The sequence below is a fragment of the Streptomyces krungchingensis genome, from assembly GCF_054729265.1.
In genome coordinates this window covers 1415712-1531054 of record NZ_JBPUKY010000001.1, presented here as the reverse complement: position 1 = coordinate 1531054, position 115343 = coordinate 1415712, and the positions used below count along the sequence as shown (strand labels likewise).

Annotated in this window: 102 protein-coding genes, 5 pseudogenes and 2 CRISPR repeat arrays (2 of these 109 cut by a window edge); of the genes and pseudogenes, 60 read left to right on the top strand and 47 right to left on the bottom strand. The window is 70.6% G+C overall.

What is annotated here, in order from left to right:
- Both ACSYGO_RS06980 and ACSYGO_RS06975 read right to left on the bottom strand, forming a co-directional pair.
- Positions 1–50 carry the start of a hypothetical protein gene (locus ACSYGO_RS06980; RefSeq protein ID WP_460386144.1) on the bottom strand. The gene continues 280 nt to the left of window position 1, outside the view, so the window shows 50 of its 330 coding nt (coding positions 1–50); its start codon is at positions 48–50; the stop codon falls past the left edge of the window.
- Entirely contained in the window at positions 47–976 is a 930-nt protein-coding gene (locus ACSYGO_RS06975) for a conjugal transfer protein (protein ID WP_460386143.1), read from the bottom strand. Before ACSYGO_RS06975 ends, ACSYGO_RS06980 begins: the two co-directional genes overlap by 4 nt.
- Positions 977–1587: 611 nt before the next feature.
- Between ACSYGO_RS06975 and istA the strand changes: the two genes are divergently transcribed.
- From istA to ACSYGO_RS06915, 12 genes are all read left to right on the top strand, one after another.
- The gene (istA, locus tag ACSYGO_RS06970; protein ID WP_460386142.1) at positions 1588–2835 is read left to right on the top strand and encodes an IS21 family transposase; all 1248 of its coding nucleotides are present in this window, start codon (positions 1588–1590) and stop codon (positions 2833–2835) included.
- Complete coding sequence (gene istB, locus ACSYGO_RS06965) at positions 2835–3644, top strand: IS21-like element helper ATPase IstB (RefSeq protein WP_460386141.1); 810 nt, start codon at positions 2835–2837, stop codon at positions 3642–3644. Before istA ends, istB begins: the two co-directional genes overlap by 1 nt.
- 415 nt (positions 3645–4059) lie before the next feature.
- Positions 4060–5857: a CRISPR direct-repeat array (repeat unit 29 nt; unit sequence CGGATCACCCCCGCGTCGGCGGGGAGGAC).
- 176 nt (positions 5858–6033) lie between these two features.
- Positions 6034–8880, top strand: a complete 2847-nt coding sequence (cas3, locus tag ACSYGO_RS06960; RefSeq protein WP_460386140.1) for a CRISPR-associated helicase Cas3' — start codon at positions 6034–6036, stop codon at positions 8878–8880.
- A 427-nt stretch (positions 8881–9307) separates the two neighbouring features.
- Positions 9308–10897, top strand: a complete 1590-nt coding sequence (casA, locus tag ACSYGO_RS06955) for a type I-E CRISPR-associated protein Cse1/CasA (protein WP_460386139.1) — start codon at positions 9308–9310, stop codon at positions 10895–10897.
- Positions 10898–10983: 86 nt separating this feature from the next.
- A complete protein-coding gene (casB, locus tag ACSYGO_RS06950) occupies positions 10984–11628 on the top strand; it encodes a type I-E CRISPR-associated protein Cse2/CasB (RefSeq protein ID WP_460386138.1) in 645 nt (214 codons plus the stop codon).
- Positions 11625–12752 (top strand): type I-E CRISPR-associated protein Cas7/Cse4/CasC, encoded by a 1128-nt coding sequence (cas7e, locus tag ACSYGO_RS06945; RefSeq protein ID WP_460386137.1) that lies wholly within the window; start codon positions 11625–11627, stop codon positions 12750–12752. Before casB ends, cas7e begins: the two co-directional genes overlap by 4 nt.
- Positions 12749–13528 (top strand): type I-E CRISPR-associated protein Cas5/CasD, encoded by a 780-nt coding sequence (gene cas5e, locus ACSYGO_RS06940; RefSeq protein ID WP_460386136.1) that lies wholly within the window; start codon positions 12749–12751, stop codon positions 13526–13528. The genes cas7e and cas5e overlap by 4 nt, the downstream gene beginning before the upstream one ends.
- Positions 13525–14175, top strand: coding sequence for a type I-E CRISPR-associated protein Cas6/Cse3/CasE (gene cas6e / locus ACSYGO_RS06935; RefSeq protein ID WP_460386134.1), 651 nt, complete (start codon positions 13525–13527; stop codon positions 14173–14175). Before cas5e ends, cas6e begins: the two co-directional genes overlap by 4 nt.
- Positions 14176–14231: 56 nt before the next feature.
- A complete protein-coding gene (gene cas1e / locus ACSYGO_RS06930) occupies positions 14232–15182 on the top strand; it encodes a type I-E CRISPR-associated endonuclease Cas1e (protein WP_460389677.1) in 951 nt (316 codons plus the stop codon).
- Positions 15182–15502 carry a type I-E CRISPR-associated endoribonuclease Cas2e gene (cas2e, locus tag ACSYGO_RS06925; protein WP_460386133.1) on the top strand — a complete coding sequence of 107 codons (321 nt, stop codon included), beginning with the start codon at positions 15182–15184 and terminating at the stop codon, positions 15500–15502. Before cas1e ends, cas2e begins: the two co-directional genes overlap by 1 nt.
- A 709-nt stretch (positions 15503–16211) precedes the next feature.
- Positions 16212–17216: a CRISPR direct-repeat array (repeat unit 29 nt; unit sequence CGGATCACCCCCGCGTCGGCGGGGAGAAC).
- Between the two features lie 1540 nt (positions 17217–18756).
- Positions 18757–19497, top strand: coding sequence for a hypothetical protein (locus ACSYGO_RS06920; RefSeq protein ID WP_460386132.1), 741 nt, complete (start codon positions 18757–18759; stop codon positions 19495–19497).
- A gap of 21 nt (positions 19498–19518) precedes the next feature.
- Complete coding sequence (locus ACSYGO_RS06915) at positions 19519–19773, top strand: bacteriocin immunity protein (protein WP_460386131.1); 255 nt, start codon at positions 19519–19521, stop codon at positions 19771–19773.
- 1547 nt (positions 19774–21320) lie between these two features.
- On the opposite strand, the gene ACSYGO_RS06910 is transcribed toward ACSYGO_RS06915, so the two are convergent.
- On the bottom strand, positions 21321–21560 hold the full coding sequence (locus ACSYGO_RS06910; protein WP_460386130.1) for a GntR family transcriptional regulator: 240 nt from the start codon (positions 21558–21560) through the stop codon (positions 21321–21323).
- Between the two features lie 185 nt (positions 21561–21745).
- Here ACSYGO_RS06910 and ACSYGO_RS06905 point away from each other — a divergent pair, with 185 nt between their 5' ends.
- The 5 genes from ACSYGO_RS06905 to ACSYGO_RS06885 all read left to right on the top strand — a co-directional run bounded on the left by ACSYGO_RS06905 (position 21746) and on the right by ACSYGO_RS06885 (position 26605).
- Positions 21746–22123 carry a DUF6415 family natural product biosynthesis protein gene (locus tag ACSYGO_RS06905; RefSeq protein ID WP_460386129.1) on the top strand — a complete coding sequence of 126 codons (378 nt, stop codon included), beginning with the start codon at positions 21746–21748 and terminating at the stop codon, positions 22121–22123.
- Entirely contained in the window at positions 22120–22323 is a 204-nt protein-coding gene (locus tag ACSYGO_RS06900) for a hypothetical protein (RefSeq protein WP_460386128.1), read from the top strand. Before ACSYGO_RS06905 ends, ACSYGO_RS06900 begins: the two co-directional genes overlap by 4 nt.
- Positions 22324–22989: 666 nt before the next feature.
- Positions 22990–23421: a Fur family transcriptional regulator gene (locus ACSYGO_RS06895; protein ID WP_345657490.1), complete on the top strand. Its 432-nt coding sequence runs from the start codon at positions 22990–22992 to the stop codon at positions 23419–23421.
- A gap of 51 nt (positions 23422–23472) precedes the next feature.
- On the top strand, positions 23473–25686 hold the full coding sequence (gene katG / locus ACSYGO_RS06890) for a catalase/peroxidase HPI (protein ID WP_460386127.1): 2214 nt from the start codon (positions 23473–23475) through the stop codon (positions 25684–25686).
- Between the two features lie 103 nt (positions 25687–25789).
- Positions 25790–26605 (top strand): DUF427 domain-containing protein, encoded by an 816-nt coding sequence (locus ACSYGO_RS06885; RefSeq protein WP_460386126.1) that lies wholly within the window; start codon positions 25790–25792, stop codon positions 26603–26605.
- An 18-nt stretch (positions 26606–26623) separates the two neighbouring features.
- On the opposite strand, the gene ACSYGO_RS06880 is transcribed toward ACSYGO_RS06885, so the two are convergent.
- Entirely contained in the window at positions 26624–27124 is a 501-nt protein-coding gene (locus ACSYGO_RS06880) for a carboxymuconolactone decarboxylase family protein (RefSeq protein ID WP_460386125.1), read from the bottom strand.
- 130 nt (positions 27125–27254) lie between these two features.
- Here ACSYGO_RS06880 and ACSYGO_RS06875 point away from each other — a divergent pair, with 130 nt between their 5' ends.
- Positions 27255–28244: a pirin family protein gene (locus tag ACSYGO_RS06875; RefSeq protein WP_460386124.1), complete on the top strand. Its 990-nt coding sequence runs from the start codon at positions 27255–27257 to the stop codon at positions 28242–28244.
- Positions 28245–28461: 217 nt separating this feature from the next.
- Here ACSYGO_RS06875 and ACSYGO_RS06870 read toward each other — a convergent pair whose 3' ends face one another.
- On the bottom strand, positions 28462–29034 hold the full coding sequence (locus ACSYGO_RS06870; RefSeq protein ID WP_460386122.1) for a hypothetical protein: 573 nt from the start codon (positions 29032–29034) through the stop codon (positions 28462–28464).
- 236 nt (positions 29035–29270) lie between these two features.
- Here ACSYGO_RS06870 and ACSYGO_RS06865 point away from each other — a divergent pair, with 236 nt between their 5' ends.
- The 3 genes from ACSYGO_RS06865 (at position 29271) to ACSYGO_RS06855 (ending at position 31226) form a co-directional block, all read left to right on the top strand.
- Positions 29271–29516 carry a hypothetical protein gene (locus tag ACSYGO_RS06865; RefSeq protein WP_435227262.1) on the top strand — a complete coding sequence of 82 codons (246 nt, stop codon included), beginning with the start codon at positions 29271–29273 and terminating at the stop codon, positions 29514–29516.
- A gap of 94 nt (positions 29517–29610) precedes the next feature.
- Positions 29611–30204 (top strand): hypothetical protein, encoded by a 594-nt coding sequence (locus ACSYGO_RS06860; RefSeq protein WP_460386121.1) that lies wholly within the window; start codon positions 29611–29613, stop codon positions 30202–30204.
- Between the two features lie 203 nt (positions 30205–30407).
- Positions 30408–31226, top strand: a complete 819-nt coding sequence (locus tag ACSYGO_RS06855) for a hypothetical protein (RefSeq protein ID WP_460386120.1) — start codon at positions 30408–30410, stop codon at positions 31224–31226.
- 226 nt (positions 31227–31452) lie between these two features.
- Here ACSYGO_RS06855 and ACSYGO_RS06850 read toward each other — a convergent pair whose 3' ends face one another.
- The 3 genes from ACSYGO_RS06850 to ACSYGO_RS06840 all read right to left on the bottom strand — a co-directional run bounded on the left by ACSYGO_RS06850 (position 31453) and on the right by ACSYGO_RS06840 (position 33711).
- A complete protein-coding gene (locus ACSYGO_RS06850; protein WP_460386118.1) occupies positions 31453–31698 on the bottom strand; it encodes a hypothetical protein in 246 nt (81 codons plus the stop codon).
- Between the two features lie 144 nt (positions 31699–31842).
- Positions 31843–32454, bottom strand: a complete 612-nt coding sequence (locus ACSYGO_RS06845; protein ID WP_460386117.1) for a hypothetical protein — start codon at positions 32452–32454, stop codon at positions 31843–31845.
- Between the two features lie 705 nt (positions 32455–33159).
- On the bottom strand, positions 33160–33711 hold the full coding sequence (locus tag ACSYGO_RS06840) for a hypothetical protein (RefSeq protein WP_460386116.1): 552 nt from the start codon (positions 33709–33711) through the stop codon (positions 33160–33162).
- Positions 33712–34058: 347 nt separating this feature from the next.
- Between ACSYGO_RS06840 and ACSYGO_RS06835 the strand changes: the two genes are divergently transcribed.
- Complete coding sequence (locus tag ACSYGO_RS06835) at positions 34059–34193, top strand: hypothetical protein (RefSeq protein WP_460386115.1); 135 nt, start codon at positions 34059–34061, stop codon at positions 34191–34193.
- A gap of 452 nt (positions 34194–34645) precedes the next feature.
- Here ACSYGO_RS06835 and ACSYGO_RS06830 read toward each other — a convergent pair whose 3' ends face one another.
- Entirely contained in the window at positions 34646–36844 is a 2199-nt protein-coding gene (locus tag ACSYGO_RS06830) for an FUSC family protein (protein ID WP_460386114.1), read from the bottom strand.
- Between the two features lie 188 nt (positions 36845–37032).
- On the opposite strand from ACSYGO_RS06830, the gene ACSYGO_RS06825 reads away from it, so the two are divergent.
- Positions 37033–37626 carry a hypothetical protein gene (locus tag ACSYGO_RS06825; protein WP_460386113.1) on the top strand — a complete coding sequence of 198 codons (594 nt, stop codon included), beginning with the start codon at positions 37033–37035 and terminating at the stop codon, positions 37624–37626.
- Between the two features lie 366 nt (positions 37627–37992).
- On the opposite strand, the pseudogene ACSYGO_RS06820 reads toward ACSYGO_RS06825, so the two are convergent.
- The 4 genes and pseudogenes from ACSYGO_RS06820 to ACSYGO_RS06805 form a co-directional block, all read right to left on the bottom strand.
- Positions 37993–38220 (bottom strand): annotated as a pseudogene (locus ACSYGO_RS06820) (hypothetical protein); the annotation flags it as partial.
- A gap of 82 nt (positions 38221–38302) precedes the next feature.
- Entirely contained in the window at positions 38303–39652 is a 1350-nt protein-coding gene (locus tag ACSYGO_RS06815; protein ID WP_460386112.1) for an MFS transporter, read from the bottom strand.
- A gap of 255 nt (positions 39653–39907) precedes the next feature.
- Positions 39908–40789 (bottom strand): TIGR03943 family putative permease subunit, encoded by an 882-nt coding sequence (locus ACSYGO_RS06810; RefSeq protein WP_460386111.1) that lies wholly within the window; start codon positions 40787–40789, stop codon positions 39908–39910.
- Positions 40786–41805 (bottom strand): permease, encoded by a 1020-nt coding sequence (locus ACSYGO_RS06805; RefSeq protein ID WP_460386110.1) that lies wholly within the window; start codon positions 41803–41805, stop codon positions 40786–40788. The genes ACSYGO_RS06810 and ACSYGO_RS06805 overlap by 4 nt, the downstream gene beginning before the upstream one ends.
- A gap of 202 nt (positions 41806–42007) precedes the next feature.
- Between ACSYGO_RS06805 and ACSYGO_RS06800 the strand changes: the two genes are divergently transcribed.
- The 8 genes from ACSYGO_RS06800 to ACSYGO_RS06765 all read left to right on the top strand — a co-directional run bounded on the left by ACSYGO_RS06800 (position 42008) and on the right by ACSYGO_RS06765 (position 53217).
- Positions 42008–43513 carry a purine-cytosine permease family protein gene (locus ACSYGO_RS06800; protein ID WP_460386109.1) on the top strand — a complete coding sequence of 502 codons (1506 nt, stop codon included), beginning with the start codon at positions 42008–42010 and terminating at the stop codon, positions 43511–43513.
- Between the two features lie 32 nt (positions 43514–43545).
- Positions 43546–44136, top strand: coding sequence for a cysteine hydrolase family protein (locus ACSYGO_RS06795; RefSeq protein ID WP_460386108.1), 591 nt, complete (start codon positions 43546–43548; stop codon positions 44134–44136).
- Positions 44137–44485: 349 nt separating this feature from the next.
- Entirely contained in the window at positions 44486–46720 is a 2235-nt protein-coding gene (locus ACSYGO_RS06790; RefSeq protein ID WP_460386107.1) for an ATP-binding SpoIIE family protein phosphatase, read from the top strand.
- 399 nt (positions 46721–47119) lie between these two features.
- The gene (locus tag ACSYGO_RS06785; protein ID WP_460386106.1) at positions 47120–50089 is read left to right on the top strand and encodes a carbohydrate binding domain-containing protein; all 2970 of its coding nucleotides are present in this window, start codon (positions 47120–47122) and stop codon (positions 50087–50089) included.
- Between the two features lie 267 nt (positions 50090–50356).
- The gene (locus ACSYGO_RS06780) at positions 50357–50779 is read left to right on the top strand and encodes an SseB family protein (RefSeq protein WP_426679149.1); all 423 of its coding nucleotides are present in this window, start codon (positions 50357–50359) and stop codon (positions 50777–50779) included.
- Positions 50780–51052: 273 nt separating this feature from the next.
- A complete protein-coding gene (locus ACSYGO_RS06775; protein WP_426679148.1) occupies positions 51053–52078 on the top strand; it encodes a hypothetical protein in 1026 nt (341 codons plus the stop codon).
- 342 nt (positions 52079–52420) lie between these two features.
- Positions 52421–52831 carry a VOC family protein gene (locus ACSYGO_RS06770; protein ID WP_460386105.1) on the top strand — a complete coding sequence of 137 codons (411 nt, stop codon included), beginning with the start codon at positions 52421–52423 and terminating at the stop codon, positions 52829–52831.
- Between the two features lie 47 nt (positions 52832–52878).
- Positions 52879–53217 (top strand): hypothetical protein, encoded by a 339-nt coding sequence (locus tag ACSYGO_RS06765; RefSeq protein ID WP_426679146.1) that lies wholly within the window; start codon positions 52879–52881, stop codon positions 53215–53217.
- Between the two features lie 6 nt (positions 53218–53223).
- Here the strand turns inward: ACSYGO_RS06765 and ACSYGO_RS06760 are convergent, their stop codons facing one another.
- From ACSYGO_RS06760 to ACSYGO_RS06735, 6 genes are all read right to left on the bottom strand, one after another.
- On the bottom strand, positions 53224–53613 hold the full coding sequence (locus tag ACSYGO_RS06760) for a MarR family winged helix-turn-helix transcriptional regulator (RefSeq protein WP_426679145.1): 390 nt from the start codon (positions 53611–53613) through the stop codon (positions 53224–53226).
- Positions 53614–53733: 120 nt separating this feature from the next.
- On the bottom strand, positions 53734–54084 hold the full coding sequence (locus ACSYGO_RS06755; RefSeq protein ID WP_426679144.1) for a VOC family protein: 351 nt from the start codon (positions 54082–54084) through the stop codon (positions 53734–53736).
- 190 nt (positions 54085–54274) lie between these two features.
- Complete coding sequence (locus ACSYGO_RS06750; protein ID WP_426679143.1) at positions 54275–55306, bottom strand: LacI family DNA-binding transcriptional regulator; 1032 nt, start codon at positions 55304–55306, stop codon at positions 54275–54277.
- The gene (locus ACSYGO_RS06745) at positions 55303–56208 is read right to left on the bottom strand and encodes a carbohydrate ABC transporter permease (RefSeq protein WP_426679142.1); all 906 of its coding nucleotides are present in this window, start codon (positions 56206–56208) and stop codon (positions 55303–55305) included. The genes ACSYGO_RS06750 and ACSYGO_RS06745 overlap by 4 nt, the downstream gene beginning before the upstream one ends.
- The gene (locus ACSYGO_RS06740) at positions 56205–57179 is read right to left on the bottom strand and encodes a carbohydrate ABC transporter permease (RefSeq protein ID WP_460386104.1); all 975 of its coding nucleotides are present in this window, start codon (positions 57177–57179) and stop codon (positions 56205–56207) included. The genes ACSYGO_RS06745 and ACSYGO_RS06740 overlap by 4 nt, the downstream gene beginning before the upstream one ends.
- Complete coding sequence (locus ACSYGO_RS06735; protein WP_460386103.1) at positions 57176–58507, bottom strand: ABC transporter substrate-binding protein; 1332 nt, start codon at positions 58505–58507, stop codon at positions 57176–57178. Before ACSYGO_RS06735 ends, ACSYGO_RS06740 begins: the two co-directional genes overlap by 4 nt.
- Positions 58508–58816: 309 nt before the next feature.
- Between ACSYGO_RS06735 and ACSYGO_RS06730 the strand changes: the two genes are divergently transcribed.
- The gene (locus ACSYGO_RS06730; protein WP_460386102.1) at positions 58817–60838 is read left to right on the top strand and encodes a beta-galactosidase; all 2022 of its coding nucleotides are present in this window, start codon (positions 58817–58819) and stop codon (positions 60836–60838) included.
- A 276-nt stretch (positions 60839–61114) separates the two neighbouring features.
- Here the strand turns inward: ACSYGO_RS06730 and ACSYGO_RS06725 are convergent, their stop codons facing one another.
- The 3 genes from ACSYGO_RS06725 to ACSYGO_RS06715 all read right to left on the bottom strand — a co-directional run bounded on the left by ACSYGO_RS06725 (position 61115) and on the right by ACSYGO_RS06715 (position 65371).
- Positions 61115–62707 carry an FAD-binding oxidoreductase gene (locus ACSYGO_RS06725; RefSeq protein ID WP_460386101.1) on the bottom strand — a complete coding sequence of 531 codons (1593 nt, stop codon included), beginning with the start codon at positions 62705–62707 and terminating at the stop codon, positions 61115–61117.
- A gap of 305 nt (positions 62708–63012) precedes the next feature.
- Positions 63013–64452: a vanadium-dependent haloperoxidase gene (locus tag ACSYGO_RS06720; RefSeq protein ID WP_460386100.1), complete on the bottom strand. Its 1440-nt coding sequence runs from the start codon at positions 64450–64452 to the stop codon at positions 63013–63015.
- 373 nt (positions 64453–64825) lie between these two features.
- Positions 64826–65371, bottom strand: coding sequence for a hypothetical protein (locus tag ACSYGO_RS06715; RefSeq protein WP_460386099.1), 546 nt, complete (start codon positions 65369–65371; stop codon positions 64826–64828).
- A 419-nt stretch (positions 65372–65790) separates the two neighbouring features.
- Here ACSYGO_RS06715 and ACSYGO_RS06710 point away from each other — a divergent pair, with 419 nt between their 5' ends.
- The 13 genes from ACSYGO_RS06710 (at position 65791) to ACSYGO_RS06650 (ending at position 78575) form a co-directional block, all read left to right on the top strand.
- Entirely contained in the window at positions 65791–67299 is a 1509-nt protein-coding gene (locus ACSYGO_RS06710; RefSeq protein WP_426679135.1) for an FAD-binding oxidoreductase, read from the top strand.
- Between the two features lie 270 nt (positions 67300–67569).
- Positions 67570–67857, top strand: a complete 288-nt coding sequence (locus ACSYGO_RS06705) for a helix-turn-helix domain-containing protein (RefSeq protein ID WP_426679878.1) — start codon at positions 67570–67572, stop codon at positions 67855–67857.
- A gap of 55 nt (positions 67858–67912) precedes the next feature.
- On the top strand, positions 67913–68857 hold the full coding sequence (locus ACSYGO_RS06700) for an SMP-30/gluconolactonase/LRE family protein (RefSeq protein ID WP_460389676.1): 945 nt from the start codon (positions 67913–67915) through the stop codon (positions 68855–68857).
- Between the two features lie 370 nt (positions 68858–69227).
- A complete protein-coding gene (gene crcB, locus ACSYGO_RS06695) occupies positions 69228–69704 on the top strand; it encodes a fluoride efflux transporter CrcB (RefSeq protein WP_460386098.1) in 477 nt (158 codons plus the stop codon).
- Entirely contained in the window at positions 69701–69880 is a 180-nt protein-coding gene (locus tag ACSYGO_RS06690; protein WP_460386097.1) for a hypothetical protein, read from the top strand. Before crcB (ACSYGO_RS06695) ends, ACSYGO_RS06690 begins: the two co-directional genes overlap by 4 nt.
- Complete coding sequence (gene crcB, locus ACSYGO_RS06685; RefSeq protein ID WP_432174626.1) at positions 69877–70251, top strand: fluoride efflux transporter CrcB; 375 nt, start codon at positions 69877–69879, stop codon at positions 70249–70251. Before ACSYGO_RS06690 ends, crcB (ACSYGO_RS06685) begins: the two co-directional genes overlap by 4 nt.
- Before the next feature lie 83 nt (positions 70252–70334).
- Complete coding sequence (locus tag ACSYGO_RS06680) at positions 70335–71171, top strand: undecaprenyl-diphosphate phosphatase (RefSeq protein WP_460386096.1); 837 nt, start codon at positions 70335–70337, stop codon at positions 71169–71171.
- A 134-nt stretch (positions 71172–71305) separates the two neighbouring features.
- On the top strand, positions 71306–72037 hold the full coding sequence (locus ACSYGO_RS06675) for a FadR/GntR family transcriptional regulator (RefSeq protein WP_426679871.1): 732 nt from the start codon (positions 71306–71308) through the stop codon (positions 72035–72037).
- Positions 72038–72122: 85 nt separating this feature from the next.
- The gene (locus ACSYGO_RS06670) at positions 72123–73154 is read left to right on the top strand and encodes an asparaginase (RefSeq protein WP_426679870.1); all 1032 of its coding nucleotides are present in this window, start codon (positions 72123–72125) and stop codon (positions 73152–73154) included.
- Between the two features lie 31 nt (positions 73155–73185).
- A complete protein-coding gene (gene aspA / locus ACSYGO_RS06665; protein WP_460386095.1) occupies positions 73186–74598 on the top strand; it encodes an aspartate ammonia-lyase in 1413 nt (470 codons plus the stop codon).
- A gap of 37 nt (positions 74599–74635) precedes the next feature.
- A complete protein-coding gene (locus ACSYGO_RS06660) occupies positions 74636–75568 on the top strand; it encodes a glutaminase (RefSeq protein WP_345657905.1) in 933 nt (310 codons plus the stop codon).
- A 230-nt stretch (positions 75569–75798) separates the two neighbouring features.
- Positions 75799–77193 (top strand): polyprenol phosphomannose-dependent alpha 1,6 mannosyltransferase MptB, encoded by a 1395-nt coding sequence (mptB, locus tag ACSYGO_RS06655; RefSeq protein WP_426679867.1) that lies wholly within the window; start codon positions 75799–75801, stop codon positions 77191–77193.
- Positions 77190–78575 (top strand): glycosyltransferase 87 family protein, encoded by a 1386-nt coding sequence (locus ACSYGO_RS06650; protein ID WP_460386094.1) that lies wholly within the window; start codon positions 77190–77192, stop codon positions 78573–78575. Before mptB ends, ACSYGO_RS06650 begins: the two co-directional genes overlap by 4 nt.
- Positions 78576–78634: 59 nt before the next feature.
- Here ACSYGO_RS06650 and ACSYGO_RS06645 read toward each other — a convergent pair.
- Positions 78635–79492: pseudogene (locus ACSYGO_RS06645) on the bottom strand (D-alanyl-D-alanine carboxypeptidase family protein); the annotation flags it as partial.
- 90 nt (positions 79493–79582) lie between these two features.
- Positions 79583–80719: a transcription termination factor Rho gene (rho, locus tag ACSYGO_RS06640; protein WP_460386093.1), complete on the bottom strand. Its 1137-nt coding sequence runs from the start codon at positions 80717–80719 to the stop codon at positions 79583–79585.
- Positions 80720–81121: 402 nt separating this feature from the next.
- Here rho and ACSYGO_RS06635 point away from each other — a divergent pair, with 402 nt between their 5' ends.
- Entirely contained in the window at positions 81122–82042 is a 921-nt protein-coding gene (locus tag ACSYGO_RS06635; RefSeq protein ID WP_426679864.1) for a zinc-binding dehydrogenase, read from the top strand.
- A gap of 60 nt (positions 82043–82102) precedes the next feature.
- Here ACSYGO_RS06635 and ACSYGO_RS06630 read toward each other — a convergent pair.
- A pseudogene (locus ACSYGO_RS06630) lies at positions 82103–82258 on the bottom strand (RNA-guided endonuclease TnpB family protein); the annotation flags it as partial.
- Positions 82259–82337: 79 nt separating this feature from the next.
- Here ACSYGO_RS06630 and ACSYGO_RS06625 point away from each other — a divergent pair.
- The 5 genes from ACSYGO_RS06625 (at position 82338) to ACSYGO_RS06605 (ending at position 86419) form a co-directional block, all read left to right on the top strand.
- A complete protein-coding gene (locus tag ACSYGO_RS06625) occupies positions 82338–83597 on the top strand; it encodes a cytochrome P450 family protein (RefSeq protein ID WP_460386092.1) in 1260 nt (419 codons plus the stop codon).
- A 183-nt stretch (positions 83598–83780) separates the two neighbouring features.
- Positions 83781–84518, top strand: a complete 738-nt coding sequence (locus ACSYGO_RS06620) for a nuclear transport factor 2 family protein (RefSeq protein WP_426679862.1) — start codon at positions 83781–83783, stop codon at positions 84516–84518.
- Positions 84515–84856 (top strand): YciI family protein, encoded by a 342-nt coding sequence (locus ACSYGO_RS06615; protein ID WP_426679861.1) that lies wholly within the window; start codon positions 84515–84517, stop codon positions 84854–84856. Before ACSYGO_RS06620 ends, ACSYGO_RS06615 begins: the two co-directional genes overlap by 4 nt.
- Positions 84853–86118 (top strand): RNA polymerase sigma factor, encoded by a 1266-nt coding sequence (locus ACSYGO_RS06610; RefSeq protein ID WP_460386091.1) that lies wholly within the window; start codon positions 84853–84855, stop codon positions 86116–86118. Before ACSYGO_RS06615 ends, ACSYGO_RS06610 begins: the two co-directional genes overlap by 4 nt.
- A gap of 52 nt (positions 86119–86170) precedes the next feature.
- Entirely contained in the window at positions 86171–86419 is a 249-nt protein-coding gene (locus tag ACSYGO_RS06605; RefSeq protein ID WP_432174640.1) for a hypothetical protein, read from the top strand.
- Between the two features lie 19 nt (positions 86420–86438).
- Here ACSYGO_RS06605 and ACSYGO_RS06600 read toward each other — a convergent pair whose 3' ends face one another.
- From ACSYGO_RS06600 to ACSYGO_RS06590, 3 genes are all read right to left on the bottom strand, one after another.
- Entirely contained in the window at positions 86439–87194 is a 756-nt protein-coding gene (locus ACSYGO_RS06600) for a hypothetical protein (protein WP_460386090.1), read from the bottom strand.
- Positions 87191–87508: a PadR family transcriptional regulator gene (locus ACSYGO_RS06595; protein ID WP_037762607.1), complete on the bottom strand. Its 318-nt coding sequence runs from the start codon at positions 87506–87508 to the stop codon at positions 87191–87193. Before ACSYGO_RS06595 ends, ACSYGO_RS06600 begins: the two co-directional genes overlap by 4 nt.
- Positions 87509–87578: 70 nt before the next feature.
- The gene (locus ACSYGO_RS06590; protein ID WP_460386089.1) at positions 87579–89171 is read right to left on the bottom strand and encodes an alpha-amylase family glycosyl hydrolase; all 1593 of its coding nucleotides are present in this window, start codon (positions 89169–89171) and stop codon (positions 87579–87581) included.
- 384 nt (positions 89172–89555) lie between these two features.
- Between ACSYGO_RS06590 and ACSYGO_RS06585 the strand changes: the two genes are divergently transcribed.
- The gene (locus ACSYGO_RS06585) at positions 89556–90599 is read left to right on the top strand and encodes a hypothetical protein (RefSeq protein WP_460386088.1); all 1044 of its coding nucleotides are present in this window, start codon (positions 89556–89558) and stop codon (positions 90597–90599) included.
- A gap of 238 nt (positions 90600–90837) precedes the next feature.
- Here the strand turns inward: ACSYGO_RS06585 and ACSYGO_RS06580 are convergent, their stop codons facing one another.
- On the bottom strand, positions 90838–91689 hold the full coding sequence (locus ACSYGO_RS06580) for an SCO6745 family protein (protein ID WP_460386087.1): 852 nt from the start codon (positions 91687–91689) through the stop codon (positions 90838–90840).
- 417 nt (positions 91690–92106) lie between these two features.
- Here ACSYGO_RS06580 and ACSYGO_RS06575 point away from each other — a divergent pair, with 417 nt between their 5' ends.
- Together ACSYGO_RS06575 and ACSYGO_RS06570 are read left to right on the top strand one after the other, a co-directional pair.
- Positions 92107–92850, top strand: a complete 744-nt coding sequence (locus tag ACSYGO_RS06575; protein WP_460386086.1) for a class I SAM-dependent methyltransferase — start codon at positions 92107–92109, stop codon at positions 92848–92850.
- Between the two features lie 229 nt (positions 92851–93079).
- Positions 93080–94528 carry an MFS transporter gene (locus tag ACSYGO_RS06570; protein ID WP_460386085.1) on the top strand — a complete coding sequence of 483 codons (1449 nt, stop codon included), beginning with the start codon at positions 93080–93082 and terminating at the stop codon, positions 94526–94528.
- Positions 94529–94680: 152 nt separating this feature from the next.
- Here the strand turns inward: ACSYGO_RS06570 and ACSYGO_RS06565 are convergent, their stop codons facing one another.
- The 9 genes from ACSYGO_RS06565 to ACSYGO_RS06525 all read right to left on the bottom strand — a co-directional run bounded on the left by ACSYGO_RS06565 (position 94681) and on the right by ACSYGO_RS06525 (position 101409).
- On the bottom strand, positions 94681–95502 hold the full coding sequence (locus ACSYGO_RS06565; RefSeq protein ID WP_432174646.1) for an alpha/beta fold hydrolase: 822 nt from the start codon (positions 95500–95502) through the stop codon (positions 94681–94683).
- Between the two features lie 91 nt (positions 95503–95593).
- Positions 95594–95746 (bottom strand): hypothetical protein, encoded by a 153-nt coding sequence (locus ACSYGO_RS06560; RefSeq protein WP_460386084.1) that lies wholly within the window; start codon positions 95744–95746, stop codon positions 95594–95596.
- A 25-nt stretch (positions 95747–95771) separates the two neighbouring features.
- Positions 95772–95909 (bottom strand): hypothetical protein, encoded by a 138-nt coding sequence (locus ACSYGO_RS06555; RefSeq protein WP_460386083.1) that lies wholly within the window; start codon positions 95907–95909, stop codon positions 95772–95774.
- 182 nt (positions 95910–96091) lie between these two features.
- Positions 96092–96817 (bottom strand): GntR family transcriptional regulator, encoded by a 726-nt coding sequence (locus tag ACSYGO_RS06550; RefSeq protein WP_345657871.1) that lies wholly within the window; start codon positions 96815–96817, stop codon positions 96092–96094.
- A 144-nt stretch (positions 96818–96961) separates the two neighbouring features.
- Positions 96962–98128, bottom strand: coding sequence for a serine hydrolase domain-containing protein (locus tag ACSYGO_RS06545; protein WP_460386082.1), 1167 nt, complete (start codon positions 98126–98128; stop codon positions 96962–96964).
- 197 nt (positions 98129–98325) lie between these two features.
- Complete coding sequence (locus tag ACSYGO_RS06540) at positions 98326–98730, bottom strand: nuclear transport factor 2 family protein (protein ID WP_460386081.1); 405 nt, start codon at positions 98728–98730, stop codon at positions 98326–98328.
- An 8-nt stretch (positions 98731–98738) separates the two neighbouring features.
- A complete protein-coding gene (locus ACSYGO_RS06535; RefSeq protein WP_460386080.1) occupies positions 98739–99704 on the bottom strand; it encodes an acetylxylan esterase in 966 nt (321 codons plus the stop codon).
- Between the two features lie 339 nt (positions 99705–100043).
- A complete protein-coding gene (locus tag ACSYGO_RS06530) occupies positions 100044–100811 on the bottom strand; it encodes a ferredoxin reductase (protein ID WP_460386079.1) in 768 nt (255 codons plus the stop codon).
- Complete coding sequence (locus ACSYGO_RS06525) at positions 100804–101409, bottom strand: sulfite oxidase-like oxidoreductase (protein WP_426679846.1); 606 nt, start codon at positions 101407–101409, stop codon at positions 100804–100806. The genes ACSYGO_RS06530 and ACSYGO_RS06525 overlap by 8 nt, the downstream gene beginning before the upstream one ends.
- 296 nt (positions 101410–101705) lie before the next feature.
- Here ACSYGO_RS06525 and ACSYGO_RS06520 point away from each other — a divergent pair, with 296 nt between their 5' ends.
- Together ACSYGO_RS06520 and ACSYGO_RS06515 are read left to right on the top strand one after the other, a co-directional pair.
- On the top strand, positions 101706–102626 hold the full coding sequence (locus ACSYGO_RS06520; protein ID WP_460386078.1) for an NADP-dependent oxidoreductase: 921 nt from the start codon (positions 101706–101708) through the stop codon (positions 102624–102626).
- The gene (locus ACSYGO_RS06515; RefSeq protein WP_460386077.1) at positions 102623–103486 is read left to right on the top strand and encodes a GNAT family N-acetyltransferase; all 864 of its coding nucleotides are present in this window, start codon (positions 102623–102625) and stop codon (positions 103484–103486) included. The genes ACSYGO_RS06520 and ACSYGO_RS06515 overlap by 4 nt, the downstream gene beginning before the upstream one ends.
- Before the next feature lie 55 nt (positions 103487–103541).
- On the opposite strand, the gene ACSYGO_RS06510 is transcribed toward ACSYGO_RS06515, so the two are convergent.
- Positions 103542–104048 carry a MarR family winged helix-turn-helix transcriptional regulator gene (locus ACSYGO_RS06510; protein WP_460386076.1) on the bottom strand — a complete coding sequence of 169 codons (507 nt, stop codon included), beginning with the start codon at positions 104046–104048 and terminating at the stop codon, positions 103542–103544.
- 92 nt (positions 104049–104140) lie between these two features.
- On the opposite strand from ACSYGO_RS06510, the gene ACSYGO_RS06505 reads away from it, so the two are divergent.
- The 4 genes and pseudogenes from ACSYGO_RS06505 to ACSYGO_RS06490 all read left to right on the top strand — a co-directional run.
- Positions 104141–105211, top strand: a complete 1071-nt coding sequence (locus ACSYGO_RS06505) for a hypothetical protein (RefSeq protein ID WP_435228481.1) — start codon at positions 104141–104143, stop codon at positions 105209–105211.
- 177 nt (positions 105212–105388) lie between these two features.
- Positions 105389–106174, top strand: a complete 786-nt coding sequence (locus tag ACSYGO_RS06500; RefSeq protein WP_460386075.1) for a putative protein N(5)-glutamine methyltransferase — start codon at positions 105389–105391, stop codon at positions 106172–106174.
- A gap of 216 nt (positions 106175–106390) precedes the next feature.
- The gene (locus ACSYGO_RS06495) at positions 106391–108406 is read left to right on the top strand and encodes an FAD-dependent oxidoreductase (protein WP_460386074.1); all 2016 of its coding nucleotides are present in this window, start codon (positions 106391–106393) and stop codon (positions 108404–108406) included.
- Positions 108407–108470: 64 nt separating this feature from the next.
- Positions 108471–108998, top strand: a pseudogene (locus ACSYGO_RS06490) (PadR family transcriptional regulator); the annotation flags it as partial.
- Between the two features lie 162 nt (positions 108999–109160).
- Here the strand turns inward: ACSYGO_RS06490 and ACSYGO_RS06485 are convergent.
- The 8 genes and pseudogenes from ACSYGO_RS06485 to ACSYGO_RS06450 all read right to left on the bottom strand — a co-directional run.
- Positions 109161–109364, bottom strand: a pseudogene (locus ACSYGO_RS06485) (RNA-guided endonuclease TnpB family protein); the annotation flags it as partial.
- A gap of 156 nt (positions 109365–109520) precedes the next feature.
- Entirely contained in the window at positions 109521–110066 is a 546-nt protein-coding gene (locus ACSYGO_RS06480; protein ID WP_435228459.1) for a hypothetical protein, read from the bottom strand.
- 312 nt (positions 110067–110378) lie between these two features.
- Positions 110379–111308, bottom strand: coding sequence for a LysR family transcriptional regulator (locus ACSYGO_RS06475; protein WP_460386072.1), 930 nt, complete (start codon positions 111306–111308; stop codon positions 110379–110381).
- 101 nt (positions 111309–111409) lie between these two features.
- Positions 111410–112411 (bottom strand): fibronectin type III domain-containing protein, encoded by a 1002-nt coding sequence (locus ACSYGO_RS06470; protein WP_460386071.1) that lies wholly within the window; start codon positions 112409–112411, stop codon positions 111410–111412.
- Positions 112412–112859: 448 nt separating this feature from the next.
- Positions 112860–113276: a PTS-dependent dihydroxyacetone kinase phosphotransferase subunit DhaM gene (locus ACSYGO_RS06465; RefSeq protein ID WP_460386070.1), complete on the bottom strand. Its 417-nt coding sequence runs from the start codon at positions 113274–113276 to the stop codon at positions 112860–112862.
- Entirely contained in the window at positions 113269–113868 is a 600-nt protein-coding gene (dhaL, locus tag ACSYGO_RS06460) for a dihydroxyacetone kinase subunit DhaL (protein WP_460386069.1), read from the bottom strand. The genes ACSYGO_RS06465 and dhaL overlap by 8 nt, the downstream gene beginning before the upstream one ends.
- Before the next feature lie 304 nt (positions 113869–114172).
- On the bottom strand, positions 114173–115165 hold the full coding sequence (gene dhaK, locus ACSYGO_RS06455) for a dihydroxyacetone kinase subunit DhaK (protein WP_345657851.1): 993 nt from the start codon (positions 115163–115165) through the stop codon (positions 114173–114175).
- Positions 115166–115312: 147 nt separating this feature from the next.
- Positions 115313–115343: the 3' portion of an alpha/beta hydrolase family protein gene (locus ACSYGO_RS06450; protein ID WP_460386068.1), read on the bottom strand. 707 nt of this gene lie beyond the right edge of the window; the window shows 31 of its 738 coding nt (coding positions 708–738); its start codon lies off the right edge, out of view; its stop codon occupies positions 115313–115315.

Here is a 115343-nt window from a genome sequence, read left to right as displayed (position 1 = left end):
CCGAGGTCGTTGAGCTGCCCGGCGAGCATCAGATCGTGGACCGGTGTCATGACTGGCCCCCGTCCTGGACAGTCCCGGACTCCACTGCAGTGACCTCCCACCGGCCCGACCGGGCGGTGAGCGTGAGCTCGTAGGCCAGCGGCCACCGGCCGTCCTCGTCGCGGGCCTCGACCTGGGCGAGGACATGCACCGCCATACCGTCGGCAGCCACCGTGTCAGCGGCTGCTTCCTCCTCGACCGCCTGCACCTGCTGCACCGTCGCCCTCGCATAGGGTGCGGGTGTCACCGCTGGCAGCGTCACGCCGGGCGCGAGATAGCGGTTCACCTCTCCCGCCCCGGTCAGGTATGCGGACAGGAACTCGCCCACCGCGGACGACAGCTCCCCCTCAGGGACGATCACCCGGTACGGCGACGCCGGCACATCAGCGCGCCCCGGCCCAGCCACCACACCGGGGGCGCCGGTCACTGTGAACGAGCCGCCGGACCGGCCGACCGCCACGGGCACGACGTAGGTGCGCAGTCGGCCATCGGCGTACTGCGCAGCCACCGTGACCGACCACGCACCCCCCTTGCGCTGAACACTGCGCACCGCGGTCACAGATTCCGGAGGCGATTGCGCACCCTCGGCGAGGTCAGGCAGCTCGACATCGGGCGCCATCGACTGCGCAAGCCGCGCCTGCGCACTCGTGGCGTCCTTCGCGCTGCTGCGCAACCAAGCACCGAGGAACAGTTGCGCATACCCGGCCGGGTCGGCGTGCTGCGCAGCAGTGCGCACTGGGGCCGGCTTCGGAGCGGCGGCCTGGACCGTGGTCGGAGCAGACGTGACGGCGATGCACAGGGCAATCGGGCCGGCCGCGATCGCGGTCATGACTGCAAGCCGCGAAAGCCGCACGCGGCGCCGCATCCTCTCCAGCGCGATACCCACGGCCACAGGGCCGGACACCGTGCTCTCGGATGCCAGATGGTCAGGAGACATGCTCAAACTCCCAGGTCAGAAAGACTGTCGATGACCTAGAGCAAACCCACTGACCCCGACCGGACCACCGACCACCAGACCCCGACCACGGTCACGATGAGGACACAAACCACGTGGTCGGCCCGACCACAGACCCGACCACGGGCGGCGTTGCTCGAGAAAGACTGCTGGGCAGTGCTCAACAAGCGCTGATGGATTCCAACGGCGGAAGATCGCAGTGCCGCGGCGTACTGCGCAAAGGTGTCGGAGACACTGCGCATCGGAGACTCCACGGTGCGTACCAGTTGCGCACTCCCTCGTGCCGTGCGCAATCGGTCTGCGTAATGCGACGCGTTGCACCCTGCGCACCTGTGGTCGGCCCGACCACACGCCCGACCATGGCAGCTGGCAGCCAATACGTCGCCTCGGCCACGGTCGTGGTCGTGCTGGCCGGATCACCCCGCGTTGGCGGGGAACGCGCCATCAGTTGGTGGGCGGTGATGGCGGCCTGCGGAGCACCCCCGCGTCGGCGGGGAGGACTGTCGGTGGTCTTCGAAAAGTGGACCAGTCTCCGACTTTGAGAATTGACCCCGTTCCAGGGTCTGGCTCGTTGAGTCAGGCCGGGAGGATGGGTGATCGACGTGGAGGACTGGGCGGAGATCCGCCGGTTGCACCGGGCTGAGCAGATGCCGATCCGGGCGATCGCGAGGCATCTGGGCATCTCACGGAACACGGTGCGGCGGGCCTTGAACAGCGAGGCGGCGCCGAAGTATCAGCGGGAGCCGAGGGGGTCGATCGTGGACGCGGTCGAGCCGCAGATCAGAGAGCTGCTGCAGCGGTTCCCGGAGATGCCCGCGACGGTGATCGCGGAACGGATCGGCTGGAGCCGTTCCTATGCCGTCGTCCGGCGGCGGGTGCGTGAGCTGCGACCGGTCTATCGGGCCGCGGATCCGGTCTCGCGCACTGGTTATGAGCCGGGTGAACTCGCCCAGTGCGACTTGTGGTTCCCACCTGCGGAGATCCCGCTCGGCTTCGGGCAGACGGCGAGCCCGCCGGTGCTGGTGATCGTGGCGGGCTACTCGCGCTGGATCATGGCAAGGATGCTGCCCACCCGGTCGGCGGCCGACCTGATCGCCGGGCACTGGCGGCTACTGACCGGGCTCGGGGCAGTGCCCAGGGCTCTGGTCTGGGACAACGAGGGCGCCGTCGGATCCTGGCGGGGTGGACGGCCCCAACTCACCGAGGACTTCGCGGCGTTCGCCGGTCTGCTGGGCATCCGGATCATCCAGTGCCGCCCCGGCGACCCGGAGGCAAAGGGCCTGGTCGAGCGGGCCAACGGCTATCTGGAGACCTCGTTCCTGCCCGGCCGGGTGTTCGCCTCGCCCACCGATTTCAACATTCAGCTGGCCGACTGGCTGGCCAAGGCCAACCGGCGCATCCACCGCACCCTGCAGGCCCGCCCGGCAGACCGGATCGACGCCGACACCGCCCGCATGCTGCCCATCCCGCCTGTCGATCCCCCCGGCTGGTGGCGCTCCAGCCTGCGACTTCCGCGCGACCACTACGTCCGCCTGGACACCAACGACTACTCCATCCACCCGCTCGCCATCGGCCGCCGCATCGAGGTCAAGGCCGACCTGGACCAGGTTCTCGCCTTCTGCGAGGGCATGGAGGTGGCCCGGCATGCCCGCTGCTGGGCCCGCCACCAGTCGCTGACCGACCCGGCCCACGCGGCTGCCGCGGCGGCCAGCCGGACGGCAGCCCGGCAGAGGTTCGTGCCACCGGACGAACTCGAGTTCGAACAGCGGCCGTTGGAGACCTACGACCGCATCTTCGGCGTCATCGACGGCGGTCTCAGCAACGGTGAGGGAGTCGCGTGATGGCCCCGACGAGCAAGACCGGCAAGGTGGCCGGCAGTGGCCGCGACGTCGCCTCCGAACTGATCTATCTGACCAAGGCGTTGAAGGCTCCGGCGCTGCGGGATGCGGCCGGCCGGCTGGCCGAGCGGGCCCGCGCGGAGGAGTGGAGCCACGAGGAGTATCTGGCCGCCTGCCTGCAGCGGGAGGTCGCCGCCCGGGACAGTCACGGCGCCGAGGGCCGGATCCGGGCCGCCCGTTTCCCCTCGCGGAAGTCGATCGAGGACTTCGACTTCGACCACCAGCGGTCGATCAAACGGGAGACCCTCTCCCACCTGGGAACCCTCGACTTCGTCGCGGGCAAGGAGAACGTCATCTTCCTGGGGCCGCCCGGGACCGGGAAGACCCATTTGGCCACCGGCCTGGGCATTCGGGCCTGCCAGGCCGGCCACCGGGTCGCGTTCGCCACCGCCGCCCAGTGGGTCACCCGCCTCGCCGAGGCCCACCAAGCCGGTCGCCTGGGTGACGAACTCACACGGCTCAGCCGGATCCCGCTGATCGTGGTCGACGAGGTCGGCTACATCCCCTTCGAACCCGAGGCCGCGAACCTGTTCTTCCAGTTCATCTCGGGCCGCTACGAACATGCCTCCGTGATCGTGACCAGCAACAAGCCCTTCGGACGCTGGGGCGAGGTCTTCGGCGACGACACCGTCGCCGCCGCGATGATCGACCGCCTCGTCCACCACGCGGAAGTCATCTCCCTCAAGGGCGACAGCTACCGCATGCGCGGCCGCGACCTCGGCCGGATTCCACCCGCCAACGCAGGGGAATGAACAACATCAACTGACCGACCGGGGGTCCATCTTCGGAGTCGAGCACCGGGTCAGCTTTCGAAGTTCACCGACAGAGGACAAGCCGACGTGGTGGCGGGTGGGCGGCGCCGGCGGATCACCCCCGCGTCGGCGGGGAGAACTGCAGGCCACCCCAGACGGCCGTGAAGACCGGCGGATCACCCCCGCGTCGGCGGGGAGAACGATCAGATACAGCACCGCGCGACCGATCAACGCGGATCACCCCCGCGTCGGCGGGGAGAACTACCTGGTCAAGAACTGGGATGCGGTCTCCAGCTTCGACTCACCCCCGCATCGGCGGGGACCCGCCACCACCCCCTCGGGAAGGCGGAGTTGGGCGGATCCCCACGCGTCGGCGGGGAGGACCTCTACTCGTCCATGAGGCGCCCTGCGTCCCGCGGATCATCCCCGCGTCGGCGGGTAGGACGAGCGCTGCGTGGCTCGTGACCTGGGTCCGGTCGGATCACCCCCGCGTCGGCGGGGAGGACATCACCACGCCGTGCATGGCGGTGTTGGCGAACGGATCATCCCCGCGTCGGCGTGGAGGACGCCGGCACCACTTGCCCCGACGGCTCGGTGTGCGGATCACCCCCGCGACGGCGGGGAGGACGGACGCAAGACCGCGGACGTGCTCAAGGCCGGCGGATCACCCCCGCGACGGCGGGGAGGACGAGCGGTACCTCCGCGCCGTGACCACCGGCACCGAATCACCCCCGCGACGGCGGGGAGGACTTCCTTGGCATGGGCCTCGTTGCCCTCCTCGGCGGATCACCCCCGCGTCGGCGGGGAGGACCGGGTGACAGTCCAGTGGTCATAGCCACGGAACGGATCACCCCCGCGTCGGCGGGGAGGACCGTCATGGGCCAAGGGGGCGTGTCCTGATGGCCGGATCACCCCCGCGTCGGCGGGGAGGACACGTCCGACGGCGAGGACAAGACCTACACGACCGGATCACCCCCGCGTCGGCGGGGAGGACACCAACAACGCGCACACCCTGGACCCGGAGCGCGGATCACCCCCGCGTCGGCGGGGAGGACTACCCGGCCATGTTCCACATGTAGACCGGCGTCGGATCACCCCCGCGTCGGCGGGGAGGACCATGGTCTGCCACTGGCTGGGCGTGAGGACCGCGGATCACCCCCGCGTCGGCGGGGAGGACATCAGCGTGCTCGGCGACTTGATGCCGAGCGCCGGATCACCCCCGCGTCGGCGGGGAGGACTCGGTGGGCGTCCAGCCGTCCACCACGATTTCCGGATCACCCCCGCGTCGGCGGGGAGGACCGTTCGTGGATCTCCCGTCCGGCTCTGCTCCACGGATCACCCCCGCGTCGGCGGGGAGGACTTGTCGGGTACTAGGAAACCACGAGCCTCGACGGATCACCCCCGCGTCGGCGGGGAGGACCCCGCACCTTCTTGTCTAACGGCGTAGCCGAACGGATCACCCCCGCGTCGGCGGGGAGGACCAGCTCAGGCCCCGGTTCTTCAGCTCGATGGCCGGATCACCCCCGCGTCGGCGGGGAGGACGTAGCCTCCGCGATGTCTCGGTTACCGCATCCTGGATCACCCCCGCGTCGGCGGGGAGGACAAGCCCAGCACCCGTGGCCCGAAGAGGTGTACCGGATCACCCCCGCGTCGGCGGGGAGGACGACGCCCCCACGGCCGGTGACATCAACGTCGACGGATCACCCCCGCGTCGGCGGGGAGGACATGACCGGGCAGGTGAAGATGCCGCCGTCGTGCGGATCACCCCCGCGTCGGCGGGGAGGACTCCATGGCCTTGAGGCCGGTCTGGTCGAGCTGCGGATCACCCCCGCGTCGGCGGGGAGGACTTGCGGGCCTGCTCCTGCACCTCGGCGGGCAGCGGATCACCCCCGCGTCGGCGGGGAGGACACGTGCTGCGGCCACACCGTCCAACCCCGGATCGGATCACCCCCGCGTCGGCGGGGAGGACGTCAAGTGGGGCGGCTTCTCGTTCTCCGACGACGGATCACCCCCGCGTCGGCGGGGAGGACGTGCGCTGCCCGAGGATCCCCTGAAGTTTCTGCGGATCACCCCCGCGTCGGCGGGGAGGACTGATTGCCGTAAGGCCCGCCGGACGTGGCGGACGGATCACCCCCGCGTCGGCGGGGAGGACAGCGCCGCCGACAACGGAGACGTCAAGGTCACCGGATCACCCCCGCGTCGGCGGGGAGGACACTTCCTGACCAGCGTATTAGGAGTGGCTTTGCCGTCCCTTTGCTGATGCTGTGGCCTGGGTATGGCGGGGTGTGTGGTGCATGTCGGCACTCTAGCTGCCTTCGCGGTCCGTTTCTGGTGTCGGTGGTCTGTGTTTGGATCTGCGCAACCGGATGAGCGTGCAGGGGGGTTGGGGATGTCAAGAGTGATGGATGAGGGGCCGGACGAGTCGGTCTGGGGGAAGTCGCGGGGTCTGGATCCGGAACTGCCTCCGTACCCGTTGGTCAGGCATCTTCTGGACACAGCCGCGATGGCGCTGCATCTGTGGGATGCGTACCTGTCGGACAACCAGCGGCGCAGTATCGCCGAGGGGATGGGGTTCGCAGGCGAGCTGGAGAAGGCGCGTGGGGTGGTCGGCTTGTGCGCCGGGCTGCACGACATCGGCAAGCTGTCGGGGTTTCAGTTCTGTTCCCGGTACGGGGCCGAAAATCTTGGGGCGCTGCTGAGCGCGGACCGTGCGCAGATGGGTGGTGAGTGGTTGGGGCATGACGTGGCCGGGATGCGGGTGGCTGCGGACGTGCTGGCGGTGCTGGGGTTTGACGACGACGGCGAGACGGTGGCTGCGGAGAGGGTTGCGGAGATCATCGGTGGTCACCATGGCCGGTACCACCGCAACGAGGGCGGGAGCGGTTCGCCGTTCCTGGGAGGACAGGCCTGGGCACGGCAGCGTGCTGCGCATGCGTCGGTGGTCTTCGACCTGCTGGGTTCTCCCGTGGCGCCGGAGTCGTTCAAGGCGGCGCCGGCTGTCTTGGCGACCGGAGTCGTTGTTCTGGCTGACTGGCTGGTCAGCCAGGAGGACTATCTGCGGCGCCAGCAGAAGACGCTGGAGCCGTCGCTCGAGGCGCACTTCGCCCAGTCGGGGGCGGATGCCGTCGGCCTGCTGGCCGATGCCGGTCTGGTGCCCGTGCCGTTGCAGCGCACGGGTTTTGCTGAGGCGTACGGGATCAAGGGGGAGCCGAATCCTCTGCAGCAGTCGGTCATGGACGAGTTGCCGGACGCCGTAAGGGGTGGAGGGAAGGGCGGGATTCTCCTGGTAACGGCTGCTCCGGGGGACGGGAAGAGCGAGACCGCTCTGGAGGCCGAGCGGGTGCTGTCGGCCCATTTCGGCACACGGGGGTTTGTGTTCCTGCTGCCGACGATGGCGACGAGTGACCAGATGCACGACAGGGTTGCCCAGGCGTTGCTGAGGCAGTCCGGTCGGGGTGCGGGGCTGACTCTGGTGCACAGCATGGCCTGGCTCAACAGCGCCTACTCGGATGAGTCCTTGACCGCGGGGCAGGGTGTGGTGACCTGTGACGGGGAGGAGGGGCAGCCGGCGAGGGAACGTGCGGTGGCGGACATGCGGCCACGGCAGTGGTTGCGCGGCCCCAAGCGTCCGCTGCTGTCGCAGTTCGCGGTGGGCACGGTGGACCAGGCGCTGATGGCGGTGCTGCCGGTGCGGCACAACATGCTGCGGCTGCTGGCGCTGACGGGCAAGACGTTCATCGTGGATGAGGCGCATGCCTACGACCCTTACATGCAGGTGTTGTTGGGGCGGTTGCTGAACTGGCTGGGGGCGTTCGGTGTTCCGGTCGTCCTGTTGTCGGCGACCTTGCCGGCGTCGGTCAGTGACCGGTTGGTCAAGGAGTACCTGCAGGGGGCTGGGCACGATCAGCGGGTGCTGAAGAAGCGGTCGTTTCCCGCCCCGTATCCGGGCTGGGCCTATGTGGACGGTGCCGGCGGGCACGGTACGCAGATGTCTCCTGAGCGGCGGCAGGAGCAGGCCGGTGAGCGCCGGATGGCCCTGGAGGTGTGTGCGGAGCCGGTCGTCCACGGCGCGGGCGGGGTGCGTGAGCGGCTCGCGGTCATCGAGCGGCTGGTGGAACCGGTGGCTGTGGGGGAGGGCGGCAGCGTGCTGGTTGTCTGCAACACGGTCGGCGACGCCCAGCAGACGTATCAACGGCTGCGGGAACGGTTCGACGACCGTTCCCATGAGCAGGGCGGGATCGTGCAGTTGTTGCACGCCCGCTATCCCGGAGATGCCCGGGAGTCGCGGACACGGGGTGTCACGGACGGGCTGGGGCGTTCGGGGCCGCGTCCGGTGCGCCGGATCGTGGTGGCGACACAGGTCGTCGAACAGTCACTCGATCTGGATGCCGACATGGTGATCAGCGACCTGGCTCCTTTGGCCCTGTTGCTGCAGCGGGCCGGACGGTGCTGGCGGCACGAGAGCTGGTGGGCGCGGCATGGCCGTCCGGACGGTCGTGCCCGCCCCAATTGGGCGTGTGCACCGCGTCTGGTCGTCCTCGACCCGCTCACAGGCGGTGCTGGAGTGCCGAGGCATTGGGGTGAGGTGTACGCCGAGTTCCTGCTGCGCGCGACGTCGGCGAAGCTGGCCGGGCTCGCCGACGGTGTGATCTCCATTCCGGATGATGTTCAGGACCTGGTCGAGTCGGTGCATGGCACCGGCGCGGACTCGTTCGACTGGGACACCCCGGGCGGCCGGCAGAAGGCGGCGTGGAACGCCCACCGGGGAAAGGACCTCGCGGAGCGGGGCCAGGCCGGCCTGATCGCTGTTCCCCGCGCCAGGAGCGTGGCGGGACTGCACAACCTGCACAGCCTGCCGGGCAACGAGGACGAGTGGGAGGTCGCCACACGGCTGGGGGCGGACTCGGTGCGCCTGTTGTGCGCCTACGTTCAGGAGGACGGGCGAAAGACTCTCGACGTGGCCGGTGACGAGCCCGTCCCCGACCCGCCGACGGGACATCGAGTTGCGGCTGCCCTGGTGCGGGCGGTGATGCGGCGCACCATTGCGGTGCGAGGGGGCTGGCTTCCCGTTGAGGACACGGCTCTGTTCAACTCGCCGCAGTCGTGGGTGGAGCATCCGATGCTGAGCGACGTGCGCGTCCTGTACCAGCCGGTCACCGGGGGAGTGGTCCGCCCTGTCGCTGTCGGCGGCCGGTTGCTGCACCTGGACGCGGACCTGGGCCTGGTCCGGCGTTGATGTGAGCGGGCCCTGCTCCTCACCCCCGCGTCGGCGGGGAGAGGCTCTCCGAGCAGAGTGGCCCGTGCCCATCCACGGGAACACCCCCACACAGGGTGAGGAACAGCGCTTCCTGGACGGCCGGGCGGGGGCCTGGCGGTGCGGTGTCGTGCGGCCAACGCCGCGCCGATGAAACAAAGTTGGTTGGCGCTCCCGCTGGCGCACGTCGCGCATATCCCTTTCTTATACCCCACAGGTGTCCCCTGCCCTTCCACCTTCCCGGAACTTGTGCAGGCTGCTTCTCTCGTTGCTCTACTGGTCCCGCTCCGTCGCTCCAGGGGGCGTTGTCAGTGGGTGGTGCCACGATGCCAGGAGCGAGTCGGCCGACGGTTGGAGTCGTGCCGACTGCCGCGTTGAGCCGTTGCGCTTTTGGAGGAGGGGGCTGTTTGTGAGTGGGGGGTTCGACCTGCGGGATGAGCCGTGGATTCCTGTGCGGTTACTGACCGGGGCGTCGGTGCGGTTGGGGTTCCGGGGGTTGTTCAAGCAGGCGCATGAGATCGCGGATCTGGAGTTGGTGGTGCCGCCCGCGGCGGCAGGCCTGTTACGTGTCCTGGCCGCGATCACCGCGAGGATCGCTCAAGCCGGAGGCGTGTGCCTGGACGATGCGGGCGTCGCCCAGGACATCGACGACTGGCGTGCGCTGCGGCGGCGGGTGCTGAGCCAGGGCCGCTTCGATCCGGATGCGGTGGATGCCTACCTCGACACGAAGGTCCCGGCAGGCCGTTTCGATCTGTTCGACACGCACCGGCCCTTTCTGCAGGATCCCAGGCTCCGCACGGAGTGCGTGGATGCGAAGGGAACGCCGAATCCGTCCGGGGTGAACAAACTGGTCCTGGGCCGGCCCACGGGTGTCAACGGGGCAGTGCTGTTCGGGCATTTCACGGACACGGCGCCGGTCGCGGTGCCGGCTGCGGAGGCGGTCTGGCACCTGCTGGCGCAGTTGTACTTCGGGCCCTCGGGACAGTGCACACCCAGGCGGATCACCGAGCGGCGCACCGGCAGCGGTGATTCGGCACCGCTGCGCAAGTCCCTCTCGTACTTCGCCTGGGCACCGGATCTGTTCACGAGCCTGGTCCTCGCCGTTCCCGCCCCGCAGGCCGAGGCGGACTGGGAGGCGGAGGACGCCTGTCCCTGGGAGGAGGAACTGAACGCCCCGCTGGAGCCGCTTGCTGCCATGACCTGGCCGGGCCGCCTGCTCACCGGCCGCTTCCGTCACGCCGTGCTGCTGACACCGTCCGCCGACCGACGGTCGGTGACGGACGCCTACATCACCTGGTCGACGCATGAGACAGCACCCCCGGTCCGCGATCCGTATCAGATCCTCGACCGCCGCAAGGACGGGGCGTTCCAGCCGCGGGAGGCGGACGGGTCACGGGCGTTGTGGCGGGACATCGATTCCCTGCTGCTGAAGGACAGCAAGCAGGACGTGCAGCGTCCTTTGTGCCTGGAGGACCTCCCGAAACGGTTGCTGCCTGTTCTGCGGGTGCGGGCGTACGGGTTCGAGCAGGACGGCCAGCAGAAGGACAGTGTCTGGTTCCAGTCCACGACCCCTCCCGTCCTGCAGTGGCAGGAGGAGACCGATCCGCAGATGGCTCACCATGTCAGCCGCTGCCACCGTGCTGCCGAGGATGCCGGTTCCCGGCTCGACTTTGCCGCGAAGGTCGCCTGGCGGATCTCCACGGACGGGAACGCGGACACCTCCGCCCAGGCGAAGATCCGCATCGATCACCGCAAGCCCGGGCCGTGGGCGTCGGCGGCCCTGGCACGCTACTGGCCGTCCGCCGAGCAGGAGTTCTGGCGGCTGGCCACGCCCAAGCAGGCCGCCGCGCCGCTCGAGCGGCCGTTCGTCGAGGCGGCCCTGGCCGCGTTGGACGAGGCGATCGGCCCGGTCAACCGCGCCGACCTGCGGGTGGCACGCGCCCGCAGCCGCGCCCGGGCGATCCTCTCCGGCCTTCTGACCACCTCCCCGACAGCCTGACCCCGGCCGGCCCGCACGGTCTGTCTGCCGCGATCAGCCCCGATGCTGCCGGTTCCCCCTTCTTTTCGCCTTCCCAGGGATGTGCCATGACCCTTCCTGCTCCGGCGCCCCAGGCGCCGAAGAAACCCACCCGCCCCTCCGACCGCTTCGTGGCGTACGTGCACGAACTGTGCGAGTCGAAGGGAACCCGCGCCGCACTGCGCAAAGGCCTCGGCCTGCCCGTCGAACGGTGCAACTACCTGCACCGCTATCTCGTGCCGTGGATGCCCGAGCGCGTGCACCCCGATGCCAAGCGAGCCCACTACGCGGTGGCCGCGCTCATCGCCGCCCGCCCGCGCACGGCCCGCGACGCCCCGACGATGCGGCCGACCACGGAAGACGAAGCCACCCACTGGTACCAGCGCGCGAACCTCGGTGCGGCACTGGGCCAGGCCGTCAACAAGAAGGTGCTCAAGCCGGCCACCGCGGAGAGCGCCCTGCATCTGATGTCCCGGCAGAGCACCGACGCCATCCACCCGGGCCTGCCCGCCCTGACCCGGCAACTCCTGCGGGACGGCATCGACGTGGACTGGGCCGTCCTTCTGGAGGACCTGGCCTGGTGGAACCGGGCCCGGGACCAGATCGCCACCCGATGGCTCGAAAGCTACTTCCGCATCACCAGCGCCCCACAGGCAGCCGACCACGACCTGCCCCCCGAGACCCCTGCCCCGAGCGAGGAGAACAACTCATGAGCCTCTACCTGGACTTCAGCGCCCTGCAGTCGGTGCCGGCCGCGAACCTCAACCGGGACGATCTCGGTTCCCCCAAGCAGGTGCGCTACGGCAACACCGCGCGCATCCGCGTCTCCAGCCAGTCCTGGAAGCGGGTCATCCGTCACGGTGTCGAACAGGACCTCGGCGAGAAGGCCGCTCGTACCCGCATGGTGCCCGTCAAGCTCAAGCAGGCACTCGAGCGGGCCGGATGGCCGGCCGAGCTGGCGGCGTTCGCCGGGGCACAGGTCGCCGCCAGCGCCGGGAAGAAGGGCATCGGCACCGAGAAGGAAGGCCACACCTCCGTCCTGCTGTTCCTGCCCGAGGCGGCCATCGACGAACTGGCCGCCGTGTGCGCCGAACACCGAGAAGCCCTGCAGAGCGGCCAGGGCAAGAAGAACCCTGGACAACTGCTGCCGCCGGCCCAGATCGAGGAGATCCTCAAACGGCGCACCGCGTCCATCAGCCTGCTCGGCCGCATGCTGGCCGAGCTGCCCAACGCCAACGTCGACGGCGCCGCCCAGGTCGCGCACGCCTTCACCACCCACACCGCCGAGCCGCAGCGCGACTACTTCACCGCCGTCGACGACTGGCTGGGCGAAGCCGAAACGGGAAGCGGCCACCTCGACACGGCCGAGTTCAGCGCGGGCGTCTTCTACCGCTACGCCACCGTCAACGTCGCCGACCTGGTCAAAAACCTGGAAGGCGACACGAAGGCGGCCCGCACCGTGCTGGGTTCGTTCGCCGAGCACTTCCTCCTCTCCCTGCCCCAGGCCAAGCGCAACAGCACCGCCCCGCACACCCTGCCCGACCTGGCCTACCTCGCCGTCCGCGAACACCGCCCACTGTCCCTGGCCGCCGCCTTCGAGACCCCGGTCACCGCCGACACCCGGGGAGGGTTCTCCAAGAACTCCCGCACCCAACTCGCCACCTATGCACACAGCATCAACCGGCTCACCGGCGACCGCAGCAGGCGCTTCCACGGCCACGCCACCATCGCCCCCGACGAGCACCTGACCGGCCTGGGCACCGAAACCGACTCCTACGACCAGCTGATCGAAGCCGCCCTCGAAGCTGCTCTGCCGCAGTCCGGAGCCCAGCAGTGAGCGGACTCCTCCTGCGGCTGGCCGGCCCCCTGCAGTCCTGGGGCGAGCGCTCCGCGTTCACCCCCGTCCGCGACACCGCGCCGTTTCCCACCCGCTCCGCACTAACCGGCCTGTTCGCCGCAGCCGAAGGCATCGGCCGCGGCGACAGCCGCATCGACGACTACCACGCCCTGCAGATCACCGTGCGCGTCGACCGCCCCGGCCTGCGCCTCACCGACTACCACACCGTCGGCGGCGGCCAGCCCAAGGCACGCACCGCCGCGACTAGCGCAGGCAGCAACAAAGGCGCCGCAGTGATCACCAGGCGCCACTACCTGTCCGACGCCGTCTTCGTCGTCGCCGTCAGCGGACCCGACCAGAACCTCACCCGCCTTGCCCGCGCACTGCGCCGCCCGCACTGGGCCCCCTACCTGGGCCGACGATCCTGCGTACCGGACGAACCGTTCGTCCTACGCAGCCACGTCGACGACCCCGAAGACGAACTCCTCACCCGCGTCCCCCTCAGCCGCAGCACCCCCCAACATCACGGCGAGGAAACGCACGACACGGTCCCCGTCGAATTCCTGCGCGAGCAGCCGCCCGCCGACGCCGCCTCACCGGCCGCCGACACCATCGACGTCAACGACATGCCGGTCAGCTTCGCCCCACACGGACGCAGCCACGGCGTACGCCGCCTGTACCGCACCGTCGAACAACTACCCGCAGCCCTCACCGGACCCCAGCCGCAACTGCTGCAGAGACTCATCGATTACGCCCAGGCCAAGGAACGCGCATGAACGACCACCCGGTGATCGCCCGCATCCGCCTCAACCCACACAGCCGCGACGTCCAACGCGACCTGCGCGACGCCACCCAGATGCACCGCACCGTGATGCGCACCGCACCTGACGGACTCGGAGAATCACCACGCCACCAGACCGGACTCCTCTACCGGCTGGAGGAGAGCGACACCTCCACCACACTCCTCGTCCAGGGCAACCACCTCGACCCGACACGCCTGCCCGCCGGCTACGGCAACGCCGAAGTCAAAAGCCTCGCACCCATGTTCTCCGCCCTGCGCAAAGGACTCGCCGTCCGCTACCGCATCGTCCTCAACCCCGCCAAGCGAGAACGCCTCCCACTTGAGGAGAAGAACAGACGCGGCAAGGTCATCGCCCTCTCCGGTGCGGACGCCGACCAATGGTGGCTGCGCCGCGCCGCAGACGCCGGCCTGCAACTACACCTCCTGACACCCACCAACCTCGACCCCGTACGACCGCGCGGCACGCAGGCGTCATCCATGCGGCACAGTCTGCTGCGCTACGACGGCACCGCCACCGTCACCGATCCCGACGCTCTCACCGACGCGATCCTGACCGGCATCGGCCGTGCAAAGCCCTACGGCGCGGGCCTGCTCTCCCTCGCCCCGGCCACCGCAGCATGAGCGCACCGGGCAGGGGCGGCGACGCGCGCAGACGCCTCGCCGCCCCCACCCTCGCCATGCTGCCCCGCGTCGCCGACTCCCTGTCGTTCCTCTACCTCGACATGGTCCGCGTCGTGCAGGACGACACCGGCGTCTGCGCACAGATCCAGGTCGCGGACAACCGCACTGATCTCGTCTACATCCCCACCGCCGCGCTGTCCTGCCTGCTGCTCGGTCCCGGTGTGTCCATCACGACGCCGGCGTTGACCACCCTCGCCCGCCACGGGACCAGCGTGGTGTGCGTGGGAGCAGGGGGAGTGCGGGCCTATGCCGGGATCCTGCCCGACTCCCTCACCACCCACTGGCTCGAGCAGCAGGTCGCCGCCTGGAGCGATCCCGCCCGCCGCCTCGATGTCGCCGTCCGCATGTACGGAATGCGCTTCCAAGACGCCGAACTACCCGAGACCGTCACCCTCGACCAGCTGCGCGGCATGGAAGGCCAGCGCATGAAAGCCCTGTACAAAATCCTGGCGCAGCAGCACGGGATCGGCCGCTTCCGCCGCAATTACCACCCCGACCAGTGGCAAGCCCAGGACCCCGTCAACCTCGCCCTGTCCGCCGCGAACACATGCCTCTACGGCATCGTCCACGCCGCACTGCTCGCGCTAGGCCTGTCACCAGCGCTCGGCTTCGTTCATGCAGGCACACAGCATGCCTTTGTGTACGACGTCGCTGACCTCTACAAGGCTCACACCACGCTTCCCGTGGCCTTCGCTCTCTATCAATCCACCAATCCCGAACAAGAAGCCCGGCGCCGCTTCCGTGAAAGCCTCCGTCTGGTGCGGCTGCTTCCTCACATCGTCCGCGACGTCCAAGCCCTCCTGACGCCTGGACGACAGGAAACGTCCGATGCCGACTGCGTAGCCGAAGACCGCAGCGAGCGCCGAGACGTCGAGATGGTCCACCTGTGGGATCCCAAAGCTGGTGTCCTGCCCGCAGGCATCAACTACGGTTCGGACGAATCCTGATGCCATCCATGCTCGTCATCGCCACAACAGCCGTACCGGACCACTTGCGTGGGGCCCTGAGCCGATGGACCAGCGAAGTCGTCCCCGGCATCTTCGTCGGAACTGTCTCTGCCCGTGTACGCGATCAACTCTGGCAAGCCGTCACAGAAACCGTCGGCAACGGTGCCGCCGTCCTCATCCACTCCGCTCCCACAGAGCAGGGCTACGCCATCCGTACAGCAGGGACTCGCCGCCGCGTTCCTGCAGACTTCGACGGCCTCACTCTCATCCGCATGACAGCCACTACCTCACAGGTAAAAACCGAGCAAACCTCTCCCTAAAGCACAGCTCGCGAAGGGTCCTCCCCGCCGGTGCGGGGGTGTTCCGTTGTTCTCGAGTTCGTTGACGGACGGGCCGACGTCCTCCCCGCCGGTGCGGGGGTGTTCCGTAGAAGCCGGGGTCGGTGACGCGGAGGGTGACGTCCTCCCCTCCGGTGCGGGGGTGTTCCGTCATCGCAAGGGGCTACCGAAGGAGCAGGGGCGTCCTCCCCGCCGGTGCGGGGGTGTTCCGCCGCTGTGCGGACTGCGGTAGATGCGGTCCACGTCCTCCCCGCCGGTGCGGGGGTGTTCCGCCACCCGCTGCTCCTCGGAGCTCAGGCCTGGGGTCCTCCCCGCCGGTGCGGGGGTGTTCCGCACGTGCGCATCGAGTCCAACCACCCGGCGACGTCCTCCCCGCCGGTGCGGGGGTGTTCCGACCGCGAGCCGACTCGCTTCGACTTCGAGCAGGTCCTCCCCGCCGGTGCGGGGGTGTTCCGCGATCCGATACGGGGTACACGGCGTCACCCCAGTCCTCCCCGCCGGTGCGGGGGTGTTCCGAAGATGACGCCGTCCAAGCCGGCGTCTAGCGGGTCCTCCCCGCCGGTGCGGGGGTGTTCCGAGCATGGAACTGACCCACACTCACCCCTCCCCGTCCTCCCCGTCGGTGCTGGGGTGTCCCGTCCCGCGTCGGCGGGGAGAACTCGGCCGTGAACGCGTCCACGGAGATCGACGGCGGATCACCCTCGCGTCGGCGGGGAGAACCGTCAGGTCGTTGTGTTCTCGCCTTGCCCAGCCGGATCACCCCCGCGTCGGCGGGGAGAACGTCGAAACCGACCTCGCCAAGGGCACCACCGGCGGATCACCCCCGCGTCGGCGGGGAGAACCACAGGACTGCTCGTCACTCATGTCCGGATCCTGGATCACCCCCGCGTCGGCGGGGAGAACCACGGCACCTGGCGGCGCCTGGCCATGCTCACCGGATCACCCCCGCGTCGGCGGGGAGAACGCGACAGCGGGCGGCGGCCCATAGGACTGCGGCGGATCACCCCCGCGTCGGCGGGGAGAACGATCCCGTTGACCTTCTCCCACGGCTCGTTCGCGGATCACCCCCGCGTCGGCGGGGAGAACTCGGCTACCGGGGAAGACATGGAGAACGCCTCCGGATCACCCCCGCGTCGGCGGGGAGAACCCCGGCGGGCCACCAGCCCGTCGCGGGTCAGGCGGATCACCCCCGCGTCGGCGGGGAGAACTGGTGGGGCGGCGACGAGGACGCCTCCCAGTCCGGATCACCCCCGCGTCGGCGGGGAGAACAGCAGCTCCTGCGCCCGCCGTACCTCGTCGGCCGGATCACCCCCGCGTCGGCGGGGAGAACACCGCTCCGGCAGCGAAGACGGTCGACCCCGACGGATCACCCCCGCGTCGGCGGGGAGAACCGTGCCCGGCACCGCCGCGCCGGGACCGGGAGCGGATCACCCCCGCGTCGGCGGGGAGAACGGCGACGACGGCTGGCTGCTGAACCCGGATGACGGATCACCCCCGCGTCGGCGGGGAGAACCGGATCGTCAGGCCGCCGAGGACGTCCGACTTCGGATCACCCCCGCGTCGGCGGGGAGAACTCGAGCGAGCAGAAGGCCGGCCGCGCGCCTGCCGGATCACCCCCGCGTCGGCGGGGAGAACTCAAAAGGCCTGTTGAACTGCGGATCTGACGGCGGATCACCCCCGCGTCGGCGGGGAGAACCTTTCCTGACCAGCGCGTTAGGAGTGGCTTTGCCGTCCCTTTACTGATGCTACGGTCTGGGCATAGTGGTGTGCGTGGTGCATGCCGGTACTTTATCCGGCTTTGCGGTCGGTATCTGGTGTCGGTGGTCTGTGTTTGGATCTGTTCCATGGACCGGACGAGTCGGTCTGGGCGAAGTCCTGGGGTTTGGATCCGGGACTGTCTTCGTATCCGTTGGTCAGGCGTCTTCTTGATACGGCCGCGATGGCGCTTCATCTGTGGGATGTGTACGCCACTGGTAGGAACGCCACGATGGATGACGAATCGCTGTCGGATTGGGCCGAGAGCGCGACGCGAAGAACGGCTGGGGCCTCATCCGGCCGGTCCTGACGCCCCCACAGGCGTGCGTTCTGGCGGTCGCTTCATGCCCAGGAGTTACGGACGTCCTCATCGCGGCTTCCAGTACGCCGCACTGGAGACAGGTGGCCGACGCCGTGGGCCACCCCTCCTTGACCGCCGCCGGGTTGAGGGAGCTCACTGATGTACTCGCTTCGCCCTGAACCCGGCGCCGAACAGCGCGTGCGCGCCCAGCACGCGCATGCTGCAGAGGCGTTGGGCGTCTAGACCGAGACCGGTGCGGAGTTGTGGGGGTGGGCCGGGCGTACCCCGTGTACCCCCGGCCCGCACCGCCGCCGGCGCCCGGGCGTGGCTTCGGCTGGTGTCCGCCCCGGCCGACAAGGCGTCGGGCAAGCTGTGGGACGGTGCCCTGGACGCACAGCACGCCTTTAGCGACCCTGACGGGCACCGACCGGTCCTCCTGGCCGTCCACGACGCTGTCGACGACGGCACCGCCTACCGGGCGGAACTGTCGGTGCGCGTCGATGAGCCCGTCCTGTCCCACGACCCGATCCTCCAGCACGACCTCCAGCTGCCGGACTCCTGGTCGCCACGACGTTGCAAAAAGTGTCAGCCGTCAGCACCGGCCGTGTCGCCGTACGGCAGCAGTACATGGACCGGGAAATTCCCCAGTTCGTCGGCATCCCGACACCCCCGCGACCTGCTGGACCACTGCTCACGCGGACGTGCACTGGGCAAACCTCACCGCATCCCCCTGCAGCCCTTGGACTGGGAGGGATGGGGGCGTGCTCCCGAGGGGTTCGACGCCGCCATGCTCTACGCCTACACGCTGCTCCAGCCGGACACCGCCGCCCGCGTCCGCGCAGCTTCCCCGTGCTGGGCAGCCCGGCTGGCCTCGCTGCCGAAGCGACCGTATGCGCCCAGCTCCTCCAGACCCTGGCCCACGGGGACAACCAGATCCTCGAAGCCCGGCTCCAAGCCTGGTCCGAGACGCTTCGTCGCGGATAGGCCCGCTGCATCCGGATCCGACGCGCTGATCGGGCCTTGACGTACCCCAATCGGGGTAACGCAGTGCGGCGCAGGGCACCCCGGCGCCCGTGGTCGGGGCGACCACGTGTGTGATTGGGACCTGTTCCCAGACCGTGATCGGTGGTCAGGGCTCATGGTCGCCGCTCTGGTGGGGGTCATTGGGTGAGCTGGCGGCATGCGCCACACACGTCTGGGCATTCGCCCGTTCCCGCAGACTCCCGACCATTGGGACGCGAAGCACGCCCGCGCCCTGCGCACCGGCCATCACCTCAGCAGCGCGTGCGACGACGACTGCGACCCCGTCCTCGTGAGAGAACGAACGCGCTTCGGCTGGCTCGCCTGGACCGTCACCCCAGACGGCACCCTGCCTGAGGTCCCCCACGAGATCGCCGTCATCGCCCCCGGCACCACACGCACCCAGCGCGCCCTGCTGCAACGCCTGACCAGACGCCCGGCCCTACGCCTCGCCAGGCGGGCACTTCCGGGCTCGATACACCGGTCCACCGTCTGCGCCGCCATCGTCAGCCTGCTCGCCGGCCTGGCCGCGATCCACGCCGGCCTCGCCGTCGACGTGGCCCTGCCCGCAATGGCGCTCATCCCATTTCTCATCGAGCGCCTGGCGGACCTCCTGGACGCCAAGACCGACGAGCGCATCCGCCACGTCCAGGGTGAGGCCGCCTGCCGCTACACACACCGCCTCGCGACCCTCCAGAACCGCCTCGACCAGCTCGGCGTCCGCAGCGATGCCTACGAACTGCAGCGCGCGGCCGAGATCGGCCACGGCCTGCTCTGGGACGCCGCAACCCTGCTCCAGGACCAGGACACCCGCTCCGCCTCCTCCGCGCTGATCGCCCGAGAGATGCTGATGCTCCGGCTCGTGGACCACGCCGTGAAGTTCAGCGATGGCGCGCTGTAGGACCGCCAACGGGTGGGCCCCGTGGAGCATCTGTGGGGTGGCTTTGTAGGTGATGCCGGAAAGCGCGGGGGCTCAGGCAGGGCAGAGCTCGTCGAGATCGTCCGCAGGATTCTTTCGGCCGACCCGGAGTGCGCCCACTACCTGCGGTTGATTACAGCGAACGTGGCTCACCCTGGAGTCAGTGACCTGATCTTTCATCCATCGGACGACCTCCAGGGCGCGTCGGCAGAGGAGATCGTCGACGAGGCCCTGAGATACCGGCCGATCGCACTTTGACACGGACGGGACTGATCGTCCTGGCCCTGCTGATGGGCAGGGACACATCTCTTGCGCCATCTCTTGCGGCTCCTCCTGCGACATCTCTTGCGGCATCTCTTGCGCGAGAACGGAAGCCGATACCGGCATACGCGCAGCTCATCCCAGGGTCCCGCGCGTGGTCGGGGCGCTGACATCCCCTCTGGAGCCGCTTTTCCCAGGCCGGTTGAAGATGAGTGGGGGAGGCGGGGTGGGCGCAGTCGAGCACCACCCTCAGGGATTTCGGAGACCGCTGGTGTATGCCGGATAGCACGGCCGCCGCGCCAGCCCCCGTGGCGCTCAGGCGGGTCTCGCGTAGCGCTCCCGCTCAAATCGTTCGCGGACCGCCCACATCGAACAGGCCCTGGCGAGCCCCGGCCCTTCACTCACCACGTTCTGGGCGCTTCTCCTCATGACCGAGTTCGCTGAGACCGACCTCTACTACGCCGCCTTTCGTCCCGGGATCCCTGACACCGCTGCCCGGCTGCTCACCGAGACGGTCGCTGACCGGCACCGTCCGCTACTGCTGGATCTCGGCTCCGGCACGGGCCAGGTACCCTTCGCCCTCCACCAAGCGTTCGCGGAGATCGACGTCGTCGAGAGGCATGCCGGATGCTCGCCGAAGCAAACAAGGCGCTCGCTGACCTTCCGGTCGTCACGGTGCGCCTGTACAACACCACTGCCGAACAGTTCAGGTGGACCGTCAGCCGGCAAGGCCGCCCCAGATGCGGCGGCCGTCATGAGCGCCCGCCCGGCCTGCGCCTGCACGGGCTCGGGCCGCAACCTGCGGCCGCGCCTTGAGCACTTCGACTCCGTGCCGCCTGCCGAGCGGAGCCGGGGTTCGCCCGGCTATGCATCTCGGGGGCGAACTGGAGCGTGACTGCGAAGCGATGGCCGGAGCCGGGCGGGAGGCGCTGGCCGACATCCGGCGCGCCTCAGCTGACGCCTCGGCTGCCGTGGTGCGGGTGGTGGGAGCAGTAGACCGGCATCACTCTCGGGCCCCCGGCCCAGGCCTCGGTCATGGACCTGCCCCAGGAGCAGTTCGAGGAAGAAGCACGGGCCCGGCACGCGCAGGTCGCGTGCAGCTGATCCGTCGGTGGACGTGGTGTGGCGCCAGCGCCCTCGGGGAACTGGTGAGGGGTCTGCCCCAGGACGAGCGGGAGCAGATCGCCCGAGTGCTTCGAGCACAGGCCAGGTGCGGATCTCGTCGAGGGTGGCGGGTGGTTCACGGATGCGGGCTCCTACGGGATCAGGACCCGGCCCAGCACACGGAAACAACCACGCACCGTGTTGTTGGTCCGTGGTTGTCCTGCTGCTCCCAGCGTACGTTCGTGTTCACGGGCGACCAGAGGATTCGGGGATGTACAGCATCGATCTGAGCTGGGGGTTTAGGCGATTCGGTTAATCAGGCAGCAGGAGGATCCGAGGGCGCTGTCAGAGGGTTCATCAAACCTGCCTGTCAGGCGCCTGATCAGACTCCAGGCAGGGCCTCGGCCCAGGGGTTTCTCGCGCAGCCGGTCACTGACCCGTCAGTCCCCGGCAGAGGGCTCCGCGATGACAAAGGTGCCCTTGGCGGGGAGAGTGGCGACGAGTCCGCGCTCCCGCAGCTCCCGCACTACCCGACGCCACGTTCCGATGCTTGTGGAGTAGAGCGTCAGGGCCTCTCGCTCGCCGGGCAGCCGGGCCCCGAGGGGCAGCCTGCCGGCGGCGATGTCGGCGGCGACGGCGTCGGCAATGCGTACGTACTCGTACCTCGGAAGGTTGGCCATGATTCCCACCCTGACGCGGTGGAGTGCACCCGGCATCTTAGGGACGCGTCCGGACGCGGTGGAACGCAATAGGCCGCAAGGGGACGCAGTAAGACGCAGTTCGCGCTACGTTGGGCGACAGAGGTCGACCCCGGGGCCCTGCCAGGCCGCCGGGGTCGCAGCCGACGCTTCGAGGGAGCGACGACATGACGCAACGTACAGTCCCGCAGTCGACTGGTGAAAAGTTCCTGCCGCTGGATGTGGAGACCCTGCGGGAGACGGCGCGGCGATTGTTGGCCGAGGACGCCGAACAACCCGCGAACGAGGAGCTGTTGAACCTTCAGTTCCTCCTGCGGGATCACATCGGGCAGCTTGTGCCCGAGGTGGCGACGGTGGCCCTGGGCCTGCCCTGCGACGACGTGCACCGGACCTGCGCACAGGCGTGCATCGGAGAGGCCCAGATGCGGCTCCGTCTCGGCGCCGGGGATAACGACCGGGTGCGCCGGGCCGTGGCGGTGCGGCTGGCCCGGTCGGTCAAGGCGCTGTGCGATCACCTGGACCGGATGAGCGGGGTGAGCGCGTGAGTGCCACGCAGCGGGTGTGCCGGGCTTGCGACCAGGTGATTGAGGACCCGGCGGATGTGGTGCTGGTGACGCATGAGCCGGGTAACTCGGGTCCGGGCTGGGACATTTATGCGCACCGTGATCACGTGGACGACGTGGAGCTGATCGACCCGGACCTGCTTCGGATCATGATGCGGATCTGGACTGCACGGATGCAGTAGCCCCAATATCCCAGAGCCCGGCCGGGACGCTATTCGGCCGGGCTCTGTCGTATGTGCTCGGGTCTCAACCCCATTGAGGTAAACGCCATCAGCGTCGAGCGGTCCTGGACTGCGGAGGCGGTGATCGGCGACCGTCGAGTTGAAGGAGAGCCGGTGCTCGACCGCTGGAGGGCGACCGTCGCGGTGAACGTTTCGGTGAGACTGCCGACGTGCAGCCGGTCGGAGACGGTCATTGGACGGCCGGTGCGCAGGTCGGCTGTTCCGGCGGTCTCGGCCCACCAGCCGCAGGCGAGCTGGCCGTGCGGTCGGCTCCGACGATGTGGTCGCGTGTGGTGAGGGTGTTGAGCGCCCGGCGCCCCTTGTCGTGGGCGGCCGGCCGTGCGTCCCCTGCCGGGGCGGTGGACAGCACCGGTGCCGCCGCCAGGGCTGCGAGGCCGGGGTGTAAGTCCGGCGCGGGGTTCAGGGAGAACGTTGCCGTGCGTCATCAGGCTGGGCGCGGGGCAGGAGTCGATCACTCCGGCAAGCAGGCACTTCCGGTGTGAGGGCGGCCCCAGCACGCTTCGGTCGCCGAGACGACCCGGTTGCGGGACCGACAGGTGCACGACACCAGACTGGCACCGTTCGTTTTCTTGAATCGTTCGTGTTTATGAGGGTAGGTTCGGTGCCATGACCGCATCCCGGAATCCGTCCACCGCCCAGGAGCTGCGCGGTGCCGGCCTGCGGGTGACGGCGGCCCGCGTGGCACTGCTGGAAACCGTCCGGGGCGGTGATCACCTCGGTGTCGAGGCGATCGCCTCCGGCGTGCGCGACCGCGTGGGTCACATATCAACACAAGCCGTGTACGACGCTCTCCACGCGCTCACCGCGGCGGGACTCATACGCCGCATCGAGCCGGCCGGGAGTCCGGCTCGCTTCGAGGGACGTGTGGGGGACAACCACCACCACGTCGTGTGCCGTTCGTGCGGGGCGGTCGCCGACGTCGACTGTGCGGTCCGTGAGGCTCCGTGCCTCACCGCGTCCGAAGACCACGGTTTCGCCATCGACGAGGCCGAGGTCATCTACTGGGGCCTGTGCTCCGCCTGCTCTGCCGCCGCCTAGTAACCGATTAGTTCCTGAACAACGTGATCCGCCCAGCCCGGAAGGATTCCCATGTCTGAGAACCATGACGCAATCGTCGCTGACGCGAAATCGGAGGGCGAGGGCGGCTGCCCGGTCGCGCACGGCCGTGCCGCGCACCCGACCCAGGGTGGCGGGAACCGCCAGTGGTGGCCGGATCGCCTCAACCTGAAGATTCTTGCCAAGAACCCCGCCGTGGCCAACCCGCTCGGCGAGGAGTTCGACTACGCCGAGGCGTTCAGCGGCCTCGACCTCGCCGCCGTGAAGCGGGACATCGCCGAGGTCCTCACCGATTCCCAGGACTGGTGGCCCGCCGACTTCGGCAACTACGGCCCGCTGATGATCCGTATGGCCTGGCACAGCGCGGGCACCTACCGCATCAGCGACGGCCGCGGCGGCGCCGGCGCCGGCCAGCAGCGCTTCGCCCCGCTGAACAGCTGGCCGGACAACGGCAACCTGGACAAGGCCCGCCGCCTGTTGTGGCCGGTCAAGAAGAAGTACGGCAAGAGCCTGTCGTGGGCCGACCTGATGGTCCTCACCGGCAATGTCGCGCTGGAGACGATGGGCTTCGACACCTTCGGCTTCGGCGGCGGCCGTGCCGACGTGTGGGAGGCCGAGGAGGACGTCTACTGGGGTCCCGAGACCACCTGGCTCGACGACCAGCGCTACACCGGCGACCGTGAGCTGGAGAACCCGCTCGGCGCGGTCCAGATGGGCCTGATCTACGTCAACCCGGAGGGCCCGAACGGCAACCCGGACCCGATCGCCGCGGCGCGCGACATCCGTGAGACGTTCCGCCGGATGGCGATGAACGACGAGGAGACCGTCGCCCTCATCGCCGGTGGTCACACCTTCGGCAAGACCCACGGCGCCGGCCCGGCGGACAACGTCGGCGCCGACCCCGAGGCCGCCCCGATCGAGGCGCAGGGCCTCGGCTGGGCCAGCACCTATGGCACCGGCAAGGGCGGCGACGCGATCACGTCCGGCCTGGAGGTCACCTGGACCACCACGCCGACCCAGTGGAGCAACGGGTTCTTCAAGAACCTGTTCGAGTACGAGTACGAGCTCAGCCAGAGCCCGGCCGGTGCCCACCAGTGGGTGGCGAAGGACGCCGCGGAGATCATCCCCGACGCGCACGACGCGTCGAAGAAGCGCCTCCCGACGATGCTCACCACCGACCTGTCGCTGCGCTTCGACCCGATCTACGAGCCGATCGCGCGCCGGTTCTACGAGAACCCGGAGGAGTTCGCGGACGCCTTCGCCCGCGCCTGGTACAAGCTGACCCACCGCGACATGGGCCCGAAGTCGCTGTACCTCGGCCCGGAGGTCCCCGAGGAGACCCTGCTGTGGCAGGACCCGCTGCCGCAGGCCGAGGGCGAGGCCATCGACGCCGCCGACGTCGCGGCCCTGAAGGCCAAGCTCCTTGAGTCGGGCCTGACCGTCTCGCAGCTGGTCTCGACCGCGTGGGCGTCGGCCTCCACCTTCCGCGGCAGCGACAAGCGCGGCGGCGCCAACGGCGGGCGCATCCGCCTGGAGCCGCAGCGCGGCTGGGAGGCCAACGACCCCGACCAGCTCGCCTCGGTGCTGCGCACCCTGGAGGGCATCCAGCGCGAGTTCAACTCCGGTGCCAAGAAGGTCTCCTTGGCCGACCTGATCGTGCTCGGCGGCTCCGCCGCCGTGGAGAAGGCCGCCAAGGACGCCGGCATCACCGTCGAGGTCCCGTTCGCCGCGGGCCGTGTCGACGCGACCGAGGAGCACACCGACGCGGAGTCCTTCGCCGCACTGGAGCCGACCTCCGACGGGTTCCGCAACTACCTCGGCAAGGGCAACCGCCTGCCGGCCGAGTACCTGCTGCTGGACCGGGCGAACCTGCTCACCCTCAGCGCCCCCGAGCTGACGGTCCTGGTCGGTGGCCTGCGTGTGCTGGGCGCCAACCACCAGCAGTCGAAGCACGGTGTCCTGACCGAGACGCCGGGCGTGCTGACCAACGACTTCTTCGTCAACCTGCTCGACCTGGGCACGACGTGGAAGTCGACCTCCGAGGACCAGACCACGTTCGAGGGCCGTGACGCCTCCGGCGCGGTCAAGTGGACCGGCACCCGTGCCGACCTCGTGTTCGGCTCGAACTCCGAGCTGCGCGCGCTCGCCGAGGTCTACGCGAGTGACGACGCGAAGGAGAAGTTCGTGAACGACTTCGTCGCCGCGTGGTCGAAGGTCATGGACCTCGACCGGTTCGACCTGGTCTGACGGCACCGGGTGTCCGGGCCGGCCCACCGGCCGGCCCGGACACCCCCCGTCCCACAGGTCTCGGCACCGTCCTTTTGGCGCGATGTCTCCAGGAGAAGGAGCCATGACCGCACTGCGCACCGCCGAGTCCGTCCGCACCACCCCGCAGGGCCTGCTCTGGGAGCCCAGCGAACGCTGGGTGCGCGGCCGCACGGGCGACGTCACCGTCGTCGACAGCCGCCACCCCGTCCTCGTCTGGGAACCAGGAGTGCCCGTACCGCTGTACGCCTTCCCGCGCGCGGAGGTCCGCGAGGACCTGCTCCGCCCGGCCCAAAACCCGCGGACCGGCACTCACACCGGATCGCGGATCTTCTACGACCTTCGAACCGACGGCGCCCTGCTGGAGAACGCCGCCTGGACCTTCCCCGCCGACGACCTGGCCGGTCACATCGCCTTCGAGTGGTCCCGGCGCACGGGCCGCGGGCTCGACCACTGGTACGAGGAGGAGGAAGAGATCTTCATCCATCCCCGTGACCCGCACAAACGGGTCGACGCCCTGCCCAGCAGCCGCCACGTGCAGGTCGAGATCGACGGCACCCTCGTCGCCGACACCCGGCGCCCGGTCCTGCTCTTCGAGACCGGCCTGCCGACCCGCTACTACATCCCCCGCGAGGACGTCCGCCTCGACCTGCTCACGCCCACGGACCACAGCAGCGGCTGCCCCTACAAGGGGACCGCCCAGTACTGGTCGTGGCGCGGTGCGGCCGACGTGCCGCCCGACGTCGTCTGGAGCTACCCGGAGCCGCTGCCCGCGGTGGGCGCCGTCAGGGGACTCCTGGCGTTCTACAACGAAGTCGTCGACATCGTCGTGGACGGTGAACGCGTCGAGCGGCCGGCGACGCCCTTCACGCAGGCGTTGTCCCGGCGGCCGACCGCCTGACCTCCCCGGTTTGGCCCGTCAGCTGTGCGCCCGGGGGCCCTCGATCCCGCGCACGGGATGCTTGCTCATGATCGAGACGCGGTTGAAGGCGTTGATGGTGATCGCCACCCAGATCACCGCGGAGACCTGATCGTCGGTGAGCACCCGGTGGGCCGCGTCGAGGGCGGACTCGTGCGCGGCCGCGTCCGTCGGATCGGTGGTGGCCTCGGCGAGGGCGAGTGCGGCGCGCTCCTCGGGCGTGAAGAGTTCGGTGTCGCGCCAGGCCGCCAGCACGCCCAGCCGCCGCGTCGACTCGCCCAGGCGCAGGGCCGCCTTGGTGTGCGTGTCGAGGCAGTAGGCGCAGCCGTTGATCTGCGACACCCGGAGGTTGACCAGCTCCACGAGCGTGCGGTCGAGTCCCGCGTCGGCGGCGACCGCGCGCACCGCCTCGGACGTCTGGACCATGGCGTGGTACGCCTTGGGGCTCTGCTTGTCGATGAAGATCCGCCGGGTCGCGGTGTCCGTCGTGGGGCTGGTCAACGTGGCGCTCCTTCGGGGGCCGCTCCCCGGCGGCTCCCTTGTCGGTCGTGTGGGCGGAGGTGTCGTGGTTCTATGATCCAGGCATAGTTGTTGAATGTGAAATCATCATGTGGGTGAAAGGCGGTCCGCGATGAGTAACGTCGAGGCCAAACCCGTGGAAATGCGCTGCGGTACGACGACGGACGGCGCCCGGCCGACGGACGCGCCGCAGGTCGACGTACTGACGCCGCGCGACGTGCCGCTGGGCGGCCCGCGGGCGATGACCGTACGCAGGACGCTGCCACAGCGCGCCAGGACGCTGATCGGAGCCTGGTGCTTCGCCGACCACTACGGCCCCGACGACGTCTCCGCGACCGGCGGCATGGACGTGCCACCTCACCCGCACACCGGGCTCCAGACGGTGAGCTGGCTGTTCAGCGGCGAGATCGAGCACCGCGACAGCCTCGGCAGCCACGCCTTCGTGCGCCCCGGCGAACTCAACCTCATGACCGGCGGACACGGGATCAGCCACTCCGAGGTGTCCACCACGCGGACCGCCGTCCTGCACGGCGTCCAGCTCTGGGTGGCGCTGCCCGCCGAGCACCGCGACGCCGAGCGGGACTTCCAGCACCACACACCCACCCCCGTACACGTCGCCGGAGCCGAGATCAGGGTCTTCCTCGGCTCCCTCGCCGGCGACGACTCCCCGGTGCGGACCTTCACGCCCCTGCTCGGCGCCGAGATCCTCCTCGAACCCCGGGCGACGCTCACACTCGCCGTGGACCCCGGCTTCGAGCACGGCCTCCTCGTCGACCAGGGCGACGTCCGCATGGCCGACGCCCTGCTGCAGCCCGCGGAACTCGGCTACGTCCCCACCGGAGCGGACACCCTCACGCTGACGAACGAGTCCGACGACACGGCCCGCGCGGTCCTGCTCGGCGGCACGCCGTTCGAGGAGGAGATCGTCATGTGGTGGAACTTCATCGGCCGCACCCACGAGGACATCGTCCGGGCGCGCGAGGAGTGGGAGGCGGCCTCGGACCGCTTCGGCACCGTCGACGGCCACGGCGGCTTCCGGCTGCCCGCGCCCGCCCTGCCGAACGGAGTCCTCGCGCCCCGCGGCAATCCGCCCCGTCACTGACAGCCCGTCACTGTTCGCTCCCTCGAAATCGCCCTCATGCCGAGGGCTCGCGTGCTCGTCGGCAGGGCCCTCCGCGGTGCCCCAGCTTAGTGATCAACGGGACGCGCGGGGACGGCGGCCGGAATGGTCACCGCCCCGCGGTCGTCGCACCCTCCGGAGCGTCGCCGGGAGGGGGAAAGGCGGGGCGCGTCCGGGCGACGGCCGAGGCGTCATGCCGTCAGGAATCGGCGGCGTCGCGGAATCTGATGGTTGCCGGATCCCAGACGTAGTACCGGCTGAACGAGATCAGGGCTTGCCATTCGGGTTCGTAGAACCGTGGTTGCACCCAGGCGACGGACCGACCGTCCGGACCGTTGAAGTGAGCCCGTAGTCCGCCCTCGTGCCAGCGGCCGCCCACGCGCACCTCGACCGCGCGGTGCGGCCAGTAGGAGACGGGCCGGTCGTAGAAGCAGTCGAGCATGTCGGCGCCGGCGATCACCGCGTCGCCGACCTGCTGTTCGGCCTCGGGCGCCGCGGGGACATGGGGTTCGGAGTAGAGCAGGCTCATGCGGTGGGGGTCCCAGAGGACCCACGTCATGCGGATGGTGGGCCGGGGCCAGTCGAGGATGACGAGCAGGGCGCGACGGCCGTCGGGCTGGTCGCGGTAGGCCAGCACCTGCGTCTTCTGTCGTCGGCCGGCCCTGTGGAGCGTGAGCGTGAGTCCCGTGCGGGCATATTCGGTGTCCCGCCAGTCCGGCACCTGGTCCGGCACTGGGAGGGCAGCCTCTTCCACGTCACGCCATTCGGTCATACGTTCGAATGTAGCGGGATGTGTGTGACGGCACGAGACCTCATTCGGGTGAAGGCGTCATCGAGTCGACCCGACAGTGGCCCTCGGTGCTGTGGACGGGGTCCTCTGCGTTGTCTGGGGAGCTACGGGAAGCGGTGGGTCGGTGGGTCGGGAAGCGTGAGCGCGGATGCAGCGCGTTTTGGGCTGCGGGGGTGACGCCGATCGCCCGGTAAAGTGCGCGCCAGGGAGGGGGCAGCATGGCAGAGGACGCAAGTCGTCGGCGCACACCGCAGCTCTGGATTGGGCTGGGCGGAATCACTCTTTTGTCCGCCATAGTCCTCAAGGGCGTGATCGAGGGCAACAGGAATGCTCAGGTAGAAGGCGTCGTACTCCTGGTGATCTGGTCATTCCTTGCCGGTCTAGTGGTTGGTCATCGCTCGGGCACGCGACACATGCTCGAGAGTGCGCCGCCAGCCGAGGAGAACCCCGAGCTCACACGCTGAGTTTCCGGTGGCTACTCACCAGGCACCTTGCCAACGGCCCATGAGCTGTGGCGAGCCCTGGACAGGCATTGGCGGTCGGTGTGAGGTGCGGTTCGTGAAGACTGAGGGTAAAGGTGCCATGGCTTGTGCACCGCTTGTACGGATCGTCCCGGCTGAGCTGGGAGAGGGCTGGGCTGGGGTCCTGGCGGGGATTGCCGCCGACGTGCTGATTTTCCTGACCATGGACGACCTGAGGCTCTCGGGCACCGCTGGACGCCTTCAAATCTCCGGAGTTGTCATATTGACGCTGCTCTGGGCGGCCAATCTCCTGGTGTACCGACCGCGCCAACTGCGTGCCTTCGGCTCCGCCGTGGCGATCGAACAGCCGCCTGCGCCGGGACCGCACGAGGAGCAGACTCGCCACCTCCAACTCGGCCGCCTTCGCGTGGCAGCCCTTGTCCTCCTGGTGACGCTGGGAGGCGCGTACGTCGCCCATGCGCCGCTTGTCGGCCTGGGCTTTCAGCTGATTCTGGTCCTCGGTCTTGTGCACACCTGGCGGACTGCGATCTGGTGGGAGCGTCGACACGGCGTCCATCTATGGAGGCCGGCGCTGTCGGCCGTGGGCCGTGAGCGCTGGCGTCGCTCCCCGTATTACGCGACGTCAGCAAAAGCGGTCGACTCCGTTACGCGCAACGGTCAACCGGAGTAGGTCGGCGGCGGTACAGCACTCAAGAGTGTTGAAGGCATTCCGGGCCGCCTGCTGGGACGGCCAGGTGGTCGCTCCAGTCGCCGCGAAGATCGACGCCGGGCTGCGTCCCATCACCAGGCAGAATGCGTGCCCCACTCACCGACTTCTCTCCGCCCCGTGCTATGCCTGCTTCAGCTGATGGAAAACGGGTGGAGGGGGCGACGATGGCGGAGCGGGCGTGGGCCACGGCGGGCAAGAGGGACAGCCGCGGCCGGAAGGCGGCGGGCCGGGCGCGGCTCACGGGCGTGGCGCTGATCGTGCTGTCTCTGATGGGGACGGTGCTGAGCTACCTGGCGTTCACGGTGTGGGTGCCAGGCCAACAGGACCGCTACGAGCACTACCGGGCAGCCGAGCCCTGCCCGACGCAGGCGACTCCGCAGGAGGTGGCTGCGAAGGACTGCCTCACCACTTGGCACTTCACTGTCACGAAGGTTGAGTCCACGTTCACAGGGAAGGTTAGGGAATACGAGGCGACGGTCAAGGACGTGGGCGACGGCTCCTGGCAGAGGGTCGTGCGGTTCAGCGACTCCGGGCCGCTCTTCGACAAGCTGCATCGGGGCGACGAGGTCACCGCGACCGGCTGGCGCCGCGACATCGTCGCCGTCAGCAAGGACGGTGTCCGCCAGAACACCTCCGACGCTCCCCGCGACGAGCACCAGGGGAACGCCGCCATGGGTGTCCTCCTCGTCCTCCTCGCGGCCCAGTCGCTGGTATTCGGCACGGTCCGCCTGGCCAGACCGACCGCCTACGCGCCCTTCGTCTGGGAGCCGTACGGCAGGTGGCTGGCCTTCACCAACATCTGTGTCGGCGTGAGCGTGGGGGCCGCGTCGGTGTGGCTCGGCATCCCGTGGTGGACCGTGCTCATGACCGTGCCGCTCGTGGTCTGCACAGTGATGGCGCTGCTTCTGCGCCGGCAGCGGCGCGCGGCGGCGGACTCGGCGAAGGCGAGGCGGCGACAGGACGCGCGAGTGAGTTCGCGATAGCGCAGAAACACCTTCGTGCCCCAACCCCGCCGGATCCGGCGGGGATTCACGGGAGACCGCGGCTGCCGGCGGTGGCCGAAGCCGGTAGCCGTCGAAGTCGGCATCCCACAGGGCAGACCCCAACTCGCCCGACCTCGCTCCTAGGGTCAGTGTGAGGTTGTGATCACTCTGCCATCGGCTGGAGACCAGTGATCGCCGCATCACTCCCTCGAAATGATCCGGACTCCTACCAGCCCATGTCCTTGGCCACCTCTTCCTGAGCCGCGGCGATCTCATCCTCTGTGGACTCGATGACATCCACCTCTTCCAAGCGCGCCAGCAGGTCTGCGAGAGCTTGCTTCTGAGCCGGATGCGTGATCGGTACGGCGTTCAGGTCGGTACTCATCAGCCAGTCGAACAGCACGATGGCATCGGAGCGCCACAGCCGGAGATCGACGGTTGGTGTGGACCTCCATGGGAAACCAATGTCCATGCAGGCATCTTGCCAGGTCATCGGCATGGCGAACGTCGCCGCTCAATGGGTGCGCGCCCGCAAGGCCAACCTTTGGCGGCACGACCTCGCGCAGCGCCGTCCATGAACCACAGACGCATGTAAGGAGATTGCTTCGATTGCGCGTCAGTGGAGGCTGTAGGTGACCACGGTGCGGGCCGGGAAGCGGAAGTCGTCGCGGACCGTGGGAGAGACCTCGACCATGACGCTGACGCTCGAACCGGTGGCGCTTGTGGAGTCGTAGATCCAGACGGGGCCCCGCAGGGGAGACCCGCACAGACCCTCGGGGAGCTCGATCTCGTCATCGGCGACGCCTTTGGTGCCGTACTTCTCGTCGAACAGGGGCTTGCCTTCTGGGAGGATGCCCGCCTGGTGGAGGTAGTCCGGTACTTGGTTGCTCACGAACGTGACCTCAGCGCGGCCGTTCCTGGTGAAGTAGTGGATGTCGGAGGCACCGGTGGGAATCGGTGCGCCCCCGGCCCGGATCACACCGGGCAGCTGCATGTCGCTGCCCTCACAAGCTCGGGCGTCCCCGAACGGATGGAACAACTCGTCCCGGAACAGCCAGATCAGGCCGCCCGCCATCACGGCCAGGACCGCCACCGCGACCGCCAGACAGGACAGACGTCGGCGCCATGCGGAGCCGCCGCGCTCCGTGTCGTCCACGTCATCCAGGTACGAGACTTCGTCCACCCCGTCCGAAACGGCTCGACCGCTCGTCGCTCGTTCAGCACCCATGACACGCCCCCCTCAGGAATCCCGCACATGATCGGCGGCAGCATATGCCCGATCAACCGTTCTGGTATTGGGCCCCCTTGTACCTGGTCGGGAGTGAGCTCGACATGTCCCAGCCCTCCACCAACAGCTCTTCTCCGGTGGAATGTCACGGCCGTCTGTTCACTGATGCCCGGTACATGAAATCGCTGGCGCTCTCACCTACTGGCGGCAACTGCTGTGATCAGCCATGCTGCATGGCCGCTGCGGCGAACAGAACAGCCGGCGGACCAAGATCGTGAAGTGGTTGTCCAGCCCGCCCACCGAGTTCACCCACGCTGGTATGAACGGCCTCTGTGGTGGGGTGCAGCATCGCCCCGCATCCTCCCCGGGAGCTGCGCAGTAGCCGCCGTCACTGGTCGTCGTTGGTCGCCCTCGGACGGCCCAGAGACGGCCCGGCGGCGGAGGGCTGTCAGCCTTCTCCTGGCGGACCTCGGCACCATGCTTACGCGCTACGCGGATGCTCTTCGAGAGCACGAGTTTCCGCGGCCGTACTGAACTACGACCTCTTCGTCCCGAACAGGGTCCGGGCAAGATCCGCACATGGCCCCGCTGACGTGTACACAGGTCAGGCCTTTGGTGTGCCTTGGTTTCTCTGGGCGCTTGGGAGGCGCTGGGAGAAGATCTTCTCCCAGCGCCCTCGTGCCGTCACCGAAGATGCCGCCGCCATCAGAAGATGCTGCCGCCTCCGTTGCCGCCGTTGCCTCCGCTTCCGCCGCCGCTGAAGATGCCGTCGCCGCCGTTGCCGCCGTTGCCTCCGCTCCCGCCGCCGCTGAAGATGCCGTCGCCGCCGTTGCCGCCGTTGCCTCCACTTCCGCCGTCGCCGAAGACGCCGTCGCCTCCGTTGCCGCCGCTCCCGCCGTCGCCGAAGATGCCGTCGCCGCCGTTGCCGCCGTTGCCTCCGCTCCCGCCGTCGCCGAAGATGCCGTCGCCTCCGTTGCCGCCGTTGCCTCCGCTCCCGCCGTCGCCGAAGACGCCGTCGCCTCCGTTGCCGCCGCTCCCGCCGTCGCCTCCGTCGCCAAAGCCGCCTTCCTCACCCCACGTCCCTTCTTCACCTTCGTTGTCCCAGCTGTCGTGGTGGTGATTCATCGGGGTTGGGGCGGTGGCAGGCGAGGTCGCTGGGGCTGCGAATGCGCTGGTGGGCAGCAGTGCGCCTCCACCGGCCAGGGATGCCGAGGCTGCGAGCATCACGAGCCGCCGGGTCCAAGAGCTGCGGGGCATGGGGGTTCTCCTCACGTTATGGGTGAAAGGTTGCCGAACGGGCCAGCGAACGCATGGTCTTTCGGCAGCGGGACACCGGTCCCGTGACCGCGCCGTCCGGGTCACGACGGGGCAGGTGGGCCGCAGGCTCTGCGTGACCTCATGCCTCAAGTAGGCCCTGCCAGGCGATTCGGGTCACGGCACTGCATTTCGGGACTTGACAGAGGACAGCAGGTCCAAGAGACGAGCCGGTACCCGCCAGATCGGGCATCGAGGCCACAACCGCCCCGGAGAGAGATGTCCTGCTGCACGCACCGCCCGCGCCGGCAGATGGCCGGGTGAAGGAGTCCGCGTGGCTGAGTTTCGGCGTGGAGCCTCAGCTGGTTGGGGAGCGCGCCGGTCACAGCGTGGCGGTGCTCTTCCGGGTGTATGCCAAGTTCCTGAAGGACGGAGACGAGGCCGCTAACGCCAAGATCTCCGCCCGACTGGACCAGGACTGGTGATGCGCCGTCGGTCCCGTCCACGCACTGTCCACGCACCGCGAGACAGGCCGTTCGAACGCGAGACAGAGTGAGACAGCCAACGGATCACCGGGAGACATGACAATAGGCCTGTGACCTGCGAACTTCGCAGGTCACCGGCCTGTTGCTCCCGTGTGGCGGCGCCAGGATTAGAACCTGGGAAGGCTGACCCGGTCGTCTGCGGCCACGCTGCCTGGGCCGCCGAGCACAGGGGCGGCCCGAGCTGATCTGCCAGCCCAGGGAGCTCGGGCCGTTCTCGGACCGGCCGAGGTAGCCGTACTCGTGCGACAGTGACCTTGCTGTACCCGGCTGCTCACGGCAGGGTCCTGATCGGGGTGACACAGAATGGCGGGCACCACTCGAACGCCGTGGCGCTCGCGATCCTGTGGCCCGCCGTGTGCCGTGAGGACGTCTCGCCACGATCCTTGCGGTGGTCAACCCGGCATTGTTGTCCGACCCTCCGTGGTCGGACGGATCGCCGTGACCACCGTTTGCAGGCTCGTCAGCCAGATGGCGGCGTCGACGGCGTAGTACAGCAGTGGGTCGGGTGCCCGGCCGCCCGAGGCGGCGAGCACATCGGCGATGACGGTGCGGTCTGTCGGCGCGTTCGGGTCCGGGGGTTCGGCGGGTGCGGGGCGTGGTTTTCTGGAGCGCAGGTCGTAGATCAGCGGCAGCGCGGTCAGCCGAAGATGGTGGGCGGCGTCGCGCAGGTGTGCGGCGCTGAGCGGCCAGGCCGCCAGCGCGCCCGAGGAGCAGTGGTTGACCAGGCTCTGCCCTATGGTGATCACCCGGTTGCCGGCAAGCAGGACGGCCATCCAGTCCTTGTCCGCGGGGTGGGCCGGGTCCTGGTCACCGCGCTCGGTGGCGTACTGCACGTAGCTCGTCTCCGCGATCACCTGGGCGAGGCGGGCCCGGGCCAGCGCGTCGCCGGCCGTCCCGTCCCCGGCGATGGTGTCGATGATCTCAGTGACGGCCCGGGTGCTCTGGTCCAGCAGCCGTGAACAGGCCCGTCGCAGCTCCCCTGCGCCGCCTTGCGGCCAGGCCAGCAGCCCGACCAGGGCGCCGATGACGCCGCCGACGACGACGTCCGTGAACCGGACGGCGGCCAGCCCCGGCCTGGCGGGACCGAGCTGGGCGAAGGCGGCGGCCGTGGCGATCGTGGAGAACGCCTGGCCCCAGCCCATGCCGAGCACGGGCCCCGCGGAGAACGCAAGGAGGTACAGAGGCGGCAACACGACCGCGTACACCGCCACGTGGTCGGCCACGGAGTACAGCATTACGGCCACCACGGCGGCGCCCGCGAGCGTGCCGCCGAACGCCGGCCACAGCGCCGTACGGGTGCCCGTGGCGCTCGTCCTCATCACGGTGATGGTGGCCAGCAGTGCCCAAAGGCCGTGGGCCAGATCGAGGCCGCCCACGATCAGGCGGGCGGCTGCCAGGGCCAGAGCGATCCGGACGGCGTTCTGGAAGTACACCGACCGGGGCGTGAAATGGGCCCGCAGGCTGCGCGTGTAGAGGGACAGCGTGGATCGTTCGGCATACCAGAACGGGCCCGGCCGCTCGGCGGGCGGCGTCGCGTCCGTGGGCACGGGCGCGCCGAGCGCGATGCGCACCGCCGTGATCAGGAGGGTTCCGGTGTGCGCGATGTCCATGGCGATCGCGCCGCCGCGCACCGCGGCGGCGCTGTTGGGACACCAGACGGGCGGGTGGACGCGGTGGGCCTCGAAGTCCGCCGCGGCGGCGGTGTACGGCGCGTCGGAAGGCGCCGGGCCCCGGCCGGACAGCCCGAGCGCCACGTCGTGGCACGCGGCGGCCGACGCTTGCAGCAGCCGGGCCGCCGCGGGGTCGTGGGTGGCAGGGGTGTCGTGGGCTTCCTGTACCAACTGCCGTGTCTGGGCGAGCAGATGAAGCATGTAGGCGGCGCCCTGGCACAGTGCCCGGTGCCGCGCCGACGCCGACGTCGGGCGCTCCTCGTCCGGCACCCGGCTCAGCCGCAGCTCTTGCGACGCCGTCCTCAGCTTCTCCGGGCTGTCGGACGGCGGTGACCGCGGCTCCGCCGCCAGCGCCCGCAGTGCCCCGGACGCCAGCCCTGCGGCGCGCGCCAGCCGGTCCGCGTACCGTCCCGGCGGGGGATCCGGCAGCAGCCACATCTCCGCCGCCGCCATCAGCACCGTTCCGGTCGCCAGCCCGGCAAGGCGCGCCGCGAGTGTCGTGGGGGCGTATGGCGGAAAGCACGCCAGGATGTAGAACGCCTGGAGGCCGCCCGCCAGTCCGCCCAGCCGGGGCGCGCCCACCCCCGCGTAGGTCACCAGGAAGCCCACCACGAACATTCCGAGGGCGGCCGTCCATGAGTGCACGCCGAGCACGGTGCCCAGGGTGACCAGCGCGGCGGCGACCGGCAGTACCGCCAGCAGCGTGCGGGCGCGCTCACGCGGTGTACCCGGGACGAAGGACATCCCGCCGGTGGCGATCGCGCCGAACAGCGCGTAGATCGCCGCGACGTGGTTCCCCAGGCCGTAGCGTGCGGTGTAGAACCCCGTGCAGGCCACGAGCGTCACCCGCGCCGAACGTCGCACCGCCCGCAGGCCCGGATCACGGGCCCGCAGCCATTCCAGTCCACCGCGACGGGGCACCCGCGGCCTCCTCGTCGATCATGCGGAGAAACGTCCGTCTCCCCGCTCACGCTAAGCCGGGCGGGTACGCCAGGCCACCGGATGCGAGGCGGTGGTCGCAGGGGCGATGTGGGTGCAGAGGGCCAGGGCGTCCGCCTGTGCGGGCGCCCGGCCGTCCTCGGACCGACACCTGGCAGGAGGACCTGACGATGGCTGCCACGACAGGTGGAACCCAGCCGGCCCACCCTGAGCGCCCGGGCGCGACGGACGGGGTGTGCAGCGAGTTCACCGTCTTCACCAAGATCAAGCCGGGACATGCGGACGCGCTGCGCGAACTTCTTGCCGAACTGTCCGCCACGCATGCCGACGAGGGATTCCATGAGGCGATGCACCAGATCGGCACCCTGCACGACGCGCGGCATGTGATCTTCGACGACGACGACACGCGGTTCATGTTCGCCAGCGCCTTCGACGGCTCCTGGGACACCTACATCGACGACTTCGCCAAGACGGTGGTCGGGAAGAACTTCGACCGGATCTTCTCGCACAGCGAGGGGTGGCCCGGTGTGAGCGACCCCGGTGTGAAGGACTGGTTCATCGCCCACCAGGCTCCCGCGGAGGTCTTCGACAGCTCCTATCCCGATCTGACCGTTCAGCAGATCTGGAAGGACCAGCGCGTGAACGACGCGTTCCAGGACGTGCTGGACACTCCTGAGTTCCGGGCGGCGCTGGAGAACCCGGCCAACTCGGATTTGATGGCCACGCCCGCGTTCCAGAAGCTACTGGAGGAAGCCACGGCCTAGACGGGCCGGAAACCGGCCCGGACGACACAGTCGATCCGACACCCGTGGACCGCGCCGACTCGCAACGAGCACCTACTACGCCGCCAAGACCCGCGCCCCCAGCACTCGGGCCGTCCGCGACGCCGAGCTGAAGACGCACATGCGTCCCCGCACGAAGAAGCCCGGCTCGGACATTGTCCGAGCCGGGCGTCGAAAGAGCCGCCTTCGGGATTCGAACCCGAGACCTACCCGTTACGAGTTGTCCGATCTTGGTCCGGGAGCGTCCGTTGATGTTCGCTGGCCGCGCTCCGGTCGAGCCGGCCGGTACGAGAGACCAGCAGCAGTACGAACCGTCCGTTCTTGCCAACGGACGGCGCCATGCGGGCATCAAGCGGAGGCGCGGAGCGGTCCGGCTGCTTGAAGGCGCACAGAACCGTGTGTTCGCGATCCCCCAGATCCGGACCACGCCGCCGACCATACCCAGCCGCTGTGTCCGGTGAGGGCGGTTGAGGTGCCGGTGGACCGGTTCCAAAGCCGAACCGTGCCGTCGGCGCTGGAGCTGACGAGGTGTCCGTCGGGCGACCAATCCACCGACACCACCTTGTCGGTGTGTCCGGTGAGGAGGGTTGAAGGGCGGGTGTCCGGGTCTCAAATCCGGACCGTGCCGTCGTCCCAGGCAGTGGCGAGACGTTGCCCGTCAGGCGTCCGCGGGGGCTGTCGTCAGTGGCGCCGAGGTGGCCGCGCCGCTGCGGCCGGTCCGCCGGGCGAGCGGTACGAGGACGATGGCCACCGCGCCGAGCAGTCCCGCGAGCGCGAAGGTGGTGAAGCCCCAGTTCTCGTTGCCGTTGCCGGCGAGGGTGCCGATCAGCCACGGGCCGACGACGGCGCCGGTACGGCCGATCCCGGTGACCCAGCCGAGCCCCGCGGCGCGCTCGCTGTCGCGGTACACGGTGTTGGCGGCGGCGTACACCATGACCTGCGCGCTGAACAGCCACACACCGGTGACGGCCACCACCGCGTACGTGACGCCCAGCGGGAGGTGGGACCGGAGCAGCAGTGCCCCGGCGGCGGTGAGCACGAACCAGATCGCCGAGATCCGCACCGGCCCGAACCGGTCGGCGGTGCGGCCGGCGATCAGCAGGCCCACGATGCCGCCCGCGTTGATCACCAGCAGGAAGCTGACGGACGAGCTCAGGCCGTAGCCCGAGGCCCGCATCATCTGCGGCAGCCAGGTGCTCACGCCGTACACGAGCAGCAGTCCGCAGAACGAGGCCAGCCACAGCAGCGGGGTCGCCCAGCGCGCTTCGGGGCGGAACAGCCCCTGCACGGCGGCCAGTCGGCCCTTGGCCCCGGCGGCCGGGGCGGCGACGGCCGTGGGCCGCGGCAGCCCGTAGCGGTCGGCGACGGCGTCGGCCCGGTTGCGCAGGCCGCGTGCCAGCAGCACGCCGGGCGATTCCGGCAGGAGCGTCAGCAGCAGCGGTACGGCGACGACGGCCGGCAGGACGCCCGCCCAGAACACCCAGCGCCAGCCCGCGGCCGGTGCGAGGGACAGCCCGAGCCCCGTCGCCGCCATGCCGCCCGCGTGGTACGAGGTCATCAGCAGACCGGTGGTCAGGGCCGCCCTGCGGGGCGGGGCGAACTCCATCACCATGGCCAGGCACAGCGGCATCAGGCCGCCGAGGCCGAGGCCCGAGACGAACCGGCCGGTGCCGAACAGGCCGATTCCCCCGGCCAGCGCACAGATGGCCGAGCCGATGGAGAACAGGGTCACGCTGGACACCAGCATCAGCCTGCGGCCCAGCCAGTCGGTGAGGTTTCCGGCGGTGAGCGCGCCGATGAGCATGCCGAAGGTGGTCCAGCTGCCGATGGTGCCCGCTGTGGACGGGGTCAGCCCCAGTCCCGGGTCGTCGAGCATGTGGGGCATGACGGCGCCGTAGATGTTGACGTCCATGCCGTCGAAGAACACGGCCAGCCAGCACAGGGCCAGGACCGGGAACACGGTGCGGAAGGTGTGCGGGGGACGGGGTGCGGCGGGGGAGCGGTTCATCTTCGTCCTTGGAGATGAGGGAGGCCCAGGAACAGGAGCGGTCCGTTCGCGATGGGTCGGTTGTTCGCTTGTTCGTCTGGTGAAAAACAGTTCACAATTGGCTGAGCATGAGTCTCGGGTCGAGGCACGCGGGTGTCAATGGGTTGCGTGTGGCGATTCCGAGGCGTCGGGGAGCCGTCGCTCCGCCCCGGGGTGAGCGGTGCTCACCCCGTGTGGTCATGGTTCGGGCTCACCCGGGGCCGTCGTGGGCCGGGCTCAGTTGTTCCAGCTCTCGTCGTACGGGTCCCGCGGCGACTGGACCGGATTCGCACTGCTGACGTCGAGGAACGGGATGATGCCGCCGTTGACGGGGTCCTTGCTCCGCCTGCCGGTGTACGTGCCGGTCACTTCGAGCCAGCCGTCCGGCCGCAGCACCGGCGGGATCCGGCCGCTCAGACCGATCTTGACCGGCTGGGCGTCGGCGGCACAGCAGTTGAGAGCCATGCGCACCAGGTACGGCGTCCCGGCATGGTCCAGGGCGACGAAGCCGGTGATCCTGACGTGCCGGCCGGCGAGGGAGCGGCCGTGGTCGTAGGCGGCGCGGCCCGCGTAGTCGACCAGGCTCATCGGGAGCGGGTCGCGATGGCCCAGCGGCGGGTAGGCGAGCGGTTTCTGCAGGGCCGTACCGGTGCGCAGGGCGCTGTAGGAGCCCAGGGCGGGCGGGGCGACCAGGATCAGGGCGAGCAGGGGGAGGACGAGGAGCCAGGAGACGAGCGGTTCGCGGTGCGAATGGTCGTGGCCGTCCGTGTGCCCGTCCTGGGCTGTCTGCCCGTGCCCGTCGGTGTCGGTGACGGTGCGCTCGTCCCCGCTCCCGTCCGCGTCGGCGCCGGTGCGCTCCGGCCCGCTCTCGGCGTGCCCCACCTCGTGGACGTGCCCCGCCTCGTGGGCGGCCCCCGAGCCCTTCCGCCACGGGGCGCCCCGCCCGCGCATCTCGTACCAGACCGTGGCGACGGCCGCCGCGATCAGTACGACGCCGGCCCCCAGCAGCATGGGGCGCAATCCGGCCTTGACGTAGCGGAGATAGAGATCGGTGGCGCCCGCGTGGAGGATCGCCGCGCCGACGAGGAAGAGGACGGCTGCCTGTGCCTGACGGTTCATAGCAGCACCGCCCCGACCAGGACCGACACGGTGATCGCCAGGGCGAAGGTGGCCGGGGCGAACCGCAGGGCGAATCCGCGGCCGAACGTGCCGACCTGCATGGCGAACAGCTTGAGGTCGATCATCGGCCCGACGACCAGGAACGCCAGCCGGGCGGTGAGCGAGAACTGTGACAGCGACGCGACCACGAACGCGTCGGCCTCGGAGCAGATCGACAGGAGTACGGCGAGGACCGCGAGGGCGAGGACGGACACCACGGGGTTGCCTGCCGCCGCCTGCAGCCAGCTCGCCGGGACGACGGCCTTGAGCGTGGCCGCCGCCATCGCGCCGACCACCAGGAAGCCTCCGGCGTGCATGACGTCGTGCCGCACCGAACCCCAGAACGCGGCCCCCCTGCCGAGGCCCTCGTGCGCCGGACGGGACGGCGGACGCAGCCAGTCGGCGCGGCCGAGCCGCTGCCACAGCCAGCCCATCGCGCACGCCACGAGCAGACTCGCCACGAACCGGGCGAGCACCATCCGCGGATCGTTCGGAAAGGCCACCGCGGTCGCGGTCAGCACGATCGGGTTGATCGCGGGAGCGGACAGCAGGAACGCCAGCGCCGCCGCCGGAGTGACACCGCGTCGCACCAGCGCCCCGGCCACCGGCACCGAGGCGCACTCGCAGCCGGGCAGCACGGCGCCGGCCATCCCCGCGACGGGTACCGCGAGGGCGGGCCGCTTCGGCAGCGCGCGGGCGAAGAACGTCGGCGGCACGAACACCGCGATCACCGCGGAGAGCAGCACGCCGAGCACGAGGAAGGGCAGCGCCTGGACCACCACCGCGACGAACACGGTCATCCAGCTCTGCATCACCGGCGCGGACAACGCCTGCCGCACCGGTCCCTGCGCCGCCACCACGAGGAGCAGCACCATCGTCAGGACGAGGGGAGAGTTGAACTGCCAGCCCCGCGCGCCCTGTCGGTCGTCCGCGTCGCCGCGGTCGACCGGAGGCGGGGCTGCCTTCGTGATGGTCACGGGTGAGGTACCTCCGGTAGGGAAGGGCTCGGTGGCTCGCTGCCCCTCGACCTTCAGTACGCCGGTTCGGGCACAGCTTCTCATCGCGGGCCACGGAGATTACCGGCCGGTCCGCGCCACCGGCCCGTTCATCAGGCTCCCTTGACGGTCCGGGAGCGTCGACCTAGCCTCGCGCCGACACGTCCAGAGGGGGAGGTCCACGATGGCCGGCTTCACGGACGCCACCGGCAGCAGATCCGCGGGCGGGCCGCTCCAGGTGGAGGCGCACGGCCTCGACGTGATCGGCGACAGCGAGCGCAAGGGCACTCCGCGCACGCTGTTCTGGCCCTGGTTCGGGGCCAATGTCTCGATCCTGGGCCTCAGTTACGGTGCTTTCGCCCTCGGCTTCGGCATCTCCTTCTGGCAGGCGCTGGTGGCCGGCGTGATCGGCATCGTCTTCTCCTTCCTGCTGTGCGGCTTTGTCGCGGTCGCGGGCAAGCGGGGTTCGGCGCCGACCATGGTGCTCGGCCGGGCCGCGTACGGAGTGCGGGGCAGCCGTCTGCCGGCGGTGATCTCGTGGATGCTCACCGTCGGCTGGGAGACCGTGCTCACGGCGCTCGCGACCATGGCCACCGCGACCGTCTTCGAGCGGCTCGGGCACGGCGGCGGCACCGGGACCCAGGTGGTCGCGCTGATCGTCGTCGGCGCGCTGACGGTCGTCGGCGGTGTGATGGGCTTCGACCTGATCATGCGTCTGCAGACCGTGATCACCGTCGTCACCGCCGTGCTGACCGTCGTCTACATCGGGCTGGTCGCCGACCACATCCACTGGCACACGGTGAGCGCCGTGCCGGCCGGGTCCGCGCAGGAGTTCATCGGCGCGCTGGTGTTCATGATGACCGGGTTCGGCCTGGGCTGGGTCAACGCCGCCGCCGACTATTCGCGCTATCTGCCGCGTTCCTCGTCCGGCCGGGGCGTGATCGGCTGGACCACGTTCGGAGCCTCGGTGGCGCCGCTGCTCCTGCTCGTCTTCGGCCTCCTCCTCGCGGGCTCCTCCGACGACCTGAGCAAGGCCGTGGCCCTCGACCCGATCGGCGCGCTCACCACGATCCTGCCCACCTGGTTCCTGGTTCCCTTCGTGGTCGTCGCCGTGCTCGGCCTGGTCGGCGGCGCGGTCCTCGACATCTACTCCTCCGGGCTCGCGCTGCTGTCCGCGGGGCTGCGCGTACCGCGCTATCTGGCGGCGCTCGTCGACGGGGTGCTGATGATGGCGGGCTCCGTGTACATCGTGTTCTTCGCGGACGACTTCCTCGGCCAGTTCATCGGGTTCCTCACCACCCTGGGCGTCCCGGTGGCCGCCTGGTGCGGGGTCATGCTGGCCGACCTGGCGATGCGCCGCCGCGACTACGACGAGGGCGATCTGTTCCGTCGGACCGGCCGGTACGGCGACGTGCCGCTCCAGCCGCTGCTGCTCACCCTCGTCGCCACCGCACTGGGCTGGGGCCTGGTCACCAACTCCGCGGCCGGCTGGCTGGAATGGCAGGGCTACTTCCTCGGCCCGTTCGGTCTGGGCGGCAGGAACGGCGACTGGGCCTACGCCAATCTGGGCGTCCTGGTCGCGCTGACCCTGGGCTTCCTCGGCACCCTGGCTTTCGGTGTCGGCCGCGTGAAGGCCCAGGAGCGACTGGACCCGAGCCCCGCCGCCGGAGCGGAGACCGTGCGCGCGTGAACAGCGGTCCGCGGGGAGGGGACGGTCACCGCGTGGGCGGCGGTCGCACCGGGGAAGAGGGGACGGGCGGCGCGCGGCGCGGGCTGCTCGCCGTCATCGACATGCAGCGCGTCTTCGCCGAGCCCGGCAGCCCCTGGGCCACGCCCCGCTTCGACGAGGCCGCCGACGGCGTACGCCGCCTGCTGCCGGCCTTCGGCGACCGCGTCGTCCTCACCCGCTTCGTCGCTCCCGAGGAGCCGGCCGGCGCCTGGCGGGCGTACTACGACCAGTGGCCCTTCGCGCTCCAGCCACCGCAGTCCCCGCTGTGGGACGTGGTGGACGGGCTCATGGTGCGGGCCGCGCAGCAGGTGGATGCCACGACCTTCGGCAAGTGGACGCCGGAACTGGCCGGGTACCTCGGCACCGGGGGTCCGCTGGTCCTGGCCGGTGTCAGCACGGACTGCTGCGTGCTGTCCACCGCGCTCGCGGCCGCCGACGCGGGAGTCGAGGTCCTCGTGGTGGCCGACGCCTGCGCGGGTGCCGACGACACCACGCACGCCAGGGCACTGCAGGTGATGGACCTGTACCGGCCGTTGATCCGGGTCGTCACCGTGGCCGAGGTGCTCGCCGCCGACCAGTCGTGACCATGGTGCTCACCGCCGATCCGCCGGTGACCGCGGTGCTCTGCGGAGACCGGCCGTGACCGCGGCGTTCGCCGCCGATCCGCCCTGACCGGGTCGCTCCCCGCCCACCTGCCGTGACCGTGGGTGGGGCTCGGGTGCCGGCTTCCCCACCCGAGCCCGCGATCACCGACCCGCCTTCGACCCGGCGACGCCCTCGGTCGAGCCCACGTCAGCTCTCGCGCCTGGCCACTCGCCATTGGATAATGACTATCGCCTCAACAGCGTCAGATTCGTCACCGACTGCGTCGCTCCTCGTGTCGGAGGGAGCCGTTCTGTGACCAGCGTCAGTTCAGCCGAGGGTCGACAACCAATGGCTACCGCAACCCCTGAAGCTGGGTTGGCGGAGGTGCTGCACGCTGCGGTCCGGGAAGCTTTGGCGCGTCTGGAAGCTGTGGCGGCCGGGGTCTACTTCCTGGATGAGGAGCGCAACGAACTCACGCTCGTGATGATTGCAGGCAGCCCCCCGTCGCTGTTCACCGTTCCGGGCCGTATCTGCCTGGATACTTCGGCCGCCTCTACGCGCGCGGTCGCCTTGGGCGAAGCAGCCGAGAACTTGGAAGCTCCAGATCCTGGCGATCCTGATTCTGGCGATGCAGACGAGGAGTACGCGCTGCCGTATCCGTATGCCGCCTTGTCGGCCCCTGCGACGGCGGGGAGTACCCGTTTCGGCGTCATCACCGTCCTGCGTCTTGAAACGCGTCGCCCCTACGACGTCGGCGACCGCACCGAGCTGGAAGGGATCGGTTCCAGGCTGGCCGAGGCGCTCGCCGAACTCGCAGCCGGTGGTGTTGCCATCAGGGCCGGACCCATGCCGATGCTTGCACCCATGGGCCTGGAGACGGATGCCGGCATCAGCACGCCGGGCTGGGGGGTGCCCGGCGTTCCGGGCACATCGGGGACAAGCATGATGTACCCGCTGCGGCGGCTCGCCGATCTGCTCAACCGGGCCACGACCATGGACGACATCGTGGGGGCGGCTCAGTACTGCGTCATGTATCCGTTCGGCGCCCAGGCCCTCGTGCTCGCGTCAGCGAGTGAAGGCCGACTGTGGGTCCTGGGCCACAGTGGGGCATCTCGTGCGATGGCCCGCAGCCTGCACGGCACAGGGCTGGACACCCCGACTCTCGCGGCCAGGGCATTTCGCGGACGCCCGCTGTTCCTGTCCCAAGGCCGGCCTTCGGATGCTGGATCAGAACCGTTCGACGGATCAGCTGAGGCCTACCTTCCTCTCACCGGAAGCAAAGAGCTCATCAGCATCCCAGTCAGCCGAAGCACCGACGTCATCGGCGTCTGCTGCCTTCTGTTCCCAGGCCCTCGTGACTTCCCGCCCGAAGAGAGGGCAGTCCTGAGCATGATGGCCGGGTTGCTGGGAGCCGCGGTAGAGCGAGTCGAGCTGGGGGCGAAGCAGCGTGAAATTGCTGAGTACTTGCAAGTAGGACTCCTGCCGTCGGACCTGCCCGAGACGGAACGTCTGACCACCGCAGCCCGATACCGGCCGGCCACCGCCACGTCCAAGGTGGGGGGTGACTGGTATGACGTGATCAGGCTGTCGGATGAACGGACGGTGCTCGTCGTCGGAGACGTGGAAGGCCACGGTCTGGAGAGCGCCGCCGTCATGGGTCAGGTACGCACCGCGGTGACCGCCTACGCGACTGAAGGTCACCGCCCTGCGGTGGTCCTTGACCGTGCCGGCGGGTTGCTCACGCAGCTAGGGACGCATCTGATCGTGACCTGCTGTGTTGTCGCCCTGGACACGGTGGACGGTGCCGCAGAAGTAGCATTGGCAGGTCACCCCGCTCCGCTGGTCCATCTGCCCGACGGCAGCGTCGGCGCCCTGGACGCACCGTCCAACCTTCCCCTGGGCGTTTCTCCGGACTGCCCGAAGGGCTATCAGGGGCGCGAACACACCATCGAGCCCGGGTCGGTCCTGATGCTGTACTCCGACGGCCTGGTCGACAGGAATGCGGGCGACCCGGAACTGCGTGCACACGCGCTGCTCACGGCTGACAGCGCACAAGCCGACTCCGATCTTCAAAGACTGGCCGACCACATCCTCGCGGGCGTCTCCGCCGGCAGGGAACATCGCGATGACGCGGTCCTGCTCCTCGCCCGCTATGAGGGTGCCGGCACGGACGACACACTGCGGACGGGAAGCCTGCATATCCACCGTCGCGACCTGCAGGGCGCCAAGGCGGCACGAACTTTCGTGGACCACCAACTGTCGTCTTGGGGCCTGGCAGAACTGACAGACACGCTCCAGTTGGTGATCTCCGAGATCGTCACCAACGCCCTCATCCATGCAGGCAGCGACGTTGATGTCCGTCTGAGAGCATTCACAGATCATGTCCGGCTGGAAGTACGCGACTCCGACAGCAACCCGCCGGTTCCTTCGCCTCTCGCCTCCTCCCAGGAGTCCAACTCAGAAGCCGAACACGGCCGGGGCCTGCTCATCGTGGAGGCACTGACTGAACCGTGGAGCAGCTCCCCCAACGGGCGGGGCAAGACGGTCTCACTCAACATGCCCATTCCAGTGGCTGACATCTGACGCTCACAAGTCCGGCGGCCAGATCGCCGGTACGGATGTCCGCAACCAGTCATCTCAATACGACTCCAGATAGGTGGCTCTGGAGGACCTCCCCGAGTCCGCTCTGACCACTGCCCCAGAAACGCTCCGCGCGCATCGTCGAGCAGAGGCAACACAAGCACCACCGCGGCGCACGCCACCCGTCACCGCCGTGCGGCAGCCAGAAGCACGAAGCAGGCAGCGGCTACGGCGTTCGCGCCCCGCCGAGGGCGGCAGGACGGCACCGCGTACCGGGCGCTGCGCGATCTCTTTACGTCTCTGTCATGTCCCTGTAGCTTCCGCCTGCAAGGGCTTTCAGGAACTTTCCGGTTCTTCTTGCAGGGCAACTCCCCACTCCCCGGCTCCCGTTGGAGACCCGCGATGAGACGTAGACCCCCACCCCCGCTGCTGCGCCCGCTCCTCGCCTTCGTGACGGCGCTCGGACTGTTCGGGCTGGTCCCGCCCGGCGACGACCCCGCCCCCATGACGCCCACCGCTGCCGCGTCGAACAGCGCGACCGTCTTCTACTACACCAAGACCAAGAACTGGCCGGCCACGTATCTGCACTACGCGCCCGACGGCGGCTCCTGGACCACGGTCCCCGGCGTGCGGATGGAGACCGCCTGCACCGACTGGGTCAGGACGACCGTCGACCTCGGATCGGCCACCGGACTCCAGGCGACCTTCAACAACGGCAGCGGCACCTGGGACAACAACGGCGGAAGCAACTACGCCCTGGGCACCGGCGACATCACCGTCAAGGACGGGGTGATCGCGCACAGCGACCCGTGCGCCGACGGCGGCACCGGGAGCGGCAACAGGGCCACCGTCTACTACTCGACCGCCGCCTCCGGCTGGACCACCGCCAACATCCACTACGCGCCCGCCGGCGGCTCCTGGACCACCGTCCCCGGCCTCGGCATGGAAGCGGCCTGCACCGGCTGGTGGAAGAAGACCCTCGACATCGGGACGGCCACCTCGCTGAAGGCCGCGTTCAACAACGGCAACGGCGTCTGGGACAACAACAACAGCGCCGACTACACCATCCCCACCGGCGCGACGACCGTGCAGAACCAGAAGGTCACCACCGGCGCCTCGGACCCGTGCGCCGCCGAGGAACCCGACACCGAGGCCCCGACCGCGCCCACGAAGGTCACCGCGAACGCCACCGGCACGTCGGTGGTGGTGAGTTGGGACCCGGCCACCGACAACAGGGCGGTGACGAAGTACCAGGTGACCCGCACCAGCGGCACCCAGGGCACCCTTGTCACCGACGTCGGCTCGACGGTGTGGTCGGACACCGGCCTGGCGGAGAAGACGAGTTACACGTACACGGTGAAGGCCGTCGACGCGGCGGGCAACACGTCGCCCGCCTCGGCCGAGGCCACCGTCACGACCGGCGAGAAGGCCCCCGAACCCGCGGCCGGCACCCCCTTGGGCACCGATCCGCGCAAGGACCCCGTCTACTTCGTCCTCACCGCCCGCTTCTACGACGGCGACAGCTCCAACAACCGCGGCGGCAGCCAGCACGTGAAGTCCGGCAACGCCGCCAACGACGACCCCATGTTCCGCGGCGACTTCAAGGGCCTGGTCGACAAGCTCGACTACATCAAGGCCCTCGGATTCTCCGCGGTCTGGATCACCCCAGTGGTCCTCAACCGCTCGGACTACGACTACCACGGCTATCACGGCTACGACTTCTACAAGGTCGACCCGCGCCTGGAGTCGGCCGGCGCCTCCTACCAGGACCTGATCAACGCGGCCCACGCCAAGGGCATGAAGATCTACCAGGACGTCGTCTACAACCACAGCTCCCGCTGGGGCGCCAAGGGCCTGTTCACCCCGACGGTGTACGGAGTGCGCGACTCCCAGTGGAGCTGGTACTACGACGAGAAGAACGACGGTTTCGAGTACGACGGCCTCACCGTCGAGCCCAAGTCCGGGAAGTCGTACTACAACGGCGACCTGTGGTCGACGGCCGAACCCTCCGGCAACACCTGCGTCAACTGGGGCAAGCCCACCGGAGGCAAGAGCGCCGAGGGCTACACCCTGTACAACTGCCAGTGGCCGAGCCCCACCTCGGGCATGTTCCCGAAGGCGTACTACCACCAGTGCTGGATCGGCAACTGGGAGGGAGAGGACTCCCGTTCCTGCTGGCTGCACGAGGACCTCGCCGACTTCAACACCGAATCGGCACCCGTGCAGAACTACCTGATCGGCGCCTACGACAAGTACATCGACATGGGCGTGGACGGATTCCGCGTCGACACCGCCGTGCACATCCCGCGCGTCACCTGGAACCGCCGCTTCCTGCCCGCCATCCAGGAGCGCGTCACCCAGAAGTTCGGAGCGGAGGCGGCACGGAACTTCTTCGTCTTCGGCGAGGTCGGCGCGTTCGTCAACGACAAGTGGAACCGCGGCTCCGTGAACCACTCCGCGCAGTTCTTCACGTGGAAGGAACGCAAGGAGTACAGCGCCGACGACGCGACCGCGGCCATCGAGCAGTACGACTACGAGGAGCAGCTCGGCACCGGCAACCAGCCCACGTCCGCCAACGCCTTCCTGAGCGGGAACAGCTACCACACCCCGGACCACAGCCAGTTCTCCGGGATGAACATCATCGACATGCGCATGCACATGAACTTCAGCGACGCGCAGAACGCCTACAACAACGGCAAGGACTCGGACGACTCCGTCAACGACGCCACGTACAACGTCGTCTACGTCGACAGCCACGACTACGGCCCCAACAAGTCGAGCACCCGCTACAGCGGAGGCACCGACGCCTGGGCCGAGAACATGTCGCTGATGTGGACCTTCCGCGGCATCCCGACCCTCTACTACGGCTCGGAGATCGAGTTCCAGAAGGGCAAGCAGATCGACTGCGGGCCCACGTGTCCGCTCGCGACCACCGGCCGGGCCTACTACGGCGACCACCTCGCCGGGTCCGTGACGGCGTCCGAGTTCGGCAAGGCCGACTCGGCGAGCGGTGCGGTCGCCACGACCTTGGAGCAGCCGCTGGTCAAACACCTCCAGCGGCTGAACCGGATCCGCCGCGCGATCCCGGCGCTCCAGTCGGGCCAGTACTCCACCGAGGGCATCACCGGCTCGATGGCGTTCAAGCGCCGCTACACCAGCGGGTCGACCGACAGTTTCGCCCTCGTCACCGTCACCGGGGACGCCACCTTCACCGGCATCCCGAACGGCACCTACCGGGACGCCGTCACGGGTGAGGTGAAGACCGTCTCCAACGGCACGCTCACGGTGCCGGCACCGGGGAAGGGCAACCTCCGGGTGTATGTGCTCGACGGTCCCGGCAAGATCGGGAGCGACGGCCCGTACCTGAAGTGACCGTCTCCGTCCGGTGCGACGGAACGCGCGGTACCGAAAGCGAACCCGCACCGCGCCGCGGCGGACGTGCCGGGCCCGGGCCCCGAGGGCCTGGACCCGGCACTCCACGCGGCGCGCGACCGGCTCGGACCGCAGTCCGAGGGCATGCCGCTCCGGCCCGGAAGGGATCACGAGGGTTGCCGCGTACGAGGGTGGGTACGCGTCGGGCGTTGCGCCCGGGAACGATCGTGTCCCGGGTGTCCCGTCCGCGACTATCCGGGATCTGCCATGGACACACCCTCGAACAACCACGACCGGCTCAAGGCCGCCCCGACACCGGCCCAGGAGGCCCTGAACGCCCTCGCCGAGAACACCGAGGACACGGCGGCTCTGGACACACTCGCGGGCAGCGACGTGCTGGTCCCCGTGCCCGACGACGCCGTCGAAGAGGGCATGGCCGACCCCTCGGCCGTGGCGCTGCCCGTCCTGGACCAGCCGGGCGGCGCCCAGGTGGTGCCGGTGTTCACCTCCGAACTGGAGATGGCCGAGCTCCTGCCGTTCGTCTCCCGCTACCGGCTGGTGCCGCTCGGGGCGCTCGCCTCCCAGTGGCCCTCGGGCGACCTGGCGCTCACCATCGACGCCAGTTCGCCGCACGGCCTCACACTCACCTCGGAAGGCGTCCGCACCCTGCTGGCCCGGTCGGCGGACTGAGCCCGCCGACCCGAGACCCTGCCGGGACCCGGGAGCCCGCGGAACCCACGAGCCCAGCGGCCCACGCCACCACACGCGGACCGCTGGGCTCGCGTCGTGGGGCGACGAACCGCGCGCGTGGACGGACATCCACGCGGCGATCGTGGACCTGCTCGCGGGCCATCTACCGGCGACGGACTGAGGGGAGGGCTCTCCCGGGTGGCGCCCGTGGCGGAGCTCTTCGTGGTGCGGCCACGAGGGCCGTTGTCAGCGGCGATTGGCAAGATTGCGGCCATGAATATCGCTCCTGTCACTCCGCCACGGCCGATCGATGTTGTCGCGGTCTTTCCCCAACTGGCCCCGTTGGCCCGCACGGCGACCCGCCTGCACCCCCGCCCTGGGGTGCCGACGTGGCACGACAGCTCGATCGGCGGGCCGCTGCTGTGGCCCGCTGAGGAACCGTGGCCGCACTGCGAGGAACCGCATGTGGTGGATGGCATCAACCCAGCCCAGTCCCCGGCGGATCTGCGGCTGGAACGACGCATCTTCGCCGCCTCGCACGGCCGGGACATGACTCCGGAGGAACGGGAGACTCTCGAGCGGATCCGGCCCCCTCAGACGTATCCCGTGAGGCTGGCGGTCCAGTCGTACGACAGCCCCATAGCCATGCTGCCCGTCGCGCAGCTGTACGTACGGGATGTGCCCGATCTGAGCCCGCCGGAGGGCAAGGACCTTCTCCAGGTTCTGTGGTGCCCCTTCGATCATCCGATCATGCCCAGGACCCTGCTCTTCTGGCGTTCCGCAGCCGCCGTCACCGACATCCTCGACACGCCCCCCGAGCCGCCCGCAGTGCAGTTCGACGGGTATCTACCGGAACCGTGCGTGCTCGAACCGGAGCAGATCACCGAGTACCCCGACCATCTGGAGCTGAGCGAAGAACTGCAGGAGCAGCTCAAGCAGTGGAGTGTGCCGCAGGCAGCAGAGGAAGACATGGACCCGGACACGTACTACGACTGTGTGCTGTCCAACGCACCCGGCTGGAAGGTCGGCGGCTGGCCCGCTTGGAACTCCACCGACCCCAGCCCGCAGCCCTGCTCCGAGTGCGGCACCGGCATGGAGGTCCTGATGACCGTCGCCACGTTTGAGGAAGGGGACGACGCCGGGAACAGCTGGTCTCCGTACCCCCACCCAGGTGCTGGACCGTACCCCGGCCACCGCGGCTACAACGCGACCGGGGTCCAGATAGGCAGCGGCTACCGGCAGCATCTGTTCGTCTGCCCGGCGAAGCCCGAGCATCCACACATCGAGTTGATGACGTAGCCCGTCCGCGGTGTGCGGCCGGGGCGTCACGATGCGGGCATGCCGTGACGCCGGGCGCGCCTGACCACCCGCTGCCACCTCGACCAGGGCCGGCAGCCCGCCGCTCGACCGTCTCGCGGACCCGTTGCCGGGCCGGGCGTCTCCGGCGGTGACTGCGCGACGATTGCGGGACCGGCAGACGATCTGCACGTTCACTCTGCGACGGTAGTTCTTGGTCTTCGCGGTCCGCCCCCTGGTGAACGGAGTCTGGGGGCGAAGCCCGCGGGAATCATAGTTCCCGCACCTCGGCGGAGCTGCTCAGAGCCCTCGAAGTCGGGTGTGGGCTTGTGGCAAGATCGCGGGATGCTGCGACTCACCGATTTCATCATCGACTGTCCGGACACGATGAAGCTGGCGGCTTTCTACTCCGAGGTGACGGGCCGTCCGATCAAGGAAGGCAGCTCCGAGGACTGGGCCGGCATTCAGTTCGGCGAGATCGAGCTGGCATTCATCCGGGTGGACGACTACCGCGCTCCGCAGTGGCCCGACAGCGAGCACCCCAAGCAGTTCCACCTCGACTTCGAAGTGGACGAGATCGAGTCCGAGCAGCGCCGCGTCCTCGACCTCGGCGCGACGCTGAGGAAGGACTTCATCGGCCCCAACGGCTACGGCTGGCGGATCTACACCGACCCGGTCGGCCACCCCTTCTGCCTGTGCCGCAACAAGGGCGTCGTCTGGACCGACGAGGGCCCGGTCTGGCCCAAGCGCGACTGACCGGCTCGGATGAGGTTCGTTGCTGACTGTCGGATCCGGTCGCGTTGATGGTTCATGGCCTGGTGGACGGCCTTGCCGATGGCGTCGGTACTGGTCCGGGCGCTTTGCGGGTGGTCCTGGTACGTCGCCTGGCGCCGGACCAACTCGATGTCATTCGGCTCCGGGCCGCGTGGTGGCAGGTGGAACAGCTCCAGCCCGATCTTGGTCGGCTGCTCGCGGCGGCGGCCCTGGGGGGCCGCAAACGTGCCCTCGACCGCTCCCGCAGTGCCTCGAACCCCGGCCCGTACGCGCCATCCGAACGGCAGCAGGCCCGGGCCGAACGTCGGCAGGCCACCGGCCTGCCGACACGGGCCGGCGATGACGGGCATCACACCGGCATGACGTGATGACTCTTAGTCGTGCAGCATCCGGGCGAGGACCGCCCGCTGCAGCGGGCGCACCTCGGAGTGGAGGTCGCGTCCCTGCCGGGTGAGCGCCACCCAGACGCCGCGGCGGTCCTCCTGGCAGACGGTGCGCTCCACCAGGCCTTCCTTCTCCAGCCTGCCGATCAGCCGGGACAGGGCGCTCTGGCTCAGGTGGACCTGGCCCGCGATGTTCTGGACCCGGCACAGCTCGCCGGGCTCCGCGACGCGGGAGGCGAGGATGTCGAGGACCTCGAAATCGCTCGCGCCGAGGCCGTGAGGATGCAGCGCGCGGTCGATCTCACACATCGTGCGCGCGTGGACCGCGAGGATGTCCCGCCACTGGTCTTCCAGCCGGGCGTCGGACGTTTCCGTTGCCATAACTGAACGGTAACAGAGATCCGGCCATTCGTTGACCGTGCAACTAGTGCCGATGCATTCAAACGGGGATTTCGTGCACGGCCTTCTTCACGCGCCTTCCGGGCGCCCGGCGACCGCCGGTCAGGCGGCCGGATCCTGCACGAGCCCGACCAGGTTGCCGTCCGCGTCCTTCACGAAGGCGATGAGCTTGCCGCCGCCCACGTCCTGGACGTCCTGAAGGGTTTCCGCCCCGGCGCCGAGCAGCCCCTTCAGCGTCGCCCTGAGGTCGGAGACGTGCCAGTACGGAACCGGTCCCGTCATGCCCTTGGCGTGACCGTTGGGGTCGAGGCCGACCTCCTGCCCCGCGGTCCGAAAGCCCACGTAGTAGGCCTCGTCGGCGTAGGGCTCCACGCCGAGCAGAGCGGTGAACAGCGCCTTGGACTGCGTGAGGTCCTTGACGGGATAGACGATGGTCTTGAGACCGTCGGTCATGACGACTCCTTCGTGGTACGTGTCCTGCGTGCGGTGCCCGTCGCCTACGGGGGCGCTCCGAGCGCCGGCGGTGCTCCCGCCGACGCCTTCACGCTAGATCGCCGCGGTCCCGGGCGGCTTCTCGAATCCTGACCGGTCGCGCCGGGGCGGGCCGCGGAGCCGTCCCCGGCGCGACCGACGGCCGTCGGCGTCAGGTCGACTCGCGCCGCACCAGCTCCGTCGGCAGGATCACCGCCGCGGGATCCTCGCCCCCGATCTCGGCCAGCAGCACCCGCACCATCTCGGCGCTGATGCGGTCCCAGGGCTGGCGGATCGTGGTGAGGGCCGGGCTGGACGCGGTGGCGGCGGGGGAGTCGTCGAAACCGCCCACGGCCACGTCCTCCGGGACCCGGCGGCCCGCCCGGTGCAGGGCGGTCAGCACCCCCTGTGCCATCAGGTCCGAGGCGACGAACACCGCGTCCACGTCGGGTACCTGCTCAAGGAGCCGCTCGGCCGCCGCCTCGCCGCTTGCCCGGCTGTAGTCGCCGGAGACGACGAGGCGGTCGTCGGCCTCGATGCCCGCCTGGGAGAGCACCTCCCGGTAGCCGGCCAGGCGCTCGACGCCGCCCGGTGTGTCGAGCGGACCTGTGACGGTGCCGATCCGGCGCCGCCCGGTCGACAGCAGATGGGCGACCATGTCGCGGGCGCCGTCCCGGTCGTCGGCGGCGACATAGCTGACCCTGGACCCCAGACCGATCGGCTTGCCGCAGGCGACCAGCGGCACCCCCGCCTCACGCAGTTCCTCGGCGACCGGGTCGCCGGAGTGGCTGGAGACCAGCAGCACCCCGTCGACATGTCCGGCGGTGATGTACCGCGTGATGCGGCGCCGCTCGTCCTCGGTGCCCGCGAGCATCAGCAGCAGGGGCACGTCGTGCGCGGCGAGCGCCTGGGTGCAGCCGCGCAGCAGGACGTTGAAGTTGGGGTCCTCGAAGAACCGCTCCTGCGGTTCGGTCAGCAGGAAGCCGATCGAGTCGGAGCGTCCGGTGATCAGGGAGCGGGCGTGCCGGTTCACGACGTAACCCGTCCTGCGGATGGCGGCGTTGACCGCCTCCTGCGCCGAGGGGCTGACGTAGTGTCCGCCGTTGAGCACCCGTGACACCGTGCCCCGCGACACTCCTGCCTCGCGGGCGACGTCGTGGATCGTCGGCGGCTTGCGCCGGCCCCCCGTGTTGCTCATGGTCACGACTTTACGGCTCCTGACAGCAGATCGAGGCTCCAGAAGCGCTGGATGATCAGGAAGAGCGCGATCAGCGGGAGGACGGCGAGCATGGCTCCGGTGATCACGAGGGTGTACAGCGCCGGGGTGTTGGAGCCCTGTTCGAGGAGGGTGAACAGTCCGAGCGTGATCGGGAACTTCTCGTCGTCGCTGAGCATGATGTAGGGGAGCAGGAAGTTGTTCCACACGGCCACGAACTGGAACAGGAACACCGTCACCAGCCCCGGCACCATCATCGGCAGCGCGATGCGGGTGAAGATCCGCCACTCGCTCGCTCCGTCCATCCGGCCGGCCTCGACCACGTCACCGGGCACGGCCGCGGCGGCGTAGATCCGCGCCAGATAGATGCCGTACGGGGAGAGGACGAGGGGGAGCAGGACGGAGGCGTACGAGTCGGTGAGGTCGGCCTTCGCCAGTAGCAGGTACTGGGGGATGGCGAGGATCACCGGAGGCATCAGCACCCCTGCCATCAGGACGCCGAAGACGGTTTCGCGGCCGCGGAAGCGGTAGATCGCGAGCCCGTATCCGCTGAGCGCGGAGACGGCTGTCGACAGCAGGGCGCCGAGACCGGCGTACAGGGCGGAGTTGCCCATCCACCTCCAGTAGATGCCCTCGCGGTAGGCGCCGAGGTCCCGCAGGTTCTGGGTGAAACCCGTGCCCGGCAGGAACGTGAACGTCGAGAACAGCTCACGGCCGGACTTGGTGGAGGCGATCACCACCCAGGCCACGGGCAGCAGACAGTAGAGGGCGCCGAGCAGCAGCGTCAGTGTCGGCACCAGGGCGATCCGGCGGCGCAGCGGCGGGCCCTGGGCGGTCCCCGGTGTCGTACCGGCGGCCGGTGCGGCCTTGCGGACGGCGAGAGAACTCATCGTGCTTCCCCCTGCTTGGTACGGGAGTTGGCGGCGCGCAGGAAGCCGAACGACAGGACCAGGGTGACCAGGGCGATGATCACGGCCTCGGCGGCCGCCGCGTGGATGTCGCCCGCGCCGAACGCGTCCCGGTACACCTTCATCAGCGGACTCCAGGTCGTGGAGACGGAGTTGGTGAGCGGCTTGAGGGTGGTCGGCTCGCTGAACACCTGGAGCGTCGCGATGATCGAGAAGAAGAAGGTGAGGATCAGGGAGGGCGCCACCATCGGAATCTTGATCCGCAGCGCGATCTGCAGCGGCGAGGCGCCGTCCAGCTTCGCCGCCTCGTACACCTCGGCCGGGATGGCCCGCAGCGAGGTGTAGATGACGATCATGTTGAAACCGGTGCCGCCCCAGACGGCGATGTTGGACAGGGCCAGGTACAGCGGCCCGCCGTCCAGCAGGTTCGGCTGCGGCATACCCAGCCTGTCCAGGACGAAGTAGAAGGGGCTGACGTCCGGGAGGTACAAAAAGCCCCACAGCAGTGCGGCGACGACGCCCGGAATGGCGTACGGCAGGAAGATCGCGAGCCGGGTGACCGGGGCGAGCCGCACCTTGTCCGTGTCGAGCATCAGCGCGAAGAGCAGGGCGAGGCCGAGCATCACCGGGATCACGATGGCGCCGTAGCCGAGGACCCGCAGCGCCCCGTCGAGCAGTTCGCTGTCGGTGAGGGCGTCGGTGTAGTTCTCCAGGCCCGCCCAGATCTCCGTGCGGGCGCCGGAGCCCAGCCCCAGCCCCTTGACCTGGACCTTGTGCAGGCTCAGCCAGATCGCATAGCCGATGGGCAGGGCGGAGAACAGGACGAAGAGAACCGTCGCGGGGAGCAGGAAGAAGTAGGGGGCGGAGCGCGCTCGTTCGCGGGCGGTGGTGCGGGACGGGAGGGCGTACGGGGCCCCTTCGGCCCCGTACGGCTCCCGGTGTGCCGTGGTCACTGAGCGACCCCGAAGCCCTGCTTCTTCAGGTCGGCGACCGTGGTGTCCTGCATCGTCGTCAGGGCGGCGCCGAAGTCGGACTTGTTCTTGGCGGCGGCGCCGAAGGCGTCGTTGAAGGACGTGTAGGCGACGTTCACGTTCGGGCCCCACGCGGACGGCGCGGTGGTCTTCGCGATCTCGGAGGCCTTGGTGTAGAAGTCCGGCTGGTTGGAGAAGAAGGCCGGCGGCTGGGTGAACGCGTCACTGAGCTGCGCGCTGGTGGAGGCGGGGTAGATGCCGCCCTCCTTGGCCATCGCGGCCACCGCCTTCGGGTCGGTGTTCAGCCACGCGGCGAACTTCGCGGCGGCGGCCCGGTGCTTGGAGTCCGTGGTGACGGCCGTCGAGGAGCCCCCCCAGCTGCCGGTGACGTCGTCGCTGTCCGACCACTGCGGCAGCGGTGCCATCGCCCACTTGCCCTTGGTGTCGGGAGCGGCGGTGGTCAGGGTGCCCGGTGCCCACACCGCGCTCACCCAGGCGATCTGCTTGCCGGTGTTCAGGGCCTTGTTCCAGGCCGGCTGGTACATCGGCTGGTTGTCGATCACGCCCTCCTTGACCAAGCCGCCCCAGAAGTCGGCGACCTTCCGGGTCGCCGCGTCGTCGATGCCGACCTTCCACTTGTCGCCGGAGGTGGTCCACCACTTCGCTCCCGCCTGCTGGGCGAGTCCCGCGAACAGGCCGGAGTCGTTGGCGGAGAAGGTGGTCAGGGCCTTGTCCGGTGCCTTCTTCTTCAGCGCGCGCGCCGTCTCGGCGAACTGCTCCCAGGTCGTGGGGACGGTCAGGCCGTACTTCTTGAAGAGGTCCTCGCGGTAGTAGAACATCATCGGGCCGATGTCCTGCGGGATCGCGTACACCGCGTCCGAGCCCAGGGTGGTCTGCTGCCAGACGCCGTCGGCGAACTTGCTCTTCGCGCCGTCCACGTCCCCCGATATGTCGGCGAGGGCGTCATTGCTGACGAGGGTCGGCAGCGTCTGGTACTCGGCCTGGACCAGGTCGGGGGCCTTGTGCGCTTTGTGCGCGGTGAGGATCTTGGTGACGAGCGTGTCGCCCGACGCCTGCTTCTTCACCGTGACGGTGATCTGCTGCTCCTTGCCGGGCCCCTTGTTCCAGAGGTCCACGACCTTGTCCATGCCCGGGGCCCAGGTCCAGTACGTCAGCGACGCGGGCCCGGACTCGGCCTGGCTGTCCTTCGAGTCCTCCGAGCCGCATGCGGCGAGCGCGGTGGCGCCAAGGACGGCGGCGACGGTGGTGGCACCCCATCGACGGAGCCGGCTGTGCTGCGTGTTGGGCATGGATCGTTCTCCCCTGACCTGGGTCCCCGCCCGCTGCGGAGACCTGCGGTGTTCCCTGGCCGCTCGCCGCCCAGGCGCTCGGGCCGATGGTCGAAAGGCGCGGCCGCGCCCGGCCCACGGGGCCGGCGCGCGCTCACACCCACGACACCGGCGCGCCCGTCGGCTCCGGTGCGGTGCTTCTGTGAGCGTTCACAGTAGAGAAACATCCTCGACACTTGTCAATGGTTGTTGCTGTGCGGTTATGTTGGCCTCGCGCCACTGAGCACGTGTGTGCACGTTCCCAAATGATCGACACATCGGGAGAGATCCATGCCGGAGACCACCCCCAAGGGCCTCACCGGGCTCGCCTTCGGTGGGGACTACAACCCCGAGCAGTGGCCGGAAGACGTACGCCACGAGGACGTCCGGCTGATGCGCGAGGCGGGCGTCACGATGGTGAGCGTCGGGATCTTCTCCTGGGCCCTGCTCGAACCGGCCCCGGGCACCTACACATTCGGCTGGCTCGACCGCCTGCTCGACCTGCTCCACGACAACGGCATCCGCGCCGACCTGGGCACACCCACCGTCGCGCCCCCCGCCTGGTTCTACCGGGAACACCCCGACGCGCTGCCCGTGGCCGCCGACGGCACCCGCTACGCGTTCGGCTCACGCGGCGCCATCTGCCACAGCAACACCCACTACCGGGCCGCCGCCGCGAACATCACCACCCGGCTCGCCACCCGCTACGCCGACCACCCCGCACTCGCCCTGTGGCACGTCCACAACGAATACGGCGTCCCCGTCTCGGCCTGCTACTGCGAGTCCTGCGCCGCGCACTTCCGGCGCTGGCTCACCCGCACCTACGGCACCGTCGAGGCACTCAACGAGGCCTGGGGAACCGCCTTCTGGGGACAGCGCTACGCGGACTTCGGCCAGATCGACCCGCCGCGCGTCACCCCGACGGTCGGCAACCCGGCCCAGGCCCTGGACCACCGCCGGTTCGCCGACGAGACCATGCGCGAGAACTTCGTCGCCGAGCGCGACATCCTGCACCGCCTCGCCCCGGGCATCCCCGTCACCACCAACTTCATGACCGCGCTGAGCCAGTGCGACTCCGTCGACTACTGGGCCTGGGGCCGCGAGGTCGACCTCGTCACCAACGACCACTACCTGATCACCGACGGCCGACGCACCCACGTGAACCTCGCGATGGCCGCCGACCTCACCCGCTCGGTCGCCGGCGGCGCGCCCTGGCTGCTGCTCGAACACTCCACGTCCGGCGTCAACTGGCAGCCCCGCAACCCCGCCAAGGCCCCCGGCCAGATGGCCCGCAACTCCCTCGCACACGTGGCGCGCGGCTCCGAGGGAGCCATGTTCTTCCAGTGGCGCCAGTCCCGGCGCGGCGCCGAGAAGTTCCACTCGTCGATGCTGCCGCACGCGGGCACCGACTCCCGGGTGTGGCGCGAGGTCCTCGAACTCGGGGCGTCCGTCGACGCGCTGGCCCCGGTCAAGGGCACCCGCACCGTCGCCGACGCAGCCGTGCTCTGGGACTGGCACTCCTGGTGGGCACAGGGCCTCCAGTGGCGCCCCAGCGAGGACCACGACGCCCGCGAACGCGCCGACGCCTTCTACGAGGCGCTCTACGACCGCCACCTCACGGTCGACTTCGCCCACCCGGAAGCCGACTTGTCGGCCTATCCCCTTGTCGTCGTTCCCGCTCTCTACCTGATGACGGAGGCGGCCGGGAACAACCTCAGGGAGTACGTCGAAAGCGGCGGCACCCTCGTCGTCTCGTACTTCTCCGGCATCGTCGACGAACACGACGCCGTGCACGCGGGCCCCTACCCGGGCGCCCTGCGCGACGTACTCGGCCTGACCGTCGAGGAGTTCTCGCCCCTCCTCGCGGGGGAGCGCACCCGGATCACCGGCCCCGACGGCTCCGAACTCACCGGTGACGTGTGGACCGAGTTCGTCGTGCCGCGCGGCGCCGAGACCGTCTGGACGTACGCCGACGGACTCACCGCGGGCCACCCGGCCGTCACCCGGAACCGCCTCGGCCAGGGCTCTGCCTGGTACGTGTCGACGCGCCTCGGCACCCAGGGCCTGGACGCCCTGCTCGGCCGGGCGACCGACGACGCACGCATCGCGCCCCGCGCCGAACTGCCCCGTGACGTCGAAGTGGTGCGCCGCACGGGCGAGTCGGGCACCTACCTCTTCGCCGTCAACCACACGTCCACCGATACCAAGGTGCCGCTCGACGCGCACGGCACGGAACTGCTGACCGGCGAACGCGCCGCGGGCCGGCTCGCGGTTCCCGCGGGCGCCGTCCGGGTCGTCCGGCTCGACGACTGAGCGCGACCGCCGTCCAGGTCCGCGGTCCGTTCGCCGAGCACGACCGTGGACCGGGTCCGGGGCCCCGCCCGTTGGGTATCACCGCAGGCCGGGGCCGCGTTCCGCTCGCCGGTTACGACGGCCGTGCGGGTCCGCGGCCCGCCGCCGGGCACCACCGCCGGCCGGGGCCGGGGCCGGGGCCGCGGCCCGATGGCCGGGCAGCATCGCCGTACTGCCGCTCGCGCCCGAAGCGCGGAGCGCAGGCCTCGACAAGGTCGAACACAGCGGACTCGGGGCTCAACTCGAGCCGATCGCTTGCGGGTAGTCGAAGAAGCCGGTCGGGTCGTACTTCCGCTTCACCTTGACCAGACGGGGGTAGTTCGCGCCGTAGTAGGCCTCCCGCCAGTTCTTCAGCGTCGGGTCGGGGAAGTTCTGGTACGCCTGGTCGGGCGCCTTGCGGGGGAAGATGTCGTCGTAGAACTGCTTGAGCCAGTGGAGGTTGGCCTCGGCGACGTCGGGGCGGTCGTAGTCCGCCCACGAGGTCTCGGCGGCGAAGACGAAGAGGTCGTTTCGGTGCACGAACGCGGTCGCGTCCGGCGGTACCTCGTTGATCTCACCGCCGAGGGCGAACATGGCGAACCCGGCTCCGTCCTCGTTGTTGCTGCCGGGCCATTCCAGCAGGCGCTCGGCCGCCGCTCCGACCTGCTGATCGGTCAGGAGAGTTCGGGAGTCCAGGATCGCCGATTTGGTGGCAAAGCGGTCGATCGGTGTGGTGGCGCTCAGCAGTTCGCTCGCCTCACCGGGCGTGACCTGACGAACGGAAGCGCTGTTGCGGTCGCGCTCCTCGGTCGTGCCGATCTTGAGCAGCGGGTCGAGGATGGCACGCAGTTCCTGGACGGTGCCGTAGAACTGGCCGATCGCGTTGACGTTGGCATTCGCATGGATCTGCGTCCGGGCCGTCCCGCTGGTGCCGATGCCCAGACGCAGATGGAACCGGCCGTCGCCCACGGTGTCCTGGGCGATGCGCTGCGCGGCGGCGAGTACCGGTAGTACGGAGTCCAGGCTCCAGCGGAGCTGGTAGAAGCCCACGGTGCCCTCGAACTGCTCGTACTGGAAGGTGAACGAGGTGTGGACGCCGAAGTTGTTGCCGGCTCCGCCGCGGCAGGCCCAGAACAGGTCGGGGTGCGCATCCTCGTCGGCCTCGACCGTGCGTCCGTCGGCGAGCACGACGGTTGTGCCGATGAGCCGGTCGCAGGTCAGCCCGAACATCTTGTCGCTGAAGCCGATACCGCCGCCGAGCACCAGCCCCGCGACCCCGACGCTGGGGCAACGACCGGTCGGCACGAACATGCCGTGGTCCTCCAACAGGGGATGCAGGTCGCCATTGGTGACACCGGCGCCCACGGTGACGGTACCCGCGTCGTGCACGACCTTCATCGGCCCGTAGACCCGGGAGCGGGCACCGCCCGGCGCCGGGGTGGAGACGATGCTCTTCATGCGGGCCATGTTCAGCAGCAGGCCCGTGGTGGTCGAAAACCCGGCGTAGTTGTGTCCCAGCCCGGTGCGAGGCACGGCGGGCAGCCCCACCGAGCGAGCCCAGCGGATCGCTGCCGACACGTCCTCGGTGGTCGCGCAGGCGACGATGCCGGCAGGTCGAATTCCGGCGTACCTGTGGTTGAACGGCAAGGCCAGCGACTCGTATTCGGAGCCGTTCGGCCGGTAGAGCGTGGCCCCCGGGGACAGCGCATCGGCCAGCCGCTTCCAGTCCCGAGCGCCGACCGGCCCCGCCGCCTCAGCTGCCGCAGCCGCACTGTCCGGTGCCTGCAGTCCCAGCGTGCCGGCGACGCCGCCCAGCACACCTGCCCGCAGCACGTCCCGCCTGTCGATCACAGTGACCTACCCTCACGCAGCGGTCGCAGACTCGTCCTGCGACTCCGTCGGCCAGTTCACTGGTCGTCGACCGGTGCCATCCCCGTCTGTCGTCCACTCGCCGGACCCACCACGCGAAAGGACGAGAGACGCACCGCCGAACAGCTCAGACACCGGTACCGCCGGCCCGTCGAACGCACCATGGCCCGGCTCGCCGGATGCCGACGCCTTCACCGCCGCTACGGACGTGCCGCCGGCGCCTTTGCCATGCGGTTCTCGGCAAAGGCGCCGACGGCTTCCCGGACGTCCACAGGACGGGTGTCGTTTCAGTGCCCCTGCGGCTGGTCCCGTCGTGTCGGCTGCAGCGCGTTGGCGAACACGTAGTCGCCGACGTTGGTGCCGATCTCCCTGCCGTCCTCGGCGTCCCAGCGGAAGTGCACGCCCAGATAGAGCCGGCTGAACTCGCCCTCCTCGGCGACCTGGCTGAAGCTGTTGATCCGGCGGTACGACTCGAGGGTGTGCGGGTCCTCGGAGTGCGCGATGAACGAGACGTCGTCACGCTTGAAGAAGTGCTGCATCGCAGTTGCCCAAGCAGCCGTGAAGTTGGCGTGCCCGGAGGTCCAGGCGACGAAGCACGGGGTGAACGGTGCCCCTGAACGGTCCGCGCTGAGAGGTTCCCAGGTCGCGTTCGGGCCGCCCGTCGCCCGGATCGCGGACACCGGGCGCCACTCGTTGATCGGGGAGTCGAACTTGCTGTCCCAGGCCGCGATTCCGGCATCCGCCAACGACAGCGCCGACAGCGCGAACAAGTGGGTGGTCTCGTACGTGTCGAGCTTGAACTTCTTGGCGATGGTCCCGGTCAGTTCGAGCAGTTGTCCCGGGGGGTGGTAGGTGCCGTTCAGGTCATGGTCCCAGAACCAGCCGATGACGGTCTGTTCGTGGGTGCGCTCGGTGGAGTCGACGGCACCGACCCGTCGTACCTCGTCGACCTGGGCTGCGTACTCCGGGCTGGCCACCAGATCGGCGTAGTTCGTGAAGCCGCGCAGGGTGGGAGGCCGGAACTGCGAGCCGGAGCGGAGCACGAACGGCTTCACCTTGCCCCAGTTCGGGGTCACCGCGTCGCTCGGCTGCTTGCAGGCCCCTTCGTCAGCCGTCGCCTCCTCACCCGTCGGCCGCCAGGCTCCAGGTGTGGTGGTGTCGCCGCTGTAGACGTCCGGGTTGTCCGAACCGTCGCCCGCGCGGGCTTTGTTGATCTGCTTCACCACGGGGTCGACCACCAGGCGGTCGAGGGGGTCGTAGGAGTGGGGGGAGCGGCCGGTCCGGGCCCGGTACTGGGCGTCGATGTAGGCCTGATCGCCCGGGTACAGCTGCGAGATGATCCGGTACGCCGTGCGGTCGATCAGCCGCTCCTCCTCGTCCGGACCTGGTCGCGAGTGTTTGTCGGCGTACTTCAGCGGCCGACTGAGGTACGGCTCGTACTTCAGGGTTCCGTACGTGTACTGATAGGCGCTCTCCGCGTTGTAGATCGCCGCGAAGACCATTGCCCCGGACCGGGAGAGTTTGCCGGGCGAGGCGTCCCAGCCCCGCGCATTGCGGAACGTCTGGAGCAGGACCTTGTTCCAGTACTGCGTCGGATCGTCCTTGTGCCCGGTCGCGGCGGCGGCCGGTGGCTCGCCGGCCGCCACCGGACTCAGCCCGGCGAGCAGGGCACCGGCCACGACGGCGGCCCGTAGGCGTCCCTGGCGCCCGCCGAAACGGGACTTCAAGCGCGGGAGCGCAGACTGCACGGCCGACCGACGGCCATGATGCGGATTGAGAGACACGGCATTCCTTTCGATGTCGCCGATGAACAGCGGCAGCGTAATGTCGGATATCTTAAAATTAAGATCAACCACGCCGATATGCCGTGTATCTCGTGTGACTTTAGAATTTACGCGGAAGTGCCCATCCAGTCATGATGGACAGTAGAACCGAGTTGCGATCGCCCAGGCGTGGAGATCTCACTTGTCCGAGCGATTTCCGGATCCATGGAAGAGCGGCCGCCCGACACCGACTCCATGGAGAAAGCGCGCCCACTCGGCACGTCGGCCGCCCGGGGTCGCGATCGGGACCGATCTCCAGCGATCTGCGGCTGGAATATCAGTTGGGATGGGTGTCGCTGGATCCCCTGTCGAATCCGTCGACAAGGCAGTATTTTGTCACCTTGTATCCGACAATGTATTTCTCCCGCTCCGCCACGTATTCCTGAATGTAGGACGCGTTGCTGTGGAAGGTGAATGCCGCCTCGTCGCGATAGAGTTCGTATTGGACTCGATCGATTCCGCCGCCGACGGGCTGATTCTCCGTGTATACCAAGGTGTTGGGCTCGTGGGCTTGAATTTTAGGGACCGTACGCGCCACGAGCCTGTCGTACGCGCGGGCCGCCGCGGCGTCCTTGAGATAGAGCTCGACCACCAGCGCGAATCCCGAGGACTTCGCGCAATCATCCGCGGCGTGGACACTCTTGGATGTGGCACGTGTTGAACGGTCGGCTCTCTCGGCGGCGTACGCCGACGACTGTGCGAGCGCTGTTCCTGCGAGGATGCCGGCAGCGGTGACGGCGGCGAGAACCCTCGAACGGGCCCTCGCGCCATAAGGCGCAGCCGTTCGGATATGCTTCACCGGGGTGGAATTATTCGTAAGCACATTATCTCCTCTTTGCGGCGTGATGATGGTGTTTACCTTTCAAGGTGTCAGGAGTGGGGAATGGCGGCTGCATGAGTGCACCGATTCCCGAAGTAGGACATCGCGGTAACACGATGACGTGAGGGATCACCCGCGCAGCCGACCTGCGCGGGGTCTTGGCCCGTGGCTCCAGCACTGTCTACTGCTCGTCCGTCGGACCTCCGCGCGCCACAAGCCTCGGCCCGGTTTGCCGCCGCGCTGGCGGTTCGTCCGGGCGAGGCTGACGCGAGAGGCGGGGAGCGGCGGAGTCAGGCGTCTTGGTGCTGGTTGCGAGCGTGTCGAGACGGTTTCCCGCGTTCGGCATTGCTACCGTCCACTTCGCCTAAATCATCCATAAAGAACCGATTTCGCGCGTTCTGGTGGTCGAGAGGACACGAACCATGAACGATTTCTCCCGTCGCGGACTGCTCAAGGCGACGGCGGTGGCCGGTGCCGGTGCGGTCGTCGTGCCGGGCGTCGCGGCAGCCGCGGCCCCCGGTGCGAGCGCCGTGACCGGCGCATCCGGGGGTGAGGGGTACGGGGCGGAGTGCGCGCCGGCGAAGCTGACCGGCCGCATCGTCCGCCCCGAGGACTCGGGATACACGGACGCGCGCCTCGGCTGGGACCAACTCTTCTCCCACTATCCGCTGGTCATCGTCTTCGCCCAGAACACCCAGGACGTGGTCAACGCCCTGACGTGGGCGCGGCAGAACGACGTGGCGGTGCGGGTGCGGAGCGGTCGCCATGCCCTCGAGGGCTGGTCGAACGTGGACAACGGCCTCGTGATCGACATCAGCGAGTTGAAGTCGGTGCATGTCGACACCAAGTCGCGTATCGCGACGGTCGGCGCCGGGCTCAATCAGGAGGAAGCGGTGACCACGCTCGCGAAGCAGAACTTCGCGGTGACGACAGGCACCGAAGGCAGCGTGGGCCTGTCCGGTGCCACGCTCGGTGGCGGATTCGGCTTCCTCACCCGGTGGCTCGGCATGGCCTGCGACAGCCTGGTGGGGGCCGAGATCGTCGTCCCGGCGGGCAAGGAGTGCGCCAAGGCGATCAAGGCGGACCTGAACCACAATGCGGACCTGCTGTGGGCGCTGCGCGGCGCGGGGAACGGCAACTACGGCATCGTCACCTCACTGACCTACAAAGTGGCTCCGCTGAGGAGCGTCACCTATCTCCAGGCGACGTGGCAGGGCGTCGACAACCTCCGCGCCCTCTTCGAGGCATACCAGAGCACGGCGCCGACCACCGACGCCCGCCTCGGAACCCAGCTCGAGATCCACCGGAACCAGATCTTCCTGTTCGGGGTTCTCCCCGAAGGAACGCCGGACGAGACGAAGAAGCTGCTGGACCCGATCCTGTCGATCGACAGCCCGACGGTCACCACGCAGGTCGGCAACTGGGGCGACGTGTACTCGGGATTCCAGATTCCGATCGAGCAAGAACCGGCGAACTGGAAGTTCCACTCGCAGTTCACCAGAAAGCCGTTCCCGAAGGACGCGATCGACATCGTCGACTCGTTCATCAAGAGCGCCCCGACGGACGACAGCAACTTCTTCGTCCAGGCTTTCGGCGGGAACGTCAGGAAGAGCCCTCGCGGCGGCACCGCCTTCCCGCACCGCGACGCGCTCTTCTACTCCGAACCCGGCGTCGGCTGGGGGAAGCGCAGCGACCAGCCGGGCGTCTGTGACCCGCTCACCTCGCAGTGCCAGGCCTGGATCGCCGAGTTCAGCCAGGCCCTGCGGACCTACGTGGACGGCGCCTACGTCAACGTGCCGAACATCGCGCAGCAGGACTGGGAAACCGCCTACTGGCGGAACAACTTCGACCGGCTCCGCAAGATCAAGGCGAAGTACGACCCCGACAACGTCTTCCAGTACGAGCAGAGCGTCCCGCCCGCGGTCTGCTGACCGATCACGGCCCGAGCCCCCTCCCCACAGGTGAGGGGGCTCAGCCGTGCCTGGCCCCCTCATCCATGAGGAGGCCAGGCACGGCGATCTTCGGCCACCGCTGCCGTCACGGCCCGGCCACCGTGCGCGCCGGCCGGGCCGTGACGGCAGCGCAACGCGCCCTGCCGCGCCGTCCGCCCGATCGGCCCCGGCCAGAGAAGCAGAACGCCGTGCGTGCCGCCCCGTGCTGCGGGACAGTAGCGGGAGACCGTCGTGACGGAGGGGGACGAGATGCTGAGGGCTCCCGTGAGTGGACAACGCCTGGACATACTGGAGTGGTTGCGGGACCCCGTCGCGCACTTCCCGGCGCAACGTCACGGCGACCTCGTCGAGGACGGCGTCAGCCCGGAAGCCCTGGCCGCGAAGCTGGGCGTGAGCCGGGCGGTCGCGCGCACCCACCTCGATCTGCTCACCGGCGTCGGACTGCTGCGGGCGAAACGCGTCAGACGGCGCACCTTCTACAGCCGTGACGAGTACCGCATCGCCGAGGTCGGTCTCTTCTTCCAGAAGGGTTGGTAGTGGCGTGGGCGCGAAGTCGCGGCGGACGCAGGTCGCATGGCCGGAGAAGTCCCCTCTGGTGCCCCGGCGTTTCGTGCCGCTCGGCGGCCGAGGGCCGGAGGACGTGGTCGCCGACTCGCGGGGGAGGGTGCTCACAGGTCTGGAGGACGGCCGCATCGTACGCGTCGAAGGACTCGCGGACTCCGGCCGCACCCGCGTCCAGGTGCTGGCGGAGACTGGCGGCAGGCCGCTGGGCCTCGAACTCATCGCCGACGACGACCTGTTGGTGTGCGACGCCAAGCGGGGACTGCTGCGCATCGCCCTCGACGACGGCACGGTACGCGTCCTCGCCGACAGCGTGGCGGGCGAACCCCTGCGCTTCTGCAGCAACGTGACCGCACTCTCCGACGGCACCGTCTGCTTCACCGTCTCCAGCCGCAGCCACCCGCTGGAACAGTGGATCGGCGACCTCGTCGAGCACACCGGAACGGGCCGGCTGCTGCGTCTGGCGCCGGGGGAGAAGGAGCCGGAAGTCCTCCTGGAGGGCCTCCAGTTCGCCAACGGTCTCGTCGCCGCGCACGACGAGACCTTCCTCGTCCTCGCGCAGACCGGGGCACGGCGCCTGACCCGCTACTGGCTCGGCGGTCCCCGGCAGGGCAGCGCGGAGACCCTCGTCGACGATCTGCCGGGCCAGCCCGACAACCTCTGGCGCGCCCCCGGCGGCCCGATCTGGGTGGCGCTCGCCGGACCTCGCGTCGCCCCGCTGGAACTGCTGCACCGGACGGGGCCCGCCGTGCGGCGTGCCGCCGCACGGATCGCCGTCCGCGCGCCGTTCCGTCCCCCGGGCACCATCGGCGCCCTCGCGGTGGACGAGCAGGGCGAGGTGCTGCACCACCTGACGCGTCGCCGCTCCCGGTTCCGCATGGTCACCAGCGCCTGCGAGGCCGACGGCCGGCTGATCCTCGGGAGCCTGTGGGAGCGGGGGCTCGGCGTGTGCGACCTGCCCGCCGCGACGGAGTGATACGCCGACACTGGGAGGTCCGGACCCCGCACACCGTCATGGGGTGATCCGTCGGGTCACGGCGGGTCAGGGATCTGCGCGCCGTCAGAAGACGATCCGTCGGGCCTCGACGACCGCCTGGATGCCTGGCGGGAGGGCATGATCTCCAGGCCGCGGAGGCCCGGGTCCCTGCCGGGTGGTCGTGGACCGGGTCGTGTGTGCGCGCTCCGTCCTCCCGGCGTTAGGCTGTCCGGCGGCCGCGATCTTGCGTCGCGGCGCGGCGGTGGGGCCCGCCGTACCCGAACCGCGGCACCGGTGCCGCCAACGGTCCCTACTTGCGACGAAGTGCGCCCGGAGCCGTCCGGGCCCGGCGAGTAGGAGAAGTGCGCGCATGACAGCCCCACGTCCCGAACGAGTCCGGGAGCCCGGCGCTTCCGTACGCATGTCCGTGCGGACGGCGTCGCTGTGGCAGGGCCAGGGGCCGGTCGTCGCGATGGTCTCCGTCGGCGGCGCGGTCGGCGCCACCGCGCGCTACGGCGCCGCGCGACTGTGGCCCGCTGAGACGGCCGGGTTCCCCTGGACCACGTTCTGGGTGAACGTCCTCGGCTGTGCCGTGATGGGCGTCTTCATGGTCCTCATCACCGACGTGTGGGCCGCCCACCGGCTGGTGCGGCCCTTCTTCGGCACTGGGGTGCTCGGCGGATTCACCACCTTCTCCACGTACGTCGTCGACATCCAGAGGCTGGTCGACGAGGGACGCCCCTGGCCCGGGTTCGGCTACCTCGTCGCGACGCTGATCGCGGCGCTCGCCGCGGTCTGGCTCGCCGGTGCGGCGACCCGCCGCACCGTGGCAGGGAGGCGGCGATGACAGGGCGGACGGCCGGCGCCCCGCACGTGACGGTCCTCACCGGCGAGCACGACAGCTGCCACCACGAGCCGCTGTTCCCGCCGCGGCTCGAAGAGAGCGTCACCGGCGGACCGATCGTCCGCGACGACCGCGAGATCGTCCTTCCCGAGGGCGGGGAAGGTGAGAAGTCGTTGTGAACTGGCTGCTGGTGATCATGGGGGCCGCGGTCGGCGCACCCCTGCGCTATCTGACCGACCGGGCGGTGCGGACGAAGCACGACTCGGCCTTCCCGTGGGGCACCCTCGTCGTCAACCTGACGGGCTCCCTCGTCCTGGGGCTGCTGACCGGGGCGGCCGCCTCGGGTCACGCCTCGCCGCACCTGCACCTGCTGATCGGCACGGGCCTGTGCGGGGCGCTGACCACCTATTCGACGTTCTCGTACGAGACGGTGCGGCTGACGGAGACGGGGGCGGGGTTCTACGCTGCGGCCAACGTGATCGTGAGCGTGACGGCGGGCCTGGGCGCGGCGTTCGCCGGGGTCTCGTTCGCGCAAGCTTTGTGGACGTAGGTGCCGGGCGTCGCCGCGGATAGGCCAGACTGTGCCGTGTACCGTCTACAGCACTGTCGACCAACTCCTCAGAACTGGATCCCATGAGCGTCATCAACGTCGGTCAGGCCGTCGTCCTCGGAGCCGTCGAGGGGGTCACCGAGTTCCTCCCCGTCTCCTCGACCGGTCATCTCAAGATCACCGAAGGGTTGATGGGCATCCCCGTCGACGACGACGCCGTCGTCGGGTTCTCCGCGGTCATCCAGGTCGGCGCGATCGCCGCCGTGCTCGTGTACTTCTTCAAGGACATCGTGCGGATCGTCTCCGCCTGGGGGTGCGGCCTGCGGGACAAGGAGGAGCGGCAGCACCACGACTACAAGTTCGCCTGGTGGGTCATCTACGCGACCATCCCGATCGTCGTCGTGGGTCTCGCCGCCAAGCCGCTGATCGAGGGCCCGCTCGCCTCGCTCTGGGTCGTGGCGGGCTCGCTGATCGTCGGCAGCGGTGTGATGTGGGCCGCGGACCAGATGGGGCGGCACAAGCGGGGTGAGGACGACACCTCCTTCAAGGACGCCATGCTGGTCGGCAGCTCGCAGATCCTCGCCCTGCTCTTCCCGGGTTTCTCCCGCTCGGGCGCCACGATGTCCACGGCGCTCATCCTGGACCTGGACCGCGTGGCGGCCACCCGCCTCTCCTTCTTCCTCGGCATCCCGGCCCTGACCGGCGCCGGCCTGTACGAGCTCAAGGACGCCCTGGGTGCGGGCGTCGGCGCCGCCCCGCTGGCCGTCGGCACCGTCGTGTCCTTCGTCGTCGCCTACGGCTCGATCGCCTGGCTGCTGAAGTTCGTCGCCAAGCACTCCTTCAACGCGTTCGTGATCTACCGGCTCGTCATCGGCGTCCTGCTGTTCGGGCTGCTGACCACCGGGGTCCTGGACAGCTGAGTCCACGGGCCGCCGGATCAGGGGGTGCGAAGCCGGAGAACCGGCTTCGCACCCCCTGCTCCGTTTCCCCTCCCGCCGCCCTCGCCCCTGCCCTCGCTTGACAGCGCGCCTCGGTCCCACGGATTATCGCCATCGTGAACCTGTCAGACAGCCAGACAGGTGGATCGGTACCGCGGCGCGTCAGCGCCATGGAAGCGGTGCTCACCCACCTCCGCGACGCCATCGAGCGCGGCGACTACGCCATCGGCGACAAACTCCCCTCCGAGGCGGAGCTGTGCCGCCGCCTCGAAGTCAGCCGACCCGTGCTCCGCGAAGCCCTGCGGGCCCTGCAGGTCATGGGCCTGACCGTGTCGCGCACCGGCAAGGGCACCTTCGTCGTCGCGAGCGCGGTCGAGGACCCCACCTTCGGCGACTACGCGGCGAGCGACCTGCTCGAAGTGCGCCGTCACGTCGAGATCCCCGTCGCCGGATACGCGGCCGTCCGACGCACCCCGGAGAACCTCGACCACCTCGCCCACCTCCTCGACCGGATGGAACGGGAGACCGACACCACCGCGTGGGTCGCCATGGACACGATCTTCCACATCGCCGTCGCCGAGGCGTCGCAGAACCCGGTCTTCCGCCGGGTCATCGAGGAGATCCGGGACGCTCTGGCCCGCCAGTCGGCGTTCCTGAACGAACTCGGCGGCCGGCGCGAGCAGTCCAACCGCGAGCACCGCGCGATCGTCGAGGCGCTGATCGACGGATCCGAGCACGACGCCGTCCAGGCCATGTCCCACCACCTCGACCGCGTCGAGACCACCCTCACCTCCATCGTGCGCCCCGAGGCCACGGACCCGGCCACGGAAGGCGGACCCCGGACATGAGCGAGCAGCACCCGCGAGCAGTACCGCAGCACGGCGCCCCCGCCCCGACGGCGCGGCCCGCCGCGATACGCGAAGGAGCCGACGCATGAACCCGGCCCTGACCCACCCCGCCCGCCCGGCCGAGGCCCCCTCCGTGCGTGAACCGCTGCACGCCCCCGTCGCCCACCTCGTACGCGGCGGCGTGATCGAGGGCATCCACTACGGATCCGTGGTCGTCCTCGCCGCCGACGGTGGCGTGGAACTCCAGATCGGCGACATCGAGGCCGCCTTCTACCCCCGCTCGGCGCTCAAGCCCGTCCAGGCCGTGGCCATGCTGCGGGCCGGACTGCCGCTGGACGGCGAACTGCTCTCGCTGGCCGCCGCCAGCCACTCCGGCGAAGAACGCCACCTCACCGGGACCCGGCGCATCCTGGACCTCGCCGGACTGCCCGAGGACCGGCTGCGCAACGTTCCCGACCTGCCCTTCGACCCCGTCGTACGGGAAACCTGGGTGCGCGACCAGCGCCCGCCCTCCCGGCTCGCCCAGAACTGCTCGGGCAAGCACGCCGCCATGCTCTACACCGCCCGCCTCAACGGCTGGCCGCTCGACGACTACCTCGACCCCGCGCACCCGCTCCAGCGGACGATCGCGGAGACCGTCGAGGACCTCACCGGCCAGGCCGTCGCCCGCACCACCGTCGACGGCTGCGGCGCGCCCCTGTTCTCCGTCTCGCTGCACGGGCTGGCCCGCGCCGCCGCCCGGATGACCACCGCGGCGCCCGGCACCCCCGAGGCCAGGGTCGCCGACGCCATGCGCGAGCACGCCGAGATGGCCTCCGGAGCCGGGCGCGACGTCGCCGCGCTGATGCGCGCCGTGCCGGGTCTGCTCGCCAAGGACGGCTTCGAAGGCGTACAGGTCGCCGCGCTGCCGGACGGCCGGGCCGTCGCCGTGAAGATCGCCGACGGCGCCGACCGGGCGCGTGTTCCGGTGACCGCCGCCGCCCTGGCACGCTGCGGCGTCGACCCCGCAGCGCTCACCGAGTTCGCGGGCGCGCCGCTCCTCGGCGGAGGCGAGGTGGTCGGAAGCGTCCGCCCGGCCCGCGCCCTCGACCCGCTCACCCACCCCACGTACGCCTGAACCGCCCCTCCCGGAAGAGGACCGCACAGCCATGACCGGCGCAGCCCACCGCAGCGAACACGACCTGCTCGGAGACCGTGACGTCCCCGCCGACGCGTACTGGGGCATCCACACCCTGCGCGCCACGGAGAACTTCCCCGTCACCGGCACCCCGATCTCCGCCCACCCGCACCTGATCGACGCCCTCGCCGCCGTCAAGGAGGCCGCCGCGCGCGCCAACGAGGAACTCGGGCTGCTGGAACCCCGCAAGGCGGCGGCCGTCGTCGCCGCATGCCGCGAGATCCGGGACGGCAAGCTGCACGACCAGTTCGTCGTCGACGTCATCCAGGGCGGCGCCGGCACCTCGACCAACATGAACGCCAACGAGGTCGTCGCCAACCGGGCCCTGGAACTGCTCGGACACGCCAAGGGCGAGTACGCGCACCTCCACCCCAACGAGGACGTCAACCTCGGCCAGTCGACCAACGACGTCTACCCGACCGCCGTCAAGATCGCGACCGTGTTCGCGGTGCGCGGGCTGCTCAAGGCGATGGCCGTCCTCCAGGACACCTTCGCGGCCAAGGCCGTCGAGTTCCGCGACGTGCTGAAGATGGGGCGGACCCAGCTCCAGGACGCGGTGCCCATGACACTGGGCCAGGAGTTCTCGGCGTACGCGGTGATGATCGAGGAGGACCGCGGGCGGCTCGCCGAGGCCGTCGAGCTGATCCACGAGATCAACCTCGGCGCCACCGCCATCGGGACCGGCCTCAACGCCCCCGCCGGATACGCCGAGTCGGCGCGCCGCCACCTCTCCGACATCACCGGACTGCCGCTGGTCACCGCCGCCAACCTGGTCGAGGCGACCCAGGACTGCGGCGCCTTCGTGCAGATGTCGGGCGTCCTCAAGAGGATCGCCGTCAAGCTCTCCAAGAGCTGCAACGATCTGCGCCTGCTGTCGTCCGGGCCGCGGGCCGGCTTCGGCGAGATCAACCTGCCGCCGGTGCAGGCGGGTTCGAGCATCATGCCCGGCAAGGTCAACCCGGTGATCCCCGAGGTCGTCAACCAGGTCGCCTTCGAGGTGATCGGCAACGACGTGACCATCACCATGGCCGCGGAGGCCGGACAGCTCCAGCTGAACGCCTTCGAGCCGATCATCCTGCACGCGCTGTCGCAGAGCATCACCCATCTGCGGGCCGCCTGCCTCATCCTCGCCGAGCGGTGCGTCGCCGGGATCACCGCGAACACCGAGGTGCTGCGCGCGGCGGTGGAGAACTCCATCGGCCTGGTGACGGCACTGAACCCGTACATCGGGTACACCGCGGCCACCGACATCGCCAAGGAAGCCCTCGCCACCGGACGCGGCGTGGCCGAACTCGTCCTGGAGAAGGGGCTGTTGCCCGCCGAACGGCTGGAGGCCCTGCTGCGTCCCGAGGTCGTCGCGGGCAGCGCCGCCCCGGCCGCCTGAACCCGGCGAAGAGCGCCAGGACCGGACCGGAGGCACAATGGCGATCATGAGCTCGCCCCTGACGTTCCAGCCGGTGCTGGAACGGATCGCCGAGGACATCGAGCGGACCCCCGGCCGCGGCCGGCCCGCCGACTACATCCCGGCCCTCGCCGCCTGCGACCCACGCCGCTTCGGCATGGCCGTCGCGGAGCTGGACGGCACGGTGTACGGCGTGGGGGACTGGCGGCAGCCGTTCTCCACCCAGTCCATCACCAAGGTCTTCACCCTGGCGCTCGACCTGGCCCGGGAGGGCGACGCCCTGTGGGAGCACGTCGGCCGGGAGCCCTCCGGCAACCCGTTCAACTCCCTGGTCCAACTGGAGTACGAGAACGGCATGCCGCGCAACCCGTTCATCAACGCGGGCGCCCTCGTCGTCACGGACCGGCTGCAGACCCAGACGGGTGACGCCGCCGCCGCGCTGCTCGACTTCCTGCGCGCGGAGAGCGGCAACGCGGACCTCACCTTCGACCGGGAGGTCGCCTCCTCGGAAGCCGCGCACGGCGACCGCAACGCCGCCCTCGGCCACTTCATGGCGTCCTACGGCCACATCGACAACCCGGTGCCGGTGCTGCTGAAGCAGTACTTCCAGCAGTGCTCGATCGAGGCGTCCTGCGCCGACCTCGCGCTGGCCGCCGGATTCCTCGCCCGGCACGGCATCCGCGCCGACGGCTCCCGGCTGCTCACGCGCAGCCAGGCCAAGCAGGTCAACGCGGTGATGCTGACCTGCGGCACGTACGACGCGGCGGGCGACTTCGCCTACCGGGTCGGCCTGCCGGGCAAGAGCGGCGTCGGCGGCGGCATCATCGCGGTGGTGCCGGGCCGGTGCACGCTCTGTGTCTGGAGCCCGGGGCTGGACGAACGGGGCAACTCGGTGGCGGGCGTCGCGGCACTGGACCGCTTCACGACGCTGACGGGGCTCTCGGTCTTCTGAGCCGTCCGCCTCACCGGCGTCCACGCGTGGTTTCCGGCGCCGTGTCCGCGTACGGCTTCCGGTGGGGCGTCCGTCCGTGGTCTCCGGTCGGGCGGCCGCGCGTGGCGCTCGGTGAGGCGTCCGCGCGCGGCGTCCGGCGACCACGCGGCGGTCACACACCGGCCCCCGCCCGGAAGGCGTCACGTCGCTCCCCGGCCACCTCGCGTTGACACGCTTCCCGAGTGCTGGCCATGGCTTTTCCCGTCGATCTCCGCCGCTGTCAGGCCCTCGGCCTGGCCGGTTCCGCCTTCCTCGCGCTGGGCGGTGAGACGGCCGGGGCACTTCGCGCGCGGGACCTGCTCGCCCCCGAGTCCGCGCGTGCCGTACTCGGTCTGGTCGGCGTCTACTTCGGAGTCGTCCTGCTGATCGCCGCCTGGGTGCTGCTCGGCACCGTCGTACGCGGCCCCCGCCCGCCGACTCCCCGCTCCCTGCTGCTGGTGCTGGCGGTGTGGGCGGCACCGCTGCTGCTGGCGCCCCCGCTGTTCAGCCGGGACGTGTACAGCTATCTCGCGCAGGGCGCCATGGTCGACGCGCACATCGACGTCTACGCGCACGGGCCCGCGCAACTCGGTGGCCCGCTCGCCGAGGAGGTGGCACCGCTGTGGCAGCAGACCACCACCCCGTACGGTCCGGTCTTCCTCGCGGTCGCCTCCGCCCTGTCCGGGCTGACCCGCGGCGAGGTGCCGGCAGGGCTGCTCGGCATGCGGCTGGTCGCCCTGCTCGGTGTGGCCCTGATGGCGGCGGCGCTGCCCCGCCTCGCCCGGCACAGCGGCGCCGATCCGGCCGCGGCGCTGTGGCTGGGGGCGCTCAACCCGCTCGTCCTGCTGCACCTGGTGGCCGGTGCGCACAACGACGCCATCATGCTCGGCCTGCTCGGCATGGGGCTGGTCGCCGCGCGCGGCCGGTGGCACCTCCTCGGCGTCGTCCTGGTCACCCTGGCGGCGCTGGTGAAGGCGCCCGCCGCCCTCGGCCTGCTGGCCGTCGTCGCACTGCGCGGACGGCGGGGCGTGGCGCGGTCGGCGCTGACCACGGCCGCTGTCGCCCTGGCCACGACGGTCGCGGCGACCGCGGTGGCCGGTACGGGCTACGGCTGGATAGCGGCGCTGAAGACCCCCGTCTCCCCGCACAACTGGGCGCTGACCAGCGTCCTCGGCCGCGCCACCGGGGCTGTGCTGCAGCAGCTGGGCAGCGGCCTCGCCCCGCTCGCGCTGCCCGTCTGGCACGCGGCCGGCCTCGCGGTGACCGTGCTGGTGGTGCTGTTCATATGGCTGCGGCTGCGCCCCGGCCCGGTCTACGCGCTGGGGCTGAGCCTGGCGGCGGTGGCCGTGTTCGGGCCGGCCGTCCGGCCCTGGTACGCGCTGTGGGGCCTGTTCCTCATCTCCGCGGCGGCGCCGGACGGTTCGGTGCGTACGCGGGTCGCGGCCGCCAGCGCGGTGCTGGCGCTGGCGGTGCTGCCGAGCGGGGGCCCACCCGACACCGCCCAGGTCGTCCTGGCCTTCTGCGGCGGCGCACTCGCCCTGGTGGTGCTCTGGCAGGCACACCAGGCGACGCAGGCACGGACACCGGTACTGGAGCGGACGGCATGAGAGCACCGGCCACCGACCGCGGGCGGCTGCTGTGCCTGCTCGCACTCGCCGTCGCCGTCGGCGTGTTCACCGCCACGGTGCCGCTCCTGCGCGGCTGGTTCGACCTGCGCGTCTACTACGGGACGGTCGACACCTGGATCCACCACGGCGGCCGGATCTACGACTACCGGGTGCCGGGGACGGCGTACGGCTTCACGTACCCGCCGTTCGCCGCGGTCGGCATGCTGCCGATGGCGCTGGTGGGGCTGCCCACCGCGATCGTCGTGGGCTTCGCCCTCAACCTGGCGGCGCTGGCGTTCGTGGTGTGGGTGCTGGTCGGGCCCGCCCTGCGCCGCTACGGCTGGTTCGGCTTCGCCGTGGCGGGCTGCCTGCTGGCCCTGTTCGAACCGGTCCGCGACACGTTCAGCTTCGGCCAGGTCAATCTCCTGCTCCTCGCCCTCGTGCTGAGCGACGCCTGGCTGCTGTCCACCGGCCGGGGCCGCCGGGCGGGCGTCGGCATCGGTCTGGCCGCGGCGGTCAAGCTCACTCCCGCCCTCTTCATCGGCCTGCTGCTGCTCGCCCGCCGCCCGCGTGCCGCCGCGGTGGCCACGGCCGTCGCCGCGGCGGCCACCGCCCTGGCGGCCTGGATCGCACCGGACGCCTCGCGCTTCTACTGGACCGACGCGCTGTGGGACACGGACCGCATCGGCCATCTCGGCTATGTCTCCAACCAGTCGTTGCAGGGCGTGCTGGCCCGCCTCGTCGCGCCGGACGAGCCGAGCAGGGCCCTCTGGGCGATCGTCGCCCTGCTGGTGATGTGCGTGTGGGTGTGGCGGACGACTCGCGCCCTGGCCGAGAGCGACTGGACGGCCGCGTTCGCCCTCACCGGGCTCACCGCGTGCCTGGTCAGCCCGATCACCTGGGTGCACCATCTCGTCTGGCTGCTCCCGTCGTTCGCCGTGCTGCTGCACCGGCGCCGCCTGCGCGTCGCGGGTGCGCTCTACGCGGTGCTGTGCAGCAGCGTGGTGTGGCTGTGGTTCGACGACGCCTCGGGTCTCGACGGGTTCCTCGGCAGCAACACGTACACGTGGATCACCCTCGGGCTGCTGCTGTGGCTGCCCGTCGGTCAGCCGCGGGCCGAACGGGCGGCCTTGAGCCGCAGGGCCAGGGCCACGCCCCCGGCGCCGATCCCGGCCGCGCCGGCGATCCCGGCGGCGTCCGGCCAGCTCGTTCCGTCGTCCTGCGGCGACGCCGGAGCGGCCGGCCGTGCGGAGGGCCCCGCCGCGGGCACACCCCGCGTGTCGATCAGCGAACCCACCGGGTCGACGTGCCCGGACGCCTTGAACCCCCAGTCGAGCAGCGAGCGGGCCTCCTCGTACACGGCGAACCCGTCGCCTTCCTGAGGGTTCATCACGGTGACGATGAGCGTGCGGTCGCCGTGCCGCGCGGCGGCGATGAGGGTGTTGCCCGCGTTGGAGGTGTAGCCGTTCTTGATGCCGATCAGGCCCGGATACGGGTCGACCCCGTCGGCGCCGGTCAGCAGGCGGTTGGTGTTCTCGATCCGGTACGGGTAGCCGTCCCCGGGGAACATGGCCTGCGCGGTCGAGCAGTACCGCGCGAAGTCCGCGTTGCGCAGTCCGGCCCGCCCGAAGACCGCCAGATCGTAGGCAGAGGAGACCTGGCCCGGCGCGTCGTACCCGTCGGGCGAGACGACACGGGTGTCGAGCGCGCCGAGGGCCTTGGCCTTGGCCTGCATCCGGGCCGCCGTCGCCCGCCATCCACCGGTCATCGAGGCCAGCACGTGCACCGCGTCGTTCCCGGAGTTGAGGAAGACGCCGCGCCACAGGTCGGCCACCTTGTACGTGTGGCCGGCGTCGACGCCCACCAGGCTGCTGCCCTCGCCGACGTCCGCGAGTTCCGCTTCCTTGACGGTGTGCCGGATGCCGCTGGGCAGCGCCGGCATGACGGTAAGGGCGAACAGCGTCTTGAGGGTGCTGGCGGGCGGCAGCCTGCGGTGGGCGTTGTGCGCGGCGAGCACGTCGCCGGTGCGGGCGTCGGCGACCAGCCACGACAGCGCGGAGACGTCCTCGGGGACCTCGGGCGCACCTGCCTGCGGCCGTACGTGTGTCCCGGACCGGTACAGGGGCGGTGGCGGCGACGCCGTCGGCCGGGCCGCGCCCGGGTCCGTGCCGATCCGGGCCTCGGCCGGACTCGGTGCGAGGGCCAGCGCTCCGACCACGCAGACGACGGAGCAGGAGACGGCGGCGCGACAGGCGGCGGCCCGCGATGCGGCGAGTCGGTATGAGAATCCGATGGTCATACTGATCAACGTAGGAACCGAGCGGCCCTGGACCCGGACGCCAGGCCCGAACGGCGGCAGCGAGTACCCGGATGGCACACGCGGGGAAGGTCAGGCGGGCAGTGTCGGCTGGACCCGCCGCAGGAACGCCGCGTTGTCCGGGGTGGCCCGCAGCCGCTCCAGGAGGGTTTCGAGACCGGCCTGGCCGTCGCGGGTGGCCAGTGCCCGGCGCAGGCCGCGTACAGCCGCCAATTCGGCCGCGGGAACGAGGAGTTCCTCGCGGCGGGTACCGGACGGGGTGATGTCGACGGCTGGGAAGACACGCCGGGACGCCAGCTCGCGGTCCAGGCGGAGTTCCATGTTGCCGGTGCTCTTGAGCTCCTCGAAGAAGTAGCCGTCGGCCCGGGAGCCGGTGTCCACCAGGGCGGTGGCGAGGACGGTGAGCGAGCCGCCCTCCTCGGCGAGGCGTGCCGCGCCGAAGAACCGCTTGGGGCCGAGCACGGCGGCCGCGTCGACGCCGCCGCTGAGGGTGCGGCCACCGGAGGCGGCGGCGTTGTTGTGCGCCCGGCACAGCCGGGTGAGGGAGTCCATCAGGACGACGACGTCCTCGCCCTGCTCGACGAGCCGCTTGGCGCGCTCCATCACGAGTTCGGCGAGCGCGATGTGCTGCTTGGGGGACTTGTCGAAGGTGGAGGCGTAGACCTCGCCGCGGACCGAGCGCCGCATGTCGGTCACTTCCTCGGGGCGTTCGTCGAGGAGCAGCACCATCAGCCGGCACTCGGGATGGTTGCCGGCGATCGCGGCGGCGAGCTGCTGGAGCAGTACGGTCTTGCCGGTCTTGGGCGGCGCGACGATCAGGCCGCGCTGGCCCTTGCCGACCGGTGCGACGAGGTCCATGACGCGTCCGGCCAGGCCGCTCGCCGGGTGTTCCAGACGCAGCCGGTCGCGCGGATGCAGCGGGGTGAGGTCACGGAAGTGGGGGCGGCGCCGCAGCTCCTGGAGCGTACGGCCGTTGACGCGCTCGACCTCGGTGAGCGCGCGGGCCGCGCCGCGTACGCCCTCGATCGTGTCACCCCTGCGCAGGCCGTGACGGCTGATCAGGGCGGGGGAGACCTGGAGGTCGGCGTTCGAGGGCAGGCAGTCCGTGGCGCGCAGGTGCCCCTTCCCGCTGCCGTCGATGTCGAGGACACCGGTGACGGCCTGCGGCCGAGGCTGCTGCACAGGGGGGCGTTCGAGTGTGGTGGTCATGAGAGAGGGCCTTTCAAGGACGAGGTGCACGGGACATGCGGGGAAGGGGTGAGAGGCCGCGAAGGAAGGCCGAGGGCCGGTGACGGCGCGCCTCGGCGCGGCGCGAACATCACCTCGAGGGCGGCGGGACGGAACAGTCCGTGACCGCTTTCAGGAGGTGGTGCCGAGAAGCTGATCGGCCGGTCGTTCGTCGACGGGCGCGACAGCGGAGAAGGAGAAACTGACACCGGCGATCCGAAGGGGATCGCACATGGGTGCTGTTTCGGAGAGTACCACGCCTCGCGTCGGTGCGGTCGGGATGCGATACGCAGGGCCCGTACCGGCCGGCTCCGGCGGGAAGAACGCCGGAACGGCGGGAGTTGGTGTACGGCGAGTCGTCGACAGCGGGAGAAGGTACCTCTCATGCGCGCACTGATCGTTGACCCCACGTCACCCGCCAGGCTGCGCCTGGGCGAGGCCCCGGACCCCGTGCCAGGTCCCGCGCAGGTGCTCGTGGAGGTCCGGCACACCTCCCTGAACGCCGCCGAACTGTTCTTCGCGGAGCGGGCCGATCCGGGCGAGGTCATCGACTTCGACGCGGCCGGGATCGTGGTGGCGGCGGCCGCGGACGGAAGCGGGCCCTCCGTCGGCAGCCGGGTGGTGGGCTTCGCCGAGGGCGGCGGCTTCGGTGCCCTGCGGGCCATGGACGCCGTGGATGTGGCCGAGGTGCCCGAGGGCGTCGACCTGGGCGAAGCGGCCACCTTGCCGGTGGCCGCCGGCACTGCCCTGCGGGCGCTGGAGCAGGCGGGGCCGTTGCTGGGCCGCAGGGTCCTGGTGACGGGAGCGTCCGGAGGTGTGGGCGGGTTCGCTGTGCAGCTCGCGGCCCTCGCCGGCGCGTATGTCATCGCGGTCGCCGGTTCGCAGACGAGCGCCGAGGGGCCGGCCGCCCTCGGCGCGCACGAGGTGGTGATCGGCCTCGGCGGTGTCGAGGAGCCGGTCGACGTCGTGATCGACACGGTCGGCGGAGACCAACTCGTCGCGGCCTACGCACTGCTGATGCCGGGCGGCACGCTCCAGAGCGTCGGCTGGGCCTCAGGCCGCGAGGCGTCCCTCCCCGTCGGCTCGACCTTGGGCAGCCCGGTCCCCAGGACCGTCGTCTCGGTGTACAACGGGGCAGGCCTGACGGACCGTCGGGCGCAGCTGACCAGGCTCCTCACGCTGGCGGAGGCGGGCAGACTGCGGGTGCCCGTCGGCTGGCGCGGGCCGTGGGACCGGATCGCGGAGGCGGTGGACGCGCTGGGCAGCCGGCGGCTGCGGGGCAAGGCGGTGCTGGACGTCGGTTGACTGCTCCCCTCTCTGAAGGGTGGAGGTTCCAGCCTTCAGGGTTGAGTGGGGATGTACGGCTCAGGCTGCCGCTCGGGCTGGCAGCCCAGGCGGTCTTGCGCCCTCGACACCGTCCGGGTTCAGACCTGCCCGGATGAGCATCACGCGGGCGGAGTTCTTGTCCCGGGGGGACACGGCTCCGCACGCGGTGCAGGCATACGTTCGTTGTGACAGAGGTGAGCAGGCAGAATCGAGGACCGTGCCGCCCCGGCGGCGCCGAACGGCCTCCAACTCGACGTCCCACAAGGAGAATCCGGTGGACACCTCGTCCGGCACGCCCCATCGCCTGGATCCCGCGGGCGGTTGCCCGCACGCCGACAACGCGCGGCTCCTCGCGCGGGGCGGCGTCACGCCGGTCGTGCTGCCGGGCGACGTGGAGGGCATGGCGGTGCTCGGCCACGACGCGCTCAAGGAGTTCCTCGCGCACCCCGACGTCGCCAAGGGAGCCCGGCACTTCACGGCACTGCGCGAAGGCCGCATCACCCCCGGGTGGCCGCTGATGACCTTCGCCACCGTGCGGGGGATGACGACGGCCGACGGCGACGACCACCGGCGGCTGCGGTCGCTGGTCAGCAAGGCCTTCACCGCCCGCCGAGTGGAGCGCATGCGCCCCTGGATCGAGCAGCTGACGGAGGGACTGCTCGACGACCTGGAGCGCGCGGCCCGCGACGGTGGGGGAGTCGCGGATCCGCGCCGGCATTTCGCGCTGCCGCTGCCGATGGGAGTCATCGGCGAACTGCTCGGTGTCGACGCCGAGTACCGGGACCGGCTGCACCATCTCTCCAACCAGGTGGTCGCCACCGACATCGGACCCGAGCAGGCCCTGGCCGCGAACCGGGAACTGGTCGGCGTACTGGCCGCGGTGGCCGAGGCCCGCGCCGAGCGGCCGGGCGACGACCTCACCAGCGCACTCATCGCCGCCCGGGACGAGGAGGGGGAACGGCTCGGTCACGAGGAACTCATCGGCACCCTCGTCCTGATGATCATCGCCGGGCACGAGACCACACTGAACCTCATCACCAACGCGGTACGGGCGTTGTGCGGACACCGAGACCAACTGGACCTGGTGACAGGCGGCGGGGCGGGCTGGGCCGACGTCGTCGAGGAGACCCTCCGCTGGGACGCCCCGGTCAGCTACTTCCCCTTCCGGTACCCCGTGCGGGACATGACGCTCGACGGCACCGTGATCCCCGCGGGCACTCCGGTCCTCGCCGGATACTCGGCCGCCGGGCGCGACCGCGACGCGCACGGACCGGACGCCGACCGGTTCGACGTCACCCGTCCCGGACGCGCGGACACCGCCCGGCACCTCTCCCTCGGGCACGGCGCCCACTACTGCCTCGGCGCCCCCCTCGCGCGCATGGAGGCGACCATCGCCCTGGAGCGGCTGTTCGCCCGCTTCCCCGGCCTCGACCTCGCGGTGCATGAGGACGAACTCTCCCGCCACGCAAGCTTCGTGGGAAACAGCGTGCGAGAGCTGCCGGTGCGGCTCGAACCACCCTCCACCACGGCGTGACCGTCGAGCATGAACCCCACGACCGCCGAAGCGGCCCGGGCGGGAGGACCGGCGCGGGGCCCGCGACACGAGGCCGGAACCCGCGGCACGAGGTCGGCAAAAATTGTCGGGCGGACGTTGTCGATGCGGCGCGTTCCCGTTCGTCGGTGGGATGCAGGAAGCTCACGAACACCGGGAGGAACCATGAAGTACATGCTGCTGGTCTGCGGCGACGACACCGCCGACGCCTCCGACATGGCACCCGTCGAACCCTGGGTGGAGGAACTGGGCGTCGAACGCGGCGTGCGACGGCACGGCCACCGGCTGAGCCTGCCTGCCGAAGCCGTCACCGTACGCGTCCGCGACGGCGAAGTCCTGCGCACCGACGGCCCGTTCGCCGAGACCAAGGAGTACGTCGCCGGATACGACATCCTCGAATGCGCCAGCATGGAAGAGGCGGTCGAGGCCGCCGCCAGGCACCCCGTGGCGACGATCGGCGCCATGGAGGTGCGCGCGTTCTGGGAGGACGAGGACGCCGAGGGCGAGATCCGGCGGCTCGACGCGGAACTCACCGCCGCCGCGCGCGAACGGGACTTCGACCGGGCCATGGCCTGCTACGCGCCGGACGTCGAGATCTTCCACCCCGTGTCCGGTCTGGAACAGCACGGGATCGAGGCTCTGCGCAAGGCCGAGGAACTCTGGTTCTCGACGCTCGCCGGACCCGTGGAGCGCGAAGTGCTCGACTTCCGGGTCCGCGTCGACGAGAGCATCGCCTTCAGCCACGCCCTCGTGCGGATGCGCGCCGAACTGGTCACCGGCGACACGCTGGACACCACCGCGCGCGTCACCACCGGCTACCGCGCGGCCGGCGACCGCTGGCAGATCGTCCACCAGCACACCTCGGTCCCGTTCGACTCCCCGGTCACCCAGGACCTGCCGTGAAGTACGTGCTGTTCGCCTGCACGCCCGTCGACGGCGAGGAGCAGGACCCCGCCGAGACCGCCCGCGACCCCCGCTTCACGGCCTACGCCGACCAGGTGCGCGGGCACGGCGTCCCACGCAGCGGCGCGCGCCTGCGACCGCCCGCCGACGCCACCACCGTCCGCGTCCGGGGCGACGAAGTGCTGCTCGACGACGGGCCGTTCACCCGGTCCGAGCAGTACGTCGCGGGCTTCGACATCGTCGAGGCCGCCGACCTCGACGAGGCGATCGCGCTCGCCTCCCGGCACCCGGCCGCGCTGGACGGCGGCTCGGTCGAAGTACGGCCGGTCTGGGAGTGAGCGCGAACCCGCGGGCGCGAGACGTCGAAACGGCGGTCGCGGACGCCTTCCGCGAGGAGTGGGGCCAGGTCGTCGCCACCCTGATCCGGGTGACCGGCGACTGGGACCTCGCCGAGGAATGCGCCCAGGACGCCTTCGCCCAGGCACTCGACCGGTGGCGGCGCGACGGCGTGCCGCGCCGCCCCGGCGCCTGGCTGACCACGACCGCACGCCACCGCGCCCTGGACGTGCTGCGCCGGGAGGCGACCGGGGCACGCAAGCTGCGGGAGGTGGCCGTGCTGGCACGCGACGACGGGCCCCACGACCCGGAGTTCGAGGACGGGAGCGAGGTCGGCGACGACCGGCTGCGGCTGATCTTCACCTGCTGCCACCCGGCGCTGCCCATCGAGGCACGGGTGGCGCTGACCCTGCGCACCCTCGCGGGACTGACCACGAACGAGATCGCCCGCGCCTTCCTCGTGCCCGAGGCGACGATGGCGCAGCGCCTGGTCCGCGCCAAACGGAAGATCCGCAACGCGGGCATCCCGTACCGCGTGCCGCCCGCGCACCTCCTGCCCGAACGCATCACCGGCGTCCTCGGCGTGCTCTACCTGCTCTTCAACGAGGGGTACGTCGCCGGCGCGGGCGACGATCTGGTGCGCAGGGACCTCTGCGCGGAGGCGATCCGGCTGGCCCGCGTACTGGCCCGGCTGATGCCCGACGAGCCCGAAGTGCTGGGTCTGCTCGCGCTGTTGCTGCTGCACGACGCGCGGCGGGACACACGCGTCGACGCGGCGGGCGACCTGGTGACGCTGGAGGACCAGGACCGGTCGGCCTGGGACCGGGCGGCGGTCGACGAGGGCGCGGCCCTGCTGGAGTCCGCGCTGCGCCGCGGGCGTCCGGGGGCCTACCAGATCCAGGCCGCCGTCGCCGCCTGCCACACCACGGCGGCCACCGCCGAGGAGACGGACTGGGCCGACATCGCGGCGCTCTACGGCGAGCTGCAGCGGTTCGTGCCGTCCGCCGTGGTCCGGCTCAACCGCGCGGTGGCCGTGGGTATGGCCGAGGGACCCGAAGCGGGCCTCGCCCTGGTGGCCGAGCTGGAGGAGCAGGGCGAGCTCGCGGACTACCACCTGCTCCCCGCCACCAGGGCGGACCTGCTGCGTCGTGCGGGCCGCCGCGCCGAGGCCGCGGACGCCTATGCCCGGGCGCTGGAGCTGGTGGTGAACGACGCCGAGCGGCGCTTCTTGACGAAGCGGCTCGCGGAGTGTCGATCGGCGTAGGCGCCGTTCGTCGGTGGGGTGACAGCACCCGATGACGACGACGGAGGATCCTATGACCACCGTGGCGACCACCACCCCCACCACTCCGGCCGGCTTCGTGTCCGCCACCGACGGCGCGGGGGCCGGCACGTCCGCCGCCACCGCGACGGCGCCCCGCTTCCTCAGGGCCCTGGCCGGGCGGCTGCTCCCCGCTCGCCGCACTCGCCCGGGGACGCCCGCCCCTTTCCTGCGGGAGGACTCCGCCGGACCGGGACAGGACGGCCCCGACGTCTGGCTCGCGTTCCTGCGGCTGCGCGCCTGACGGGTCCCGCCCGCCGCGCTCAGTCCGGGGGCGCGTCGTCCCGCGGCGCCGCGGCGAGCTCGATGCCGCGGACACGGCGCAGCCAGCGCACCAGGACGTAGAGGGCGCCGCCCACGATCGCACAGGGCTCCCACACGTCCGTGACGAGGGCCGGAAGGCCCCCGTGGCCGACGATCCAGACCGCCTGGAAACCCACCACGGCGGCAATGAAGCCGTTCGTGCGGGACTCCACGGCGAGCGTCCAGTCGACCGGAACCCACAAGGGAGCGGCGAGGTCCCGGACGCGCAGCCGGACGGCCGCCCACAGGAAGCCGAGGGCATAACGCATCCTCGTGCGCGGGGACAGCACGATCCCGTGCTCGGGGTCCCCGGCGAGGACGGCCGCCCACTCCTCGCGCAGATGGGTGCGGCGCCGCCCGGCCACGAACGAGGCGATCCCCAGGGTGCCGTTGCCCCTGCGGCTCTGCCGCTGCCGGGCGGCGGACGGGGTCCCGGTGCCCGGCTCCTGGGCGGCCTCACTGCCCGCGCGTAGAGCCGTGATCAGGAGGCCGATCGCGGCGATCAGGATGGACGCCGCGGTGACGGCTCCGAAGATCCAGCCGTTGGTGATCAAGAAAGCGGAGAACGTGGAGCCGGGGCTCACCGTCTTCACGGTGTAGCCGATCAGCAGAAAGAGGACGGCCGCCGTCCCGGCCAGTACGGGCGCGAGGACCGCCACGATCGCGACGGGGCCGGCGCCGAAGGGGGTCTCGTCGTCCCGCCGGTCCGTACTCACGCCGCACCCCCGTCGCCGGCCGGGCGTAGCCCGAAGAGCCGTGGCTTGCGCTCCCGGGCCTCGCGGGTGGCCAGCCGGCCCGCGGCGGTGAGTTCGTAGAAGTAACGCTTCGGGCGGCCGGGGTGCTCGCCGGTCTCGGCCCGGCGGACCGCCCAGCCGGCGTCGACGAGCCGTTCGAGAATGGGATACACGGTGCCGGAGCCGAGATCGGCCTCCTCGCAGATCCGCAGCCCCCACGCCGGGTCGTCCGGCGTGGCGGCCAGCAGCACCTTGAGGACCTCAAGTGTCGGTCGTGTCAGGCGAATTGATGCCATATCACCAGTGAAGCAGGCAGCTCGGCGTATGTCGAGAACGACAGTCGCACCGCTCTCCGCCGGGATCCCGCTATCCGTCGAGCCGATAGATGCCGTACCCGAACCCCTGCGCGTCGATCCTGCCGTCGTCGCCGATGCGGACGCCGGAGGATTCCAGAGGTTCGGCTCCACGAACGCGGGTCGAGGAGCAACCGGCCGCGCCCTGCTGTGGGTTGATGACGACGAGATGGCGGTCCCCGCGTCGGTAGACGAAGGGATAGCCCGGGTGGAGGACTTCCACCGGGCTCCGGGCACCGAGGTCGGGTGTGCCGGCGCGGAGGGCCACGAGGCGGCGCACCAGGTGGAGGAGCGAGGTCTCGTCGGCGAGCTGGGCGGCGACGGTGGGCCGGGCGGGGGAGGGGTCGACCGGGAGGTAGAGGGCGTCGGCGGGGGCGGAGGAGAAGCCGGCGTTCGGGCCGTCGTCCCACTGCATCGGGGTACGCGAACCCGCGCGGTTGTAGCGGGAGCCGAGCACGCTGCCCTCCTTGTCGGGCAGCCCCGGGATGTAGCGCATGCCGATCTCGTCGCCGTAGTAGATCGCCGGCAGGGTCGGCCAGGTGAGCTGGAAGGCGAAGGCCGCGGGAAGCTGATCGGCCGTGCGGGGGCCGCAGTTGAGGCGGGAGAAGTCGTGGTTGGCGGTGGGCAGCGAGATGAACCCGCTGTCGCCGAGGGTGGTGACCGCCCGGTGCCAGGCCTCCACGAACGGGCGGGGCGAGCCCTTGCCGCCCGGGTCGAAGAAGCAGTCGAGCGGGTCCCAGGCCTCGTTGACCGTGCCCTCGGAGTTGCTCCACAGCGACCGCAGCGCCAGGCCGTCGGTGGGCCCGCCGAACTGGAGGAAGAAGTCGGTGTGGAAGCCCGCGGGCACCGACACCTCCGGCTCGCCCCACTCGGACAGCAGCGCCGCGTCCGGGTGCGCGCCGTCCAGCCAGTGCCGCAGCTCCGTCCAGATCCGTGCTGTCTCGGTCCTGTCGGGGTCGTCCTTCACGAGCGAGGCGGCCATGTCGACGCGGAAGCCGGACACGCCGAGCCCCAGCCAGTGGTCCATGATCTCGCGCAGGGCGGCGCGGTTGGCGCGGGGACCCTCGGCGTCCACCGGACTGCGCCAGGGTTCGGCCGGATCGGTGCGCGCGTAGCCGAAGTTGAGGGCGGGCTGGCAGGCGAAGAAGTTCGGCAGATAGGCGCCCGGCCGGGTCCCGGGGGAGGCGACGAAGCCGTCGGGGAGCCCCTCGGGTGTCCAGATGTAGCGGTCGTCCGCCGGATCGTCGGCGGCTGCCTCGAACCACGGGTGCTCGTCGGAGGTGTGACCCGCGACGAGGTCCAGCAGGATCCGTATGCCGCGGCGGCGCGCCTCGTCGACCAGCTCGGCGAGGTCGTCGTTCGAGCCGTAACGGGGGGCGGTGTTCAGGTAGTCGGAGACGTCGTATCCGGCGTCCCGGAACGGCGAGGCGAAGCAGGGGTTGAGCCACACGGTGTTCACGCCCAGCCACGCGAGGTGGTCGAGGCGCTCGGCGACACCGTCGAAGTCGCCGATGCCGTCGCCGTTCGAGTCGGCGAACGACTGCGGGTAGATCTGGTAGAAGACGGCGTCGGCCAGCCATGCGGGGGCGGGACGGAACGAAGTCATGCCGGCGACCCTAGATCAGCCCGCACGGCGCGCGCTGCCCCTGGGCAGTTTCGTTCGGACCAGTGGGACGTTGATCTGGGCATGTCGCTGACTGACGTCCAGTGGGCGCGGATCGAGCCGCTGCTCCCGGACCGGACGGTCCCGGGGGCCGAGCCGCACGACCACGCCATCGGACGGTCGCGCGGGGGACTTGCAACGAAGATCCATCCGACGGCTGCTGCCGTCCCCTCGCGTTCGTCCTGACCGGCGGTCGAGCGGGCGACGCAGCCACCTTGATGGACGTCATGGCCGGCCCCCGTGCACCGCGGCGCCGCGGACGGTCTCGAACCAGGCCTGACGTAGTCGGTACGCCCCTTGTCGGACGTCGCTGGCAGCATCACCGCCATGAACGCCAACTTCAGAACCCCACCGCGGCCGTTCGACATCACCGCGCTCTTTCCTCAGCTGGCTCCTCTGGCGCGGACGGCGACCCGGCTGCACCCGCGGCCGGGCTCGCCGACCGTGCACGACAGCTCCGTCGGCGGGCCGCTCCTGTGGCCCGCCGACGAGCCGTGGCCGTACTGCGACGAGCCGCACGACAGTCGCGTGACGACAGTGGTGCACTCTCCGGACGACGTCCGGCTCCTCCGCCACGACCGCGCCGCAGCGGCCGAGCGGTTGCGCCTCGACCCCGAGGCACCCCAGTGGACTCCCGAGGAACGGGCGACCTGGGAGCGGCTCGCGGGCCGCCCGTGGTTCGACGGTCCGATCCCCCTCCTCCCCGTCGCCCAGCTCTACGCCCGCGACGTCCCCTTCCCGTGCCTGCCCGACGCGGACCTCCTCCAGGTCCTGTGGTGCCCCTTCGACCACGAGATGGCCCACCCCCGGACAGCCCTCTTCTGGCGCTCCTCCGCCACCGTCACCGACGTCCTCCACGCACCGCCCGAGCCGCCCATCGTCCAGCGGGACTGCTACCTCCCGGAGCCGTGTCTGTTCTCACCGGAGCAGGTCACCGAATTCCCCCACCCCGGGGAGCTGAGCGATGAGCTCCGGGACCAGTTGGACGACATGAGCCGCTGGGAGACGATCGATCCCGCGCGGTACAACACGTACGCGGACGACCCGGGCGAGCTGTACCAGAACAACCTCTCCACCGCCCCCGGCTGGAAGACCGGCGGCTGGAGCAGCTGGCCCCGCACCGACCCTGTGCCCCGTCCCTGCCCCGAGTGCGGCACCGAGCAGGTCCCGCTCCTCACCATCGCCTCCTGGGAATGGGACGGCGGCAGCGGGACCTGGATCGCCGAGGAGGAACGGACGAACCCGGCCCCGCCTCCCCTGGGCGCCCAGGACGGCAATTTCACCTTGATCGACATCATCGGCGGCTACGACCTCCAACTCCATGTCTGCCCGGCGTCCCCGGACCATCCGCACATAGAACTGCTCCCGTGAGCCCTGCGGAGGTCCTCCGCGCCGACGCATACGCCACTGTCGGTACCGCGATCGAGTCTCCAGTCAGCAGCCTTGGCCAACTACAGGATGATCCAAACGACGGGCCCTGGCCCCAGCGGCGCAGGCGCCACTGGGCACCCGGCCTGCTGGGCAGGAGCGAGGGGCCGGTTGTGGTCGGCGAGTCCATGCTCGATGTGGCGATGTGTGACGGCGACACCGTCACCGTAATTTCTGCGTGTCACTGCGAGCCTGTGGCCACCAGGGTCGCGGTGATGGGTTCGAGCTCGGTGATCAGTTCGTCGAGTTCGGCGGGGGACAGGGCGTCGTAGGGCGGGGTGGCGAGCTCGTCGGTGACGGTTTCGATGCGTTGTTTGGTCGCGCGGCCGGCGTCGGTGAAGTGGCCGTCGGTGTCGACGAGTCCGCGTTCGCGCATGCCGTCCATGACCGCGGCCAGGCGCTCTTTCGGCAGGTGATGGATGCGTCCGAACGACTCCGGGGGGTGGATGCCCTGGTCAAGAGCGGAGAGTACGTGGGCCTCCGTACCCCCGATGTGCGCGCCGACGAGAGCGGCGATGTGCCCGTCGCCGCGGTGCTCGCGCAGCATGGTCGCGGAATGCCACAGCCGGGCGACGGGGTCGCTGGGTACCTCGAGGGTGCGCATGCCGGCGTACATCACCCGGCCTTCGGCGGGGGCGCTCGTCGCGGCCTTGGTGGTCAGGTCTGCGGCGCGCACCAGGCCCGGGGAGCCGGCCAGCTCGTCGCCGAGGATGCGCCGTAGGGAGGCCGCGCTGCCCCGCTCCCTCGCGGCGACGGAGGCCTCGGGCGGGATCGTCTCCCAGGCGCTGGGGATGTGCCGCGCGGCTTCCCCGTCGGCGAAGTTGTAGAAGGCTGCGTGCACGACTTGGGCCGGCACCCGTCCCAGTGGTGCGGCGCGGCTGGCGAAGTAGCCGTCCCAGTAGGTGCGGTGGCCGAGTGCGGCCAGTTCCTCGTTGCACTCGTCGGCGCAGTAGGTGACCAGGCAGATCGGCTCCAGGAGCTCGAACATGCGCCGGGCGATATGAGTCGTCGGATGCAAGCGCGTCGTGCCCATTGGGTTCTCCCTTTGTCAGGTGTGCCGACTTGGACCGTCCGGCGCACCGAAACTCATCGGCGACCGAAGGGACGGCGACCGAAGAGAAGCAGTGCAGATGGGTTGGCGTCTGGGCGATTGTGTATGCGAGAGCGGATTACCGCGCTCTGTCGCCGAATGCGCGGCTGATCGGTGGGTGGCCGCCGAGTGCGGTGTGGCAGCGGTGGTGGCTGTAGGTGTGCAGGAAGTCTGTCAGGGCGGTGGTGCGTTCGTCGTTGCCGGCGTAGGGGCGCTGACTTTGCGCAGGCGGCCCGTCGATGATGTGTGGCGTGCCAGGAACCGATGCACCCGGAGCCACAGTGGCCCGCCTCCTTCGGGAACTCATCGCCGATACCGATCCGCGCCCCACCGACCGGGACGACCTCTAAGCTGAACAGGATGTTCACCCCGCAAGGTCCCAGCCTCCGCGAACTCGCCGTTCAGGCCCTGTCCTCCGTCGAGCACGGCTACGACCTGCTCGCGCCCAAGTTCGACCACACGCCCTTCCGGACGCCGGACTCGATTCTCGATGCGGTCGGGCGGGCGCTGCGGCCCATGGGGCCGTTCCGGGCGGGCCTGGACCTGTGCTGCGGAACCGGCGCGGGCATGGACGTCCTGCGGGGGCTGTGCCGGGACTCGGTCACCGGGATCGACATCAGCGCGGGAATGCTGGCCGTCGGACGCGCGGGGCACCGGGCCGGCACGGAGCCGTCCATGGCCTGGGTGCGGGGCGACGCTCGCGCGCTGCCCTTCGGCCCCGCGTTCGACCTGGTCGTGAGCTTCGGGGCGTTCGGGCACTTCCTGCCGAGGGAGCTTCCGGGGCTGTTCGCCGGTGTGCACTCGGTTCTGCGGCCGGGCGGGCGGTTCGCGTTCCCCGTCATGGCTCCGCCCCGCCCGAGCTCGCCCTGGTTCTGGGCCCTGCTGGGCTTCGACGCGGTGATGCGGGTGCGCAACGCCGTGTGGCGTCCGCCGTTCGTCATGTACTACCGGTCCTTCCGCCTGGGTGAGGTGCGGCGGGAGCTGGTGTCGGCCGGTTTCGACGTGGAGCTTCAGGCGCTGCCCGAGTTCGGCACGCGGCCCGACGGCAGCCCGCGGTGCCGGATGGTCGTGGCGACCCGGACCCCGGACCCGGCCTCCCGCTGAACTTTCAGGTCCGCCTGTCGTGGCCGAAGCACGCCCTTGTGTGCATTTGTTTTTCAAACTCGCAGGGCTATAGTGAGTATGTTTTTCAAACTAACTATCTCATGCCCGTCCTCAGGACCGACTGTGCGAGGAAACGCGATGAAGATCCCCCTGCCCGTCGGCGTACCCGCGCCGGACGAGGTCGTTGCCGATATCGACCCCGGCTCGGGCGGCCCCGGCGAGGTGCACGATGGCATCTGATCTGCGCGCCGCGGCGACCGCGCCGCGCACGGCTCCCGGCGCGAGCCAGCTGCCGGTCCTCGTCGCCGCCTGTCTCGGCCTGTTCACCGTCTTCCTCCAGACCACCCAGACCATCGGCACCCTCAGCGCGGTCCAGGACGACCTGGGCCTCGGCCCGGCCGACCTCGTGTGGGTGCCCAGCACGTACACGCTCGTGGTGGCCGCCTGTGTGCTGGGAGCCGGAGCTCTTGCCGACCGATGGGGCCGGCGGAGCGTCTTCCTCGCCGGAGCCGTCACCATGGCGGTCGGCGGAGTCGTCCTGGTCCTCGCAGGCAACCTGGCCACCGTGCTCGCCGGGCAGGCGGTCGCGGGCCTGGGCGGCGCCCTCATCACGCCCAGCTCGCTCGCGCTCGTCACCCACGCGGTCCCCGACCCCAAGCGCCGGGCGGGCGCGATCGCCGCCTGGGCCGCCACCTCGGGCCTCGGTCTGGCGATCGGCCCCGTCACGGCTGGGCTCGCCCTGCGCTGGTGGACCTGGCACAGCGCGTTCTGGCTGAACGCGGCGGTCGCCGTCCTCGCCGTCGTCGTCGCCCTGCGGTTCGTCCCGGAGTCCCGGAATCCGTCCCAGCGCCTGGACTGGCCGGGCCAGGTGACGGCCATGGCCGGGCTGGGACTGATGGTCTTCTGGCTCATCGACGGCGGACACCACGGTTACGGCTCGCCGCGCGCGATCGCGGCCGTCGCCGCCTCGGTCGCGCTGCTCGCCGCGTTCGTCCTGATCGAACTGCGGCGCGCGGCGCCCATGGTCGACCTGCGGCTGTTGCGCGACCCCTCCTACGGCGCCTCGCTGGTGCTCGCCGCGATCGTGCTGTTCGCCTTCGTCGGCCTCTCGCTCCTCGAGGTGCTGTGGCTGCAGCGGGTCCGGGGCCTGAGCGCCCTGGAGGTCGGTGCCCAACTCCTCGCACAGTTCGGCACGTTCATCGCCTCCTCCGTCCTCGCGGGCGTGCTCGTACGGCGTCTGGGGCCGCGCACCCTGATCACCGCGGGGCTGCTGTTCGCGGCCGCCGGAGCCGCGCTCTTCGCGCAGGTCGGACCCGGCACCTCGTTCACCGGATACGTGGCCGCATTCGTCCTGTTCGGACTGGGCAGCGGCCTCGCCAACGCGCCGTCCACCGCGCTCGCGGTCGGCCATGTGCCGCGCGGACGCGAGGGCGAGGCGGGCGGCACGGTGAACGCGGCCCGCCAGATCGGCGCCGTCCTCGGCACCAGTGTCCTCGGCACACTCATGACCTCGCGTTTCGAGGACCGGGTCACCCAGGTCCGCGATCCGCGTGCCGCCTTCACCGACGCCGTCGGCTCCACCGTGTGGGTAGTCGTGGCGGTACTCCTGGCCGGAGCGGCCGTCGCGCTCGCCCTCTCGGCGTGGACGCGGCGCACGGCACCCGCCCGCAACGGCTGAGGGGTACGCCCCGCCCCGGCGCCGCCACCCGCGCAGGCCCGGGCCCCCAGAACGAGCCGGGGACCCGGGCCTGACGCACCCCATCCGGGAACCCGGCCTGCCGCACGGGAAGCCGGGCCCGGGGCGCCGCCGTCACGGCGGCGCGTGTCCGGTCAGCCGCGGATGAATTCCAGCAGGTCGGCGTTGAAGGCCTGCTCGAACTCGCCCACCAGGCCGTGCGGTGCGCCCGGGTACACCTTGAGCGTCGCGTCCTTGACCAGCTCGGCCGTCTTCAGCGCGGCGGCCGCGATCGGCACGATCTGGTCGTCGTCGCCGTGCGCGACGAGCGTCGGCACGTCGATGCGGGCCAGGTCCTCGGTGAAGTCGGTCTCGGAGAACTGCCGGATGCAGTCGTACGCCGCCTTCAGACCGGCCTGCATGCTCTGCAGCCAGAACTCGTCGCGCTTGCCCTGCGACACGGCCGAACCCTCACGGTTGGCGCCGAAGAACGGCACGCTCAGCTCCTGGTAGAACTGCGAACGGTCCGCCGCCACACCGGCCCTGATCCCGTCGAAGGCGTCGAGCGGAGTGCCCTCCGGGTTCGCGTCCGTCTTCAGCATCAGCGGCGGAACGGCACCCAGCAGCACCGCCTTGGCCACCCGCGCGCTGCCGTGCCGGCCGATGTAGCGGGCGACCTCGCCGCCACCGGTCGAGTGCCCCACCAGGATCACGTCGGTGAGGTCCAGCTTCTCGATCAGTTCGGCCAGGTCGTCGGCGTACTGGTCCATGTGGTTGCCCTGCCACGGCTGCGCGGAGCGGCCGTGCCCGCGGCGGTCGTGGGCCACGGCGCGGAAGCCGTTCTCCGCGACGAGGCGCATCTGCCCGTCCCACGCGTCCGCGTTCAGCGGCCAGCCGTGGCTGAAGACGACGGGCTGCCCGCTGCCCCAGTCCTTGTAGAAGATGTCGGTGCCGTCGGACGTCGTGAACGTGCTCATGGGTGTTCCCTTTCGAATGGTGAAGCGATGTGCGCGTGGTGGTGCGAAGTGGCGTTCGGGCGCCGTACGGCCGGCGGTCGCGCGCAGCCGGTCACGCGGAGCGGCGGACGAAGTCCGGCGCCGTGTCGGCTGCTTCCGGCCGGCCGTGGTCGATGGTCAGCGCATGCCCCCGGCCCTTGATCTCGGTGACGCGGGGGTCGTGCGGCTGCTTCTTGTGCGAGGGGCGGGTGATGGGCCACGGCACCGCGTGGTCCTCCCGTCCGGGACGATCAGTGGCGGGCCGCCGTCGCGGTACTCGGTACCGGTCTTGAGGAGTCCGCCGAAGCAGTGGCCGACGACGGGAAGCCGACCGGGACGCGGTCCGCGCCGTCGGCCCGCTCGATCCGTTGTGCGTCGTTGGTGGTCACGTCGTCGACGCTAGACGTGATCGGCGCTCCTGGGATCGGTCACGTGACTGTCGTTGCGTACCGGAAGCGGATCCGACCAGGTCGCCGCCTCGGCCGCCGCCGTGTCCCCGGGTTCCGTGCCGGGGCGGGGTCCCGGCGGACGACGGCCTTCCGCGCGCCGTCCGGCCGGCGTCCCGGCCCGGTCAGCCGGCCGCCGGGAGCGTGAACTCGTACACCAGGGCGTCCTGCCGTGCGTCGACGACGAGGTCGGTGATCTCCAGTGGGCGGTCGTACTGGTCGTGTACGCGGCGGGTGACCCTGACGGACTCGGGGAGGCGGGTGATGGCGTCCCGGTGGTGCAGGGTCAGCCCCGCCTTGCGCATCCAGTCGTAGGCTCTGCGCAGCTGCGCCGACGCGGTGCCGTCGGCGCGGTCCCGGTAGCGGGCCAGCTCCTCGACCTCGGTGACCGCCACCGCGGAGAAGGACGTCACGGCCGTCCGCAGCCCCGTGCCGTCCGCCGCGGTCGACTCGTAGCGGTGGACGAGGGTCGGCCGGCGCGGGGCGAGGCCGAGCGCCTCCGCGTGTTCCGGCGGTGGTGTCTCCCAGGTCACGGTGGTCCGCTGGAGCGTGGGCGGTTCGGGGCTGAGCGCCCCGACCGGGAAGTCCAGGGAGGGGACGTGCTCGGCGGCGGTGCCGGGCAGCGTGGCGTGGCTGCCGCGCCGGTCGGTGGAGACCGTGCCCTCGCGCCGCAGCAGTTGCAGCGCCTGCCGCACCGTCTCGCGGCTCACGCCGAATCGTGCGGCCAACTCCCTTTCTGCCGGGAGACGTTCACCGGGTGCCACAGTTCCGTCGCGCAGCTCGCCGAGCAACTGCGTGGCGATCCGGGCGTAGAGCGGCTCGTGGTCGGATGACTGGGTGGTGCGGGCCATGTCCGCGCCTCCTGGGTGGTGACAAGGCGTAGCCGTGCGGGCTCATTGCGCCACCACATCTAGCATTGGTCTAAACCACCAGGAAAGAGCGGTCGGGCAGTTCGGCCGATTTCAGTCCGCGCGCCCCGGCGCGCGCGGACCCTCTCAGAGCGTGCTGTACAGCGCGTCGACGAGCGCCGTCTTCCGTGGGTCGTCGGCGATGTGCGGGCCCATGCGGTTCATGACGTACCCCAGGGACACCCCCGCCTCCGGGTCGGCGAGACCGCACGAGCCGCCGAAGCCGTCATGACCGAAAGCCCTCGGGTTGGGCCCGTACGAGCCGTTGGCCCCGCTCAGCCACAGCCCGAGCCCGATCTCGGTCTCGCTCTCGAACCCGGCGCCCAGGACGAGATCGCGGCAGCTGCCCTGTCCCTCGCGAACCCGCTCGGCGGCCTCCGGTGACAGCAGCTTCCGGGAGCCGTACGTACCCCGGCCGGCGAAGATCCCGTACAGCGCGGCCACCGCGCGCGCCGTTCCGTGGCCGTTGGCCGCGGGGATCTCGGCCGCCCGCCAGCGGGCCGTGTTGGCCTCCCCGGCGCCGACCGCCGGATTGGTCAGCGCCGCGAGCGCGGCGGGCGCCAACTGGGCGAAGACTGCGGCCTGTTCGCTGGTCGTCGCGGCCGGCGGGTGCACCAGCTCGGCCGCCCGCTCCGCGTCCTTCTCCGGCAGCCCGATGGTGAAGTCGATGCCGAGCGGGCCGGTCACCTCGTGCTCCAGGAACGCGCCCGGCAACAGCCCCGAGACCCGCCGCACCACCTCGCCGACCAGATGGCCGAAGGTGAGCGCGTGATAGCCGGACCGCGTTCCCGGCTCCCACCAGGGCTCCTGGGCGGCCAGCCGCTGCACGGTCAACTCCCAGTCGCACAGCTGGGCGAACGAGTGCGGCTCACGCAGTCCGGACAGTCCCGCCCGGTGCGACAGCAGATGACGTACGAGGACGTTCTCCTTGCCGGCCGCCGCGAACTCCGGCCAGTACTCGGCCACGGGGGCGTCGAAGTCGAGCAGCCCGCGGTCGGCCAGGATGTGGGCGCACAGGGCCGTCGGTCCCTTCGATGTCGACCACACGTTCACCAGGGTGTCCCGTTCCCAGGGGCGGGTGCGCGCGGCGTCGGCCCAGCCGCCCCACAGGTCGACCACCGTCTCCCCGTGCAGCGTGACCGCCACGGCCGCTCCCAGCTCGTCGCGGTCCCGGAAGTTCTCCTCGAACGCGGTGCGGACCGCGGCGAAACGCTCGTCGCAGTGGCCTTGGACGTCGGGCGGCTGCTGGGACATGGGACCTCCGTCGTGCGAGCGCGGGCGTCCCCGGACGAACCCCGGGTCCGCCTGAACGTACCGACTGGTCGGACTGGAGGGAAGTGCGGTGGCCGAATCCACCCCGGAGGGCGGGCGCCCGGGACGCCAGGCCCGGCGCCCCACCGGGTGCTCCATGGCCGGGTCCCGCGCGCCCGGACCGGTCCGAACGGCACCCCCTAGGCCAGGAAGCGCGAACCGGCCGGTTCCTGATGGCCCTCCCGTGTGTGCCAGTAGTCACGGGTCTCCACGGCCAGCCCGTCCGCGCCGAAGCGCACGAAGACGCAGCCCGCCAGCGTCGTCGGCTGTCCGTCCTCCTCGGCGAGGACGCGGAACTCGGCCACCGCGAGACCGTCCTGCCCGACGACCGGTTCGGAGAACCGAACGTCGATCGTGTGCTCGGCCGCGAAGGACCACCGTACATACGCGGCGAGTTCGTCCCGCCCCCGGTGCGGTTCGCGGAAGGGCATCGACCGGTGGACGCAGTCCGCCGCGTACAACTCCAGGATCGCTTCGACGTCGTGGTCCGCCCAGGCCCGCTCCCACACCCGGACGAAGTGCCGCGCCGCCCGCGCCGTGTCCATCGCGGCCCTCAGACGTGCGCGGGCAGCCAGTGCAACTGGGCCGCCTGCTGGTAGGGGCCGCCGCCCTCGTGGTCGTTGAAGTCGTACACCTCGATCTTCTTCTCCTCGTGCGCCCAGGCGTTGTACGCCGCGAAGACCGTCGACGGCGGGCAGGTCTGGTCCTCCAGCGCCGCCGAGAACAGGGCGGGCGCCCGTCCGCGCGCGGCGAAGTGCACACCGTCGAAGTACGAGAGCGTGCGCAGTACTTGATCGGTTCGGCCACGGTGGGTCTTGAGGTAGTTGCCGATCTCGCGGTAGGGCGCGCGGTCGGTGAGCACGGTGGCGCGCGGGAAGTCGCACAGGAACGGCACGTCGGGCGCGATCGCGGCCAGATCCGGCACCAGGCCGCCCACCGCGATGGTGATGCCGCCGCCCTGGCTGCCGCCGAGGGCCGCGGTGCGGGCCGCGTCGACCAGCGGGTGGGAGCGCGCCGCCTCCACGGCGCGCACCGCGTCCGTGAACAGCCGCCGGTAGTAGTAGGTCTCGGGGTCCTCGACCCCGCGCGTCATGAAGCCCGGGAACGAGGGCGCGCTGCCCACCGGGTCCGGGGTCTCGCCGCCGCCCCACGCACTGGCCTGGCCGCGCGTGTCCATCACGAAGTGCGCGAAGCCCGCCGAGGCCCACAGCAGATGGGTGTGCGCGAGTCCGCGTCCGCCGCCGTACCCGATGTACTCGACGACCGTGGGCAGCGGCGCGTCCGCTCCGGCGGGCACCGTCAGCCAGCCCTTGACCGGGTGCCCGCCGAAGCCGGCGAACGTGACGTCGTAGGTGTCGACGGTCTTCAGAGGGGTCGCGAACGGTTCGAACCGTGCGGCGAGGTCGTGCTGGCGGGCCTCCTGGAGCGTCTTGGCCCAGAAGGCGTCGAAGTCCTCGGGCTCGGTGGACGCGCTGCGATAGCCGCGGAGTTCGTCGAGAGGGAGGTCGAACAGGGCCATGAAGGACCACCTTTGGCATCGAAGGTGCGGATGATCACACCGTACGTGTGCCGTCAGGGGGCCGCCAGGGCCTGCCGCGCGCCGCCCGGCGTCACGTGGACGGCCCGGCCGAACGGCTGGATCCGGGTGCGGTGGCCTGTGCCGAACCGCCCGCCGAGGCCGAGGTGCCCGGCGCCTGCCGGACCGCTCGATCCCGACGTGACGGGCCCTGCCGAACCGCTCGATCCCGACGTGGCGTGCCCGACCGGACCGCCCGTCCCGGACACGGTGGGCCCTGCCGGATCGCCCGTCCCGGACACGGCGGCTCCGGCCCGACCGCCCGTCCCGGACGAGCCGGCCTCAGCCGAACCGCTCGATACGGATGCGGTCCACCGGCTGGCCCGCCTCCACCAGCAACCGCGAGGCGTGCTCCGCGAAGGCGTTGGAGCCGCACACGTAGGCCTCCCAGCCACCGGGCGGCCGTTCGTCCATGAGCGGGGCCACATGCGCGGCCGTCATCCGGCCCACCGGTACGCCCTCCGGAGCTCGGCGGGTGAAGACGGGCGTGGTCTCGGCGCCGAACTCGTCCGCGTAGATGAGCTCTTCGGGACCGCGCGCGGAGACCAGCAGTCGCAGCGGTACGTCGAGCCCGCGCGCACGGTGGTGCCGCAGCATCGACATCAGGGGGACGACGCCCGAACCGGCGCCGATCAGCAGCGCGGGCCGGTCGCCGGGCCAGGCGAAGAATCCGCTCAGCGGGCCTCGCACCTCCACCTGGTCACCGGGTGCGGCCACGGTGTGGAACCAGCCGGAGACCTCGCCGCCGTCGACGTGGTCGAGGGTCAGCTCGATGTGGCCGTCGTCGTCGGGCGGTGACGCGAGGGAGTAGTGGCGCTGCGCCACGTACCCGTCCCCGGCCGTCAGGCGCAGCAGCAGATGCTGTCCGGGCAGGTGCCCCGCCCAGTTCGGCACGGCGAACCGGAACGTGGCGGCGTGCGCCGTCTCCCGGCGGATCTCGGTCAGCGTGGCCGTCTGCCACGCCGCCGCGGCGCTCTCGCTCACGGCGATGCGGCCGGGCACGGCGAAGCGTGTCGGGGGCACGAAGGGCAGGGTCGTCGTCTCAGTCACCGGAGTAGCGCTGCTCTTCCCAGGGGTTGCCGCGTGCGTGATAGCCGTTCTGCTCCCAGAAGCCCGGCTCGTCGTGGTCGAGGATCCGCAGCCCCGCGATCCACTTGGCGCTCTTCCAGAAGTACAGGTGCGGCACGATCAGCCGCGCGGGTCCGCCGTGCTCGGCCGGGAGCGGCTGCCCCTCGTACTCCCAGACGATCCAGGCGCGTCCGCCGGTGAGGTCGGCGAGCGGAAGGTTCGCCGTGTACCCGGTGTGCGCGTACGCGACCGCGTGGGTGGCGGCCGGGTCCGGGCGCACGGCTGCCAGGAACGCGTCCAGGGACACACCGCCGAAGCGCACCCCGAACTTGGACCAGCTCGTCACGCAGTGGATGTCGCCCTCGTACGCCGAGGCCGGCAGCGCGTGCGCCTCGTCCCAGCTCCACGAGCGCGGCTCGGCCACCAGGCCGTCGATCCGGAAGCTCCAGTCGGCGGGGGCCAGGTCCGGGGTGACCTCGGCGGAGAGTACGGGCCAGTCGTCGCCCGCGTCGTACTGGCCGGGCGGCAGCCCGGCGTTGTGGACGCGCGGGCGTCCGGTGAAGCCTCGGGTGACATTCATGCGGCTGGTGCCTCCAGGCCGTCCGGGACGGCCCGCGGGTCGAGCGTGATCGGTCCGCACGTGTGCGCGATGCGGACACGTGCTCAATGGTTACGCATTCAACCGTACGCGGACGTGGGCGGTGCCGCGGGCCATGGCGGGCCGCCGTTCATTGCGGGCGCATGAACTCTCCGAGGGCCCGGGAATAGCCGCGCCGGGATCTTCCTTGCTGCTGGAGCCAAGTCCGGTGGCCTGTACAACTACGCCCGGTGTCCGGCCGCCACGACCGGTGACAGCGAGGGAGAGTGAGGGAGCAGATGCCCAAGGCGTACGTCTTCACGCGATGCGGCGGCCCGGAGACGGAGGCGCTGGTGGAGCGGGACCGTCCGAGTCCCGGGCCCGGCCAGGTCCTCGTCGCGGTGCGCGCGGCGGGGGTGAACCCCGTCGACTGGAAGCAGCGCTCGGGTTACCGGCGCCCGGGCGAGGCCGACCGCGAACTGCCCGTGGTGTTCGGCAACGAGGTCGCCGGGATCGTCCTGGAGACCGGCGCGGACGTGACCGGGTTCGCCGTCGGGGACGAGGTCTTCGGCAGCCCGGTGGCGGGCGGATATGCCGAGTACACCCTGCTTCCCGTCGCCGTCACGGCGCACAAACCGGCCGGGGTGTCGTTCCCGGACGCCGCGACGCTGCCCGTCGCGGCCGCGACCGCCTACGACGGCCTCCGCCAGCTCGCCCTGCCCGCGGGCGCGACCGTACTCGTCACCGGCGCGGGCGGCGGGGTCGGCGTGGCGGCCCTGCAGATCGCGCGCGCCTTCGGGCTGCGTGCGGTCGGTGTGGCCGCCGAGGGCAAGAAGGACCTGATCGAGTCGCTCGGGGCCGCGCACGTTGCGTCGGGGCCCGATCTCGCCGCACGGGTACGCGCGGCGGCGCCGGACGGTGTGGACGCCGTCTTCGACCTGGTCGGGGGAGAGGTCCTGGAGGCCGCGGCGACGCTGCTGACGGACCGCACCAAACTGATCACGGGCGCCGACCGGGCGACGGTCGCCCGGCTCGGCGGCGCACCCGTCGAACGAGCCCGTAGCGCCGCCGTGCTCGACGAGGTGGCGCGGCTCGTCGTCGAGGGGCGGCTGCGGCCCTTCGTCACCCTCACCGTGCCGCTCGACCGGGCCGGGGAGGCCCTGCGCACCATCGAGGAAGGCCACACCCGCGGCAAGATCGTGATCGAGGTGTCGGCATGAGCACACGCCCCCCGAAGGACATCGAGTCCGCGCTGCGCGCGGCCGGCGACCACGATGCGCTCCCGCACCCGGCGGGCGCCCCGGCACCCGCCCCGTACCCGGCCGGCGACCCGTTGCCCGCCCCGCACCCGGCCGGCGCCCCGGCATCCGCGCCGCATCCCCTCGACAACCCCGCCCTCGGCTCGCTGACCGGCCCGCACGCGCACTTCGCGGAGCGCCGCGGGCGGGTCCTGCGCTATCCCGTGGACGTGTCGCCGTGGCTGGCGCTGCCCGACGAGCCGGACGCCGACGACTGGGCGGACCTGGCCGCACTGGCGGGCCCCGGAGCCGAAGCCCCGCTGGCGGGCTTCACGGGGCGCATCCCGGACGGCTGGGAGGTGACGTTCGACATCGGCGGCGTCCAGCTGGTCGACGACGGGATCGCGGCGGCACCGGACGCCGAAGCCGTACGGCTCGGTCACGCCGACGTGCCCGAGATGCTGGACCTGGTCGCCCGTACCCGGCCCGGCCCCTTCCTGCCGCGCACCGTCGAACTGGGCACCTATCTGGGGATCCGCCGCGACGGGGCGCTGATCGCGATGGCGGGGGAGCGGCTCCATCCGCCGGGCTGGACCGAGATCAGCGCGGTGTGCACCGACCCCGCCTTCCGGGGCGAGGGCCTCGCCACACGGCTGATCCTGGCGGTCGCGCACGGCATCCGCGAACGCGGCGAGACGCCGTTCCTGCACACCGCGGCGAGCAACACCAACGCCATCCGGCTCTACGAGTCGCTCGGCTTCCGGCTGCGCCGCTCGACACGTTTCCTGGCGGCCCGCGCGCCCGAACACCTGGGGGGCGAGCGGCCGGTGGGGGTCGGCTGACCCGCCGACGCGGCGGTGCCCCGTACGTGCGTGAGGCGCCCGGCCCGTCCCGAGGTCAGTCCCCGGCGGGCCGCCCGGGCCGGGGCGCCTGCTCGACGGCCGCCGCGTTGTAGCGCAGCAGGTAGGACGCGAAGCGCTCGAGGTCGTCCTCGGACCAGCCGGCGAGCCGCTCGCGGAACGCGCCGCGCCGGCTGCGGGTGACCTGGGCGAGGACGTCGCGGCCCGCGTCCGTGAGGTGCAGGACCTGGACGCGGTGGTCCTCGGGGTCGACCCGCCGCTCGATGAGTCCGTCGCGCTCCAGGGCGGCCACCTGGCGGCTCACGGTGGACTTGTCCAGCGCGTAGTGCGAGGCCAGGTCCGTGGCGCGGCAGCCCCCGCTCTCCTCCAGGTGACCGAGCAGGGTGTAGGAGACGAGGGACAGCTCGGGATGCATGCGTCCCGCCGAGGCCCGCGCCCGCCGCGCGAAGGCGGTCATCTCGCGCTGGATGGTCTCGACGGCCGCGTCGACCGCGGGCGTGCCGGGGGTGACAACGGTCTCATCGGGCCTCTCGGATGCCTTCACGGCGCCTCCCTCCACTCTTCTGGTTGTATAGTACAACTTGATAGAGAGTTGTATATGCCAACCAATGGAGGATGAGGCCCGTGGCCACCGGTCTGCGTTCCCCGGCCCTGCGCCATGTGCTCACGCACCTGGTCACCCCGCTGCTGATGTGCCTCGGCATGGGCCTGGCCTACATGGGTGCGTTCGTGACACCGGAGCCGCACCACCTGCCCGTCGCCGTCGTCGGCAGCGGCCCCGAGGTGAAGGTCTTCGCCCAGACGGTCAAGGACACCGCCGGGGACGCGCTCGACGTCCGGACCGTCGCGAACCGGTCCGACGCGGTGCGTCTCCTCAAGTCCCGCGACATCACCGGCGCCTACGTGCCGAGCGCCAAGTCCCCCGAGGTCGTCGTCGCCTCCGCCGCGTCCGACATGGACGCCATGGCCGTAGAGAAGGTCTTCACGCCCGTCGCCGCGCACCAGGGCAAGCCCCTGAAGGTCACCGACGTCGCCGCGCCGGTCGACGACGACCCCACCGGCCAGGGCCTGTTCTTCCTGCTGATCGCGATCAGCATCGGCTCGTACGCCTCCGTCGCCGCGCTCGGCGCCGCCGGTGCCGGTCTGTCCATGCGGACGCGGGCACTGCTGGCGGTGGGCGTGTCCGGTGTCGTGAGCGTCATCGGCGCGGCGCTCGCCGGGCCCGTCTTCCACCTCGCCCACCACGACCTCGCCAGCGTGTGGGGGATGAGCTGGCTCTACTCCGCCGGCATCCTGTTCATCGGCGTCGGGCTGCACACCTTCCTCAAGCGGTGGACCACGCTCGCGATGATGGTGCTGTTCGTGATGCTCAACTTCACCAGTTCCGGCGGCCTGTTCCGGCCCGAGCTCCAGAACGGTTTCTTCGGCACCCTGCACGCCTTCTGGAACGGAGCCGGATTCGTCGAGGGCGTCCGCAGCCTCCTCTACTTCGACCACGACGGTCTGTCCGGCAGCGTGGGCACGCTGGTCGCCTGGCTGGTGGTCGGACTGGTCGTCACGGTCGTCGCCGGCGGCGTCGAGCGCGCCCGCGTCCGCGGGTCCGTGCCGCAGACGCCGACCGCCGTACCCGCGCCCGCCCTTGAGACGGCGGACAGGGGTGACGGACGAGCGGCGGAGGAGGAGCTGGAGGAGTCGGTCGCCGTGTGAGCCGTCCTGCTAGGGTGGCGGTCCCGGCTGCGGACCGCCACAGCCGATGAGTTGCCGAGGAGGTGGGACCGATCACCGCAGTGACAGGTCGGGTGCTCTCACCTCGAGGCAGCGCGGCTCACCGTCGATAGGTGACCGCGAGAGCGCCCTTCGGCTCATCGGAAGGCTCTCGGCTTCATGCCCCCTCTCTCCCCTGATTCCGCCGACTCCGTCGTGTCCGCGCTCCGCTCCGCCGGCTGCGTGTTCGCCGAGGACGAGGCGGAGTTGATCCTCTCCACGGCGCGCACCCCCGACGAGGTCGCCGTGATGGTGGACCGCCGCGTCGCGGGACTGCCCCTCGAACACGTCGTCGGCTGGGCCCGGTTCCACGGACTGCGCGTCCATGTGGAGCCCGGCGTCTTCGTACCGCGCCGCCGCACCGAGTTCCTCGTCGACCAGGCCGTCGCCCTCGCCCCCGGCGCACGGGTCGTGGTCGACCTGTGCTGCGGTTCGGGCGCAGTGGGCGCCGCCCTGGCCGCCGCGCTCGGCGCACCGCAGCTGCACTCCGCCGACATCGACCCGGCCGCGGTGCGCTGTGCCCGCCGCAACGTGGCCCCCTACTCCGGCCGGGTCCATGAGGGCGACCTGTTCGCGGCCCTGCCCGAGGCGCTGCGCGGCCGCGTGGACATCCTGGCCGCGAACGTGCCCTACGTCCCCTCCGACGAGGTCGGTCTGCTGCCCTCGGAGGCCCGCGACCACGAACCCCTGGTCGCGCTCGACGGGGGAGCGGACGGGCTGGACCTCGTGCGCCGGGTCGCCGGCGACGCCTCCGCCTGGCTGGCCCCCGGCGGGTGCCTGCTGGTCGAGACGAGCGAACGCCAGGCACGGTCCGCCAGCGAGGCCTTCACCCGCGCGGGTCTCGACGCCAGGCTCGCCGTCTCCGAGGAGATGCACGCCCACGTCGTGATCGGCTTCCGGCGCTGAGGACCGGGCGGTGCCGTGTCCGGCCGGCGCGTTCTTGCGTCGGCCGGAGCGGCCCGGCCGAGTGATCCGTGTCCCGCCGCAGCGGCCCCGGCCGAGTGATCCGTGTCGGCCGCAGCGGCCCGGGCCGAGTGACCCTCCTCATTGTGCAACTAGTTGCACAAGGCGTGGCGCGTCCTCTACAACAGACTCACCACACCGTTTCCGGAGGTCCGCCCGATGAGCCGTTACCCGCACCTGTTGAACCCGCTCGACCTGGGCTTCACCACCCTGCCCAACCGTGTGCTCATGGGCTCCATGCACGTGGGCCTGGAGGAGGCCGAGCGCGGCTTCGAGCGGATGGCGGAGTTCTACGCCGAGCGGGCCCGCGGCGGTGTCGGGCTGATCGTGACCGGCGGCATCGCGCCGAACGACGCCGGCCGGCCGTACGAGGGCGGCGCCAAGCTGACCACCGAGGCGGAGGCCGACCAGCACGCCGAGATCACCGCGGCGGTGCACCGCGAGGGCGGCAGGATCGCGATGCAGATCCTGCACTTCGGCCGGTACGCCTACCACCAGGACCTCGTCGCGCCGAGTGCCCTCCAGGCGCCGATCAGCCCCTTCCCGCCGCACGCGCTCACCGACGCCGAGGTCGAGCAGACCATCGACGACTACGCGCGCGCCGCCCGGCTCGCCCGGCGCGCCGGGTACGACGGTGTCGAGATCATGGGCTCCGAGGGCTACCTCATCAACGAGTTCATCGCCGCCGGCACCAACCGGCGCGAGGACCGCTGGGGCGGTTCGTACGAGAACCGGATGCGGTTCCCCGTCGAGATCGTCCGCCGTGTGCGGGAGGCCGTCGGCGAGGACTTCATCATCATCTACCGGCTGTCGATGCTCGACCTGGTGCCCGGCGGCTCCTCCCTCGACGAGGTCATCACGCTCGCCAAGGCGGTCGAGGCAGCCGGAGCCACGATCATCAACACCGGCATCGGCTGGCACGAGGCCCGGATCCCCACCATCGCGACGTCGGTGCCGCGCGGCGCGTACGCCTGGGTGACCAAGAAGGTCATGGGCGCCGTGTCGGTCCCGCTGGTCACCACCAACCGCATCAACACCCCCGAACTGGCCGAGCTGTTGCTCGCCGAGGGCCACGCCGACATGGTGTCCCTCGCCCGCCCGATGCTCGCCGACCCGGACTTCGTCGCCAAGGCACGGGACGGGCGGCCGGAGGCCATCAACACCTGCATCGGCTGCAACCAGGCCTGCCTCGACCACACCTTCAGCGGCAAGATCACGTCCTGCCTGGTCAACCCGCGTGCCTGCCACGAGACCGAGCTCGTCCTCGCGCCCACCCGGCTGCGCAAGCGCGTCGCCGTGGTCGGCGCCGGGCCCGCCGGACTCGCCTGCGCGGTCAACGCGGCCGAGCGCGGCCACGAGGTCACTCTCTTCGACGCCGCCCACGAGATCGGCGGACAGCTCAACGTGGCCCGCAAGGTCCCCGGCAAGCAGGAGTTCGACGAGACGATCCGCTACTTCCGCCACCAGCTCGAACTGCACGGTGTGGACGTCCGGTTGAACACCCCCGTCACCGCCGGCGGACTGGACGGATACGACGAGGTCGTCGTCGCCACCGGCGTCAGCCCCCGCGTCCCGGAGATCCCCGGCGTCGACCACCCCAGTGTCGTCGGCTACCTCGACGTCCTGCGCGACGGAGCCACGGTCGGCGAGCGCGTCGCCGTCCTCGGCGCCGGCGGCATCGGGTTCGACGTCGCGGAGTACCTCACCGACAGCGGCGACAAGGCGAGCGAGGACCCCGAGACGTACTTCCGCAACTGGGGCGTCGACATGTCCTACCAGGCACCCGGCGGCCTCGCCGCGCCGGAGCGCCCCGCCCCGCCGCGCACCGTGCACCTCCTGCAGCGCAAGACCACCAAGGTCGGCGCCGGCCTCGGCAAGACCACCGGCTGGATCCATCGCGCCGAACTCAAGCACCGCGGCGTCACGATGGTTCCGGGCGTCCAGTACGACCGCATCGACGACGCCGGGCTGCACGTCACCGTCGACGGCGAAAGCCAGGTCCTGGAGGTCGACACCATCGTGCTGTGCACCGGCCAGGAACCGCGCCGTGACCTCTACGAGGAGCTGCTCGCCGCAGGCCGCAGCGTGCACCTCATCGGCGGCGCCGACGTGGCCGCCGAGCTGGACGCCAAGCGCGCGATCAAGCAGGGCACCGAGCTGGCGGCGGCCCTGTAGGCACCGAAGGAACGAGGGCCGTCCCGGGACCGACCCGGCGGCGGCCCTCCATAGGATGAGGCCCATGTCACTGCCGCACGCGATCCTCACCGCCCTGCTGGAGAAGCCGTCGTCGGGCCTTGAGCTGACCCGGCGGTTCGACAAGTCGATCGGCTACTTCTGGTCGGCGACGCATCAGCAGATCTATCGCGAGCTGGGCAAGCTGGAGGCGGAGGGCCACATCCGCGCGCTGCCCTCCGAACAGCCCGCCCGAGGGCAGAAGAAGAGCTACGAAGTGCTCCCGGCGGGCCGCGCCGAACTCGCCCGCTGGACCGCCGCCGCCCAGGACCCGAAGCCGTTGCGCGACACGCTGCTGCTGCGGCTGCGCGCCTCGGCCGTCGTCGGCACCGAAGGCGTCGAGGCGGACCTGCGCCGCCATCTCGAACTGCACCGCAAGCAGCTGGCCGAGTACGAGGAGATCCAGCAGCGGGACTTCCCGCCGGGCAAGGACGCCACGCAGGACCGGCTGCGCCACCTCGTGCTGCGCGCCGGGATCGACCTGGAGACGTTCTGGACGCAGTGGCTCGCCCACGCCCTGGAGGAGTTCGAGCAGTTCGGCGACCGGCCGTCCGGGGCCGGGCCGCAGGCACTCGAAGCTGCCGCCCGCGAGGGTGCGGCCGGACCGGACGCGGGACGCGCGGACACCGCGCGCGACGCAGCACCGGGCGATTGAAGTGCTCTCCTCCCTTCGCAAGCTCAGGAAGGAGATTCCCGTCTACCTTGCGGTGGCGGGCTTGACGCCGCGAGTGCGTCTGACGACTGCCCTCCAGGCAGCCGGGATCGCCACGTGGCCGATCCGGTACAGGTGCATGACGTTCCGGGCTCCGTTGTGGTCGGCGTTGCCGGACCATCCGCAGTCGGGGTTCTTGCACACGAACAGGGCCTGCGTTTCCCGGCTGCCGGGCGTGAGGAAGCCGCAGCGCCCGGAGGGGACGGCCGGTGGCCGGCGGCCGTCCGTGGTGCCGACCCGGTCGAGTGGGCGGCCGTCCGTGGTGCCGACCCGGTCGCGTGGACGGCCGCGGGTGAGCCGGGGCCCGGCATCGGAGTCCAGGGCGCCGGGGGTCCGGGTCCTGGATCAGAGGCGGTGGGGCTTGGACCGGCGGCGCAGGAACCAGGCCGCCGCCACACTGCCGGTGGCGACCAGGGCGGCGCCGCCCACGACGGTGATCGTCCCGTAGTCCTCGACGGCTCCGCCGAAACCGCCCATGACGCCGCGCGACGGCGCGGCCGAGCTCGTCGCCGAGATCGTGGGCGTGGAGGGGGCCGAGACGATGATGGACTGGGTGCCCGCGGTCGACCCGCTCTGGCACACCACGATGACCGTGTAGGTACCGGGGCTCACCCCGGTCCAGGACGCCGACTGGCTGGTGCTGGTGCCGGTCAGCGGCATCTGGCGCCCCTGGGCGAAGTTCGCCTGCCCGCTGGAGAGCAACGAGGCGATGCCGAAGCTGCTGCCGTTGCTGGGGCAGGCACTCGTGGTGACCGTGACGGCGCTGCCGCTGGTACTCACGGAGATCCCGGACGCCCGAGCGACAGCCGACGGGGCGGCCAGGGTGAGCGGAAGCGCAGCGGCGGCGGCCAAGGTCAGGCCGGAACGGAGAAGTATCTGAGTCATACGCATAGGAACTGCCCTCCAGCGGCACGGTTGGCGGTACATCCCATGCGCCGCCGAGGATTGGAAAGGCCCGTGCTGCCTCAGGGCGAGCCAACGTGTACCCGGCCCGACCCGCACGCGGACGGGGACCGGGCAGGTGAACAATTCCTTCGTCCGGCGGACGCCAGGTGGCTCGTCACGCGCTTCCGGTGGACGGCCGGGGGCTCGTCACACGTTCCCCGCGGACGGCCGGTGGTTCGTCACGCGTTCCCCACGGACGGCCGGTGGCTCGTCAAGGGCGGGCGGACCGTCCGTTCCGCGGCGTGGGCCGGCCGGTCGTCACCAGGTGCGGCCGGCCTGAAGCAGCCGCTCGCGGACGAGGGCCACGTGCGGATTGTCCGAGGCGCCGGGACGCTGGGTGAGATACCCGGTGTTGATCGGCGGGTCCTCGGGGGTCAGCAGCGGGACCAGGGCGCCGGTGGCCAGCTCGTCGAGGCACAGATAGCGGGGGAGTACGGAGATCCCCGCGCCGGCGACCACCGCGGCGAGGACGCCACGCAGATCGGGCACCGTGATCGCGGCCTGTCCGCTCAGGCGGGTCCCGAACACGTGCCGCCAGTAGCGGCGGGCGATGGGCAGGTCCTCCGCGTACGTCACCAGGGGCACCCCGTGGAGCGCGGCGGGTCCCTCCGCCGTGACCCGTTCCGGGCCGATCCGCTCGGCCCAGGCGGGGGCGGCGACGAGCACGAACTCCTCGTCCATCAGGGGAACGGACGTCAGGGTCCGCCCACGCGGCCGGGTCGTGGCGATCACCAGGTCGAAGCGGCCACCGCGCAGGCCTTCCAGGAGCTCGTCGGTGAGGCCGGTGCTGATCCGCAGCCGCACGCCCTGCCGGGTGAGCGGTGCCAGCGCCGGCAACGCCCTCGCGCACAGCAGTTCGGCGGGGCCCGCCACATGGACGGGGTCCGGCGGCTGGTCCGCACCGAGCCCGCCGCGGTCCGCGACCGCCGCCAGCGCGTCCAGCGGGGCCGCCACCTGGGCGGCAAGTTCGTCCGCCACCGACGTGGGCACCACGCCCCGCGGCCGCCGCTCGAACAGCTCCCTGCCGAGCTGCTCCTCCAGGGACCGCATCTGGGTCGTCACGGTCGGCTGGGACAGGCCGAGCAGCCGCCCGGCCGCCGTGAAGGATCCGCTCCGGTGCACCGCGAGGAACGTGCGCAGCAGGGAGAGATCGAGCTGCGCCGCGACATTGGGTTCCCTATGGGCCATGCGGGCAAGCCTAGGTCGTACCTATCACGCACTTCTCTCGAGGGCCGGTTCCCGTTCCGGTCGTCCCGGCCCGCGGATCAGCTTGTCTCCCGGCCCGCAGGTCAGCTCGTCTCCCGGCCCGTGGAGCCCGTCGTCACCGAGCGTTCCGTCGACAGGCCGCCCCAGGTCCCGTCCGGCAGCTTCGCCCGGATCCGCACCCGGTGCGCGGCCCCGGCCTCCCGGCCCACGTAGAAGCTGTACGTCGACCTCCCGCTGGGCGGGGTGCCGCCCCACACCAGCGAGGTCACCGGAGCACCGTCGAGGTGGATCTGGTACTCCGTGATCACGCCGTCCACCTCGGGCGCGACCCACGACAGGTCGATGTAGTAGGCGCCGTCCGCGCGGTGGGTCGTGGCGCGGAAGTCCGCCGGAGCCGTGCCCCGGTTGTCCGCGGCACCCCGCGCGGTGGTGACCGGGACCGCCGCGCTGGCGGGGGAGAGGTTGTCCGCCGCGTCGCGCGCCCGCACAGTGAAGCGGTAGTGCGTGCCCGGCCTCAGCCCGGTGACCACGGCCGCCGTCTGCCCGCCTCCGACGCTGTGGATCTTCGAGGTGCCCTGGTAGACGTCGTACGAGGTCACGCCCCGGTCGTCCGTCGACCGTTCCCAGGACAGTTGCACCGCCCGGCTCCCGACCGCCTTGCCGTGCGGCGTACCGGGGCGGGTGGGGGCCGCGTCGTCGGCCGCCGCCTGGGCCGGCGTGGTGGCGCGCACGGGCTTGCTGGGCGGCCCCGCATCCCCGGCGGCGTTGCGCGCCCGGACCGTGAAGACGTACGTGGTGGCAGGTTCGAGTCTGGTGACGTCCACCATGTGCTCGGCGCCGGGGACCTCATCGACCTTCGTGGTGCCGCGATAGATCTCGTAGCGGGTGATCTTCGGGTCGGCGGACGCCACGTTCCACATGACGTGCACGCTGGTGGCGCTGCCCGCCGCGGCGGTGACCCCCAGGGGCGCCGAGGGCAGCCGTTCGCCCGGGCTCTGGTCGCCCCCGCCCCAGCCGCAGGACGTCAGGACGAGCAGCGAACCGCACAGCGGCCCGCACATCAACGCAAGGGGAACGCGTCGCACGGTACTGCCCTCCCTCGACGGGATTGGTCTGTACCTATAAGACAACGGTTGGCGTGGTCGCATCAAGAGGGGGACTGCCGTTGGCCGGGCCCTGACGCGGTACGTATGCTGATTCCTGACGCGGCGTGAACTCACGCTTGTCCCAACGGAGTTCATGTCCACGGCGCGGACCGCTGTCGTCGCTGATCCCGCGCCGGCGAGAGCGGCCGGGCGGCCGGAGCCGACCGAGGCTCGGGCCCTCGGCCGCATGCCGTCCGAGCGCATCTCCCCTGTCTCGTCCGGTCCCGCCCGGCCGTGTCCGGGTGGACGCACCGTCGGATGCCCACCAGGTCTCCGGGGTGGGTGGGGCCGTGTCGCCGGCCGCCGCCCGGACCGGCGTGGCCACACCGTTTCCGACGGGCCAAAGGGGCGCCGGGCGGCCGGGTCCGGGCGTGCGACGACCCGTCGGTCAGGTCTTCCGGTAGCTGTACGCCTCCGCGGCCGCCGCCTCGACCGCGTCCAGATCCGCGCCCGCCGACGCCGTGACGACCGCGGCGACCGCGCCCTCGACGAAGGGGGCGTCGACGAGACGGGCTCCGTCGGGGAGCTCGTCGCCCTCGGCGATCAGGGCCTTGACGGTGAGGACCGCACTGCCCAGGTCGGACAGGACGGCGATCCCCGCGCCCCGGTCCACGGCGGCGGCAGCGGCGGCGATCAGTTCCGCACTCGTGCCGAGACCCCCGTCGGGGGTGCCGCCGGCAGGAGCGACGGGAGCGGTCGTGCCGCCGCCCGCGAGCCCCTTCGCCAGATCGGCGACGGACGCCGCGACGGCCGCGCTGTGGGAGACCAGCACGATCCCTACGAGCTTCTCCGTCGTGTCACTCACCGGCCGCCTCCAGGAGTGCCCCGATCAGCAGTGCCGAGGACGTGGCGCCCGGGTCCTGGTGCCCGATGCTGCGCTCGCCCAGATAGCTCGCCCGGCCCTTGCGCGCCTGCAACGGCGTCGTCGCGACCGCGCCCTCGTCGGCGGCGGCCTTCGCCGCGGCGAACGACTCGGAGAGCGCGTCGACCGCCGGCACCAGCGCGTCGATCATGGTCTTGTCGCCGGGCGAGGCGCCGCCCAGCGCCATGACCGCGTCGACGCCGGCCCGCAGTGCCTGGGCGAGCTGCTCCTCGGTGACCTCGGCGGCGTCCCCCAGCTCCTTGCCGGTCTTGCGCAGCAGACTGCCGTACAGCGGCCCGCTGGCTCCGCCGACCGTCGAGATGAGCTGCCGTCCGGCGAGTACGAGGACGGCGCCGGGCGTGGCCGGCGCCTCCTTCTCCAGTGTGGTTCTCACGGAGTTGAACCCGCGCTGGAGATTGCTGCCGTGGTCGGCGTCACCGATCGGGGAGTCCAGGTCGGTGAGCCGCTGCGCCTCGCGGTCCACCGACGCGGCGGTCGCCGTCATCCAGCGGCGGAAGAAGCCGACGTCGAGCACGGAGTCTCCTTACCTGGTACGTACATTGACTGCGCCGATATGTGCGGGTGCGGGTGCGGGTGCGGGTGTCGGTGCGCGGGCGCGGTGGTGGCCTGGCCGCGCGTTGGCTGCGTAATGAGTCGGCCGGTAGGTGGCCGGAGGTCGACGGCGCTTCGGCTGTGAATCGAGCTCACAACGTCCCGCTCTCCGTCCGGCTCCTTTTGGACTGAGTTCACAAGGTCGCGACGGCTCCCTCCGGCCGGCTGTCGACCGGGCTCACCAGGACATCCTGCCTCGCCACCACCGGACTGCCTGTTGACCGAGTTCACACGCCCCAGCGGAGTCCTGGCGTATTAACCGGTGCGTCCCACAGCCGCAGCAGCTCCTCGTCGACCTGGCACAGCGTCACCGAGGCGCCGGCCATGTCCAGCGAGGTGACGTAATTGCCGACCAGTGTGCGCGCCACGGGCACGCCCCGCTCGCCCAGCACCCGCTGCACCTCCGCGTTGAAGCCGTACAGCTCGATCAACGGGGTCGCGCCCATGCCGTTCACCAGGACGAGCACGGGATTGCGCGGTTCGAGGTCCTCCAGGATCGCGTGCACCGAGAAGTCGGCGATCTCCCGCGAGGTCATCATCGCCCGCCGTTCCCGGCCCGGCTCGCCGTGGATGCCTACGCCCAGCTCCAACTCCCCGGGCGGCAGGTCGAAGGTGGGACTGCCCTTGGCCGGGGTGGTGCAGGCGCTGAGGGCCACGCCGAAGCTGCGGGAGTTCTCGTTGACCTGCCGGGCGATCGACTGGACGCGCTCCAGCGGCGCGCCCTCGTCGGCCGCGGCGCCCGCGATCTTCTCCACGAACAGGGTCGCGCCGGTGCCGCGTCGTCCGGCGGTGTAGAGGCTGTCGGTGACCGCGACGTCGTCGTTGACGAGGACCTTCGCGACCTGGATGCCCTCGTCCTCGGCGAGCTCCGCCGCCATGTCGAAGTTGAGGACGTCGCCCGTGTAGTTCTTGACGATGAACAGCACGCCCGCGCCGCTGTCCACGGCCGCCGCGGCACGCACCATCTGGTCCGGAACCGGCGAGGTGAAGACCTCGCCCGGACAGGCCGCCGAGAGCATCCCGGGACCCACGAAACCACCGTGCAGCGGCTCGTGCCCCGAACCGCCACCGGAGACGAGGCCCACCTTGCCGGCCACGGGGGCGTCCCGTCGTACGATCACCCGGTTCTCGACGTCCACCGTCAGCTCCGGGTGCGCTGCCGCCATGCCCCGCAGCGCGTCCGCGACCACCGTCTCCGCCACGTTGATGAGCATCTTCATATGTAGCTCCTGGTCAGGCTTGCAGATGGGGCTCTGGCAAGGGTTTTCGCTGTTCAGGACGGGTTAGGTCATTTTTCGATCTTGGCACTTGGGAGCGGGTTCTGACGGTACTGATGCTAACTTAATGCTGACTTTGATGACGGGGTGTCAGGTTGTTGCCGGTGATCGGCAGTGTCGC

Bases quoted from the DNA above. Each gene is read 5' to 3' on its own strand.
- ACSYGO_RS06525 (WP_426679846.1), bottom strand. From the start codon at position 101,409: ATGAATGTCACCCGAGGCTTCACCGGACGCCCGCGCGTCCACAACGCC.
- ACSYGO_RS06895 (WP_345657490.1), top strand. From the start codon at position 22,990: ATGACCGCATCCCGGAATCCGTCCACCGCCCAGGAGCTGCGCGGTGCC.
- ACSYGO_RS06535 (WP_460386080.1), bottom strand. From the start codon at position 99,704: ATGGCCCTGTTCGACCTCCCTCTCGACGAACTCCGCGGCTATCGCAGC.
- ACSYGO_RS06520 (WP_460386078.1), top strand. From the start codon at position 101,706: ATGCCCAAGGCGTACGTCTTCACGCGATGCGGCGGCCCGGAGACGGAG.
- ACSYGO_RS06565 (WP_432174646.1), bottom strand. From the start codon at position 95,502: ATGAGCACGTTCACGACGTCCGACGGCACCGACATCTTCTACAAGGAC.
- ACSYGO_RS06775 (WP_426679148.1), top strand. From the start codon at position 51,053: ATGAATATCGCTCCTGTCACTCCGCCACGGCCGATCGATGTTGTCGCG.
- ACSYGO_RS06780 (WP_426679149.1), top strand. From the start codon at position 50,357: ATGGACACACCCTCGAACAACCACGACCGGCTCAAGGCCGCCCCGACA.
- ACSYGO_RS06975 (WP_460386143.1), bottom strand. From the start codon at position 976: ATGTCTCCTGACCATCTGGCATCCGAGAGCACGGTGTCCGGCCCTGTG.
- dhaK (WP_345657851.1), bottom strand. From the start codon at position 115,165: ATGAAGATGCTCATCAACGTGGCGGAGACGGTGGTCGCGGACGCGCTG.
- ACSYGO_RS06885 (WP_460386126.1), top strand. From the start codon at position 25,790: ATGACCGCACTGCGCACCGCCGAGTCCGTCCGCACCACCCCGCAGGGC.
- ACSYGO_RS06590 (WP_460386089.1), bottom strand. From the start codon at position 89,171: ATGACTTCGTTCCGTCCCGCCCCCGCATGGCTGGCCGACGCCGTCTTC.
- ACSYGO_RS06605 (WP_432174640.1), top strand. From the start codon at position 86,171: ATGACCACCGTGGCGACCACCACCCCCACCACTCCGGCCGGCTTCGTG.
- cas3 (WP_460386140.1), top strand. From the start codon at position 6,034: ATGTCAAGAGTGATGGATGAGGGGCCGGACGAGTCGGTCTGGGGGAAG.
- ACSYGO_RS06690 (WP_460386097.1), top strand. From the start codon at position 69,701: ATGACAGGGCGGACGGCCGGCGCCCCGCACGTGACGGTCCTCACCGGC.
- ACSYGO_RS06670 (WP_426679870.1), top strand. From the start codon at position 72,123: ATGAACCCGGCCCTGACCCACCCCGCCCGCCCGGCCGAGGCCCCCTCC.
- cas1e (WP_460389677.1), top strand. From the start codon at position 14,232: ATGCTGCCCCGCGTCGCCGACTCCCTGTCGTTCCTCTACCTCGACATG.
- ACSYGO_RS06875 (WP_460386124.1), top strand. From the start codon at position 27,255: ATGAGTAACGTCGAGGCCAAACCCGTGGAAATGCGCTGCGGTACGACG.
- ACSYGO_RS06920 (WP_460386132.1), top strand. From the start codon at position 18,757: ATGCGCCACACACGTCTGGGCATTCGCCCGTTCCCGCAGACTCCCGAC.
- ACSYGO_RS06810 (WP_460386111.1), bottom strand. From the start codon at position 40,789: ATGAACCGTCAGGCACAGGCAGCCGTCCTCTTCCTCGTCGGCGCGGCG.
- ACSYGO_RS06760 (WP_426679145.1), bottom strand. From the start codon at position 53,613: ATGGCAACGGAAACGTCCGACGCCCGGCTGGAAGACCAGTGGCGGGAC.
- ACSYGO_RS06755 (WP_426679144.1), bottom strand. From the start codon at position 54,084: ATGACCGACGGTCTCAAGACCATCGTCTATCCCGTCAAGGACCTCACG.
- ACSYGO_RS06705 (WP_426679878.1), top strand. From the start codon at position 67,570: ATGCTGAGGGCTCCCGTGAGTGGACAACGCCTGGACATACTGGAGTGG.
- istB (WP_460386141.1), top strand. From the start codon at position 2,835: ATGGCCCCGACGAGCAAGACCGGCAAGGTGGCCGGCAGTGGCCGCGAC.
- ACSYGO_RS06660 (WP_345657905.1), top strand. From the start codon at position 74,636: ATGGCGATCATGAGCTCGCCCCTGACGTTCCAGCCGGTGCTGGAACGG.
- ACSYGO_RS06855 (WP_460386120.1), top strand. From the start codon at position 30,408: ATGGCGGAGCGGGCGTGGGCCACGGCGGGCAAGAGGGACAGCCGCGGC.
- katG (WP_460386127.1), top strand. From the start codon at position 23,473: ATGTCTGAGAACCATGACGCAATCGTCGCTGACGCGAAATCGGAGGGC.
- ACSYGO_RS06515 (WP_460386077.1), top strand. From the start codon at position 102,623: ATGAGCACACGCCCCCCGAAGGACATCGAGTCCGCGCTGCGCGCGGCC.
- cas2e (WP_460386133.1), top strand. From the start codon at position 15,182: ATGCCATCCATGCTCGTCATCGCCACAACAGCCGTACCGGACCACTTG.
- ACSYGO_RS06580 (WP_460386087.1), bottom strand. From the start codon at position 91,689: ATGGGCACGACGCGCTTGCATCCGACGACTCATATCGCCCGGCGCATG.
- ACSYGO_RS06550 (WP_345657871.1), bottom strand. From the start codon at position 96,817: ATGGCCCGCACCACCCAGTCATCCGACCACGAGCCGCTCTACGCCCGG.
- ACSYGO_RS06785 (WP_460386106.1), top strand. From the start codon at position 47,120: ATGAGACGTAGACCCCCACCCCCGCTGCTGCGCCCGCTCCTCGCCTTC.
- cas6e (WP_460386134.1), top strand. From the start codon at position 13,525: ATGAACGACCACCCGGTGATCGCCCGCATCCGCCTCAACCCACACAGC.
- crcB (WP_460386098.1), top strand. From the start codon at position 69,228: ATGACAGCCCCACGTCCCGAACGAGTCCGGGAGCCCGGCGCTTCCGTA.
- ACSYGO_RS06735 (WP_460386103.1), bottom strand. From the start codon at position 58,507: ATGCCCAACACGCAGCACAGCCGGCTCCGTCGATGGGGTGCCACCACC.
- rho (WP_460386093.1), bottom strand. From the start codon at position 80,719: ATGACCACCACACTCGAACGCCCCCCTGTGCAGCAGCCTCGGCCGCAG.
- ACSYGO_RS06870 (WP_460386122.1), bottom strand. From the start codon at position 29,034: ATGACCGAATGGCGTGACGTGGAAGAGGCTGCCCTCCCAGTGCCGGAC.
- ACSYGO_RS06815 (WP_460386112.1), bottom strand. From the start codon at position 39,652: ATGAACCGCTCCCCCGCCGCACCCCGTCCCCCGCACACCTTCCGCACC.
- ACSYGO_RS06765 (WP_426679146.1), top strand. From the start codon at position 52,879: ATGGTTCATGGCCTGGTGGACGGCCTTGCCGATGGCGTCGGTACTGGT.
- ACSYGO_RS06650 (WP_460386094.1), top strand. From the start codon at position 77,190: ATGAGAGCACCGGCCACCGACCGCGGGCGGCTGCTGTGCCTGCTCGCA.
- ACSYGO_RS06575 (WP_460386086.1), top strand. From the start codon at position 92,107: ATGTTCACCCCGCAAGGTCCCAGCCTCCGCGAACTCGCCGTTCAGGCC.
- ACSYGO_RS06595 (WP_037762607.1), bottom strand. From the start codon at position 87,508: ATGGCATCAATTCGCCTGACACGACCGACACTTGAGGTCCTCAAGGTG.
- ACSYGO_RS06620 (WP_426679862.1), top strand. From the start codon at position 83,781: ATGAAGTACATGCTGCTGGTCTGCGGCGACGACACCGCCGACGCCTCC.
- casB (WP_460386138.1), top strand. From the start codon at position 10,984: ATGACCCTTCCTGCTCCGGCGCCCCAGGCGCCGAAGAAACCCACCCGC.
- ACSYGO_RS06570 (WP_460386085.1), top strand. From the start codon at position 93,080: ATGGCATCTGATCTGCGCGCCGCGGCGACCGCGCCGCGCACGGCTCCC.
- ACSYGO_RS06800 (WP_460386109.1), top strand. From the start codon at position 42,008: ATGGCCGGCTTCACGGACGCCACCGGCAGCAGATCCGCGGGCGGGCCG.
- ACSYGO_RS06545 (WP_460386082.1), bottom strand. From the start codon at position 98,128: ATGTCCCAGCAGCCGCCCGACGTCCAAGGCCACTGCGACGAGCGTTTC.
- ACSYGO_RS06905 (WP_460386129.1), top strand. From the start codon at position 21,746: ATGACGCAACGTACAGTCCCGCAGTCGACTGGTGAAAAGTTCCTGCCG.
- ACSYGO_RS06840 (WP_460386116.1), bottom strand. From the start codon at position 33,711: ATGCCCCGCAGCTCTTGGACCCGGCGGCTCGTGATGCTCGCAGCCTCG.
- ACSYGO_RS06865 (WP_435227262.1), top strand. From the start codon at position 29,271: ATGGCAGAGGACGCAAGTCGTCGGCGCACACCGCAGCTCTGGATTGGG.
- ACSYGO_RS06475 (WP_460386072.1), bottom strand. From the start codon at position 111,308: ATGGCCCATAGGGAACCCAATGTCGCGGCGCAGCTCGATCTCTCCCTG.
- ACSYGO_RS06500 (WP_460386075.1), top strand. From the start codon at position 105,389: ATGCCCCCTCTCTCCCCTGATTCCGCCGACTCCGTCGTGTCCGCGCTC.
- ACSYGO_RS06825 (WP_460386113.1), top strand. From the start codon at position 37,033: ATGGCTGCCACGACAGGTGGAACCCAGCCGGCCCACCCTGAGCGCCCG.
- ACSYGO_RS06730 (WP_460386102.1), top strand. From the start codon at position 58,817: ATGCCGGAGACCACCCCCAAGGGCCTCACCGGGCTCGCCTTCGGTGGG.
- cas7e (WP_460386137.1), top strand. From the start codon at position 11,625: ATGAGCCTCTACCTGGACTTCAGCGCCCTGCAGTCGGTGCCGGCCGCG.
- aspA (WP_460386095.1), top strand. From the start codon at position 73,186: ATGACCGGCGCAGCCCACCGCAGCGAACACGACCTGCTCGGAGACCGT.
- ACSYGO_RS06770 (WP_460386105.1), top strand. From the start codon at position 52,421: ATGCTGCGACTCACCGATTTCATCATCGACTGTCCGGACACGATGAAG.
- ACSYGO_RS06495 (WP_460386074.1), top strand. From the start codon at position 106,391: ATGAGCCGTTACCCGCACCTGTTGAACCCGCTCGACCTGGGCTTCACC.
- ACSYGO_RS06910 (WP_460386130.1), bottom strand. From the start codon at position 21,560: ATGGCCAACCTTCCGAGGTACGAGTACGTACGCATTGCCGACGCCGTC.
- ACSYGO_RS06635 (WP_426679864.1), top strand. From the start codon at position 81,122: ATGCGCGCACTGATCGTTGACCCCACGTCACCCGCCAGGCTGCGCCTG.
- ACSYGO_RS06680 (WP_460386096.1), top strand. From the start codon at position 70,335: ATGAGCGTCATCAACGTCGGTCAGGCCGTCGTCCTCGGAGCCGTCGAG.
- ACSYGO_RS06790 (WP_460386107.1), top strand. From the start codon at position 44,486: ATGGCTACCGCAACCCCTGAAGCTGGGTTGGCGGAGGTGCTGCACGCT.
- ACSYGO_RS06540 (WP_460386081.1), bottom strand. From the start codon at position 98,730: ATGGACACGGCGCGGGCGGCGCGGCACTTCGTCCGGGTGTGGGAGCGG.
- ACSYGO_RS06745 (WP_426679142.1), bottom strand. From the start codon at position 56,208: ATGAGTTCTCTCGCCGTCCGCAAGGCCGCACCGGCCGCCGGTACGACA.
- ACSYGO_RS06845 (WP_460386117.1), bottom strand. From the start codon at position 32,454: ATGGGTGCTGAACGAGCGACGAGCGGTCGAGCCGTTTCGGACGGGGTG.
- ACSYGO_RS06480 (WP_435228459.1), bottom strand. From the start codon at position 110,066: ATGCGTATGACTCAGATACTTCTCCGTTCCGGCCTGACCTTGGCCGCC.
- ACSYGO_RS06710 (WP_426679135.1), top strand. From the start codon at position 65,791: ATGAACGATTTCTCCCGTCGCGGACTGCTCAAGGCGACGGCGGTGGCC.
- ACSYGO_RS06585 (WP_460386088.1), top strand. From the start codon at position 89,556: ATGAACGCCAACTTCAGAACCCCACCGCGGCCGTTCGACATCACCGCG.
- mptB (WP_426679867.1), top strand. From the start codon at position 75,799: ATGGCTTTTCCCGTCGATCTCCGCCGCTGTCAGGCCCTCGGCCTGGCC.
- ACSYGO_RS06850 (WP_460386118.1), bottom strand. From the start codon at position 31,698: ATGGACATTGGTTTCCCATGGAGGTCCACACCAACCGTCGATCTCCGG.